Here is a 90143-nt window from a genome sequence, read left to right on the forward strand (position 1 = left end):
GTAGTAATTAATATCAATAGATTTCTACACTTACGCAGGAATTAAAAAATGGGTAAACCCGCTATTCTTGGTAAACCCGTTTCCCATAATTATTTATAATATTTGCTCTTGAATCCCTTGCAAGAACGGTAACCGTAACTTTCAAACACCCGTGGTCTTCAGCCAAAGCCAAGTGCAGGTACGGCGCAATCCCAATTTGTGGTCGAATGGCTGTACTAAAAGAGTCCCCGGCATCTAACTGGCGTTCAACCCTATTAATATCCGATGCCAACCGGGGCATTACCTGACGAACTCCTCCCAGGGCCTGGCGCAAGGTGAAACCTTCCTGCAAAAAATCATTAATTACCGTAAAAAATCGGCCTTGCTGTTTAAGAGTCCAATGTTTACCCGTAGCGGAATTCAGCCGCCACTGCCGGTGAAACCAATTTCTTTGCAACACAGCGTGCAAGTTCAGACTGCCACTTAACCGAATCATCTTCCTGATACCCCCTTCCATCTGAACCATCGTAAAAGTCAAAAAGAACTTTTAAATCGTGCGTGGTTGTGGGAATTAACCGCTGATAACACGCCAACCGCAAGGCAAGTGTAATATCCGCATCCCGTAATCCCAGGTTTCGTAACCTTGCAGGGGTCCCTGCTGCTGATCGAACATGAAGTGTACTAAGCACTAAATGACCGCTTAACGCCGCATTAAGTGCCACCTGCGCAGTTTCCTCATCACGAATCTCTCCAATAATAAAAACTTCCGGATGGTGTCGCAAAGCAAGTTTCAGAAGCTGCGCATACGTCATCCCTGCTGCTTCATTTACCTGGACCTGAACAAACCGAGGTTCATAAATTTCAACCGGATCCTCGATACAAAAGACCTGGCGGGTAGCAAACTCACGGGCAAAATCATACATCGCACTTGTTTTTCCTGCTCCCATCGGGCCCGTGAATAGTACCAATCCCCGTTGCCGACACGCATGCCGAATACGGGTTAACTGGGATGGCAAGAAATAACGACTTTCAAGCGCTCCGCGAAGCCGGGTTATTATCCGAATTACCAATGTTTCCCGGTCACGAAAATCACCAACTGTTGATAACCGACAAAAAACCGGAACATCATCAATTCGTATCGTTAACGCCCCCAATTGGGGACGCCGGCGTTCGCCAAGTGCCATGTTCGCCCGATATTTTAACAGGTTAATCATCCGCCGTGCTTCATCCGCCCCGATTGATTGATTTTCCACGATTCTTCCGCACACATTAAACCGGAGACCATATTCGTTCCCAACCGGCGTTAAGTAGACATCAGTCGCCCGCTGCCGTAACGCCGCTTGAATAATCCTGTCAATATTCATCTTTATTCTGTTCACCCCCCTCACCATATAACTAAGAAAAAAAGTAGGAGTGTTCGCACACTCCCACGTAACTTTCGCAATTATTTTTTAGCTCTGCACCAATTTAGTATAAGGGGGCACCGTAGGAAACCTACGGTGCCCCCTTAATTCAACCTAATCCTCATCCGGGAATTCAGCGGACGTGTAAACATCAGAAACATCGTCCTCATCCTCCAGCCGATCAATTAACCGCTGGACCTGTTCAACCTTTTCGGCCGGAACGGCGACCGTATTTTGTGGCACCATTGTAATCTCGGCCGTTGCAAGATCATACTTCTTTTGCAGGGCATCCCGCACGTCAGGGAACGCCTTAGGATCAGTGTAAACTTCAAAAACATCATCAGACGTCTGGAGGTCTTCTGCCCCCGCATCGATCACATCTTCAAACATGGTATCTTCATCAACATCAAGGTCTTCCCGGGCAATGGCAATGTAACCTTTTCGGTCAAACATAAAACTAACGGACCCACTTTCACCAAGGTTCCCCCCGTTCCGGTTAAAATCCGCCCGAACGGCAGAAGCAGTCCGATTACGATTATCAGTCAACGCATGAACAAGGATAGCAACCCCTGCCGGACCGTACCCTTCGTAGGTGATTTCCTCGTAGTTCTCGCCGCCGGCACCCGTTGACTTATCAATTGCTCGCTTAATGTTGTCCTTCGGCATGTTAGCTGCCCGGGCCTTGTCAATAATCATCCGCAGCTGTGGGTTTGAATCTGGGTCAGGACCACCAGCCTTAGCGGCAACATAAATTTCACGAGTAATTTTCTGGAAAATCTTTCCACGCTTAGCATCCTGGGCATTTTTCCGCCCCTGAATGTTATGCCATTTTGAATGTCCTGACATGACTAAAACCTCTTTCCGAATAGTATCATTAGCACAAAGCCGACTTTAATTCTAACAAAAACAGACTAAATCCGCAATATCGCCACTACTTTGTCGTATCTCGTTTAACATATCCAAACGGAAGTAAAACGGTCTTATCCTCAACTTCCTCATCATTCATCATTTTGGTTAACAACCGCATTGAAACGGCCCCAATATCGTAAAGGGGTTGCGTTAATGATGACATTCTTGGGCGGACAATCTGCGTCAATTTCGTATCCTGGCCCGTAACCAATTCAAATTCATCAGGAACCAATACCCCAGCATCACGGGCTCCATTCAGGACACCTGCAGCAAGTTCATCATCACCAACAATAGCCGCCGTTACGTGAGCCGCTGCTAAGGCCGGCCACAACTTTTCTCCCGCTTCATAGCTGTTCGTTGTTTCAAAAACTAGTTCCGGATCAAACTCAATACCGTTTGCCGCAAGAGCTTGCTTGTACCCTGGCAACCGGTAATCCTTATTAATCGGCTGGTCCGCCGCCCCTGTTACCAGAGCTATCCGCTTGTTCCCCCGGCTAATTAGGTTTGTTGTAATTTCTGCAAACGCCGCCTTAAAGTCAACGTGGACACTTTCAATTGCGTTATCGGCATCGACCGAACCGGCAATGACAACGGGCGTTTTACTCCGGTCAAACTGACTCCGTAATTCCGGAGTAATGTTGTTTCCCATAAAGATAATTCCATCTACCTGTTTAGCAAGAAGGGTATTAAACACCTGAATTTCCTTCTCGGCACCCCCGTCCGAATTAGCCAAAATAATGTTGTACTTGTACATCGTTGCTACATCGTCAATTCCACGGGCAAGCGACGCAAAATAAACGTTCGCAACATCGGGGATAATTACCCCAACAGTTGTTGTTCGCTTACTTGCTAAGCCCCGGGCAACGGCGTTTGGCCGGTAGTCAAGCTTATCAATTACGTCTAAGACCCGTTTCCGGGTTGATGGCTTAACGTTAGGGTTCCCGTTAACTACCCGGGAGACCGTTGCCATTGAAACACTTGCTTCGCGGGCGACATCGTAAATCGTAACGGTTTGTTTTTCCATAAAAACAAGCTCCTTTCATTAATTAAGTAATTTGGATTCTGGGACTACTCTCCGTCAATTTTCAATTGCTTTCATCCTAACGTATTTTAATCTATCAGTTTCGCTCGTGAAATGCAAACGTTTTATTTTCATCCTTTTCATTTCATTTTGGTAGCCCTTTAACATGCTATACTAAAATCAATCAATAAAAAGGAGTGGTTGCATGACACACATTAAAGCAATTCAACAATGGTTAGCAAAAAACCAACTAGACGTTGCATACGTCAGCGCATTTCCGGATATTAAGTACCTTACAGGGTTTGGCAGTGATCCAATTGAACGGGTTCTTGCCCTCTTCATCTTCCCGGATCACGAACCATTTATCTTTGCCCCGGCACTAGAGGTGGAAGCAATTAAGGAAACGGGATGGCGTTTCCCTGTTTACGGGTATTTAGACCACGAGGATGCCTTCGCACTTATTACTAAACACCTAAACCAGTGCACCTCTCATCTAGCTAAGTGGGCCGTCCAAAAAAACAACTTAACGTTATCGCGCTTTGCAACCCTCAAGGACCACTTCCCGACAATGACGGTCGCGGCCGATTTAACCCCAGTAATTGAACACGAACGCCTATACAAAACACCAGAAGAAATCGCAAAACTTGAGTGCGCCGGCAAATGGGCTGATAAGGCGTTTGAGATTGGCTTTGCGGCCCTGGCGAATAATCGCACAGAGCAGGACGTTGCAGCTGAGATTGAGTACAAACTCAAAAAACAAGGTATTATGCAAATGAGCTTTGATACGATTATCCAAAGCGGCGCAAACGCTGCTGATCCGCACGGTGCTCCTAAAAAAGAACTTATTCAACCGAATAGTTTGTGCCTTTTCGACCTTGGCGTTATCAGCGATGACTACATCTCCGATGCATCCCGAACCGTTGCGTACGGCCCGGTTAATGATCATCTAAAAGAAATTTACCAGGTATGCCTTGAAGCCCAGCTTACTGCTCAAGACGCTGCTAAACCCGGGATAACGGCTGCTGAATTGGACCACATTGGGCGGCAGGTTATTGAAAAAGCTGGTTATGGCGAGTACTTCATTCACCGGCTTGGCCACGGAATGGGCCAGAGCGAGCACGAATTTCCGTCAATCATGGCTGGCAACGACATGGTCCTCGAACCGGGGATGTGTTTTTCAATTGAACCAGGAATCTACATTCCAGGAGATGCTGGCGTTCGCATTGAAGACTGCGTTCACATTACAACTGATGGGTGTGCTCCGTTCACTCATACACCAAAGGAATTACAAACCATTCCACTACGGTAACAATACAAACTTCGTGCTCCTTATCGCTTCGTCACCTAGCATGGAGCAAATGGGTATAGTAAAAGGAGTTGGAACATTATGGTTCCAACCCCTTTTATTCTTCATAAATTAGTCAGCAGCTTCACCATTCGGATAGAAGGTTTCAGTTGGCTGCCCCTCCTTAGCCGGCATAGTCTTTAAAATAATATCGTCCTGCAGTTGATCATCACTGTCCGACGATGTTGTTGATTCAGATAAGTCTTCCCGGGCAATCGCTGGAGTTGTTTCCGGCTGCTTTCCCGCAGCAACCCGCTCCTGAATTGTTGTCGCAGCCATCCGAACAGTCTGCTTTGCCCTTACAAGTTGGGCTTCCCAATTCTGTCGCTGATGCTGATACTCAGCTGATGCTAGGTATTCGTGCAAGTACCGGTCATATTTTAAAGCTGTCTCCTTCACACTGGTAGCTGCCTGCGTAATCCGTGCTCGCACCATCTGCTTTTCAGCAGGGGTCATATTCTTAACCACCACGTACGCTGCCGCTGATACTATTCCCAAACCAAACGCTAATTTTTTGCTCATTTTAAAAACCTCCTACTTCTTCTTTGACTGCTCCTTTACTGCCTTCTTCTGCCGGTGCCGATCAACTGCGCTGTAGACGTTATAAACAGTTTTGCCAAGCTTAACTGCTGAGTTAAGCTTACTCCCCTCTTCCCGGGCACTCGCAACATGGTGCACCATCTTCCGGCTTGCTGTGTTTAAATCATCAACACTCTTACTTAAAGCCACCGCCGTATCAACTAGCGGTTCAAGTTTTTGGGATTTGGCATTAATGTCGGCCATTAAATCATCAGTCTTTTTTAGAATCCGGTCAGCATCGGCTGATAAAGTCGTCGCCTCGTGTGTAACGTCTGTAAGCGTGGCTGATAACTGGTTAATCGTTTTTCCAAGCTTATGTAGCACCAAACACATAAATACTACTAAAACAACAAATGCAAGTGCTGCAATTAAACCAGCTAACTGGCCAAAGGTTAATACCATCGCCTTCTCCTCCATCCTTTTTATTCACCCTTAGGCTATCATTTATTCCCCCAAACTGCAATTCTGCTTAATTGTCGCCCTTCCCTAATAAAACTGGTATGATTACCCGTGAAAGAATTATGAAAGGACTATCTAAATGAAGTGGAATAACCTATTACTAACAACAACCGTAACAAAGACAGTTGACCGGCAAGTTCACCACCAAACCAACATCTTTACTAATTTTATCCAGAGTATTAACTGGAATAAAATCATTGGCCACGCCATTATTTTGGTAGCTTCACTTATTTTACTCACGCTCTTCTTTCTGATTGTTAATTCCGTTGGGAAGCGCATTATTGGACATTCCTTTAGCCGCGCCCGCACAGCTAAAAAACCGGCTCCTAAGATCGAAGAAGCCCCTGAGGAAGCAGCTGAACGGCTACGAGCACAGGGCCGACTAAAAACGCTTGAAACCCTATTGCAAAATATTTTTCACTACGTCATCCTGTTCTTTTACGTATACGCCATTCTTTCTGTTCTAGGAATCCCGGTGGGCACCCTAATTGCTGGAGCTGGAATCGTCAGCGTTGCCCTTGGACTTGGGGCTAAGGGGTTGGTTTCTGACATCATTACCGGCCTTTTCATCCTCATTGAACAACAATATGCGGTCGGCGATACCGTTAAGATCGGCGCCATTACCGGTAAAGTAAAAGCGGTAGGGCTTCGAACCACGCAAATTCAAGCAAGTGACGGTACCCTTTCTTTTATTCCTAACCGGAACATCTCTATCGTAAACAACATGTCACGGAATAATATGCTCGCCCTTATTAACGTATACATTAACCCACAACAGGATATTGCGAAGATGGAACGAATTATCTCCGCAATCAACGCCGACCTCGACCTAACCCAGTACCCGGATATCATTGCTGGGCAAAAACCCATCTTAAACGGAACGGTTGATATGGGAAACGGCGCCATTGCCATTCAGGTTCAAATTAAAACACGGAACGGTGCTCAGGGAAAAATTCAACGCCAATTCTTTGAAAAATACATCATCGCCCTCCGAAAAGCGGGCTTTGATATCCGCACAGCCCCCGTCTCTTACTAATCTTTTACCCTTACGTGGTGGGGCATCAAATAATAACTAAACAAGCGTGGCGCAAGTCTGTAAACCATCGAATCAATCTGATTCCCTGGTACCTACTTCCACCACGCTCGTTTTTTCGTTTTAGAACCCGGCATTTCTTATTTTTTCTTAAGCGTAAGCGAATACTGCTCTCCTAATGCATGAACCATATAATTAACGCTTTTCATTACCTCACGCCGAGTAACAATCCCCGTAAAATAATTTTTCTCATCAACGACAACCAAAAAATTCCGATCAATCAATAACCGTAAGACTTCCTCAACATCATACGGTACCTTAATTGTTGCTACATTCCGCTCCATTACGTCCCGCACGGTCATTGTTCCTAGAACCGTAGTATCAATTCCGTCTAACCCCAGCATCTGATTCGTAATCATCGGCAAGGACAGCAATCCCTTAAACCGGCCATCACTATCTAATACCGGGATTTTCGCGTACCCAATCTTTGTCAGGACCAGTAACGCATGCTCAAGGTTATTGTTCTCTTGCACGTTAGCAACAACATCAGCTGGGATCATGAATTTATTTTCTTGGGCCGTTAACAAACGGCGAACAGTTGCGGATAACATTCCCTCCACCTCAATTCACCCTCCATTTTAGCGAAAAATCATCCCTGATTTCAAACCATATTGTCACAAAAAAGGGTTGCGCTCCATGTCACAACCCTTCATTTTATTAACCTAGTCTAAAACTGGACCTTACGCGCGCTTGCCTAGTACTCCAGGTTTCTTAACGACCTTGTACCGTTAATTTAACCGCTTGTCCAGTTCCGCCGTCTTTTCTTCGTAACCCGGACGTCCGAGCAGAGCAAACATATTCTGCTTGTAAGCTTCAACCCCTGGCTGGTTGAATGGGTTAACCCCGTTTAAGTAACCGGAGATTGCCACGGCAATTTCGAAGAAGTAGATCAGGTAACCCAGCGTATATTCACTCTGATCCGGAATGTTAACAATCATTTCCGGAACTCCCCCGTCAGTGTGAGCCAAAACAACCCCCTGGCAAGCCTTCTTGTTAGCGTGGTCCATCGTCTTCCCCTTCAGGTAATTCAGCCCATCAAGGTTCCGGTCATCCATTGGAACGTCAATGTCATGGTTCGGGTTCTCAACGTTGATCACCGTCTCCATTAAAGCACGCCGTCCTTCCTGGATGTACTGGCCAAGGGAGTGGAGATCCGTCGTAAAGTTAGCTGATGACGGGTAAATTCCCTTGCCGTCCTTACCTTCTGATTCACCCATTAACTGCTTCCACCATTCACCGAAGTAAACGAGTGATGGTTCGTAGTTTTCCAAGAGTTCGATGTCATAACCCTTCCGGAAAAGAATGTTCCGCATTGCGGCATACTGGTATGCTTCGTTCTTCTTTAGGTTAGCATCCGCGTACGCATCCCGCGCATCAGCAGCCCCCTTCATCAATTGATCAATATCAACCCCAGAAGCAGCAATTGGTAACAAACCAACCGCCGTCAGAACCGAGAACCGACCACCAATGTCATCTGGTACAACAAATTTCTCATAACCTTCATCATCAGCTAACGTCTTTAAAGCACCCTTTGCCCGGTCCGTCGTAGCGTAAATCCGTTCACGGGCGCCTTCCTTTCCGTACTTCTCCTCTAACTTCTGCTTGAAAATTCGGAAAGCCATTGCTGGTTCCAACGTCGTCCCGGACTTTGAAATGACGTTCACTGAAAAGTCGCGGTCGCCAATAATGTCAAGCAGATCGTGCAGGTATGATGATGACAGTGAATCACCCGCAAAGAAGATCTGCGGTGCTTTCCGCTGATCAGCGCCCAACAAGTTAAAGAAGTTGTGGTTTAAGAACTCAATAGCTGCCCGAGCACCCAGGTATGAACCCCCGATCCCAAGAACAATTAATACCTCAGAATCGCTCATGATTTTCTTTGCAGCTGCCTTAATTCGAGCGAACTCATCTTTATCATAATCAACTGGTAGGTCTAACCAGCCCCGAAAGTCATTTCCAGCTCCAGTCCCATCCCGGAGTTCCTTGTCAGCAGCCGTGACCATTGGTTGCATTTGATCAAGCTCATAGTCGTTAACAAACTTTGTCAGGTTGGACATATCAAACTTAATGTGTGCCATGCGCAATCCGCTCCTTTATTCCTTTGTTTACGCTTTCTATTATACACCAACCCTGCCCCAAAATAACCCGAAAAACAGATAAATTATGATTATTGCTTATAAACGCTTACCACGCGGACGTTCAATCATTATTATTCGGGACAAACCATTATTCGGCACGTACCCGAATTACGTTTCCGTAAATTCACCAGCGAAAAATTGCGTTTCCTGACCTTCGGCGTTAAAATCAGAAACTGTAAAATTGAATAATCAAAATGAAGGGACGGTTGCAACCGTGATATTTAAGAAATTTCGAAACTTCATCAACACTCGGTGGGGTTTCTTTGCCTTGTTAACCGTTCTTTTCTGGCTTAAAACGATCTTTGTCTATCTCGTTGACTTTCGACTCGGAGCCCATGGTTTCTATGAACACGCCGTGATGTTCTTTAGCCCGGTTGCGACAACAATTCTTCTTCTTGGAATTGCGCTATACATTAAGCGGCCCCTTCCGGCCTACGGGTTAATGATGATCATCTACGTTGCAAATACAGCGCTTTTGCTGTTTAACGTAATTTACTACCGGGAATTTACTGACTTTATGACAATTAATGTCATTCTCGGATACTCTTCAGTATCTGAAGGCCTAAGTACTAGTTCCATTGCGCTCCTTAAGCCTCAGGACATTGTTGTGGTGGCAGACGTTCTAATCCTTTTCTTGCTGTTGATTACTAGGATTATTAAACTCGACAAGCGGCCGGTCCAGCGTCGTCAAGCATTTGCGCTGACTTCCACTGCCCTGTTTTTACTCCTCTTTAACATTACTCTTGGAGAGATTAGTCGTCCCCAGTTATTGACCCGGACATTTGACCGTGAGTACCTCGTTCGTTATCTGGGACTTGATACGTTTACTGTATATAATGCCTTGAAAACAGCCAAAAATTCTTCGGTCAGAAAAAGCGCCGATAGCGAAGACTTGAATAAGGTAATTAATTACACGCAATCCCACTATGCAAAACCTGACCCAAAGATGTTTGGCGTTGCTAAGGAAAAGAACGTAATTATCATCCACCTGGAAAGTTTTCAGCAGTTTCTTATTAACTATAAGCTTGACGGGAAGGAAGTTACACCGTTCCTGAATAGTTTATATAACGGAAAAGATTTTTACAGCTTCGATAACTTCTTTAACCAGGTCGGACAGGGAAAAACCTCCGATGCCGAAACAATGCTTGAAACGGGAACGTTTGGGTTACCACAGGGATCCCTCTTCTCAACACTGGGAACCTCAAACACCTTTGAAGCGGCTCCAGCCATCCTTCAACAGGATGAGGGGTACACTTCAGCAGTTTTCCACGGCAACCACGCGTCGTTTTGGAACCGAAATAATACGTACAAGAATTTCGGGTACGACTACTTCTTCTCGGCACGGTATTTCAATACCAGTGCAAATAACCTAACGGAGTACGGATTAAAGGATAAACTCCTGTTCCACGACTCAATCAAGTACCTTGAACGGCTCCAACAACCATTTTACGTGAAGTACATTACGGTTTCCAACCACTTCCCGTACAGTTTGGATAAGCAGAATCAGTCATTCCCGGCAGCCAATACGGACGACCAGTCAATCAACAACTACTTTGTGACGGCCCACTACCTGGACCAGTCCGTTCAGCAGTTCTTCCAGTACTTACACAAGTCAGGACTGTATGACAATTCGGTCATTATCCTGTATGGCGATCACTACGGCATTTCAAATACCCGGAACATTAAACTTGCCCCACTTCTCGGTAAATCATCGTCAACGTGGAACAACTTTAATAACGCTCAGATGCAACGGGTACCGTTCATGATTCACATTCCGGGGCAAACCAACGGCGGAATACAACATCAGTATGGCGGAGAAATTGACGTTCTACCAACGCTTCTTCATCTGTTAGGAATTAACGCCAAGCCGTTCTTAATGTTTGGAACTGACCTGTTCTCACCCCAACATAGTCAAGTTATTGCTTTCCGTAACGGGAACTTCATTACCCCGAAATACACGGTGGTTGGAAGCACCGTATACCAGAACAGCAACGGCCGCGTTGTAACTCACCCGTCCGCAAAGGTTGCCCAGCAACTAAAACGAGATAAACGCCGAGTTAACGAAGAATTAACCCTCTCTGATTCGTTGAATAACAAAAACCTACTGCGGTTCTATGTCCCGCAAGGGTTTACTCCGGTTAACCCCCAAAATTACATCTACAAGGGGGATTTCGCCCAGATTACGAAGATCCAAAACAAACTGGGAAACCGGTCGACGAGCCTGTGGACAAAGAACGGTGATAAAACAACGATTGGTGATTATGATTCTGATGCACCGGAGTTAAAGACTACTGACAAGAATAAAAACGCCGTTCGGCACGCCCACCAGGAAATGCGTAAGGCCAAGCAAAACCCTACCCTCCAAAAGGAATGGCGCCGACGAGTACGGAACCTGCGTTCAATATTAACGCCAAAAAAGAACGGAATTTTTAATCCATAGCTCATCTTAGTGCCATTAGCCACCCATGAGCTAAGAATAGCGTAGCTCACAAATAAAATGAGCTACGCTATTTCTTTATCCTAGAAGTTTCGCCCTTATCTCTTCAGCGCCCTTCTGATCTCACGCTCCTGGTCCCGCTTCTTGAGCGTTTGCCGTTTGTCGTACTCGTGCTTTCCCTCAGCAATCCCCAACAAAACCTTCGCAAACCCGTGCTTCAAGTACATTTTAAGTGGGACAAGTGTAATCCCCTTGCGCTGCGTTTCCCCGGCTAACCGAGCAATTTCCTTCTTATGCAAAAGAAGTTTCCGGTTCCGCAGTTCGTCGTGATTAAAGCGGTTCCCTTGGGCGTACTGGGCGATGTGAACGTTCATTAGCCACACCTCACCATTCCGGACCTGAGCAAACCCATCCTTTAAAGTCACCCGGCTTGCCCGCACTGACTTAATTTCCGTTCCCGTTAAGGCAATCCCCGCCTCAATGGTCGAAACAATTTGGTAATCATGCCGCGCCTTTTTATTCTGTGCCAATGTTTTTTCATGGTGCTGTGTTTTTGCCATTCAATCGCCTCCCTCTTTCATCCAACTTTAATTAATGCCTGTGACCGTGCTCCCGACTATTCCGTCGGTGATATCCCTGATTGTGACCGTTTTCCCGGTTCCCGTGATAATTGTGGGCGCCGCTTTGCCGGCCACCACCATGGCGATTATCCCGATGAAATCCATTCCCGCTTCCTCGCGATCCCCGTGGCCGCCGTGTATCAGCAACATGATACTTCTCTAATAAATCGGTTTTAGGTGCTCCTGGTGCATCAACCAGCGCAAAATCGACTTCCTGTTGCTCAACGTTAACGTTGATTAATTTAACGCGAACTTCTTGCCCAATCCGGAAGGTGCGTTTCTTGCGCCGCCCAACCAAGGCTAGCGCCTTTTCAACAAACTCGTAGTAATCATCTTTCAGTTCACTGATATGAATTAACCCTTCAACGGTATTCGGAAGGGCAATAAACATCCCAAACTTTGTTACCGAACTGACAACGGCATCGAACACTTCCCCGACGTGCTCTTTCATGTACTCAGCCTTCTTCAACGCATCGGAATCCCGTTCGGTGTCCACTGCCCGCCGCTCCGTTTCTGAACTATGAGCCGTAATCTCATCAAGCTGACCCCGATACTTTGCTTGGGCTTCTTCTCCCGTACCGTTTTTCTTATACCACCGAATCAAGCGGTGCACCATGAGGTCCGGATACCGCCGGATTGGCGACGTGAAGTGCGTATAGTCCTTGGCAGCCAAGCCAAAGTGGCCTGCCGGTGACGGAGCATACTTCGCCTGTTGCATTGCCCGCAACATCATCGTTGAAACGGTTGCTTCTTCCGGGTTCCCGGCAACCTGCTTGAGCACCCCTTGGAAATCCTTTGGTTTGAGATGACCGTGTCGTCCCTTTACATGAATCCCAAAACTTTGAAGGAGTTCAAGAAACGCATCCACCTTTTCTTGATCCGGGTTTTCATGAATCCGGTAAACAAACGGAACGTTTAGGTCGTGGTAATGCTTAGCCACCGTTTCATTAGCAGCCAACATAAAAGATTCCACCATGCGCTCACTGGTCCCCCGCTCCCGGAGTTCAATCTTAACCGGATGGCCCTGATCATCCAGAATTACCTTGGCTTCGTTATCATCAAATTCGATTGCGCCCCGCTTATGCCGCATCCGTAGGAGAATCTTGTGGAGTTCAGCCATATCGCGGAACATCGGGATCAAATCGTGATACCGTTCCTTCGTAGCATCATCATCGGCTTCCAAAATCTTATTAATCGCCACGTACGTCATTCGCTCCGTTGAGCGAATGACGCTCGGAAAAATCTTATGGTTAACCACTTCGCCTTGAGGGTTAATTTCCATCTCGCAAGTCATCGCAAGCCGTTCAACATGCGGGTTTAACGAGCAAATACCGTTTGAGAGCTCCCGCGGCAGCATCGGAATCACCCGGTCCGTCAAATAAACCGACGTTCCGCGTTTGAAAGCTTCCTTATCCAGGGGCGTTCCTGGCGTCACGTAATGTGAAACGTCGGCAATATGCACCCCCAAGTGATAATTCCCGTTATCCAATTTCCATACGTTGACGGCATCATCAAGGTCTTTAGATTCAATACTATCAATTGTGACAAGCGGCTGGGCAGTCAAGTCAACCCGTCCTTCTTTTTCGGCGGCCGTAACGTGATCCGGGATGTGCGTTACCTGTTCCTTCACATCATCCGGAAATTCATGCGGAATTTCATGCTCGTACACAATCTGCGTAATGTCCATTCCCGGATCGTTAACGTTCCCTAAAACCTTAGTAACGGCCCCTTCAAGCACCCCTGGAATGTGCTCATCCGGGTATGCTGAAATTGTTGCAATGACTAATTCATGCGGTTTAGGCTTTAAGCCGGTATTCATCACCAAAAACCGATAACTCGCTAACTTTTTATCCCGTAAGTGCAGCGTCCCAATAACTCCGTCCGGGTAATGCTCATCCCCATCAGGCAGCAAAAATTCGCCCACTGCCCGGTTTAGCACCCGGGTAACAATCCGGGTCACCTTTCCCTCAGGACGCCGACCACTCGCAGGGTCTCCCGGATTAATCATTTGCACGGCCACCTCATCACCATTAAGGGCAGACATGGTGTTGGTCGGTCCGATAAAGTAGTCATCCTTCTCCGGATCAACCGTAACAAACCCAAATCCCCGATCATTCGCATGGAACACCCCAACTTCTTCTGGTTGGTTTCCCGCTTGAACCGCCAGCTTAAAATGGTCATCCTTGAGCGTAATCTTCCCTTCATGCTCTAAGTCCGTTAAGGCCTGGACAATAAACTTAAACTGTCCACCACCGGCCATGTGCAAGGCGCTTGCCAACTTCTGAACCGTAAACGCCCGGGTTGGTTCGTTCTTAAACCGTTGCATTAATTTGTCTTTTAATATCTCTTTTTCCATCTGTCTTCCCCGTTTACTTATGGTTTTACATAAAACGGGAGCCAAGACCAGCGTCATGGCTCCCGCGTTACGGATAGTAATGGCTCCACAACCATTCTTTCTTCCATCAAATGAATCGTGTCCACCACGTTAATCAGTTACTAATGTGATGATAGGAAAACCAACCCAAGCGCAAGGCCAAAGAAGATAATCCCTAAAATTGCTGTAACCCGTTGCATGAAAGCCTCAAATCCGCGGGGCTTCTGCTTACTAAACAGATCACCAGCCCCCCCACTAAGGGCGGTTGACGCGTTATCTTCCTTAGCGGGCTGCATCATCACCGCAATGATAATCAACACTGAAACAACAATCAGCGCTGTGAGTAGTACGTTATACAAATGCGCTCCTCCTTTACCCATCTAAATTACACCACGTCTAATTTACCATAAACCCTTAGTCTTTTCCAGCCCGGGAAGCTGGCGGCTTAATTGGGCTTTCCTTATCGTTTCGGCCGACCGCATACTGGTGTAACCGATTTCTAAGCCATGCCCGATTTTCGTGTGGCGTAACCACAATCAGCGTATCACCACTCCGGATAACCGTGTCGCCATGCGGGATACGTTCCTTTTCACCCCGCCGAATTGCAGCCAATAGACAGTCTTTAGGCCACGGAATATCCCGAACCTGCTTATCCTGCAGGTTCGATCCAGCAAAAACTGGGACTTCCACTTCATCCTCCTGTGTTGTTTCAGAAATTGCATTCTGCGGGAAGTGTCGTAAATTGGCAAGCATCGCTTCATAAATCGGTTGGCCCCGAAGAATATCCACGACAGTGTACGCTGTTAAAGAAACCACCGCAAGGGGCATTAGGTGTCGAAGGGACCCCACCATTTCTGTAATCAAAAGAATGGCAGTAAACGGTGCTTTCCCGATACAAGCAAAATAACCGGCCATCGCATAGATAACACAGTTTGCAACCAAATACATTGGCATTAGGTGCAGGTGAACTAACGTTTCACCGTAAAGCGCCCCCAAGACAGCCCCTAATGCAAGAATTGGGAGAAAGATCCCTCCTGGTGTTCCTGAACAGTACGAAATTGTCGAAAAAAGAAGTCGTATAATGAAGATTGCAAGTAAAACTAACAGGGTTGGGGTAGTGGTTCCAAGGGACCTAATCAGTCCGTGTCCCCCTCCCAAGAGATGCGGGTAAAAATAACCAATTACAATGACCATCAATAATGGAATTAGCACATCGTATTTCCGGGGTAAAAACTTTAACTTAGCATAGACCCTTTCCCCGTTAAGGGTCATGTATTGGTATAAGTATCCCAATAAGCCCAGAATAACTCCCATTACCACTAAGTACGCGTAGTACCGAAGCGGAAACGAATGTCCGTAATGAATGTTAAGCACCGGCGTCAACCCAAAGAATTCCATTGAAACAAAGTTCGAGGAAACCGCTGCTGCCAGCGCAGTTGTCCATACCAACGGTGAAAAGTTATGGTACACCTCTTCAAGCACAAATAACGTTGAAGCAATCGGGGCGTTAAAGGCCGCGGAAAGTCCAGCAGCCGCGCCACCAGCGATTAATACCCGTCGGCCAGCCCCCCTTTTTTTCATTCCATCAGCAATTCCTTGCCCGACAGTCGCTCCTAGCTGAATTGACGGGCCTTCCCGGCCAAGAAACAGGCCGTACGAAATTCCTAAAATCCCACCAATCCATTTCCGCCATAAAACGGACCACCAGTTCATTTCAAGGTCACCTGATAACTGACCTTCAACCTGTGGAATCCCCGACCCCTTAATATTCGGTTCTGCCGTAATCAACCACCCGTTAATTAAGGTAACTACCAATGCCCCTAAAATAACCGGGATTAATAACCATAAATGATGGTGCATCAATCCATACACCCACGTCATTAGTTGTAATCCCCGTTCACATAATAAACGGAAAACACTAACAACTAAGCCTGATAAAAGTCCAACAAGAATACCCCGTAAAATAAACGTAAACCGCGTTGTGTCAAAGAAACGGTGTTCCTCCGAACTATCCACCGTTTTCACCCCTCTTACCATAAAATATGTAGACAAAAACAAGGGACCGATCTAATCAATCCCTTGTTTTCATTTTATTGCAAGCAACTTTTCCTAGTCAATACCGGAAATTTACTTGTTCATGATGTCTTCACGGGCCTGCTCACTTAGGTTGTAGAATGAGTGAATCCCCTTGTATTCTGCAACGTTACTTGTAAGCTGGTCTTCAATCCGCATTAACTGGTTGTACTTAGCGATCCGGTCCGTCCGGCTCATTGAACCAGTCTTAATCTGCCCGGCGTTCATAGCAACAACCAAATCAGCGATTGTCGTGTCTTCAGTTTCACCTGAACGGTGAGAAACAACGGCCGTGTAGCCGGCTTCCTTAGCCATCTCGATAGCCTCTACCGTTTCAGTCAAGGTACCAATCTGGTTAACCTTGATTAAGATTGAGTTTGCGCACCCCATCTTAATTCCCTTCTTCAAGTATTCCGTATTTGTAACGAAGAAGTCATCACCAACAAGCTGAACCTTCTTACCAAGTTCCTTAGTAATTTCAGCCCAGTCATCCCAGTTGTTTTCATCAATCGGGTCTTCAACTGATACAATCGGGTACTTGCTGATTAAGCTTTCGATGTACTTAACGAATTCTGGTGTTGAGAATTCTTCACCGGTTGACCAACGAAGCGTGTATTTCTTCTTGTCGTCATCCCACAGTTCAGAAGCAGCTACGTCCATAGCAATGGCAACGTCCTTGCCTGGCTTGTAACCAGCATCACTGATGGCTCGAACAAGGTATTCTAACGGCTCTTCGTTGTTAGCAAAGTCAGGAGCGAAACCACCTTCGTCACCAACGGCCGTTGACTTGCCGTCAGCCTTCAGGAGTGCCTGCAGGTGATGGAACGTTTCTGAACCCATCCGAACAGCTTCTTTCATTGACTTAGCCCCAACAGGCATAATCATGAATTCCTGGAAGTCAACCTTGTTTGTTGAGTGTGCCCCACCATTGATAACGTTCATCATTGGTGTTGGCATTACGTGAGCATTAAACCCGCCAAGGTAATTGTAAAGCGGAATTTCAAGTTCATCTGCAGCAGCCCGTGCACAGGCAATCGAAACGGCTAAGATGGCGTTGGCACCAAGCTTACCCTTGTTTGGCGTCCCGTCTAAAGCAATCATTGCCTTATCAATGGCAACCTGATCCGTAACTTCGTAACCAACGATTTCCTTAGCGATCACGTTGTTTACGTTATCAACGGCCTTGGTAACTCCTTTACCCATGTAACGTGACTTGTCGCCGTCCCGCAATTCAACGGCTTCGTGTTCACCCGTTGAAGCACCTGAAGGAACAATCCCCCGGCCAAAAGCACCTGCCTCGGTGTAAACTTCAGCTTCAACAGTTGGGTTACCCCGTGAGTCTAAAACTTCACGAGCGTAAATTTCTGTAATTGCAGACATAGATATTTCTCTCCTTTGATGTTGTTAACTTGAGAATACTGTCCTCACCGTTATTTTAGTCCGTTCGGAACTGATATTCAACTTGTTATATGAAAACCTTCACGCGCTAACACATTAGTCGTTGTAATGAGCTAAGGCTAAGAATGAGTCCGGCTTAAGAGCCGCACCACCAATCAGACCACCATCGATGTCCTTCTTGGCCATGATTTCCTTAACGTTCGCCGGCTTTACGGAACCGCCGTACTGAATCCGCACGTTTTCAGCCGCTGTTTCATCGTACAAGTCAGCAACCGTCTGCCGAATAGCGACACACATTTCCTGCGCTTGATCAGCCGTAGCAGTCTTACCAGTCCCAATTGCCCAAATTGGTTCGTAGGCAATTACCAGGCTAGCAACCTGGTCAGCCGTCAAATCTTTCAGGGCCGCCTTAATCTGGTCTTTAACAAAGCTTTCAGCGTTCCCTGCTTCCCGCGTCTCCAAACTTTCACCGCAGCAGATGATTGGCTTCATCCCGTTCTTAAAAATGGCATGCGCTTTCTTATTGATGTCCTCATCCGTTTCATGGAAGTAACCACGCCGTTCGGAATGCCCGATAATAACGTAGTCAACGCCCATCTCATGCAGTACTTTTGGTGACGTTTCACCGGTAAAGGCTCCTTCGTCCTCAAAGTAACAGTTTTCAGCACCAACGTGGAGCTGGGAACCCTTAGCACTGTCAAGTAGTGCTGGCAGGTCAACTGCTGGTGCACAAATTAAGGTCTCAACCTCACTATTCTGTGGCAACCGGTCCTTAACCGCCTTAACAAATTCAACGGTCTCCGTTGGGTTCATGTGTAACTTCCAGTTACCCGCGATAATTGGCGTCCGCATTAAAATCATCCTTTCATTTTTAGTTGGTTGTGAACAACCATACAACATCTGTAATTATACCACGAACTGATAAAATCCTCTGGTAGAACACAACAAAAGAAGGCTGAGACTAACTGTCTCAACCTCCTTTAAAGCATATTACCTAATTACTTATCAGAAACTGCTGCGATTCCTGGTAAGGTCTTTCCTTCAAGGTATTCAAGGGAAGCACCACCACCAGTTGAGATGTGTGTTAACTTGTCAGCAACGCCAAGTTTCTTAACAGCAGCGGTTGAATCCCCACCACCAACAATCGTCGTTGCGTCCGTTAACGTTCCAAGGAACTTACCAATTTCAAGTGTTCCCTTAGCAAAGTTCGGCATTTCAAACACACCCATTGGGCCATTCCAAACAACCGTTTTGGCGTCTTTCAGCACACTCTTAAAGAGTTCAACTGACTTCGGCCCGATGTCTAACGCCATGTAACCATCTTCAATATCGCCTTCGAAGATCTTACTTGGAGCATCATTCTTAAAGTCCGTTGCGCAGACATTATCAACCGGCAGTACCAGCTTGTCGCCAGCCTTGTCCATAATTTCCTTAGCCAAGTCAATCTTGTCTTCTTCAACTAACGACTTACCAATCTTGATCCCCTTAGCAGCGTAAAACGTGTACGTCATCCCACCACCAACGATAATCTTATCAGCCTTATCGATTAAGTGGTTGATCACACCAATCTTGTCAGAAACCTTTGCCCCACCAAGGATTGCAACGAACGGGTGAGCCGGATTGTCAACGGCGTTCCCCAAGAACTTGATTTCCTTTTCGAGCAGGTAACCCGCAGCAGCCTTCTTGCCAGCAGCCTTCATTGCTTCTGAAATTCCGACGTTTGAAGCGTGCTTCCGGTGAGCCGTTCCAAACGCATCGTTAACAAAAACATCGCCAAGTGATGCCCAGTATTTACCTAATTCTGGGTCGTTACCGGATTCCTTCTTGCCGTCAAGGTCTTCAAACCGCGTGTTTTCAACCAAAAGAACGTCACCGTCATTCATGCTATTAATGGCGTCTTCAAGCTGCGCACCCCGGGTTGCAGGAACAAACGTAACCGGCTTGTTTAATAATTCAGCTAAGTGCTCAGCTACAGGCCGTAATGTGAGTTCCTTCTTATCTTCTTCGGTCTTTACCCGGCCAAGGTGTGAGAAGAGGATTGCCTTTCCCCCCTGTTCAATGATGTGCTTGATTGTTGGTAAAGCAGCAACCATCCGGTTATCATCACCAATCACACCGTTTTTAATCGGGACATTAAAGTCAACCCGTACAAGAACCTTCTTAGACTTCAGGTCTAAGTCGTCAATCGTTAATTTAGCCATTTTATTCCCTCCAGAAAAATGTATTAAAAAAGCAGGAGGAGTTTTGCCTCCCCCCGCCATCATCTGCCAAGCAGAAAATATTAGCGTTCAGCTAAATATTAAAGCATGCTTGCAAACTTCTCTAAGGTCCGGATCATTTGAGCCGTGAAACCAGATTCGTTGTCGTACCATGAAACGGTCTTAACAACCTGACCTTCATCGCCGCCAACAACCTGCGTCTGTGTTGGGTCAAATACTGAACCAAATGACGTGCCAATAACGTCTGATGAAACGATTTCGTCTTCGTTGCAGCCGAATGAAGCGTTACCTTCCGTCGCCTTCTTAACCGCAGCATTAACTTCGTCAGCCGTAACCTTCTTGTTAAGAACAGAAACTAATTCTGTAACTGAACCCGTGATTGTTGGCACACGAAGTGCATGACCATCGAGCTTGCCGTCCAGTTCAGGAACAACCTTCCCAAGAGCCTTAGCAGCACCAGTTGAGTGAGGAATGATGTTCTGAGCAGCAGCACGGCCGTTCCGGAAGTTAGCCTTGCGGTCCGGACCATCCTGAAGCTTCTGTGTAGCCGTGTAAGCGTGAACTGTCGTCATCGTACCAGCCTTGATGCCGAATGCATCGTTAACAGCCTTAGCCATCGGTGCAAGACAGTTAGTCGTGCATGATGCAGCTGAAATGATGTCGTCATCTGGTGTGATGATGTCGTCGTTAACACCGTAAACAACCGTCTTCATGTCGCCAGCAGGAGCTGAAACAAGAACCTTCTTAGCACCAGCCTTCAGGTGTGAAGAAGCCTTTTCTGGTGATGTGTAGAAACCAGTTGATTCAAGAACAAGTTCAACACCATCGTTCTTTACCCAAGGAATGTTTGTCGCATCTGCTTCGGCGTAAACAGGAATTTCCTTTCCGTTTACAACGATTGCATTGTCCGTAGCTGAGATTTCAGCGTCAAACTTACCATGAGCCGTGTCGTACTTAAGAAGACGAGCAAGCATTGATGGTGAAGTTAAGTCGTTGATAGCAACAACTTCAAGGTCATCTGAAACAGCAGCGATCCGACGGAATGCTAACCGACCGATCCGGCCAAACCCATTAATACCAACTTTAGTAGTCATACTAAAATTTCCTCCTTGTGGAAATAAAATTTATTTTAAAAAGCAGCACAGAAGCACTACCATTTTAAAAACACTTTTAGTCCCGCGTACAAAAATGCTTCCATTTTTGCCGGGCGACTCATCACCAGATAGTTCTCACTATCTTGATCCAAACCGCAGGAAACCCGATCTCAATTACAATGATATTGTAGCAATTCTCCCCCCCGCTTGCAAGCAACTTCACTTATTCACTCTTATCATGATTTAACTCTTCAGGGTTAAAGGAGTTAAGCCCCCATCACAACTGCTATTTAATAGGGCTAATCCCCACATTTTTAAGGGCATACCCGCGCTTTCAAAAAACTCGAAAAAAAGACTTGCAATTTAATTCTAATCACGATACTATAATAAGCGTGCTGCGCCGCTAGTGTAATGGATCGCACGCAAGATTCCGGTTCTTGTAATCGGGGTTCGACTCCCCGGTGGCGCACTTGATATTTAAGTTGAGGTTGAGATGCTGGTCTCAACCTCTTTTGTTATTCTTTATAGAACTACATTTTTAAAGCAGCACACCAAAGAAACTTATTTGACCATTTTTGACCTTTGTATTAGAATTAAACCAACGTGCTGATAAAAGCTACGCAAATTATATAATAGGAGGCGGTTCACATGAACTTAGTACCAACAGTGATTGAACAATCATCTCGCGGCGAACGCGCATATGATATTTACTCTCGGTTGCTCAAGGACCGAATCATCATGCTTTCAGGTGAAATTAATGATGACATGGCAAACGCAATTATTGCCCAACTTCTTTTCCTGGATGCTCAGGATTCCAATAAGGATATTTACCTGTACATTAACTCACCAGGCGGAAGTGTCTCTGCCGGATTAGCCATTTATGACACAATGAACTTTGTTAACGCTGATGTCCAAACAATCGTTATGGGAATGGCGGCATCAATGGCTTCTGTTTTAGCAACAGCGGGCACTAAGGGAAAGCGTTTTGCTCTTCCTCACTCTGAGATTATGATTCACCAACCACTTGGGGGGGCTCAGGGGCAATCAACCGAAATTCAGATTGCAGCCGAGCATATTCTGAAAACCAGAAAACTAATCAATAAAATTCTTGCCAACAGTTCTGGACAAACAATTAAAAAGATTAACCAGGACACTGACCGGGATAATTTCATGACTGCCCAAGAAGCCGTTGACTACGGTCTGATTGACGGAATCATGGAAAATAAAAAAGCGATGAAATAAAAAAACAGCCAGGAGACTGATCATGGAAAAGGATGTTCCATGATGCCCAATGGGAATGGACTGTACGAAGGGTTGTCCGTGTACTGGCCCTGATGGAATTTGTCGCTGCCCTATGAAAACTGACAAAAGCTGCATGTGTGACGGCAAGTGCCAGGTTTAATACGTAAAATAACGCCTCCGATTACGGGAGCGTTATTTTATATAACTAAATTCCGTAGCAAGAGGGATTATGCGAGAATCACAGTCCCCCTTGTTATGTTATCTATAAAGCGTGCGTTCTATTCCGTTTCTACCTTCATAAGAAATAACTTCCGTAGTAAAAACATTCGTCACCCTAATAATTGCCCACACTCTTCTAGGGATTAACCAGGAACAGTTAACTTTCACGGTTTGCTGCTAACAGTAACTACTCCTTTTATTTAATTTCATAAAGTAACCTAATATAAATAAAAAGGGATGGATCCAACTTTGAATCCATCCCTTCATTAACTTTAACATTAGTATTGGTGAAATCACGCTCACGCAGATTACATCATTCCGCCCATTCCACCAGCAGCTGGGTTAGCAGCGCCTGCAGCAGCGTTATCTTCCTTTTCAGGCTTGTCAGCAACAACCGCTTCCGTCGTGAGTAACAGCGCTGAAACACTAGCTGCGTTCTGCAATGCTGAACGGGTTACCTTTGTCGGGTCAACAACCCCGGCAGCAACCATATCAACCCATTCGCCGGTTGCAGCGTTAAACCCAACACCTGGCTTTTGCTCCTTCAACTTCTCAACGATAACAGAGCCTTCTAAACCAGCGTTTTCAGCAATCTGCCGTACCGGTTCTTCAAGGGCGCGCTTAACGATGTTAACCCCTGTCTGAACGTCGCCGTTTTCCTTGATGGCAGCCACCTTGTCAATCACGTTAACAAGTGCCGTTCCACCTCCAGGAACAAAACCTTCTTCAACGGCAGCCCGCGTGGCGTTTAAAGCATCCTCAATCCGGTACTTCCGTTCCTTCAGTTCAGTCTCGGTTGCAGCGCCAACCTTAATTACAGCAACCCCACCAGCTAACTTAGCTAGCCGTTCTTGGAGCTTCTCCTTATCAAAATCAGATGATGCTTTCCCAATCTGCTTCCGAATTTGGTCAACCCGTTCGTCGATGGCATCCTTAGCACCAGCGCCCTCAACGATCGTCGTGTTTTCCTTCGTAACGGTTACCTTACCAGCTGAACCTAACTGATCAAGCGTAACGTCCTTCAATTGAAGCCCAAGGTCATCCGTAATAACCGTTGCTCCCGTCAGAATAGCGATATCTTCTAACATTGCCTTCCGCCGATCACCAAAGCCAGGTGCTTTAACAGCAACGGCCTTAAACGTCCCCCGAATGTTATTCAAAACAAGTGTCGGAAGTGCTTCACCGTCAACATCATCAGCAATGATTAATAACGACCGTCCCTGCTGAACAATCTGCTGCAACAGATCCATAATCTCCTGGATGTTTGAAATCTTCTTGTCCGTAATTAAAATGTACGGGTTGTCCAGATCTGCTTCCATCTTGTCGTTATCCGTTACCATGTACTGTGATAGGTAACCACGATCAAACTGCATTCCTTCAACAACGTCGAGGGTGGTGTCAATCCCCTTTGACTCTTCGATGGTAATAACCCCGTCCTTACCAACCTTTTCCATGGCGTTCGAGATTAATTCCCCAACCTTTTCGTTAGCGGCCGAAATTGAAGCAACCTGCGCAATATCACTCTTTGATTCAACCTTGTGAGACTGTTCATGTAGCGCCTTAACAGCAACATCCGTTGCTTCTTCGATTCCCTTCCGAATTCCGACAGGGTTAGCACCAGCCGTAACGTTCTTCATCCCAGCGTTTACAATTGCCTGTGTCAAAACCGTTGCAGTTGTCGTTCCGTCACCGGCAATGTCGTTGGTCTTTGAAGCAACTTCAGCCACAAGTTTAGCACCCATATTTTCGAAGTGGTCTTCCAATTCAATCGCCTTAGCAATTGTTACCCCGTCGTTCGTGATTGTTGGAGAACCATAGGACTGTTCTAGCACAACGTTCCGCCCCTTTGGCCCGATCGTTGACTTAACCGTGTCAGCTAGTTTGTCAACCCCAGCTAACATCTTCTTACGTGCATCTTCTGCAAACTTAACTTCCTTAGCCATTGTCATATCACCTCATGTGTTAGATTTTAAGTTCATCATCACCGCTGACAATTAGTCAACGATGGCCATTAAGTCCTTTTCGTGGACAACTAAGTATGATTCACCATCATGCTTAACTTCGGTTCCAGCGTACTTGTCAAAGAGAACCGTATCACCCTCCTTAACTTTCGGTGCAACCGTCGTGCCGTTTTCAAGGGTCACCCCTTCACCAACAGCAACCACCTTCGCGGTCTGCGGCTTTTCCTTGGCATTGCTTGCCAAAACGATGCCCCCAACCGTTTGCTCTTTTTCTTCTTCTACTTTTAAGATTACGCGATCTCCTAATGGCTTAAGCACAAGCTATCCCTCCAAATGATTTATTTAGCACTCATCATTGGTAAGTGCTAACCTACAATTCATATACTACACACTTTTACCATGAAGTGCAAGCTTTTTTTATCACTCTTCACGAGAGAGTGCTAATTAGCTTTTAAACGTAAAGCAGGGGCTACGTTTCCATAACCCCTGCTAATTAAAGAAGACTAATTATTTGCTTTAGTCAGATTAGCGAGAACTCCAAGCGTCCGGATCATTTGGCAAACAAACCCGTATTCGTTGTCGTACCACGATACCGTCTTAACCAATTGTAAATCGTTAACCGTGGTCACTTCTGTTTGGGTTGGATCAAAAATACCGCCAAACGTCGTACCAATCACATCTGAAGATACAATCTCATCATCGTTAAAACCAAATGATGGGTTGTCAACGGTATGTTTTCTTAATGTCTCATTAATTTCATCAGCCGTCACTTTTTTATTTAGAACCGTAACCAACTCAGTAATTGACCCGTCAACTACTGGCACCCGCTGCGCGTGTCCTTTCAATCGTCCAGCCAATTCTGGAATGACCCGTCCAATTGCCTTCGCCGCCCCCGTTGAATGCGGCACGGTATTCTCTGCTGCAGCCCGCGCTGACCGCGGATTATTATTGGGCCCATCCTGTAATTTTTGGGATGCCGTGTAAGCATGCACGGTTGTCATTGTTCCCAACTTGATTCCAAAGTCCTGATTCAAGAAGTACGCCAACGGCGCCAAACTATTAGTAGTGCATGATCCAGCTGAAATAATTGTATCTGATTCATTCAAAATATTATGATTAACGTTGTATACAACTGTCTTAACATCTCCCGCTGGAGCAGAGATCAATACTTTTTTTGCCCCAGCTTTTAAATGGGCCTGCACTTTAGTTGCGGAGGTATAAAATCCAGAACATTCTAAAACAATTTCAACACCATCCTGGTTAACCCACGGAATTTTAGCTGCATCAGGGTAAGCATAGACACTCACCCGCTTACCATTAACGTACAGTGCCTTTTAATATCACAACCAGCTATCAGTAAAAAAATTACGCACCTTGTACTAAACCGGACTTCTCAGGGGGTTTCCTTAACAAATGACGGTAAAGAGTTCTATTCTAAAGCTCGTAAAATAGTTGCGGATATCCAAAAGCTCTTTTATTTTTCATCCGATAAATCCACCCCACCACTTAACAGTACTAAGGTAGGAACACTTAATAGTATCGCTACCGCTTTTGATTCCCACCAGTTACTTAAGATTATTTCAGAAACACATAAATATGTATCAACAAATAAAATATATGAATTAATTACCCCATTTAACCAGGAGCAACTTGATGTCATTTTTATGGATGAAGCGTTCAGTGACCAACTTCACGGACAAATTTTTAGTAATACTTTATACGAAGAACCCTATTATGTTGTTGGGCAAACTGCTGTTCTTCAATCAATTTCCGCTTCAATGGTTACCCCCAAAGATCTTCAACAACTTCAATTACTAATGTATCCACAGTACTGTCCTATTCATTCAAGAATAGTTCAAATTTTTAGAAAATTGGGACTTTCACTACCAGAAATTCACGAAGTCGATTACAGTGAAGCGTTAATAAAGTTAATTATGACTTCACAATTTGTGACAATTTTGCCCGAATCACTAATGCATAAAAACGTTAGTACAATTAAAAATCTTGATGCTAAAAAACTCAGTATTGACTTTATCCGAAAAGTTGCAGTATTTTCACATAATCCCCGCCTTACATTCCAATTTAAATCAATGCTTCAAAAAATATAAAAAAACGTGTTCCAAATAATTGGTTCTTAACCACCTGCTTGGAACACGTTTTTAATGTTCTTCCTTACAATTATTATTCTTCATCCTTCTTCGGCCCAAAATGATCCAGGAAGTAGATTAGTGTCTGCAATTCGTTCGTCAAATCCACGTTCTGAATTCGAACCGTTTCCGGCGCCGCAATTCGCATCGGGGTAAAGTTCAAAATTCCCTTCACCCCCGCTGCAATCATCTGGTCAGCAACGTTTTGAGCAACGGATGCCGGCACCGTGAGGATCGCCACCTCAATTTGCTGAATAGTCAACTGCTCTTGCATATCCGCCATCGGATAAACCGGCACCCCATTTTGGATTGTTCCGGTAATATCATCGTTGATATCAAATGCTGCACTGATCCGCACGTTGTTACTCTGATGGAAATTAAAATTAAGGAGCGCGTGCCCCAAGTTTCCAACCCCAATTAACGCCACGTTTGTTAACTTATCTTGACTTAGGGTCTTCTTAAAAAATGCTAGTAAACTATCAACATGGTACCCGTACCCGCGTTTCCCAAGAGCGCCAAAGTACGAGAAATCCCGCCGAATTGTTGCTGAATCAATCTTAACCGCCTCGGCAAGTTCCGTTGAAGAAACCCGTTCTTTCCCCGCATCCTTAAGAAAATTAAGATAACGGTAGTAAATGGGTAACCGCCGCGCAGTTGCCTGTGGAATTTTTGCCATTCCATGAAACTCCCTTCAATTAGTCTTCACAAGCAACTATAACATAAACGTTGATATTAATACGAATTAACCTGATAATTTCACAATCTCTTTATACGTCTTTCGAAAAACGTATGCTAAAATGAATAGGATTATTACTCTGAACGAAAGGATGCATACCATGATACTGCTCCAAGCACAAAAAGTTGCCCGCCACTTTGGGGCTGATACCCTTTTCCACAACGTTAACCTGGATATTCAAGACGGCGACCGGATTGCATTAGTCGGCCGAAATGGTGCGGGCAAATCCACCCTAATCAAGATGCTAACGGGGGAAGCTGAACCAGATGAAGGGCAAATTATTCGGCGTAAGGACCTCACCATCGGTTATCTTGCCCAAAACGCTGGCTTATCGTCGGGGCGCACCTTATATGATGAAATGTTAAGCGTGTTTGCTCCCCTTCAAAAAATGGAGGCGGAAATTCACCAGTTAGAGGAACAAATAGCTAATCCCCCAACGGATCCGACCGCCCCCCAATACCAACAACTCCTCAACCACTACGATCAGCTACAACACGATTTTAAGGAACAAAATGGCTACGGTTACGAAACAGAGATTAAGTCCGTTCTCACCGGATTTAAATTTTTCTCCGAGGATTATGACCGCCCGGTCGACACCCTCTCTGGGGGGCAAAAGACGCGATTAGCTTTGGCAAAGCTTTTGCTCGAAAAACGAGATCTGCTGATTCTTGACGAACCAACCAATCACCTCGACATTGCCACGCTTACCTGGTTGGAAAACTACATTCAATCGTACCAGGGGGCTTTGCTAATTGTTTCCCACGACCGGTATTTCCTTGACCGGATTGTAAATCAGGTTTACGAAATTGAAAATGGCACCAGCACCCACTACACCGGGAACTACTCCCAGTACGTTAAAGAACGCGCCAACCGGCAGAAAGCTGCGTGGAAGGCCTACGAAAAACAACAGGCAAAAATCCATGAAATGGAGGAGTTTGTCAATAAAAACATCGTCCGGGCCTCAACCACCAAACGAGCCCAAAGCCGCCGGAAACAATTAGAAAAAATGGAACGCCTGGATAAACCCGCTAGCAGTGAACGAACCATGCGGTTTACGTTTACCCCAGAAAAGGAAAGTGGCAATATCGTTCTAACGGTAAAGGACGCCGCAATTGGCTATAATGGGCATCAATTAGCCGCCCCCATTGACTTTGAATTAAAAAAACATCAGGTCCTAACCATCGTCGGACCGAACGGAACGGGAAAATCCACCCTACTTAAAAGTATCTTGGGCATAATTCCGTTCATTCACGGTAGTGCCACCCGCGGAACAAACGTAACCGTGGGGTACTACGACCAGGAGCACCAGGTCCTGCACGCCGATAAAACCGTTCTCGATGAAGTATGGGACGATCACCGAACAATGCTGGAACGGGATATTCGCTCCGTTTTAGGGAGTTTCCTTTTCAGCGGTGACGATGTCCAAAAAAAGGTTGTCAACCTCTCCGGGGGAGAAAAAGCGCGCCTTTTACTTACTAAGCTCGCCTTAAACCACGATAACCTGCTGGTCCTTGATGAACCAACCAACCACCTCGACATTGAAAGTAAAGAAGTTCTAGAACAAGCGGTTAAGGATTTTTCAGGAACCGTGTTAATGGTTTCCCACGACCGGTACTTCATTAATCAGGTCACCACTAACGTCTTAGAACTCGCCCCGACTGGAAGTACGCTTTACCTTGGAGACTACGATTACTACGTTCAAAAACGGGACGAACAAGCTCACCTTCAAGCCGCTCAGGCCAAAGAGGTTGCTCCGGCTTTTAAGGCAACCACTCCAGCAACAAATAGCAAGCAGGACTTCGCCACCCAAAAAGCCCAGCAACGGGCTCACCGGAAGTTAGAGCGGGCCGTACAGCAGGCGGAAAAGCAGATGGCTACCCTTGAAGCCCAAAAAGATGAACTTGAAAAGGAGATGGCTACACATAGTAATGATCTTGGAAAACTAACGGACCTACAAAAACAACTCGATACCATTGTTCCACAACTCAAAGAGGCTGAACAAGAGTGGGAAGAAGCGGCATTAGCCCTTGAAGAGGACGAACAATAGATCAGCAGCTTTGGTATACACTAAAACAGACGAGCATGGAAAAATGATCAACTTCCACGTGCTCGTCTGTTTTTTACGATCACCCTTCAATTTCATCTAAGTACGGGAACTCAAGGGCCGGGTCGGCATTAAGATCAAGGCCCGCCCGCACCCCATGACGGTAAAGCATCGTCCCAGCCGCACCAATCATCGCAGCATTATCACCACACAGCTGTAACGGTGCTTGCAAAAGTTCCACGTGCGGAAAAGCCTGCATGGCCGCCGTTAATTGACTACGCAACCCCGTGTTTGCAGCCACGCCACCAGCTAGAATCAATTGCCGGGTTGCCGGGTACTGGTGAAGAGCCCGCGTGGTTTTCGTCACAAGAATGTCTACAACGGCCTGTTGGAAACTAGCTGCAAGGTCGTCTCGTGAAAGCTGTTCACCTACCTGATCAGCATGGTGCACCGTATTAATAAACGCACTCTTTAATCCACTAAAGCTAAAGTCAAGGTTATCTTCTTGCAACATCGCCCGGGGAAAATTAAACGTATCACACCCCTGGTGGGCCATCATATCTAGTTCCTTCCCTGCTGGATACGCAACTCCTAAAACGCGTCCTACCTTATCGTACGCCTCGCCGGCTGCGTCATCCCGGGTATCTCCAATAATAACAAAGGAACCCTCTTCTTCTAACCACACTAATTCAGTGTGCCCACCGGAAACAAGCAACGCTAACGCCGGAAACTTAATCCTCCCCGCAAACCGGGCCGCATAGATGTGTCCAGCCATGTGGTTCACTGGAATCAACGGCAAGTGGTGAGCAAACGCCACCGCCTTAGCGGCAGCCACCCCAACTAAAAGCGCCCCCACTAGACCTGGACCGTATGTTACAGCCACCGCCGTTAAATCATCGTAGGTAACGTGAGCCTCCTGCATTGCCGCGTTCAAACACCACGTGACTTGTTCGATATGGTGGCGACTAGCAACTTCCGGAACAACTCCCCCGAAACGCTGATGACTCTTGATTTGAGTAGCAACAACATTAGAAAGAATCGTCGCGCCATTTTCAATAACCGCAACGCTTGTTTCATCACAACTTGATTCAAAGGCTAAAATCAAGGTCCGTTTCCCCATTATGACTGGTCTCCCTTATCGTACTGCATTTCAATCGCATCCTCGGCTTCGTGGTCGGTTAACTTATAGTAATTTTTAACCGTCCGTCGTTTGCCAAAACCAACGCGGGCATACCGGTGCTGTTCGTCGGTATTCGTCTCCTTTACCGCAAGCTTAATTTGCTGACATCCGTGTTGTTGGGCCTCCCGCGTTAGGCCCCGAATCAACCGTTCCCCCACTCCCCGGTGAAGGTATTGAGGAAGAACAGCAATTCGCGTAATATCAGCCATTCCGCTTACTAAGTCAAACCGGCACCCGGCAAAAGCAACTAACCGGTCATCGTGCCGGAATGCAAGGTACATGTAATGTTGACGGTCGTTTAATTCCCGCTCTAACTGAGAAGCCGACCACGGCGCGTGTCCATGAAAAATCGCCTGTTCGAGCGTAATCATTTCCGGAATATCCGGAACAACCGCCCGGCAAACCAAGTAATTATCGTGTTCAACCCGCACATCGTGATTCTGAAATTCCAGTGCTTCCCGTCGCTGGCGGCGCTGGGTAATGGCGGTCGTTAATTGTTTAATATTTTTCCACATAGTTGGTTAGGTGCCCCTTTTCCTCTGGATGTTGCTGGTACCAATCAGCTTCAGCCTGGGTCAACCGCAGGTACCGCGGAACAAACGCATCAACGTTTGCTACCGGCGCCATTTGCCGGCCCAAAAGCCCTAAAATATACGCTTGTGGATAATTAAATTGCGCTGGAGCAACATGAACATCGCGGCCAAACAGATCAACGAGTTGATCATGAAGCTTCCAGCAATCGCTTCCAACAAATACGTAGTCTTCATCCCGAATAGCCGTTGCTAAGTCAACCAGCGAAATATGTTGGTCTGGAATTACCTCCGTTAACTGCTCTCGGTGCCACTGGTATGCCCCAGCAAATACGTTATTCCGCCGCGCATCAAACACCGGCACGATTAGCCGGTGCTGATCAAGCTGGTACCCAGCCGCCAATTCCCGCAAACTAGATACACCAACCAGCTCCCGGTTTAGCGTTGTCGCCAACGTTTTGGCAGTGGTTACCCCAATCCGCAAGCCAGTATATGATCCCGGTCCGGCCGCCACGACAAACCGATCGATTTTATCAATCGAAACCGCCGCCCGTTCAAGCAACGTCGCAATTACGGGCATCAAACTAGCCCCATGATCCCGCTGCACAGTCGCTGTCATTGTTGCGAGAAGCCGTTCATCATCAAGCACTGCCACCGTCAAGGGCATATTAGACGTATCAATCGCTAAGCTTTTCATTCATGATCACCCTTGCCAGCCCTGATTGGCCGCCACTCAATTTCAGCAATACAACTGATCTCATCACCGTTCTTAATCTGATGGGCCGTCTTAAGATGATCGTCACTAATAAACTGAACCTCACTGCGCGCGATATCACCATAGTGCAGTTCCTTTTCGTACTTAATGTTAACCCGCGCTGGCTCATACTGAAGTAAAAACTCCCGGTCAAGAGCGTCCGTCATCCAGTCAAAGTAATTTGTGTTATGCACGTGGCGGTTCAAGTCCAAGTCAGTAAACCGAATTGCGTAATTCTTTACAGCATCCGGAGTTGCCACCTTTGCGGGGTTGGTGATACGTTCCCCGCGCCGGACCTTATCCGCTTGAAAAATATCAACTAAGTCAGCCGCTACCGGAACGATCTTTCGCTTATCCAGATCGATTAACACAAAGACCGTGTGCATCCGGACAATTTCTGTCCCCTGTTCGTCCTCAATCCAAAAGTCACGGTAACAAAAATATTTATTATACGCCGTTGCCTGGGTAAAAATCATAATGGTCTCGTCGTAATGAGGCCACCGGGTTACGTGCAGGTCGTGCTGGGTGACAATCCACCCTAAACCACGCGCCTGAACTTGGGCTGCCCCCACCCCAAGTTCGGTACTCTGCTGTTCCGATGCCAACATTAATAAGTTAAGCAACGTTGTCAGTTTAACGTTGCCCGTTACACTCACTTCATAATCAACAATCCGGTGATGATACGAATAAATCTTCCCTGCCATGTACTACTCCTTGTTTAACCCGTGATATTCATTATAAACCGCCTGTTTTTTTAACCCGTTTTGCTTAGCAACCCGTTTAATCGCATCGGTCGGCCGGATATGCTCGCTGGTAATCAACCGGTCAACCTGCTCGGTTAAAGAGCCTTGCCCCTGCGGAATTTTACGAACAGTCTGCTCATTTCCAGCTACAATAATAACAAATTCTCCCCGGATTGTGGCGTCCTTCGCCCACTGAACAGCATCCGCCAACGTTCCTCGTAAAAATTCCTCGTACCGCTTTGTTAATTCCCGGCACAAGCACACAGGACGCTTTGCGCCTAACCCCTCCGCAAGGGCGGTTAGCGTTTTAGCTAACCGATGGGGAGCCTCGTAAAAAATCAACGTTGGCCGCTCGTCCGCAAGCTGTGCAATTGCCGTTGCCAACGCCCCTTTTTTGCGGGGTAAAAAGCCATAAAAAAGAAACGGTTGCGGAGCAATTCCGGAAGCAATCAGGGCGGTCAGCGCTGCATTGGGCCCTGGAAGGGAAATTACCGGGATCTCCTGTTGCGTGCACGTCGCAACCAGTTCCCGGCCCGGATCACTAATCGAGGGCATTCCCGCATCACTTACCTGTGCGATGCTTTTTCCTGCTTGGAGCTTTGCAACTAACTGAGGGATCCGTTCCTGGGTGTTATATTCATGAAAACTAATCTGGGGAGTCGTAATCTCAAAGTGATTAAGAAGTCGCTGGGTATTCCTAGTATCCTCCGCTGCAATCAAATCAACATTCTGAAGAACCTGAACGGCCCGTGGTGTCATATCACCAAGATTACCAATAGGGGTTGGTACTAAATACAACTTTCCCGTTGGGGCCTCCTGAAAACTACTCGTTTGCCTAATCATGCGCGTTGCTCCCCGTAAATTAAAGTAACACAAAAGGCACACGGTTCATCATTTTTCCGTCGTTTACCGTAAAAGTTATTGCAAACATGAAACCCTTCATTATACAAACGTTCAAGGTTTCGCCGTGACTGGGTCATTTGCCCCGTTACTGCCTGTTCACTAGTATTCTCCTGCTGCCCCAGCTCGGCTAATCGTTCGTGGAGGTGTTCATTTTCAATCTCCAATTCCGCATTCTTTTCGATGGCAGCGGCAGTTGCGTTCTTTAACTTTTCAACTGTCGCCGTTATCTGGTTTAAAGCCGCTGTTAGTTGATCAAAACTGTCATATAATTCCTTTTTTTCCATCGGATCACCTTCCTAATGCAATACGGTAATTAACCGTAATGTTAACCCCTCAAAGGCGTTCTGAAACGAAACGTTCGCAGCTAATTGCCGGGAGACCCCGAGAGCCGCCGTTACCCCTACTGTAAGCTGTTCTTGTGAAACCCGGGCAGCTACCCGTTTAAATAAAGGAACTAAATCCGGGAAAACCGGAACTTCATCCCGGGCGGATACAGCGGTAAGGAGAAGCGCACGGGTAAGCTGAACAACTAGGGCCACGGCCACGGATCGCAGTTCTGACGTTGGCGTTTCTGGGATAAGCCGGGTTTGGACGGCCACAAATGCCCGATAATCGCCCTGACAAATCCGGGTAAACCACTGCTTGATTGCCGTGATTAATTTAGGAATTGCCGGATCACCCGCTAATCGCATAGCAACTTGTTGATCCCGTGTAATCAACGGTAAAAGTGTTTGAAAATCCTCGGGCGCGCCCGCCTCCCGTAACACTGCCCTAAGCTGAGTAACCGTCGGCGGAGCCACCTTTACCACCTGACAGCGAGAAACAATCGTTGTCAAAATTTGCTGCGGGTGCGCACTTAATAAAAACGCCGTCACCTGCCCGGAAGGTTCTTCCAAAAACTTTAACAAACTATTGGCTGCGCTGGCGGTCATTTTTTCCGCTTCACTAATAATGAAGAACTTTTGAAGTCCTTCAACCCCACTCTTACTAAATTCACTGCGCAGAAACCGAATTTGATTGACCTTAATGGTTTGCCCATCCGGTACAATGTGTAAAACATCGGGGTGCTCGTCTTGTTGGATTCGCACGCACTCGTCACATTGCCCGCATGGTTGCCCATCTGCACGAGAACGAGCACATAAACACGCCTGAGCAACCCACCGGGCCAACGCGGTCTTCCCTGCTCCGGTAGCGCCCGTAAATAAATACGCGTGGGCGAGCTTTTTTTCCCGCGCTAACCGAGCAAAATGCGCCGTTAGGTGAGGATGTTTAGTTGTCACCGGAATCGTCAATTTGCCCTCCTTACTGCAAGTTGGCAAGGCGTGTCTGCATTACCGCTAAAGCCTGTTTTGTCACTGCCGCTAACGGCTGGCTTGCATCCAACGTTACAATTCTGTTTGGTTCCTGGGCGGCCAATTTAAGGTAGGCATTCCGCGTATCCTGATAAAATTGCAGCCGCTCCCGATCGAGCCGGTCAACCTTCTCACCAGCACGGTGACTGTTAATTCGAGCCAACCCTTCAGCCGGATCGATATCAAAGTATAACGTTAACTGCGGCATTAATCCATCCGTTGCAAATGCATTGATTTGCCGTACCGAGTCAGTTCCTAGATGGCGCCCACTTCCCTGGTATACTAAGGAACTATCAACGTACCGGTCAGAAATTACCAGTTTTCCAGCCCGCAACGCCGGTAACACCGTTTCTACCAGGTATTGCCGGCGAGAAGCAGCGTATAACAAGGCTTCCGTGCGCGCGTCCATCCCCGTATTCCGGGGATCTAAAATCACCTGCCGAATTGCTTCGGAAATACTATTTCCCCCGGGTTCCCGGGTAATTACATACTGTTCAGCGGGGAGATGTGCTGCCAGGTAGGCAACAATCTGCCGCAGAACACTCGTTTTGCCCGAACCGTCAATTCCCTCTAACGTTACAAATGTTCCGGTTAACTTGTCTGCCATCGTCAAACTTTCCAATCCTATCTTCTTGCTTCTTTACCTAATTATAATTCTTGCCGGCCCTCAAGCGCCTTAAAGAGCGTCATTTCATCCGCATATTCAATGTCACTTCCAACCGCCAACCCATGGGCTAGCCGGGTTACCTTAATCCCTGCTGGTTTAACAAGCCGAGCAATGTACATCGCCGTGGCTTCCCCTTCCGGCGTGGCGTTAGTTGCTAAAATTACTTCCTTAATCTGCTCATTTTGCTGTAACCTGGTTACCAGGCTCCGAATATTAATATCTTCAGGGCCCTTTCCGTCAATCGGTGAAAGGACTCCATGCAATACATGATACAACCCGTGATATTCGTTCATTTTTTCAAGCGCCATCACATCCTTAGGCTGCTCAACCACGATAACTTGATCCTGGTCCCGTGTCTTGTCTTGGCACACCGCACACGGATCACTTGCGGTTATGTTACCACAGACCGAACAGTAGTGAATATCCCGCTTAGCGGCAACTAACGCCTGGGAAAACGCCGTGACGTCGTCATTATCCATGTCAAGGGTATAGAACGCTAACCGTTCTGCCGTTTTACTCCCGATTCCCGGTAACTTCATATAACTGTCAATCAACCGGGCAATTGGTTCTGGATACTGCACGGCCACCCCCCCTTCCTACCGTAACTTATTAGCGTACTGGCCTAAAGCCTGCTGGGTTTGCTGATCAATCTGCTGCATTGCATCATTTACCGCCATTAAGACAAGGTCTTGCAACATCTCTACATCGTCAGGATCAACGGCTTCTGGTTTAATTACAATATCCTTCATCTGCCGGTCACCAGTAAACGTCACCGTTACCATATCGTTTGCTGCCTTCCCGGTAAAAGTTGTTGTCGTTAGTTTTTCTTGATCGGCCTGCATCTGTTTTTGCATCCGCTGAACCTGCTTCATCATGTTTTGCATATTAGGCATTTGGCCCATTCCACGCATTTTAGTTCATCCCTTCATTAGTTCATTATTATCAACATTAATCGTCTCTTACGGTAACCGCATCACCAAAAAGCTGCTGCGCTTTCGTCACCGCTTCCGGTTGCGCTTGCTTGGCTGCCGCCGGCACGGTGGCATCTGACCGAGATTGTTTTTGCTTATGCTTGGCATAATAATCCTGGCGCACCTGACCCCACTGCGATACTGGTAGAATCACAACCGTTGGGTGGTAACCTAACAGCTCCGCCAACGTAGTCGCAAGGGTTGCCGGAAAATCCTGCACTTCCATCCGCTGATACAAGTAATCGTACTTGCAACCTAATAGAATCCGTTCGTGCCCCGCTGCAAGGGGCGTAAGGGTACGCACGTAGGCCGCATGTTGTGCGTTCATTTGAGCAGGCAGGTTATCCCATTCCCGCAAGACCTCATCCCGGGCTTGACGCGTAGCTCCGTCCAACACGCTGGTAACAGCAGCCATATCCACTTTAATGGGTGCTTCTGGCTGTGATTTAGTCGGAGCGGACTTACTTCCATGAGATGTTTGGTCCTTCCCGGATTGAAGTGCAGCGAGTTGCTGTTGGAGGTGCTTAACCTGCTGCTGAAGCTCCGTTAATTCGGTATTCGATGCGGCTGCAAGCGATTGTTTATCGCTAGTTGACTGAGATTGTGCTAACCTAACCGTCATTACCTCCAGGTAAACGGTGGCATGAACGCTAAACCGCATGGCCTCTAGCTCTTCATTCAAAATATCAATCATCGTGATAAGCCGCTCCGATTCAATTTGGGAAGCCAACTCCTTGAAGTGCTCACTTAGCCGCCCCAATTCAAGGTAGGAGGCTTCTTCTGGGGCCTGACGGTAAAGCATTAAATCCCGGCAATACAAAAGAACGTCCTCAACCAACCGTTGGGCATCCTTACCCTCATCAAGTAACTTATGAATTAATGTCAGCGCAACCGCCGTTTCCCCGCCAATTACCGCGGCCACATAATCGTCCAAATCCTGTTGCGTAGCACTGCCCGTCACCATCAAGGCGTTTTCTAGGGTTACTTCGTTGTCCCCAAACGAGATAACTTGATCAAGGATGCTCAATGCGTCCCGCATCCCACCATCCGCCGCCTGGGCAATCACCTTCAGGGCAGCCGCGTCAGCAGTAATTTCCTTTTGCTCAAGGATCATCTTCATCCGCTCCAAAATCACCTGAGGCTTAATGCGGTGAAAATCAAACCGCTGGGTCCGGGAAATAATCGTCGCCGGAATCTTTTGGGGTTCCGTTGTTGCGAGGATAAAGACCACGTTCTTCGGGGGTTCCTCCAACGTTTTTAGCAGCGCATTAAACGCTCCGGTCGATAACATATGAACTTCGTCAATGATATATACCTTATAGTCAGCCTCTGTTGGTACATATTTAGCCTTATCCCGGATATCTCGAATTTCCTCAACTCCGTTATTAGAGGCCGCATCAATTTCGATTACATCGCTCAGCGTTCCGTTCGTAATCGCCTTACAAGTAATACACTCGTTACACGGCTCACCATCCTGCTGGTGATGACAGTTAATGGCCTTGGCAAAAATCTTAGCCGCGGATGTCTTCCCGGTTCCCCGGGGCCCGGTAAACAGGTATGCATGGGATGTTTGCTTGGTTGCCAGTGCATTCCGCAGTGTTTGGGTAACTAACTGCTGCCCGACTAGATCCGCAAACCGTTGGGGCCGCCATACCCGATAAAGTGCTTGGTAAGCCATGTTTTTCCTCCTTGCTCCGTTAATATAGAATATGTACGTTGAGGACAAAAATCTCCCGGTCCGAGGACGAACCGGGAGTTCTCATTCATATCAACTTAGGACACATGCTGAACCAAACTTAGTGCTGCTTCCTTCCGGACCTGACACGGTTCGTAAGGACAACATTGTCCTAAGGCCTTGCGGCAAAGTCTATGATACATGAAAACTCCCCAAAAAGCTAGTCTTAATCTTCCCGCTTCGCCCGGCGCCGAGCTAATCGCTGCTTCCGCCGCACTTCTTGGAAAAACTGCGTTAACCGAGCGGCACACTGCTCTTGCAGCACTCCCGGATATACCTCAGCTTGATGATTAAAACGGGAATCATTCAGCAAGTTCATCAGGGTGCCCGCCGCCCCTGCTTTCTTGTCTGACGCACCATAGTAAACCCCCCGAATCCGGGAATTTATTATGGCTCCACAACACATCGGGCATGGCTCAAGGGTCACAAACAAATCACAATCAACCAGCCGCCAGCTGTCCAATGCCGCATTTGCCTCCTGAATTGCCATGATCTCAGCATGCATTGTCGCATCTTCACTGTGCTCACGGAGGTTATGGCCCCGACCGATAACCCGTCCATCCCGTACTACTACGCACCCAATCGGCACTTCCCCGATGGCAGCAGCTTTTTGGGCTTCATAGAGAGCTTCTTGCATGAACTTTGCCTGTTCATTTGCCATTAATGCCATTACCGCTCACTCCTTAACACGTAGTAGCCCTTTTGTTTCAAAACAACCTGGCAATTTCCAAACGTTGTTTCCATTAATTTCTTAGCTGACGGAGCTCCCTGTTTCTTCTGCAATACAACATATAACGCTCCCCCAGAAACAAGGTGATCAAATGCACCAGCCAAAATTTCATGAACAACCTTTTTCCCCGCCCGGACCGGCGGGTTAGTAACAACCAAATCGTAATCCGTTGCGGAAAGCATCGCATAACCATCCGACTGGCAAATCATTACGTTCTTCACATGATTTGCAGCGGCGTTCCGCCGGGCAAGCGCTAATGCCCGCTCGTTAACGTCACTCATTGTCACCCTGCTAGCAGAAAATCGCCGGGCAAGCGCAATCCCAAGCGGGCCATACCCACACCCTACATCGAGAACCTTACGGGGAGTAATCTCCGCTTGTTCGAGGGCCGTAAGTAAAGTACGACTACCATAATCAACGGTCCGCCGCGAGAACACCCCGCTATCAGTAATAAACCGTAAATTACTTCCCAATAAGGAAAACGAAAACGTCTGCTCATCATGTGCAGCCGTTGGTTGTGTTGAGTAGTAGTATTCCGTCACCTTCGGACACCCCGTCAGTAAATTTGATACTTTTATCATACGCTAAATCGCCCCCGTTAAGCAACAAAATCCAAGAATTATTCGCAGCCGTTATCCACCATATATCGGATTTTAATTGATTATTATCCACAATATCTTGTGTTCTAGCCTTGCTTTTTTCCGAAAACACGGTATACTAAGTTCACGTAAGTAAAAGAAGTGAAATGGTGATGATGATTATGAGCCTAACGGTATATACAAAAAACAACTGCATCCAGTGCAAAATGACCAAAAAATTTCTTAAGTCCCACGGTGTTTCCTTTGAGGAAAGAAATATTTCTGACCATCCAGAATACGTTGATTATCTTAAGGAACAGGGATTCCGAAGCGTCCCGGTCGTTGAACGTGATGCCGAACCCGTTGTTAACGGCTTTCGGCCAGACCTTCTCCAACAGGTCATTGCTGAATAATCACATAAGGCGTTTAAGATGCTACATTAAAAGCAAAGTTTAACTAATAAAGTGAACACGTTGTTGGTTCACTTTTTTTAAACTAGTAATTAACTAATAACCCAAAGAAAGTGGTGGAACCAGTGAGTTTATCTGCAATTGATCGCGACAAAGTAACGTATTACGACCTAAACAACCAGGTCAACATTCCCCTTAACGGAAAAATTCAACTTGAAAAGGATCATGATGCCCTCCAGGCGTTCCTTAAAGAAAACGTAGAACCCAACCTCAAACACTTTAATTCACTTGAAGAGCGGTTCGACTACCTTATAAAGAACGGTTACCTTGAAGAAACCTTCGTAAAGAAGTACAGCATGACTTTCATTAAGAAGTTATACGCCCAGCTTAATGCGGCTAACTTCCACTTCAAGTCATTTATGGCCGCCTACAAATTTTACAACCAGTACGCCATGAAGACGCTCGATAACGAGTATTACCTAGAAACAATTATTGATCGGATGGCAGCCAATGCTCTATACATGGCAAATGGCGATGAACAATTAGCCTGCGACCTTGCTGAAGAACTCGTTACCCAGCGGTACCAACCGGCTACCCCAACCTTTCTGAATGCTGGTCGGGCCCGGCGGGGGGAAATGGTTTCCTGCTTCCTTCTCCAAACCACCGATGACATGAATTCCATTGGGCGAACAATTAACTCCGCTTTAGAGCTTTCCCGAATTGGCGGCGGGGTGGGAATTTCCTTGAGTAATCTCCGGGGGGCTGGTGCGCCCATTAAAGGAATTGAAGGGGCCGCTTCTGGAGTAATTCCCGTAATGAAACTCCTTGAAGACAGCTTTTCCTACTCTAACCAATTGGGCCAACGGCAAGGTGCTGGAGTAGTTTACCTTAATGTTTTCCATCCTGACATCATGGCTTTCCTGGCAACAAAGAAAGAAAATGCCGACGAAAAGGTCCGGGTAAAGACTCTTTCTCTTGGGGTAGTCATTCCGGATAAATTCTACGAGTTAGCCGCAAAGGACGAGGACATGTACCTCTTCGATCCTTGGGGAGTTGAGCGAGCTTACGGCAAGCCGTTTGCCTACGTTGACATCACTAAGGAGTACGACAAGATGGTGGCTAATCCAGACATCCCTAAGAAGAAAATCCGTGCCCGGGAACTTGAAACCGAAATTAGTAAGCTCCAGCAGGAGTCTGGCTATCCGTACATCATGAACGTTGACGTGGCCAACCGGGCCAATCCGGTCAAGGGCAAGATCATCATGAGCAATCTGTGCTCAGAAATTATGCAGCCCCAGGAAATTTCCCGGATTAACAATAAGCAGGAGTACACGGAAATGGGAACCGATGTTAGTTGTAACCTTGGATCCACCAACATTGTTAACCTAATGGCAAGCCCTGATTTCGGTAAGTCCGTTGAAACGATGGTTCGGGCGTTGACGTTTGTTACCGATAACGAAAACATTGACGTTGTTCCGTCCATCGATTACGGCAACAGCGTGGCCCACACAATCGGTCTGGGGGCAATGGGACTGCACGGCTACCTTGCCAAGAACCACATCTACTACGGTTCACCAGCAGCCATCGAGTTTACCAGCGTATACTTCATGCTGATCAACTACTGGACACTAGTTGCTTCCAATAAAATTGCCCGCGAACGGCAGGAGACGTTCAAAGACTTCGACCAAAGTCAGTACGCGGACGGCACTTACTTCGACAAATATCTTAGCCAGGACTGGGGTCCACAATCAGCGAAGGTTAAGGACCTCTTTAAGGGAATCTTTATTCCAACTAAGGACGATTGGGCTAAGTTAAAGGCGGCCGTAATGAAGGATGGGCTCTACCACCAAAATCGGATCGCCATCCCCCCAACGGGTTCTGTTTCATACGTTAACGACGCAACGGCAAGCCTTCAGCCAATCATTAATCTTGTAGAAGAACGCCAAGAAAACAAGACTGGAAAGGTATACTACCCGGCACCGTACCTTTCAAACGATACCCTTCCGTATTACCAGTCAGCCTACGACATTGATATGCGGAAAATGATTGACATGTATGCCGCTGCTCAGGAACACGTTGATCAGGGGATTAGCATGACGTTTTACATGCGCTCAACAATTCCGGAAGGACTATACCCGTGGAAAGATGGCCGTACCAACAAGATGACCACCCGGGACCTCAACATTCTCCGGAACTACGCCCACGCAAAGGGCTGCAAGTCCATCTACTACGTTCGGACATTTACCGATGATAACGGTGAGGTTAGTGTTAATGAATGTGAAAGTTGCACCATCTAGTAATTAGTAACCTTCTATTTAACAAATAGGCTGAGACATAGTTACGTCTCAGTCTTTTTTTACCACTTCCGCCACGATCGTTTCCTTCGCTTGAATTCATCCTTATTTTACGACTATACAGCAAAACCGGACGTCTTCCCACGGGATTACGTCCGGTTATTTACTTACACCGTTAAAGTTCCTTCGCTAATTGCTTAATGTAGGACACCAACTCGTCCTTCACTTCAGGGTGCTTTAACCCGAACTGAATTGACGTTTTCAAGTAACCAAACTTGTACCCTACGTCAAACCGGTCACCCTTAAACTCGTGGGCAAAGACGCGCTGCACCTTATTCAACCGATCAATTGCATCGGTTAGCTGAATTTCGTTTCCAGCCCCCGGCTGCTGGGTTTCCAGCATGCCAAAGATTTCCGGCGTTAACAAGTACCGTCCAATAATTGCTAAGTCCGATGGGGCTTTCTCCACCGCCGGTTTTTCAACAAAGCGCCGAACATCATATAACCCTGGCTTCGTTTCAGCAGCCGGATCAATTACCCCGTACTTATCAACCTCCTCGTGCGGCACCTTCATTACGGCCAGCGTTGATGCATTTGTCTCTTCGTAGCGGTCCATCAGCTGTTTGGTCAACGGAACCTCATCTTTCATTAGGTCATCCCCGAGCATCACAACGAACGGTTCGTTCCCAACGAAATCCTTTGCCATTAAAACGGCGTCCCCTAAACCACGCGGGTGTGACTGCCGGATAAAGTAGATATTTAAGTCGGTTGTTTCCTCCACCAACTTCAACATCTTCGTCTTCCCTTTAGCTTTTAAGTTTTGTTCGAGTTCCGGAACAGAATCAAAGTGGTCTTCAATCGGCCGCTTATTCTTCCCCGTAACAATTAAAATATCTTCAATCCCGGACTTCCGGGCTTCCTCAACAATGTACTGAATCGTTGGCTTATCAACGATTGGCAACATTTCCTTTGGCATTGCTTTTGTCGCCGGTAAAAACCGGGTTCCTAATCCTGCTGCCGGAATAATTGCTTTTCTAACCTTCATAGTCAAATACCTCTTACCTTGAATTATTGGTATTCCCGTTAAATTCATATACAAGCACGAAGCGTATTTTACCAGTCTTACTGCAGAGTGGCAATAAAAAACAGGAAGTTTTGCTTAATCATTAGATTTAGCCCATAAATAATCATGATCCGTTACCGAATCTTGTGAGGTCAAGATCTTAGGCCCATCGTTAGTAATCGCAATCGTATGTTCGAACTGGCAGGAAATGCTTCCATCAGCCGTCCGAGCGGTCCAGCCGTTAGGGTCATCCATGATCGCTTTCCAGTTTCCCATGTTAACCATGGGCTCAATCGTAATTGTCATCCCGGGGCGGAGACGCACACCCTTCCCCGCAACCCCATAATGCGGAACATCTGGGCTTTCATGCATTGTTGGTCCAATCCCGTGGCCAATGAATTCACGTACATCGCCAAAACCATTTTCATCCTCAACATAGTGTTGAATTGCCGCTCCAATATCACCAATTCGGTTCCCCACCTGGGCCTGGTCAATTCCCAAATACAAAGCATCATGGGTTACCTGCATCAGCTTATCCAATTCTGGTGTCCTTTCCCCGACCACATAGCTCCAGCACGAATCACTCATGGCTCCATGATAGTTAACCACCGTGTCAACCTTTACCAGGTCACCATCCTTTAAAATCAGGTCCTTACGCGGAAAGCCATGACAAATCTCATCGTTAACACTCACGCACGTTGCGTACTTGTAGCCCTCAAACCCAATCTGTTCAGCAATAGCATCGTGTTCTTTATAGTACCGGCGTGCCAGCTTTTCAATTTCCCAACTGGAAATACCCGGCGCAATTAACTTTTGGACTTCGTGATGAAATCCTGCAAGAATGGCACCAGACTTAGCCATTTCGTCAATCTCACGTTCTGACTTCAACGTAATCATGTTTTATCCAACCCTTCACATTGATAATTACCCCCATTATAAGCCTAATTTCAACCACCGCGAAATTTTTTATAAACGCCACCACCGTTTTTGTTATAATAGAAGGAGTAAATTTATTTCTAAAGGACGGTGAACCCTATGCAACCACGCGTTCAAATCGTTTACGCCACAATTACCGGAAACAACGAGGAAGTTGCCGGTGTAATCGCTGATGCCTTTGAGGACCTCGGCGCAGACGTTACGGTAACCGAAATTTCCCAAACGGATGTCAGTGTGTTTACATCAAGTGATATCTGCATTGTTTGTCCGTACACGTACGACGATGGAGCCCTTCCCGAAGAAGGACTAGACTTCTACGACGACCTAGCAACAACTGACCTTACCGGAAAACTTTTTGGTGTCGCAGGTTCGGGTGATACGTTTTACGGCGAATTCTTTTGCACGGCGGTTGAAAAATTTGATAAAGCCCTTGCGGCAACCGGTGCCCAACGGGGAAGCGCACCGGTTAAAATCAACCTGGCACCCGACAACGACGAAGCCATTAACCAACTCGACGCTCTTGCAGCCAATATCATGCATAAATTCACCGCAACCAATTAAATGAAAGGAACCAACACACGAAAATGACAAAGAAGCTTTCGATTGTTGTTCCGTGCTACTTCGAAGAGGAATCCGTTCCCCTCTTTTACGATGCTGTTCAACGCGTCGCGCCGGAACTTAAGGGCATTGAACTCGAATACTGGTTCGTTAACGATGGATCAACGGACGGAACCCTTTCTGAGATGCGCAAACTCCAGAAAAAAGATCCCCAACACGTTCACTATGCTTCGTTTTCCCGAAATTTTGGGAAGGAAGCCGCCCTCTACTGCGGTCTAAAACAAGCAACCGGTGATTACGTTGTCGTAATGGACGTTGACCTCCAGGATCCCCCAGAAATGCTGCCGATTATGCTTAAATACCTGGAAGATCCTAACGAAGATTACGACTGTGTCGGGACCCGCCGGTTAACACGTGAGGGAGAACCACCCGTCCGCTCTTTCTTTGCCCGGATGTTTTATAAACTGATTAATCAAATTTCAGATACTGAAATTGTTGATGGCGCCCGCGATTACCGGATGATGACCCGCCAGATGGTAGACGCCATCCTTTCGATGAGCGAATATAACCGGTTCTCCAAAGGAATTTTCAGCTGGGTCGGCTTTAACACAAAATACTTAGAGTACAAGAACCGGGAACGGGCTGCCGGAACAACGAGCTGGAACTTCTGGAAACTTTTCCAATACTCCATTGACGGCATCGTAAACTTCTCTCAGGTCCCCCTTGACATTGCCACGTTTATCGGGGCGCTAACCGCTTTTATTTCACTAATTGGCATCTTATGGATTATCATCACGAAGGTCTGTTTTGGTAATCCAACGGCGGGCTGGCCATCAATGGTTTGCATTATGCTTTTCATCGGCGGAATTCAGCTGTCCTGCCTGGGGATTGTCGGCAAGTACGTGGGCAAAATTTATGCTGAGGTTAAACGCCGACCGATCTACATTCTAAAAGAAAAGAAATAATCATACGTAATAACCCGCATACCGCTGAATCCCTCAGCGGTATGCGGGTTGTTTCCTGAATTATTACACATGGACGTCACCCCACGGCCCCGTCCATCTGATATTCAATTAACCGGTTTAATTCGACCGCATATTCCATTGGCAACTTCTTCGTAAACGGCGTTAAAAAACCCATCACAATCATTTCGGTTGCCTGTTTTTCGGTAAGTCCCCGACTCATCAGATAAAACAACTGTGCCGCCGAAACCTTCGATACCTTCGCTTCATGCTCAATTTGGGCATCCGCTGCTTGCTGAACGGTGTTCACCGGTAAGGTATCACTTCCCGAATGATCATCTAAGATCAGCGTATCGCATTCTACGTGCGCAAATGCGCCCGTGGCCGCCGGTGTCATCCGGACTTCTCCGCGATAATCAGCATGTCCCCCATTCTTACACAATGACTTGGAAACAATCGTTGAGGACGTTTGCGGCGCACGGTGAATCATCCGGGCGCCTGTATCCGAAATAATGCCGTTTCCGTGAGAATCACTTCCCGCAAACGCAACCGACAGCATCGTTCCCCGGGCCCCAGGACCATCAAGGTAAACGCTCGGATATTTCATTGTGACCTTTGAACCTAGGTTGCCATCAACCCACTCCATTGTCGCTTGCTTAAGAGCCTGTGCGCGCTTCGTCTCCAAACTATAAACATTATCAGACCAATTTTGAATGGTGGTATACCGACAGGTCGCATGGGCCTTAACAAACACTTCAACCACGGCAGCGTGTAAGCTATCCGCCGAATAGTTAGGGGCAGTGCATCCCTCAACGTAGTTTACCTGTGCTCCCTTATCAACAATAATTAACGTTCGCTCAAACTGGCCCGAATTCCCAGCATTAATCCGAAAGTAACTTTGAAGCGGCACGGTACACCGGACATGCGGCGGAACGTAAATGAAGGTTCCGCCCGACCATACCGCCGAATTCAACGCCGCCATCTTATTATCATTTGGCGGAACAAGGGTGCCAAAATATTGCCGCACCAACTGAGGATACCGTTGAACCGCAGTATCCATCGCCATAAACACCACCCCCTGCTGAGCTAACTCTTCTTGCACGTGGTGGTATACCACTTCAGATTCATACTGGGCGGACGACCCCGCTAAATACTGTCGTTCCGCCTGGGGAACGCCTAACCGCTCAAAGGTCTCTTTAATCTGCGCAGGAACGTCCTCCCACCGGCGAACCGGCCGGGAAGTATCCCGCCGAAAATAGTTAATCTTCTCGAAATCTAACGCACTCAAGTCGGGGCCAAACTGCGGAAGCGACAATTTCTGGTACGTTGCGTACGCCTGCAAGCGAAACCGTAACATCCATTCCGGTTCGTGTTTCGCCGCAGAAATTTGCCGGATCACCGCTTCGTTTAATCCCTGACCGGTCGTTAAAATGGGGGTAACCTGATCCTTAAACCCGTACTGGGACTTCTTCTCACCTGGAACTGTTACTGTCAATGATTTGTTGCACCCCCTCACACGCTAATAACGCACACTTTACGCGTACAGGAAACCGGGCAACCCCGGTAAATGCCATTCCGTCACCAAGCTGGTCTTGTTCTTCGGCTGTTAGTGCCCGCTTATGAGTTACTAATGCGGTAAATGCCCTGAGACGCGCCTGCGCCGCTTCAACCGGCTGACAATCCACAAGCTCACAAACAACTGCCGCGGCAGCCCGGGCAATCATGCACCCGTCTCCCGCGGTGATTGCTGCCCCGGTAATACGGTTGTCACGCCGAGCAACTGCCACGGTAAACGCATCCCCACACGTTGGGTTTACCACGGTTTGTTTCACACTCCCCTCAAGCGGGTGAAACCACTGTGTATCCTGCGCTCGTTCGATAATTACCTGGCCATATAATTCCGTTAACTCATCCCATTCCATGTTTTTTAAAAAACGCCTCCGTTCGTTCAACCTGCGTTACCAGTGCATCCACTTCCGCGGTGGTATTATAAAACGCCACGCTCGCCCGCACCGTCCCAGGCACGCCAAGATGGTCCATCAAGACCTGCGCACAGTGATGGCCCGCACGGACCGCTGTTCCCTGAGCGTCCAACACTGTGGCAACGTCGTGGGCATGCAGGGAACCAACGTTAAAGGCTACCACCCCATTACGTTGTTCTCCTGACACTGGACCATACACCGTTACTTGCGGGAGTGCACGGAGTCCCGCTGCAAGACGAGCGGCTAACCGTTGTTCCCGGGCTTGAATGGTCGCAATTCCCTGCTGTTCCAGGTACCGAATAGCCTTTCCCAGCCCAATTACCCCCGCAATGTTCTGGGTGCCCCCCTCAAAGCACCACGGGACCTCCTTAAAAGTCGTCTCATTGCGCGTTACTGCGCTAATCATTTCCCCGCCATATTCAAGGGGATGCATTCGTTCCAACACAGCGCGTTGCCCCCACAACACACCAATTCCGGTTGGTCCAAGCATCTTATGCCCCGAAAACGCAACGAAATCTGCTCCCCATTCCTGCACGTCAACCGGCATGTGGCCAATCGCTTGGGCTGCATCCACAACAACAAGCGCCCCGACTTCATGGGCGGTCCGGGCGATTGCCGCCACCGGGTTAACGGTTCCCAACACGTTTGACGCTGCACTGACCGCTACTACACGGGTTCGCGTTGAAAGCTTTCGCTGAAAATCAACCCAATCCAAGGTCCCAGCTGTTGTTAATTCAACAAACCGAAGAACCGCTCCGGTTCGAGCAGCAAGAATCTGCCACGGCACTAGGTTACTGTGATGTTCCATCACCGTTACTAAAATTTCATCCTGGGGTTTTAGGGAAACCGCTCCACCAAATGCGGCCCAGTTCAACGCCTCGGTCGTTCCCTTCGTAAAGACAATCTCCCGGGCTGACGAAGCGTTAATTAAGCGGGCCACCTGCATACGAACCCCCTCGTACTCCGCCGTGGTGGCCGCCGCCCGGGCGTAACCCCCCCGGTGAACATTAACGTTTTCCTGGGTGTAATACTGGCGTAACGCCTGTAATACCGGCCACGGTTTCTGCGTGGTAGCAGCATTATCCAAGTAAATTAACGGGTGACCGTTCATCGTCTGGGTTAAAAATGGAAAATCCGCCCGGACCGTATTAATCGACTGCATCCGCTGCCACCTGCCTTTCAATCAGTGCCTGCAAGGTTTGGCGAAGCGTTGCATCCTTAACTTGATCAATTACCGGCCCGAGAAATCCCCGGGCAATCAACCGAACAATTTGCTGCCGCGACAAACCCCGACTCTGTAAATAAAAAAACTGGTTCGCCGCTAGCCGCCCAATACTGGCAGCATGGACGGCCGTCACATCATCTTCATCAATTAAAAGCTGAGGATTTACGGTTCCCGTTCCCTGCGGGGTCATCAAGAGTACCTTACTTCGCTGGGTCATTGCCGCCTGGCGGGCTCCCGCAACAATTCGCCCCGTAGTATCAAAGTTCAGCCGGCCGCTCGTCAATACCACCCCGTACTGAGCAATGGTTGCCGTGGTGGCAGGAACTTGGTGCGTAATGCGTGCGGTAATTTGCTGCTGACTTAACCGCCCCGCCAATGCCGCTACGGATAATGCTACGTGGGCGCTTTCTCCTACCAAATCCGCCATGAGGGTTAGGTGATCCTGCCCAGTAGTAAGTTCACCAATCCTCCAGGTTACGCGCGCGGCCCGGGCGGCCCGAACATAGTCGATCCGCGTTTCGTTCGCGGCTCTTCCGGCATTAACTACCGTCCAATCAACGTGACTTGCGGGCTCCGCTGCGATAAAGGTAGAACCCCTTAAACCGTCCGCCTGGTGCACTTCACAGTACTTCACGTGACTTGCAGGTCCCGCAAGAATTATTGTTGCTCCGGTTCCCTGAATGGTCGCGGTTGCATTTTCTGGGATAATCACAACAGGTGTTGCCGGTGATAATTCACTAACAGCTTGTGGGGAAAGGGATGCTTGCAAAGTACGCCATTGCTTCTGAGCTACCCCCGTGAGGGTATTTATCCGCATTAGTTGTGCGGTCCCCGCTAGCACCAGAACCTTGGTAGTTTTCCGTGCTTGCGTGCCCATTTTTATACCCCCTCATCAACCAGTGGAATATCCAATCCAAGTTCATCCCGAACGCGTGTATACCCCTTTTGCTCTAGTTCAGTAGCAACGGTCACGTCCCCCGTTTTTACAATCCTTCCCCCCATCATTACGTGCACAAAATCCGGTTGAACATACGTTAATAACCGTTGATAATGGGTAATTAACAACCCAGCAAAGTGGGGGCCCCGCATTGCATTGATTCCCCGCGCTACCACCTTCAGCGCATCAATATCAAGGCCCGAATCAATCTCATCGAGCAATGCTACCGCGGGATTAAGCATCATTAACTGTAATAACTCCGCGCGTTTTTGTTCTCCTCCCGAAAATCCCACATTAAGGTCACGACTGGCCATCTCTGCAGGCATATCCAGGAGGGCCAATGCCTGTTTTAATTTTTTCATATAATCTAGTAACTGAACTTTCCCGTCCTTTGCCCGAAGTGCCGCCCGGATTAGCGTGCTTAATGTCACTCCTGGAACGGCAACCGGGAGCTGCATTCCCATAAAAATTCCCAGGCGCGCCCGTTCATCAACGGGTAATCCAACAATGCTTTTTCCATCAAGGCGAATATCGCCGGCAACCACTTCATAACGGGGATCACCCATAATGGCTCCTGCCAGCGTTGATTTCCCCGTCCCGTTTGGTCCCATAATTGCGTGAACCTCCCCGGAACGAAGCGTCAGTGACACCCCGTGCAAGATAAGTTTTTTATCTACCGCTACCTTTAGGTTATCAACCGTTAACGTCGTCATTCCGATTACCCCCTACTTCTTCAAACCAGCCCACAAATGCACTTCACCAGTTGCAAGCGAAGCGGGCACGTCGATAATTCGCTGGTTTCTACTCCCTCGAAACTGCAACGTGAGGTCCTTTTCATCCTCTAGAAAACGACCGTCAACTAAAATGTCCAGCAGCGCTAACAATTCCAACTTATCGTCCGATTCCAGCATTAACTCGTCCCAGGTATACCCAGTCCATGACCAAATATCCTTGGCGTGGCCAAACCGTTGGCGAATGAGCCGTGCTAGCCGAAGCGTAATTTGCGTGTTTAGAAATGGTTCGCCTCCTAAAAAGGTGATTCCCTGAACGTACGGTTCGGCAAGGTCGGTCATGATCTGTTCCTCAAGGGCCTCGTCGTAGGGCTGCCCGTAATTAAAACTCTGTGCCGCCTTGTTGTAGCATCCCGGGCACATAAACTTACACCCGCTCACATATAAACTGCAACGTACTCCTTCACCGTCAACCATGTTAAACGGTTTATAGTCCGCCACTTTCATCTGGCTAAGATCATCTGCGAGCCACTCCTGGGGCCGCGGGTTATTCGGTTTACGGTTAATCATCCGTCACTCCTCCTCTTTTTACATCGCGTTGCTTACTTTGAGCATGGCTAGCCATTTCGTGAGCCATCGTTGGCGAAAGGTGCTTGACGCGGGCCGCAATTTCCTCATGCCGTCCGTGCACCATTGGCCGTTGGAGGGGATTTCCTAGGTACCCACACGTCCGCTTAACACAATCACACGTTTGCGGGTCGTGGTTTCCACAATCCGGGCACTGGAAGCCCCGCGCGGTCGCCGCAAATTCCCCCTCAAACCCACATTTATAGCACTTATCAATCGGAGTGTTAGTTCCCAAATAACCAATTTTGTCATACGACCAGTCCCACACCGCTTCAAGGGCTTTGGGATTTTGCCGGAGGTTCGGGTATTCACAATAGTGGATAAATCCAGCCGTTGCATAGTGCGGGTACTCCATTTCAAATGTCAACTTTTCAAACGGATTAGGATGCTTCCGGACATCATAGTGGAAGCTATTAGTGTAGTACTCTTTATCCGTAATATCCCGCACCTTCCCAAAACGTTGCGTATCAAGCCGACAAAACCGGTCAGTTAACGACTCACTCGGCGTCGAATACACGCTAAAATGATATCCTGATTCCTTAGCCCACCGCTTACAGTGTTCGTTGAGAACGCGTACGACCTGCACGGTAAACGCATGTGCCGTTTTATCATGTTCCCAGTTAGGACCGAAAAAGGCCGCCCCAACTTCATATAGTCCAATGTATCCCAGCGAAACCGTCGCGCGGTCGTGATTATAAAAGCGATCAACAGATTCCCCATCCTTGGCTTTCATTCCAAACGCACCATATTTGTATAAAATCGGCGCGTTTTCTGGCCGGGCATCATCGCGGATTCGCTTCACCCGCACCATGAGCGCCTCATGGGCAAGTTGTAGTCGGTCTTCTAGCATTGTCCAAAACAATTCCTGGTTCCCGTGGGCTTCCATGGCGATCCGGGGAAGGTTCAACGTCACCACCCCCATATTGGCACGGCCATCATTTACCTCCTGACCGTTTTCATCCGTCCACTTCGGAAGAAACGACCGGCATCCCATCGGCGACTTAAAATTACCGGTAATTGCCACAATCGGTGGATAATTAAGGATATCCGGATACATTCGTTTAGTAGCACACTCAATCGCTAACTGCTTAATATCATAGTTAGGATCTTCCGGACGGTGGTTAACTCCATCCTTAATCGCAAAGAGAAGCTTCGGAAAGATGGCTGTCCGGTGGTTTTTCCCGAGTCCATCAATTCGCACTTGTAAAATGGCCCGTTGAATCTCCCGGCTTGCCCATGACGTCCCTAACCCGAACCCTACTGAGGTAAACGGTGTCTGCCCATTCGTGGTAAACAAGGTGTTAATTTCATATTCAAGCGACTGCATCGCATCATAAATATCCTTAACGGTCCGTTCCCGGGCATACTGCTCCTGGGATTTTTCTTCTGAAATATATTTTTGTGCAGTGTGCTGATGCTTAGCGTAATTCATCATTGCATATGGTGCTAACAACGTATCAATATGATCCACCGTACATCCGCCATACTGCTGACTAGCAACGCTGGCAATCACTTGAACGATTTGGGCGACCGCAGTTTGAATTGACTTGGGTTGCTCAACCTCCGCATTTCCAATCTTAAATCCGTCACGAAACATTGTTTCAAAATCAATTAAACAGCAGTTACTGTACGGTTCAAGTGGCGAATAGTCCAGGTCGTGAAAGTGAATAACTCCCTTTAAGTGGGCATGAGCAATGTGTGGCGGCATCATCGTTAGCCCTAACGTTTTTCCCACCGTTCCGGCGGTTAAATCCCGCCGGGTACTGAAAACGGTGCTATCCTTATTGGCATTTTCATGAATAATTGTTGGATCGCCCTTCACTAGGCGCTCTAACCGCGCGGTTGGATCAGTCTGCTTTGCGAACTCCTGCGCCCGGTGTTCCTTGTAGTCCAAATACCGCCGACGAGCTTCCATAAGGTGCAGCCGCTCGCAAGTTGCTAAAACCGCATCTTCTACCTGTTGAGCAGTCACCCTTTCCCCGGTTAATCGCGTCGCCGTCACTGCTGCGACCTTTTCGGGGTCTTCAACCCCTAGTGCCGTAAAAACCAACTCTAATTTATATTCCCGGAACGGATAGACCGCTCCGTCACGCTTAACAAATTGTTGTGGCATAGATTCTTCCCCTTTCGCTGTTGCTATTCCAATCAACAATCCCATCATAGCATTTAACACTACATGTTGTACATGATTAATTTATTAATACTATATGTTGTATAAAAGGGATGAACAAACGCACCAACTTAATACCAGTCATTTCCCCAATTATTTGGAGAATTTCCAAGCGTTAATTTATTTTTGACTATCCAAACCACCCTGTTTCTTTTTAAGAACTGTTCTTTCTGCCGAACTCGTCATTTTACGGTAAAATACAAGAGAATGGAGAGAGGAGCAATTACCATGCAGTTTTCGTTTGATCAAAAGAATAATCATCACCGGCTATACCTAAAATACACCGCGGCGTTCCTTATCGTCGCGCTCTTCGTGTACGGCACGTACCTCATCACGGGGCACTCATTTATCTGGTACATTGACGGGGCCAACCAACATCTTCCATTGTTAAAGGCCTACCGCCAAACACTCGCCCAGTTTATTTGCCACCCCCTCCACAATACGCAGTGGTCATGGAAGTTAGGGTTAGGGGCGGCCAAATTCCCCATCTTTGCTTATTACGATATTGGGGATATTTTCGCGTACCTTACCCTCCTCTTTCCGGTTAGTAAGATCGTATTCGCCTACCATCTCATCATCATTTTACGGCTATACTGTGTCGGGCTTGCCTTCTGCTTCTTTGCCCGCCACTTTAAGCTACTTCACACCCCAGCAATTATTACGGGGGCGCTCGTTTACACCTTTAATGCCTTTTTACTGTACGCCAACTGCGCCCAACCGTTCTTTGCAACACCGTTTATCATCTTTCCGCTTATACTGCTAGCTATCGAACGGGTGTTACAGGGGAAAAGCTGCTGGCCTCTAATTGGCGCGTTCACTTGGATGCTCATTAGTAACTTCTACTTTGCCTACATGCTTGGCATTGGGGCATTTATTTACCTTGGATTACGAGTGCTGATTACCTACCGCCTCCGATTAAACTACCTGGTAGTGCTTGCTCGTCTGGTGGGGGCAACCATCACTAGCCTGCTATTAGCAGGCTTCATCCTTGTTCCCGAATTCCATGCAGTCCTTAACTCGACCCGTTCAGGCAGTCCGTTTGCTAACGGAATGCACGGATACCCGCCGTACTACTACCTGGCACTTCCTTCCCAGCTAATTAACGGGGGCAACCGGGATTTCTACTTCTGGACGGCACTTGGCTTTGCCAGCATCGCCCTCTTTGGAATTACCTACGTTCTTCGGCACATTAAACGCTACCCGATAATTGCAACCAGTATTTTGATTAGTGGTGGTATGCTGCTTCTCCCGTGCTTTGCAGCCTTTATGAACGCCTTTATGTCCCCGTCTAATCGCTGGACCTTAATGTTGTGCCTACCAGTGGCGCTCGCGTGTGCTATTCTTACCGAACGCCTGCCACACCTTTCGAGGGCAACTCTTAAACTCTTTACACTTGTTACTGTGGGTTATACAGGAATCATTTTTTTAGACTACCTCTTTGAAAATAACGAAATGCTGTTCATTCCGATGGTCTTTTTGTATGTCACCCTCCTAGCCTTATGGCTACTTCACCGGCATTCTCAAAACCACTCCCAGCACTGGCTGCTTGCTATTGTTCTCATCAACGTTCTCTTTAACGCAGTCTACTTTGAGGCCCCATACAACGGAGGATACTCCAAGGAAATGCTTCCCCTGGGAGCTTTCCAAAACCTGGAACAAAACAGCTACAACGGCCTGGCAGCCGGACTCACTGGCAAAACGGGGTACCGGGTTTCAACCCTAAGCCAGAACTATCAACTCGGTGCTGATTACACCATGTACAACAACCTTACTGCTCCGGTAAATCTCCTTAATTCGTACTATTCGATTCAAAACAAGTACGTCGGTCAGTTTGCCCAGCAAATGCAAAACACCCAGTACGAGGCTAATTACCCGCTCCAACAGCTCGATGACCGGACAGCCCTCCTGGACTTTCTAAACGTTAAGTACCTATTCACTCAAATTGGAAACCCTAACGCCCAAAAAATCCCGGCTGGATTTGTCCTGGATAAAACAACCCAGAAAGTAACGAGCATTAATAACCAACCGGGAAATAGCCAGCAGACTCGTCGGTACAAGAACACAGCGGCCTTCCCGCTTCTTTACTGGCAAAAGCGGGCGTTAACACCCCGTCAAGCCAACAAGTTAAGCGGCACCCAACGGGAACGGGCCCTCGCTGCAGGGGTTATCGTCAGCAATGCCCGCGACGCAGCAAATCTCGCCCCTGTACGGCTAACTAATCTGACCATTTCTATTCCTTACCAATTGGTCTCGAGTCACGGAGTGCGGATTACTGGAAAAACCAAAATACTCCAACGACAGGACGCAAACGAATCATACACCATCGTGCTAAACCCCCGGGTTAAAGGTAAACAAAACAAACAACTTAAAAAGATCCAGAACTATGAACTACACCTTGAGTTTACAAACGTGCACTACACGCCAATGAATCTCCGCCAACAGGTTCGGATTGAAGCTCAAACAGAAAATAACGACCTAACTAGAGGTCCATTAGCTAAGAACGCGAAAATGGACTACTACCGTTACCTGCACTACCACGTCATCAACGGAACCCCCAACCACGGGTTTACCTTGAAGGTTGTAGGACCGTACGGAACGGAAAAACTATATCAACCAAAACGAACAATCTTATCATTCTATAAGATTGTTCGTGCGGGGACAATGAATCTCGGTTTTATCCAACATGGACTGCCACAAACGCTCACTCTCACTCCCTCAAAAATGGGAACGTACCGCTTTAAACTTCGCGTTGTGGCCGAACCCCTTGGAAAACAGTACTTTAATCAGGTAAAAACCGTTCAACGCCATGCTCTTAATAATATCCGGCTTAACGGAGATCATGTCACAGGAACGATTACCACTCCTCAAACCGGCATTCTTGCTTCGTCCATCCCATACTCTACGGGATGGCAGGCAAGTGATAACGGTCACCCGGTTAAGGTCTTACGGGTAAACACCGCTTTTGTTGGTTTGCGGCTTCCTAAAGGACATCACCAAATTGAACTATCCTACCGCGTGCCGGCCCTAAAGCTTGGGGCGTTCATTTCCCTAATAGGAATTATCGTAACGTTTACCGCTGCTAGTTTGACACTTTTTTCACGCCGGAAAAACGGATAAGCGAACTATTAAAATATATAATCCCGGTAAAATTCATTTTACCGGGATTTTTATCGTTTTTGATTGACTTTGTTACTAAAAAATGACCAAATTATTAACTATTTTTAAAGTTTTCTTTTGCTTCAAATTACAATGTTTACGCTATTTGATAAAAAAGCACGCAAAAAGCGTTAAGATAACGGTATTTATCCGTTCAGAAAATAACAAACTTATCTGGTTTAATGACATTTAAACCCCGAAACCACCTGTGGTATCATACCGTGCGGGAGGCAGAATTTTACAAAGGGAGAAGGTCTATGCTGACGATATTACATTTTATAATTCATCACATCCTACCCTGGATTATTCGGATGTGTGGATGGGTGTCAGCATTCGGAATTTCATATTATACAATTTGGGTTCTCGTCCTTGTAATCGGATCCTTGCGCGAGCCAAAACGGTCCGCCTTGGACTTTAGTATTACCGCCGGGTATCACTTGTATATTTTAATGCCGATGCTTAACGAAGCAGGAGTTGTCAACAGCACGCTCAGTAAGTTTCTCGAGAATACAACGACCATCAATCATATCACCCTACTTGTCATTGATGACGGCTCGGATGATGGAACAGGTGAGCTCATCAAGCAATTCATCGCGGAACACCACTGTGCGGCCAAGATCGGGCTTCTTCAACGTTTCAAACCCAACGCTCAAACCGGAAAAGGGAACGCCCTTAATTTTGGGTTGAACCGAATTAGGGAAATGGCTCAGAATAATCATGACCACGTTATCGTTGGTGTCCTTGATGCGGACGCGGTTATGCAGGAAGCGGATTTTAAAAACGTAATGTTAGAATACGCGATAAATCCTGAGTTAGCTTTACTCCAGACGAAGGTGCGGATGCTCCAAGTCAGTAACTGGCTTGAATTAATGCAGGATATTGAGTTTGCAACCGTTAATGACTGGATACAGCGGGTCCGGAATATTATCGGTAATGCGGCGGCATCGGGAAACGGCCAGTTTGTACGCCTCTCCTCGATGGACGATAAACAAAATCCTTGGGGAAATGCTCTTCTCGAGGACTTCGAGTTTAGTACAAACTTCCTCCTTAAGGGGAAACGAACAAAGTACTGCCCGGACATTGTTGTTTATCAAGAGGCAGTTGATAAAACACGGCCGTTTATCCGCCAACGCTCACGGTGGGTTCAAGGTGGATTGGATTGTGTCCAAAAATACTTTGCCCCCGTAGTAAAGTCCCGTGAACTTGGCTTTTGGGCAAAGTTTGAAATGGTGTTTTTCATGATGCTTCCGTTTTTTACAGTCGCGGTTGGTTTTTCTAACTTTGTCGACTTGGGATACGCATGTTACCATTTTATGCGCTTTATCGGACTCTTTATTTTCTTAGTTAGCATTGCTGCTTTTCTCTCGTGCTACATGGCAGTTAAGTACGCACTCCATGATTGTCGGGTGACCCTCAAACTAATAATCATTTGTGGCACCATGGTTATTTACAACATCATTCTCTTCCCTGCAATTTTGATCGCATTCTATCGTAAAGCGACGGGTGCATCAACTTGGATTAAAACCACGCACGGTGTTCAAACATCGTAACGCTCATCATAAGAAAGGAGTTCTTCAAATGAAGAATAGTAGTAAATTAGTTACCGCGCTTGCTACGGTTGGTCTAGGAGTTTCTCTAGGCTTTGGCTTTAGCAAGGCACAAAATGTTCACGCCGATGTTGTAACGACAGCTCACACAACGGTTGTTGCTCACAACGCTTCAACCGCTGCTAACGGTGCAACCGCAGGAATTGCTGGCACGGCTACCACAGCGTCAACCACTGGCAAGGCCTGCGCTGTCGTTACAGCCCCAACCGCTGGGACGGCCGGCACGGCTGCTACCGCACCAACCGCTGGTATGGCCGGCACGGCTGCTACCGCACCAACCGCTGGTATGGCCGGCACAGCTGCTACGGCTCCAACTGCTGGCACGGCCGGCACGGCTGCTACGGCTCCAACTGCTGGCACGGCCGGCACAGCTGCTACGGCTCCAACTGCTGGCACGGCCGGCACAGCTGCTACGGCTCCAACTGCTGGCACGGCCGGCACGGCTGCTACGGCTCCAACTGCTGGCACGGCCGGCACGGCTGCTACAGCTCCAACTGCTGGCACGGCCGGCACGGCTGCTACAGCTCCAACTGCTGGCACGGCCGGCACGGCTGCTACGGCTCCAACTGCACCGACTGCACCAACTGCACCAACTGCACCAACGAAAAAGCCAGCAACCCAACCGGTTCACTCCGACCACAGTTGCAACAACGGCCCGTCAATCATTATTTGGTGGTGGGACGACGACACTTGCAACGATACCTGGTGGACATGTTCTGACACGACTACCATCACTTGGTGGGCATGTTCTGATACAACCGTATGGTTCTTTTAATTAAATGTGATTAAACGGAAAGCCGCTGATTCCGTTTAAAACAAACAAGGCTGGGACATAAGTCCCAGCCTTGTTGTTATTTCTAATAAATAATCTGACAAAAACCAAACGGACGAAGCAAAAACCAGCCATCAAATCTTGCTGTTCCTTCCTACCCTACTGCCCAAACTCAGCCGGCCGCTTGCCGCCGTTAAAGTAGAATTGAATAGCAGCTAAAATCCGCTCGGTAGCATGACCGTCCCCGTAAGGATTCCGAGCGGTTGCCATTTTCTGGTAAGCGGCGGTATTAGTCAGAAGATCAATCATCGCATCCGTAACTGCTGCTGTTTCCGTTCCAACTAACCGCAGTGTCCCGGCCTGAACCCCTTCTGGCCGTTCAGTTACATCCCGGAGAACTAATACCGGTTTCTTTAGGGCCGGAGCCTCCTCTTGCACACCACCCGAATCAGTCATAATAAAGTAACTCTGTGCAGCCAGGTTATGGAAATCAACCACCTCAAGCGGTTCAATTAGGTGGACCCGTTCCAGCCCGTTAAAGACCTTGTGAGCCACTTCCTGAACCGCTGGGTTAAGGTGTACTGGATAAACAACCTCAACATCGGAATGCGTTTCAACAACGTGCCGAATTGCCTTGAAGACCCGCTCCATTGGCGCTCCTTGGTTTTCGCGCCGATGCATTGTTAGTAGAATCAACCGGTGGTCCTCCGGAATTACCGGTAACCCTGCAACCTGATACCCCGTCCGCACGGTATGCTGCAAGGCATCAATGGCCGTATTCCCCGTAATGTAAATGTTTTTTTCCGGGTGATTTTCTTTAAGGAGATTTTCCTTACTTAATTGTGTAGGAGCAAAGTACAAGTCACTAATATCATCCGTCATCTGCCGATTTAATTCTTCCGGGTATGGTGCGTTCTTGTCCCATGTCCGCAAGCCCGCTTCCACGTGACCTACTGCAACGTGGTGGTAGAAACCCGCAAGACTTGCAGCTAACGTCGTAGTCGTGTCTCCGTGAACCAGCATAATGTCCGGCTGTTCCTTTTCAAGGATTGGCCCCATCCCTTGCAAAACGTTCGTGGTCACGTCCGTTAAGGTTTGGCGCTGATGCATCACGTTCAAGTCATAATCCGGCGTAATGTTAAACGTCGCCAACACTTGATCAAGCATTTCCCGGTGCTGGGCTGTTACCACTGTTACCGGAATAAACTCGGCAGACCGTTGTTGGAGGGCTAGTACGATTGGGGCCATCTTAATTGCCTCCGGTCGGGTTCCAAAAACCGTCATTACTTTAACTTGCTTCATCCCTAAAACTCCCTTTTTAAAAGCAAAGGGACAGTCTTCCCAACCATCCCGTTGCATAAATCTTTATTAATGCGTCCGATCGGAATTGAACCGATGACCTACCGCTTAGGAGGCGGTTGCTCTATCCTGCTGAGCTACGGGCGCATACTAACAACCACTAATTAGTATAATTAGTGGTAATTATAAAAGTCAACCTTAATTAGGACTGCCTTTTCCGCCGCACTCCCTTATTTTTCTGATTTCGACGCCGCTTTTTCCGGTGCTTCCTTCGCCCGTTGGCGGTTAGCTGCTGTGTTTTCTGGCTAACCGGTGCTGGATGCTTATTTTTAGGTGACTGCGACCGCTTTCCCGCAACCAGTTCACCATGAACAATCACTCCGTCAACCACGGTGTATTTGTTTGGCCGGATCAACTGCCGAAAAGAACGCAATTGGTGCTCATTTCCCAGGTTAATCACCATCCCCGGCGCGCCCATCCGGCCGGTTCGGCCCACCCGATGCACATATGTGCGAAGATCACGGGCAATGTCATAGTTAATTACGGCCGGTAACCCGGGAAGATCTAATCCCCGAGCAGCCACATCGGTGGTTAAAAGTAACCTTAGCTGTCCCTTACGGAAACTACTGAGAGCGTGGGCTCGGTCCTGATGATTTATTCCGCTAATTAACGCTGCTACCGGAACGTGGTGATACTGAAGCTTAGCAACCAGCTCACGCACAGTAGCGGTCTGACTGCAAAACACCAACGCCCGCATTTGCGCCATTCGGGCTAATTTCCGTAACGCATCCACCCGTTTTCTAGTCGGCACGGCAACCATATAATGCGTTACTGCCCCCTGAGTGTGATCCGTTGCCCGGACATCAATTCGGGTAACTTGTACCCCGAACCACCGGTGAAGTTCGTCTAAAATAGGCGTGGCGGTTGCTGAAAAAAAACCAAGTTGAACATCCGCATTAGCGCGGCTTACAATTGCTCGGCATATTTCGCGGGAGGCTTCCTCAGCCAGTAACGCATCGGCTTCATCCATAACAATTGCAATTACCTGGTGCATTTTTAACCGCTTGGCCGTAATCAAATCATTAATTCGCCCCGGAGTACCTACAACCACTTCTGGTCGAACATGCCGTAATTTTTCGACCTGTCGGCGCATGTTTGCGCCCCCGATAACCGCTTGAACCTTGATGTTAATCAACCGGGCCCACGCACGGGTAACATTCGTAATCTGAACAGCTAATTCCTGAGAAGGTACCAAAATAACCACTTGCAGCCCATCCCCCGGCATAACCTTCTCAAGCAGCGGCAAAATATACGCCAAGGTTTTCCCCGACCCAGTTGGTGCTAACCCCACAACATTCCTCCCTGCCGCGAGTGCTGGTATCACTTCTTTTTGAATCGGTGTTTGAACCGTAAAGCCTTGTTCCTGAAAATACTTCGCAAACTGTTCGTTCATAGTACGCTCCTTACATTAACTTAAACTACTTTCATCTTACCGGAAAACACCTAACGCTGAAAAGTTTATGACAAAACTATCACAATATTTTATTTGAATTACACTTTGCAAAAACCGCCCGCAGCCGAGGCGGAATAGGATATGATTATGGTAACAAGAACGACTGAAAGGAGGAAGCGACCGTGCAGCGGCCCCGTTTACGGATTCCCAAAATTAAGCGGCTTGACGAGTGGTGGAATAAAAAAAGTCCAGCTCCCATCAATTTTCCCGCTCGATATGCAGGACAATGGACGTTCGTTGACTCCACCAATAAAAAACAGCATACTTTCTCAATCGCACCCAGCTTACACCTTTTCATTGATCGGCGCGAAATTGAAGGACATATTGTTAAGGTCGATCAAAACGAGTTACTCTTTCTTGATAAGTATGGCTATCACGTTAAGGTAACGGCGGGAATTAATGGCCCCACTACGGTTTACGATGAGGCCGATGACGTAACATATAAGTTAGAAGCAATTTCTTCCCGGTGATAAGCGTAATCACCGGGGTTTATTAGTTTTTACATAAAAGGAATTAAAATTCGACTACAAATGTAACCGTTTAGGGCAAATAGTGGTATAACGGGAATATGGTTGGCTTTTTTACACCGCTAACCACCGAAACTATTCCGGTACAAATTATCGTCACCGGCAAGTGAGGCGAATTTTTTTTATGGAAATAGCACTGTTACTGCTCATCGGGTTTATCATCGGATTCGTTATGATTTCACTCGGCATGGGCGCAGCACTGTACATTGGAAGTTTTATCACGCTCTTAGGGCTCACCGCTAAGACAGCCGCTGCCAGTGCGTTAGTTACAACCTTACCCGCCTTAATCATCGCAACCTTGATTTATCATGGTGTCCGTAAAAAAGGCGACCATAAATTTCATCATCACCGCCAAGAACACCGGCTCTTATTCTGGGCACTTATAGGAACGCTAGGTGGAAGCTTACTGGTTAACCGGATTAACCAACATTACTACCAGCTTATCATCAGCATTATCCTGATAATCCTATCACTATCAATTTTGTACAAAACCATCATTGCTCCCCACCGCCCCCACCGAAACAAACCAACTAAAACACAACTCAATCAAGTAGTGGCTGATGGAACGGGAATTGTCAGTGGAGTAATGACTGGCCTAGCAGGTATGTCAGGCGGTGGGCCCTTAGTAGCAGGTATGTTTCTGGTAAACGCATCGCTCGAAGACGCCGTGGCTGCATCAGCCTTTATTCGGATGTGGACCACAATTGTTGGTATCGGGCTTCACTGGACAACAATGACGATTGCCTGGCACCCCGTCATCATCATGTCATTGGGAACAATTATGGGAGCAGGTCTTGCGCCCATCGTGATGCAGCATCTTCCCGAAAAAACTAAGCAAACCTTCTCCCGGGTAATGAAACCAATCATCGCTCTTATTCTTCTATACTTAGGGGTTAAGCAGTTTATTTAGCGAAAATAACAAAGAAGGGTTGGGACATATCCCAACCCTTTTTTAATAGACCTTAGTTCTGCTACATCCTACTTTAACTTCGACAAGTCTAACATCATGCTTGCATAGGCCAAGCCAGCACCAAAACCCGTGAGTAATACGTGCTGGGGCCGCTTTCCCGCACGAACCGCCCGGTCAAGTGCCAGCGGGATTCCCACCGACGATAGGTTTCCCACCGTCGTCACTTCCTGGGCAAACTTTGCCAATGGGATCCCGGTCCGCTCAGCAAGCTGTTCAATCAGCCGGAGATTTGCCTGATGGGGAATCACAAAGTCGATATCTGCCGGGGTCAAATGTTCCTGCTGCAAGAACGTCGCAATGTGTTCGGGGATCCGTTGGGTAACAAACTCATATACCGCATGCCCGTCCTGATAAAAGGCATCGGTCCGGGGATAATTATCCGCCTTGACTGCACTTAACGGAGCCACCCGCCCACTATGAATCGATTTTGCATCACCCTGCGTCTCAAGAAGCTCACCGCCAACCATCTCGTCGGCTGGATCATCACTGGCTTCATAAATTGCTCCGGCCGCACCATCGCCGAAAAAGACGGCGGACGTTCGATCGCGAAAATCGAGCATCTTGGAATTCGTTTCAGCACTAATTACCATTGCCCGCCGGTAACCGCCCGTCCGTAAGAACTTCGTAGCGGTCGTTGACGCAAAGATAAACCCCGCACATGCAGCCGATAAATCATATGCAAACGCATCCGTTGCGCCCAGTTTTCCCTGCACAATTGCCGCCGTAGATGGCGTAAGGGCATCCGGCGTAATGGTCGAAACAATAATCAGGTCAATCTGCGCTGGGGATAACCCAGCCGTCGCCAGAAGCTTGCGGGCGACCCTTAACGCCATATCTGACGTGTCCTCATCCAGTGCAAAGTGGCGGGTTTTAATCCCCGTATGCGCCTGAATCCATTCGTCCGACGTATCCATTAACTGACTAAGTTCATCATTTGTCACGACCCGTGACGGGAGGTAGTGTGCCGTCGCCGTCAGCTTAATTGCCTTTACCATCATGATGCCTCTTTCTCTGTCCGAATTTCTTTTTTAGAACCTAGGCTTTATTCTACTTAATTTCGGCGCAAAACACCACTTAAAACGCTTCTATTCGCTGTTCTGAATTTCTTGATAAAGATGCGCTACCGCCGCCTGAACTGTCCGTAATCCACCATCATCAAAGCACTGGGACAACTGATAGCCCACAAAATACGGCGACGTAACAAACCGAGGAACTACCTTACATGCCAGGTGCGTTCCCACTTCATAAAAGAAAAGATTATAGTCGTTACAGAGCCCGTCATAGTACTGGGTAACCACGAAAATAACGGCCGCCTTAATCATGTCCGCAACTACTTCTAACTGACGGGATGAATTCCACACCACGTTTAGTTCAACTAACCCCATTAACGGGTGCGTAGCCACGTTTAGCGCTGCTTCCTGATCCCGAGCAATTTCTAGCCCCTCAAAATATACCGGATCACACACCGCTTTATACGCATCCACTCTTTTTAATCCAATCAGTTGCATATGCGGATGGACCTGCGTTCCGCCTGATAACCGTCCGTAATTTTTATGCAAAATAACACTCCGAAACTTCCCGCTCGCCGCCATTTGCCGCCACCGCTTAACCGCAAACGCTAGAATTATCCGCCATTCCTCCCGCGAATACACTGAAATGTCCGCATTATGCCGCTTACTTTCCACTAGCACCAATTGGGTTGTATCCTTAAGGGTGGCGTACTTATTTTTTAATAAAATAATATCGCCCTGCTGTTCGTAGATATTTTGTAAATGATTCCGGTCGCAAAACGGGCATCCTGTCCCAGGCTGTGCGTGAGTCTTATGTTTTCCCGTCTGCCGGTTGAAAATTAATTGCTCTGATTTCATTAACCGCTATCCTCCAACCATTATAAATCCCAATTAAAATCCCCTTTAGAATACAACAAAAGAACTACCAAATAAATCACATTATAAAAAAGGAATGCCAGGCATCCCCATCATTCCTAAATATACTGTTCTATTCCCGATTCGTATGCCAAATTCCATATATAAGGTAAATTATGACACCCAAAACAAACCATCCTAGCGCATATACCTTAGCGGCCCAATCAAGGCCAACAAAAACCAACAGACTAAACACAAAGGCTAGGGCCGGAACGACCGGATAACCCGGCACCTTAAACGCTGGTTGGGCAATATCGCGCCCCTCCCTTTTTCGCAGAAAGAACAAACCGACTGACACAAACATAAAGGCAACAATCGTCCCCGCAGATACCAATTGGGATAAAAAGCTAAACGGAAGGAGCGAACTCACAATAATTACAATAATTGTAATGAGTATCACGGCGTTTCGGGGCTGCTGGTTCCGATCTAGCAGGCTGAAAAACCTGGGTAACATCCCATCACGACTAAACGAGTAAATTAAGCGCGAACCGGAGAGCATAAAACCAATCGCCGCGGTAAACATCCCAAACACGGCAATTAACTGGACAATGGTCGCAATTAGCGGGTGGTGAATTGCCCGGAGCGCAATTCCAAGCGGTTCAGCACTCGCTGCGTACTTTTGATACGGTAACACCCCGATTAAAACACAACTTACTGCAATAAAGAAAGCCGATGCAATTCCCAATGAACCAATAATTCCCCCGGGCATTGTTCTTTGGGGGTTCACTGCTTCCGCTGAATTTGCAGCAATCGCATCAAAACCCAAATACGAAACAAAGATCATGGATACCCCCGCATAAATCCCCTGCCAGCCACCAAACGCACCGTTGCTCGTCGCGTGGTATGCGGGGACAAACGGGTGAAAGTTACTTAAATGGATAGCAGTTGCTCCAACCGCAACAAACAGAAGAATCGCAAAGATTTTCAGGATAACCAACGCATTTTCAACTAACGTTATTTTAGACAAATTTCGTGATACTAATAGCCCAACAACTAAAACAACACCAACCGCAATAAGATCAATCACCCCACCGCGCTGCCCTAAGGGAGCAGCGAGAAAAGCCGGAAGGTGAAGCCCAAGTGAAGCAAGAAGCGGCTTTAAGTTTGCCGATATTCCCGAAACAACGAAAGAAACGCCGATAATGTACTCAGCAAGGAGCGCCCAACCAACTACCCAGCCAGGAAGTTCCCCAAAGAGAACGTTAATCCACGTATACGCTGAACCAGCAAACGGCATTGCCCCCGCCATCTCAGCGTAAACCAACGCAACTAGGCCAGCAACGATTGCCGCAATTACGAATGAAATAATGACCGCCGGCCCCGTATGCATAGCGGCCACTTCCCCAGGAAGGGTAAAAATCGAAGTAGAAACAATCATCCCTATTCCCAAAGATAAAAGATCCCGTACCCTGAGCGAACGGTTCAGGTGGCCGTCCTTTAGCCCGTACTTTGTTGGTGATTGACGGAAAAACATTCTTTTTAATAAATTCATTCTCTCTTCTCCTCAATTATTCGCCGGTAACCCTTGCTACGATCAACCACAGCGATTTACATTGTAGCACAAGATTAGATTATGATGAAAGATTTATAATTTCACTCATGGGGTACATGATTTTAATATCCTTTAATCGCTTAACTTAACGTTGCATTTTTATCTTTAATATTTGTTCACTTAAAAGTTATCAAAATTAGAAACAACCGAAAAAAACTCGTCATTACAAGGAAAATACGCATTTTTCGTGTATTTACTATGTATTTAAAAACAACTAAAAAACGAATTTTACGGTTGAAAATTATCAATTCAGCCATACTCCCCAAAGGCGACACCTTAGTTATTTCGCGCAATAACACACACCAATACCTTTTAATAGTTGCTACTTAGGAAAGCACCCTCCCACCTGCGTTTTCATTGATTCTTCTTTTATAATGCGTATGGGAAGACAGTATATTTAACATCTAAGTCATAGTTAATTTAATTCGATGGGAAAAATTTATGCCCATAATCGCAGATACTCATAAAAGATATTTCTTTAAATTTTATGGAATTAGTTTATGATTTACAACAAATACATCGTTTATTTGATATTCCTTCTGAGCCCGCCGTGGCATATATATTCACCCTCCCTTTTCACTAAACATTCTCTCAGAAAACTTGGGTGTATTGATCATTGGCAGCTCTATAAAATCAAAATCGACAACTGACTACTCAACAAGCATTTGCCTTTACGTCTTTTAATAAAATTACCGCAACATAAAAGCACGCTTCGTTTATAAACGATAACGTGCTTCTTTCTTAGAATTCACCTAAATAGGGTTCTAAACTTAATGGATCCGTTTAATTCGCCATAATTCTGCAAATCCTAGTCCCAACCCTATCAATACAATTCCGAACAGGGCTGTTCCTTTTGCTTGGTGATCACCGGTATCTGGCAATTGCTGATGCTTATGTGAACGGAACGTGCGAACTGAATGTTGCATCCCCGTTGGTGCATTAATTACTTGCCGCTGACTAGTTTGTACCGGACCAGCCACAATACTACGCTTCGAACTACTTACGGTAGTAACATTACTACTCTTGTTAACAGTCAGCGAAGCGCCACTAGAACTACTTGATAATCCTGCTGGTTTTGAAGAAAAACTCGATTGTGTTGGCATATCTGCAAACACTTGTAATGTTAAGTCTTCCATTATCGGCGTGCTAACCATAAGCCCTTCGTAACTAGTATTTCGACTCATGTGCGCGTAATTATAATCTAACATGTGTCGAAATGCCACAACATTACGATCACCATTTGGCCCAGTAACTTCCACAACTGGATAACCATTTTGTGTTTGCAGCGAACCAATATAATCGCCATTCTCATTATAGTAAAATGGCACCTCAGATGCTTCTCGTGGAGTAATTGCATAACTAGTTACTACTTTTTCGGCAACGATTACAGGTTTGCAATTAGTATCAAAAAAATTAAATGCGTCTTTTGCATACTTCATTGCGACTGTTGCCTGGGCAACAGCTGCACTAGTCTTAACGTAATAAGTCTGCCCCGTTACTAATTCACTAACCGGTTGGTTGGTAGCAGTATCAATTACCTGGTAATTTGCAGGAAGAATCTGAGTTACTTTAACTGGCGCTCCAAGATAATGCGGATTAAGTTCAAACTGCGCTGTAGTATTAGTTTGTGTATTCAGCTGGAGTTTAGACAGTCTGTTGTTTGAACCGGGGGCAACTAAGTATGCTGTAGTCATATCGCCAACACTTACGTTTGCATCGGCTAACGCAGCGTTATACAGCTTTTGTTGGAACGTTGTAAAGTGTTGTTTAATAAACGCCTCTTGATGCGGATCAACTTGCCCGACAATAACATCAAGAACCGCTTGAACTTGGTAGTTATACGACGCATTTTGCTGGTCTAATGAAGCTCCCTTATTCGGGGTATAATCTCCCTTATATGTACCCCGTTCCGTTAACATCATTGCTGCAATTAAAGAACTAATTTGCTCCTGCGAAAGCCCCCTGATAGCTAAGGCACTTGTTAAATCTCCTTGATTTTGGTATATCGGAAACGGAACCCGACCGACAGCATTAGTTTCTGCTCCATTATTGTTAACTGACACTGGATCGAATTCATTAACAACATCCTTATCAAAGCCCCAAGCGGGCGTAGAACTTCCAGTTTCAGCATTAACAAGTTTTGCATTCCCGGGTTCTTCCCCGCCTTCACCAATATAAGTCGCCTGTTGTTGTGGTGTGTCACTTAAAACAAAGTTGCCTTGCTTTGGTGATAGAACTGAATGACTAACTGTACTACTATTTACTGCACTACTATTTGAGGTACTTGGCGTTTGAACTGCTAAACCAATTACTGGGTTAACTAGCAAGGGGGCCAGTAAGCCAACGACGCTACTAGCAATAGCTCCTTTATCCAAAAATATCAACTTCCTTCATATAATGCTCTTATAAGTTCCTAGGTTATTCTAACACTCCTTGATTTCTATGAAGTTTCTAAAACAACTCATACTCCATAGAATCATAAAGGATAACTTTACATTCTTAAAACAAAGAATCGTGGATAATCGTTGATATTAAAAACCACCACCCGCGAAAGCACAATGTTTTAATTTAATAAACATAGAATTACAAATTATACTTTATGTATAGAAATTAAAAGAGAGATTTTTAAACGTCTAACTGCCTACTATAAGTATTCCGGTATGATTTTTTCGCTAATATTCAACAGGCCGTCCGCAGTCAACGACTATACGACGGTTGGTCTTCCTAACAGAAATGCTAGTAATTCATTGTTAGGCTATGAATGATTATATAATATGACAGGTTATTATTTGCCTAGTGCAATACGTTGGAAACTTTTACGTCCTAAAACCGTGTGACACAAAAAAAGCCAAAAATAAAAAGCAAAGCCCCTCAAAGCCTTGCTATGTCTACGGCTTATACCCATTGCCCCGTGTGTCAGCGGTGTGCCAAAATCACACCATTTTGCTTACAAATAAAACCTGAAAATGCCGGTTTATCAACATTATTATTATTTTTTTGCACAAAAAAATGCGGGTGAATGGTGGAAAACCACCACGCATAATGCTTTATATATCAGCGTTCGTCATGATTCAACGTTAATTCTGTGTGTTTCCGTGTGTTTATGAATATCCCCTTACAGCCTTCCATTTAGCAGCCATTTCAGCGTCCACATCCACATCTTCATGAACATATGTCCCCATAAATTCATCAAGCCGGTGTCCTAAACGAGCAGCTGCCCAAGGATAACTCATCCCTGGCGTACTCCCCAATTTGGTTGCTACTGTATGTCGCAGTGAATACATAGACCAACGTTTTCCTCTAGCATTAATTCCTACCTTTGTACTCAACTTACGCAACATTTTATTTAGCGCGGTTTGTGTGACAGGATAACCTTTACTGCACTTCTGATAATCAACTAGATTCAAAAACACCAAGCCATTCTTATTACGAAGGCCTTCAGATTTCAAAAACTTCCGTTGTGCTTTATGGTACTCATCAAGGAGCGCCTTAGCTTCGTTATCTATTGGCAGTGTTATTCTTTCTTCGCCACGCTTATGTGCTTTTAAATGCCCATTAAAGGTACATCCGTGTTCATCCCATGAATCGTTAATTCTAAAAGCATACCCAGTAGGAGTTTTACAAAGGTTCTTCCAACGAAGTGCCTGAATTTCTTGTGGCCGCATTCCCGTTAAAAGGTCAATGTATATTGCCATTCGGGAAACACAGGAATCAATCTTTTTAAAATCCAACTCCTGCTTTATCTTTGAAAGTAATATTTCAATCTCATTTGCCTTCAGAACATAACGTTCATTAGAGGTAGTCATTTCATCCAGTCTGAAAAACTTCTCCAGTGCACGTTGGGGAACAGGGTTCTGATCAAATATCTTGCCCACGTAAACTGCAAAAAAACTTCTCATATGGTTTAAGCATCGAGCAACAGATGACTTATTATTAACTACCAAATGACGCTTTCTTACAAATTCCCGAGCAAAATTCCGAATCATTTGTTCGTTAACATCACACAATTTTACTTGCGGAAAATATTCAATGATTACCCTTGAAGTATACTTCCAAGATTCATACGTGTTATTAGACCATCTCCCACGTTCATTTTCTGACCGAATATACTCAGCAAAACATTTCTTGAATAAGTCTTTTCGAGCATTATACGCATAACCCGTTTGAAACTTATTCCACATGTCTTGCTCAAGTGCTTTAGCCTCACGTTTTGTCCGAGCATAGCGCACAGGCATACTAAATTGCCTCCCAGTGATTTTATCAACCGGTTGAATTCGTGCGCGAAACTCACCTTTATGCTTTCCAGCAGTCATTTTAGTAACAGTCATTGACGGAATCCTTCCTCAATGAGCTCTCTACTTGCTCATTGTAACATTCTTCTTACCTTAACCCCTTTGAAATTAACCATTCTTCAACTTCAGAAAGAATGTAATACCGTCGGGAACTATTACCTAGCCGATGATTGGGTAATCCTTCATCGAGAAGACTATACAGAAACGTCCGGCTAATTCCTAATTGCTTAGTTAACTGCTTACCGTTTAAGATTTCTTCGCCGAACATACTTTACTCCCCCTTCCCACTGTGAGAAGATAAGGACGATAAATCATTACATTTATCTTCGAGGTCATCAGCTGCTTTGGTCGGACGCTGATGATCCTTTTTGTCTCTCACCCGCTCAATAACATTCGCCACTTCATCAGGGACACAATCCTTAATGTTGATGAACAACTGTAAGAACGCGTACCATAAAATTTCTGTGTGCATCTCATATGCCGCAGCAAGTTCCGAAGGTGGTAAACCGTTAATCGGATTTTCCGTTTCAGCTAACGCTCGGTACTCATTACCTTCATACCTGAGCTTCAACGTTTTCTTCCCCATCTCAATCACAACTGGTATTCTCCGCTGTAACTGATCCCGGCGGTCAATCTGTTTATTAATGCCTGCATCGCTCTTGTAGTATTCTCCCGGAGAATATGGTGAAGTAACAATGACCCATTCCGATGCGAGTTGATAGTCTTGATAACGCGCGGGCAACTTTACTTCATATGCGTATGGATCCAAAATCCGAAGTAAATTTCCGTAAGCAATCATGCCGGGACGTAACTCATCTAGGATCGTTACATTTTGTCCGTGATAGTCCTGAAAGTAGTCCCGCGAACTTCCACTCACAAAAACATCGTTATCACTAACATGTTGTGCGATTGTCTTGGCCAGTAACGTTTTCCCTGTCCCCGCTGCGCCGTACAACCACAAGATAATCTTGGAAATATGGTTTGTTTTCATATAGTCCACCCATCGCTTAACCTTTTGCAAGCGCCGCTGCGCGATAATACTTTGTAGCTTCTTACTCATCACATCCACTGATAACGGCCACGTTTGCATCACAACCTGCATCGCTTCCGAGTACGTCAATTCTCCATCAGCTACTTGATGAGCAATCCGTTCTTTTCCTTTTTTCCCAGAGTAGTATTTTTTGATTTGCTGCTGTTGCTGACCAAGCAACGCTTGATAATCAAAATTCGCAATGACCTCGGTTGGATCATATTGAAACTTCTCCCGGGCGCCTTCGGTTTGGTGCACCAGATAGGCAAAGCCGTTGTTGATTCCCGTTGTACCCGTAATCTTCTGTAACTGATTTGGTTCTACGGTTAGCTCCTTAGCCACAGCGGTAACATCGCGTGGTGCGCTAAACTGCAACATTGCGTGAACATGCGGACGAACTTTTGAACCATCTTTATGCGTATCTCGATCATGGACGATCATCGCGTACCGTTCAATCCCCTTTAACCCTTTGCATCGTCGTCCCAATGCAGCTAAGTCCGCAAACGGAACTTCTTCAACCTTGGAAACATACATCCAACCGCGCGAACGTAATCGTTTTTCTGTCGGCGATGAGGCATCCTTTTGGCTACCTTTTTCTGTCATTTAATCACCCTTTCCTTAATATCAAGCCGTTTGGGCTCACTTTTGGCTATTCTGGCTAAAGGAAGAACAGGCCCCCTTTAGCCAGTCATATCAACACTTTAGTTAATATTTGGCTTTGCGCACTGCCACCCCTTTGCGCTGGTGGGCGCAGGGTGGCGTACGCTTAGCGTGACTGTTTCTTCCTATAGTAGAGAACATCCCAGGCACCCCAGGTCTGCCAACTAACCTTAACTGGCATTACGTGTGCCACCCGCGCCTTAAGATCATTTCGGGTTTGCTCCCAGTTACTTGTCATATCTACCGATGCTGGCCGTCGGAGTGCAACTAGACTAAACGTTGCTCCCTTAACGGCAAATGAATGCCAAACCATACGATTCCACGAATCGTTTTGCTCCGTATCGCGTTGCCGCAGGTTCTTTTGCACCATCCGGGTCAACGCTAGTGATTGTCCAAGCACTACCTTGTCATGATGTGTGATTAATTTCATTACTAGCGTCACTCCAACCATCACAGCGATATCAACCGCTAAGCTAACCCTGACAATGTGCATCACGAATACACTTATCGACCGAAAGTCAAATAACCATCCTAAGACACTTGGCGAACCAATCCCCCAAAGCGCACCTCCTAATAAGGCCGCAATTGTTAGTGATCCCCACAGTAATATCAGGATTACTCGTGCACTATAAGTCACGTAACTCAACCACCGGTAACGTTGTAATTTTTCCTTGAATTTATTCATGTTTTTCCTCCTTTAAGCAAGTTCTGCTACATACGGTGTCAAAAACGGTACAATCAACCCATCACTTTGCTGCTGAATCAATCCCACACCGTGATGAAAATCATCGCGCGGAATAACGATACTTGACGGATCAAAATCCTTAAACAGATACCTTGTATCATTATTGGCAATGGTTGCATTGCTTAAAACAACTTTTAGTCCCATTTGATCGCGGGCGGAACTACTAATCACTGTCCGACTATCAGCCGTTTGCGAAAGCAAAATCAGTGATACTGAGCTGCTTCGGCCCATTAAAGTGAGGCTATTCAACATTTGTAAGTAATTTTTCACCAGGTTAGTGGGTGCTTGTTGTACTAATGCCATCGCCTCATCAAGTAGAATTACTCGCGGCTTGAAAGTTATTAGTGTTGGCGATGCCGCTAGCTCCCGTTGCCGCGCATGCATTTCCTCAACAGCGCCTTTTAGAACCTTCATTACCCGGTCGAGGAACGATGTCCCGTTTTCATTGCTTCCCGGTGAAATGTATTCCACCCCAGCTTTGGCACAGTAGCGTGCCCATGAAACATCCAGCTTCGGGTCAATAATCGTGACGGTGGCCCCCGTGCTCCGTAAATACTGCAGCATGATAATGCCCAGAATCGACTTACCCGAACCAGAGACTCCCGTGATAATCGCATGGCCGCTGTTATCTGATGGCGCGTAATCATACCCATTCATCAACGGGAAGACTACTTTCCCATCCGCCCGCTTAACCGCTTTGATGTCACTTAATCGCTGGTAATGCCGCCGGTGAAACGTTCCTAAACGAAAGGGAAACGCCAGCGCCCGCGCACTTGCTAGGTCATTGCTTCTAGTATCAACTAACTGCGGCCCCGTTAGCGGTCGAAAGGTCAGCAGCGGATAAAAGGCTACACTGAGGATCCGTAAAATCTCCGTATTCAAGTCGCTATCGACAACAAATGCTAATGGATACTGAAGCGCTACCCGGCACTCCCCTTCAAGTGATTTGAAGGAAACTTGAAAGCTAACCGTGAAGGAATTATCGTATCCTGCCTCCTCAGAACTTAAACCAACATTTAGAGCACTCTCAGCGTAATCTGCCAACTTCGCTACGACAGCCTGTTCTGTTAGATCATCGCTCCCGATTAATGTTTTCAATAACTGAATTTCGCGTTCTTCCATTAAACCACCTCCTCTGGATTTAAAATGCCTGTTACACCCGCTATTGCGGGTCCTGCTCTTACATCATTACTCTGCTTACCCATTTACTTATCTCCCTTCCACGGCATTACATCAGTTGCGTGCCACATCCAAACATGTTTCTTCCGTGAGTAGTAACCACCTAAATCCTTGAATGCTACTTTTGCATTGAACTTAAACTGCTTATCTGCAACTGACTTTGTTAAATTCTCCACCGGTATCCACACCATAATAGGATTCTGCTGGAAAATCTCACCGTTTTCATCAACTGCATCCTGAACAACAACAATTCCAGTTTCCGCTACTTCATCGGAATATCTGTTATTTTCGTTGTCCCATTTGTTCCTCTCTTCCGCTGCAACCCCAGCAACCGTAAATGGTAATGCGGAATTCATCCCACAATCATTTACTGCTTCCATTCGAAAAATAGACGGCTTTATTGCATGATTTGCACGTAACATATTTATCAGCCTCCTTTAAATCGTCTATTGTTACGTATCAACAATTTTTATTCTACTTAGATATATTTATTCGCAACATAGGTGGGGAAATATTGAATCAAAATTCGTCCACCTATTGACAAAAAATAAGCGACTGCCTATCGCAGTCGCTTATTACTTATATTGATTATTAAATGAACCGTTATTGATCTAACAATAAATCCGAATGCCAACCAAATTGATGTAATACTTTATATCCGTTACATTCTACCTCATACTCCTCAGGTAACATATCATCAGTAATTTCATTTTTAATGTCAAAAATCTCATCACTAGGAACATCTGGATGTCCTTCATGCATAAATTCATTATATTCATCAGGATGCTTAACCCAATACAGTACTTCCTTTAATCGCTGTATTTCTTGACTATAAGCAATCAACATTTTAGCCGGTTTAGGATCGCAGCAAAATTTTTTGCTAACTTCTTTAACTAAGTCAGCTTCAAAACGATCCTGCGCTTTCAAATGAATTATTTGATCAATATTTTTTGTCTGCGCAAAATTAAAGTGTCTGATAATCCCGTTCTCTTCTTCTCCAGGTGTAGCCTTTCTAACAATTAAAGGCTTTCTCATATCAATAATTACTTCGTCTTTATCAAACCGTTCATCCAAACTAAATTTTAAGCCACTTTCCACTTTTTGCAGTCTTTCTCTCACTACTTTATCATAAAACAATTCAAAATAATCACTATCAATTATTTTAATTTTATTTCTTTTAGGACGATCTTCTCTTGTGACAAACTTTACAGGATGATCAGTCCCTTGCCACTCAGAAAAATAACTATTTTTAAGATCACTTAATATGCCACTAGCCTTCCTTATCTTCGAATCTTCCGTACTCCCCGCTATATCAAATATCTTAACAAGTGACCTCTTAGTGTACACCATTTTCCCATTTACTTTTTCGCGATACTTTCTAAGTTCGTCATTACTCAAAATATTCATAATAATTCTCCTAAAATAGAAATACCCCCCGTATCAACGAGGAGTATTTCTTAAATTGTTCAATTAGTCACGCTTCTTACGCTTAGCAAAGCCAAATGCACTGGCAAGACCAGCAAGACCTAAAGCAACGATACCGGCTTCCTCAGCCTTGATGTTCTGAGCGTCACCAGTATCTGGTAGAGCTTGCTTAGTAACATTCTTAGCTGAAGTTGGAACCTCAGCCGCTTCAACTGTGTTGTTACTAAAGACGATTTTAGCGCCACTCTTTAACGTTGATCCATTAGTAATATCACTTGTATAATGAATACTTTTATCAAAAAGGACCCCACTAACACCAATTAAATTACCGTCGGTGCCAACAATGTCACCATTATCTTTAATATAAGCACCAGCTGGCAAAGCCGTTCCGTTTAAGTCACGATGTGACTGGTTAGCAGCCCGGTAGAGAGCCTGGCGCTTAGCAGCAGCAGCCTGGTTCTCCAGGTCGGTGAGATGCTGCTTAGCAGCGTTTAATTCATTTTGAGCAGCCTTGAGGTTGTTAAGAGCGTTTTGGTAAGCGTCAACGGCAGGTTGGTTAGCCTGCTTAACAGCGTCTAAGTTAGCCTGAGCCTGCTTAACGTTGTTTTCGGCTTGCGTAAGTGCGTTTTGAGCAGCCTGTAAGTCCTGCTGATCCTTAGCAATGTCTGGATCCGGAGTATTCTCAAGATTCTTAATGTCGTTTTGGAGAGCGGCAATCTTACTGTTACCGTTGTTCAAAGCGTCCTGCATACTTTTAACCTGGTTAGCCAGATCGTTAGCCTTTTGCTGAGCCTGGTTAGCAGCGTTGTCAGCCTGCTTAGCAGCAGCTTGGGCTTGCTGTAAATCATTCTGAGCAGCGGATAACTGGTTGTTAATGTTGTTCAGATTGTTTTGAGCAGCTTGCAGTTCACTTGCTCGCTGAGCGTCGGATTCCTGAGCTAAGGTCAAAGCCTGCTTGGCGTTAGCTAAGGTGTTCTGGTCGTTAGTTAACTGGTTGTTAATGTTGTTCAGGTTAGCCTGATCGTTATTAACAGCGTTCTGTAGGTCAGCGACCTTCTTAGCAGCGTCACCAGATGGCGCAGTAACTTCACCACCACCATCACAGTCAGATGGGTTAGTCATGTTAATTCGAGCAAGTTCAGAAGCACTAAGTGGGGTAACACTAGCAGCATCGGTTAATGGGACTGGCGTAATAGAGTTGTCACCTGTCCACGGCTGGTAGTTATCCTTCCAGTATTGGTTACCAATACCATTAAAGTTGCTCTTACCGTTGTAGATGTTGTTCATGTTGGTTGTCGGGTCAGTTTTATCGACCGTAACCGTATCAATCATGGTTTCACCATTATTGTTAATGCCAATGCCAATGTAGTTAGCGTATGGGTTTAACAAGTTCTGACGGTGGCTCATCTGACCAGGAGCTTCGTTAAGAAGTTCCCAAACAGCAGCTTCACCGGTGTCAGGCGTCCAGCATTCGCCGGAATCAATGACAGATTCGTTACCGTTGTCGCTATCAGCGCTAGTAACACTTGGTGTGCTGAAACCAGCGTGAGGATCATTCGGGTTAGCGTTAGCGGCTCGCTGAGTAGCGTAAGCTTGAACACTAGAATCAACCTTGAGGGGCTTGCAGCCAAGACTCATCCGGTAAAGGTTGATGGTATCAAGTTCATCCTGTTGGTCAGCAGTCAGGGTATTACCGTTATCCCATTCAGCTTCCTGTTCTGGAGAAGCCTTTAAGTGAGCAAACTGGCCACCAAACTTGTTGTGGGCAAAGATTTGATCCTGGGCTTCCTGCTTAGCGGTTGCTAAAGCAGATTGATCATTGTTCAGCTGATTCTGAGCGTTCGTCTGCGCCGCCTGGTCGTTGTTGACCTTGTTCTGGGCGTCAGTAACAGCCTTTTGAGCTTCACCAACAGAGCTGTTATTTTCTAAGGAGTTAACCTTATTCTGAGCAGCTTGCTGGTCGCTCTTGAGGGAATCAACCTTGCTTTGAGCTTGCTGAGCATTAGCGTCAGCAGTCTGTGCATTATCCTTAGCCGTTTGGGCTGTCTGAGCAGCGGACTGAACCTGTTGCTGAGTGCTTGGTAAGTTCTGCTGAGCATTCTGCATAGCAGCTTGGGTTTGCTTGATCTGGTTTTGATCGTCGTTAATCTGTTGCTGCTTGTGCTGAATGGTTGCCTGATCGTTATTCAGCTGATTCTGAGCTGAGGTTACCTGAGACTGAGCCGTGTTGGCCTGATTCTGAGCAGCTGTGACCTGTGACTGAGCGGCGTCAATCTTGGATTGAGCAGCGTCAGCAGCTGGTTTAGTAGCGTCAACCTGGGACTGAGCCGTATTAACCTTGTCCTGAGCAGCAGAAATCTGTTGCTGCGGTGTCTGAGCTTGTGTACTATTATTAGTTGAAACCGTATCGGCCTTTACTTGGCGGTTTGAACCGACTAAACCAGCCGTTAAGGCTGCACCAGCAATGGCAGCTGTCGCTTCAATCTTTTTAATGTTTTTCAAGGATAAATCCCCCTATGTAGTGATTTTAATTAGATCCGTAACTTTCTACAAATCCTTTTATATCAGGATTCTACCCCCCCCCCCCGCAAAATTTGTCAAGATAAATTTGCTACTATTTATAAACTTAATCTAACTGTAATTTAATGTAATATGTATAAAAAGCGGCCGCCGAAACGACCGCTAAAAACTTACCCCACTATGTTGAAAAGCAATTCGAAGTGCTACCCTCGTTGCTGCACTGGTGTATTGCAATCTATGCTACAATACAAGTGCAATGAGTATGAAGATGTCGACGCATATCGTGACATGCCAAAGTCACAAAAACGTCCGGGCGTTCCATTTTGGGGCGCTCTTTTTTTGCCAAATTAGCCATACCTGCACCATAAATCCTGTGTGTTTGAAATTCGCCAAAATAAAAAACAACAACGGCCGAAACCATTGTCATTACTGGGAGAGAGCTCATTTTATTCTGTGTGTTTGCTATGTGTTTAAAATCAACTAAAAAAACAAATTTTACGATAAATAAAAAACAAGAATGCCGGTTTAACAACATTCCTGAATCATACGAACATAAAAATATGCGGGTGAATGGATTCGAACCATCACGGTCTAAACGACCACCAGATCCTTAGTCTGACGCGTCTGCCAATTCCGCCACACCCGCGAAACAATACTAATTATACCAAGCCCTCAATGAATGTCAACGCTTTTTTGTAGCCAGAGCAATCCTTCCCCCACACCGAGCACAAACATACCGCCGCGGATCCATTCGCCGTTGCCGCAAAATCTGCGCCCCACACTGGCAGCACACGTAAATGTATTTTGGTATTCGCTCCTGAGCTGGAGCGTACCGCCAGCCACCAACCTGTGTTAATAATGACTTAAAATCATGATCGCGGTGCATGTATTCCTTGCCAGTAAGGTGGAGGTGATAATGGCACAGTTCATGCTTAATAATCCCCGCTAAAGCTGATTGTCCCGCCGCAGTCATCCGCGGATTAATCTCAATGTTGTGCGTTGTAAGCAAATACCGGCCCCCGGTAGTTTGCAACCGACTATTAAACGTTGCTTGGTGATCGAATGACCGGTGAAATGCTGTTAGGGAAAGCCGTTCTACTAATTGCTGAAGTTCTTCGTCCGTCATCTCATTTCCTCCCTGCATAATAAATCCGGGATCCACTTGCGAACCCCGGAAAGACTTTCATAATGTAATTACGTCCTATTTCCAAAAATCATCGAATATCGTAATCGGAAGGTGGCGCTTATGCTGCGTCTTTTGGTACCACTGCTCAATTTTTTCCGCCGCATCATCCGCAACGTCCTTTCCCTCAAGGTAATCATCAATGTCAGCGTACGTTACGCCCAACGCAACCTCGTCTGGCAATGCTGGCCGGTTATCCTCAAGATCAGCCGTTGGTGTCTTTTCGTACAGGTGTGTCGGCGCACCAAGTAACTCAAGCATTGCCCGGCCCTGCCGTTTATCCAACCGCCAAATTGGGGTAATATCTGCTCCCCCGTCACCAAACTTAGTGTAAAATCCGGTGACCGCCTCAGCTGCATGGTCCGTCCCCACGACTGCGCCGTGAAACTCGCCAGCAATCCCGTACTGGGCAATCATCCGCTGCCGCGCCTTAATGTTTCCCTTATTAAAGTCGCTCACGGTTAGCCCATTCTTCTCCAGGGCTGCCACCATCGCATCGGCCGCCTCCTTGATGTTTACCCGCACTGTCCGGTCAGCACCGATAAAGTCGATTGCATCCAGGGCGTCCTGTTCATCAGCTTGTTCCCCGTACGGCAACCGAACAGCAATGAACTGGTATTCGTCATCCCCTGTTTCCTCCCGGAGCTCACTAATTGCCATTTGGGATAATTTCCCCGTCAACGTTGAATCTTGTCCCCCGGAAATTCCTAACACAAGAGATTTTAAAAACGTATTCTTCTTCAGGTAGGCTTTCAAAAAGTCAACTGACCGCCGAATCTCTGTTTGTGGGTCAATTGACGCCTGCACGCATAAAGCATCAATGATTTCCTGTTGCATTGGTCGCATTATTTCTCTCCCTTTCCGTTGGTTGCTTGTTGCGCAACCTGCTGCCGAACCTTCTTAATCATTCGCATCCGGTTATCATAACACTGCTGGGATAAATCCACCGGATAATCCTGCGGGTTCAAATCCCGTTTATACTCGTTCCACAAACTGCTGAGTCGTTCTTGGGAATAGTTCCGCACCGTTTCTAGTGATGGCAATTCATAAACCTGCTTACCATTCATAAAAATCTCTCGTAAAAGGGGACGGGCCTGGTAATTCCGTACCGTTTTATTAATATACGTGTACTGGGGATGGAACATGTACAGCTCATCTTGATTCTGCGGTTGTTCGTCTAGGAGAGCAACGTAATCTCCCTCGGACTTTCCATCATTCTTACGGGTAATCCGCCAAACTTGCTTTTGGCCCGGCGTAGATACCTTTTCGGCGTTGCTGGAAATCTTAATCGTATCTTCCAACTCACCGCGAGCATTTTCCATGGCCACCATCTTATAAACGGCTCCAAGTGCTGGTTGGTCATACGCGGTAATTAGTTTTGTTCCAACGCCCCATGCATCAATTTTAGCCCCCTGCATCTTCAAGCTAGTAATCGTTTTTTCATCCAAATCATTGGACGCATAAATGTGTGCATCAGGAAAGCCGGCTTCATCCAACTGTTCCCGCACCCGCTTTGAAATGTAGGCCATGTCACCCGAGTCAATCCGTACACCCTGGAAATTAATCCGGTTTCCCATTTCTTTCGCAACCCGAATGGCATTAGGTACCCCACTCCGAAGCGTATCGTAGGTATCCACCAGAAAAACACAATTGTGGTGGGTTTGGGCGTACGCCATGAACGCATCGTAGTCGTTCTGGTACGCCTGCACAAGTGAGTGAGCGTGGGTCCCGCTAACGGGAATACCGAACAACTTGCCCGCCCGAACATTACTTGTAGCGTCAAAGCCCCCGATGTAAGCAGCCCGCGTTCCCCACAACGCCGCATCGAACTCCTGTGCCCGCCGCGTTCCAAACTCCATCAAGAGGTCATCTTCACACGCCGACCGCACCCGGGAAGCCTTCGTTGCAATCAGAGTCTGATAGTTAACTGCGTTTAGCACTGCCGTTTCAACCAGTTGACAGTCAACCAACGGTCCGCGAATTTCAATAAGGGGCTCGTTGTTAAACACCACTTCCCCCTCCACGACAGACCGCACGGTTGACTGAAACTTAAAGTGCCGGAGGTAGTCGATAAATGCCGCCGGATAATCACCCACTTGCTGCAGGTATGCCAGGTCGCTATCGGTGAATCGGAGGTTACGAATATAATCCACGACCCGCTCAAGCCCCGCAAAAATCGCGTACCCGTTCTCAAACGGCATTGTTCGGAAATAAACCTCAAACACTGCCTGACGCTGATCAATTTTCTTCTCCCAGTAAGTTTCAATCATATTGATTTCATACAAGTCAGTATGAAGGGCTAGGCTATCATCTGGATATTGTTGTTGCATTTGTAATTCCCCACTTATCCTTTATCGTCGAATACCTTATAATGAGCATTGTTCGTGGTAATTCTACCACACTTTATTTTGAATTTGGACTACCGGTAATAGCCCACTCATTTTAAAGGAGGTCTCCCGTGAAATTCAGTACTAGTAACGTTCTTGGTATTCCGTTTATCAAGGCAACAAAAAAAGAAGTTGTCACCCAACTTATTACCGATCATAAAGCTGGACAAAACCGGTTTATTGTAACGGCCAATCCAGAAATTGTACTGGCTGCCCGCAAAGATCAAACATACATGCAGACAATCAAAACTGCTGATTACATAACAGCAGATGGGATTGGAATCGTGAAGGGCACCGCACTTCTGGGAAACCCCGTTCCAGAGCGGGTGACCGGCTTTGACCTAATGTGTGCCCTCCTTCATCATGCTGACCTTCACCACGACCGTGTCTTTTTCCTGGGAACTAAACCAACAATTTTGCAGCAAACCATTATCCACGTCCACCATCAATACCCTGGCGTAATCATCGCTGGTAGTCATGACGGCTATTTCACTTCCAGCGAAGCTGCCAAAATTGCCGCTCAAATTAAGGCCGCACACCCTTCATTTGTTTTCGTCGCCCTTGGCTTTCCCAAACAAGAAATGTTCATCCGCCAATTTCGAAAGCAAGCCCCTGCCCTCTGGATGGGAGTAGGCGGTAGTTTTGACGTGTTAGCAGGGGCGGTTCACCGGGCCCCGCAAAGTTGGCAGGAACACCACGTTGAGTGGCTGTACCGGCTTTTACAAGATCCCCGTCGGATTGGGCGAATGATGGCCCTCCCCCACTACCTAGCACTTATTCTGTGGCGCAAATTTACCAGTAGACAAGAATAAATATATCCGAGAAAAATGTACCCAACGAAAAAACGGGTATGGTGGAAGGAGTAAACCACACGAACCGTAAACTGCGGTTCGAAGGAATACGGACTTCCACTTAACCCGTTTATTTTAGACATCAGATTATGCAAAAAGAGTAACAGATCCGGTTGATGTTATCATTTCTCCTGGTAATCAACTGCCATCGATTAGCCCTTACCGGTTATTCTCTAAATAAAACTCAAACCGGTCTCCCACATACTGGGTTCGGGTGTACTCAAACGGGCGCCCGTCCCGTAACTCGGTAACCTGCCGGAGCCGCAAAAGAGCTGCCCCTCGTTTAATATCTAGATATTCCGCAATCCGTTCAGAAGCAAGGGTTGCCGAAACGGTCTGCTGGGCCTTTCCGATCGTATATCCCCGGTCCTGTAAGGCTTCATACAGCGAGCTAGTAACCTCGTCCCTAGCAAACGAAACCACCAGGTCAGCAGGAACCGTTGTTACCTCAAAACAAATCGGCACCTGGTCAGCGTACCGAATCCGTTCCATGCGCAATACTTGCATTTCACCGTTTAAGCGCAGCCGCTCACGCTCGCTGAGCGTTGGCGTTGTAATCACATACGAGATGGTTTTGCTAGAGGGAACCTTTCCCTGCGAGCGGGTTAACTCGGTAAAACTAGTCACGCCTGCCATTCGGTCCTGCACCTTTTGGCTGGCTACAAATGTTCCGGCCCCAACCCGCCGTTCAAGAATTCCCTCATCAACAAGCGTCTGAATAGCCTGCCGTAGCGTCATTCGCGACACCCCAAACTGCTCAGCGAGAAGCCGTTCCGCAGGAATCCGATCGCCAACCTGCCACTTCCCCTGTTCAATTGCCTGCCGAATTTGATTATGAATTTGAATGTAGATTGGTGACCCCATTCATTTTGCCCTCACTTTTCACCATTATTATTAGCCTTAATAATAATAGCATAAATCATGCATCGAGGAATTGCCTAAATGAATCAAACGTCCGCCACCACGTTATAACCAGCCGCCCTTGACACAAACAATTTTTTTAAAGAGCGTGCTGAAAATACTCCTGCCGCCTAGCCGATACTCTGTTATCAGGCAACATCCTACATTCATCACGCTCCTCACTGTTATTTTAATAACATTAAAAATTACTTCATCAGCTTCCCAAAAGAATACGTCTGCTGTAAATCAAGGCTCCTGTCTAACACGTTCAAATCAGCGTCCTTCCCTGGCGCAATTCCGCCTTTTTGTTCAAGGTGGAACTCTCGGGCTTGATTAACCGATGACATCTTAACGGCATCCTCGATCCGGCAACCCGTAAACTTAATAATATTCTTAAATGCCACGTTAAACTTCAGAACAGAGCCAGCCAAATTACCTACTTCTAAGCGAGCCTGACCATCCTTCACGATGACCTTTTGTCCCCCGAGTTCGTAATCGCCTTCGGGCATTCCCTTGGCCCGCATCGAATCCGTTACCAGCTCGAGTTTATCTGCTCCCTTTAACTCGTATGCCAACCGCACCATGTCCGGAACGTTGTGGAACCCATCACAGATAATCTCACAGTACAGGTTATCTTCCAGGACGGCGTGCCCGGTGACTCCTGGCTCACGGTGTTTGAACTCCCGCTGTGCGTTGTAGAGGTGCGTAATATGGGTTGCCCGTGACTGTAACATTTGTTCCCGTGTAGCATTAGAATGCCCCGCTGACGGCACAATTCCGTTTTCCAGGCAGTAATCCTCAAACGCCCGGCTTTCAGGATATTCTGGAGCATACGTAATCATCCGGACACGGTTCCCGGATAATTCATTCCACCGTGCCAGCAAGGCAACATTTGGAACCTGAATGTACTTTTCCGGCTGAGCCCCCTTGTACTTTACCGAAATAAATGGGCCTTCAAGGTGGACCCCCTGAATCAACGGGTTCTTTTCTGCCGCTTGGCGAATTCCTTCCATCGCGTGATTAATATTTTCAACCGACTGCGTCATTGTCGTGGCAAAGTAGGTTGTTACCCCTTCGTTTCGGGCCATATCCGTTGCTAATTCATTAATCTGATCCGGATCCCCATCCATTGCATCAAAACCGTACCCACCATGCGTGTGGACGTCAATAAATCCCGGAACAATAATCTGACCGTGCAGGTCACTGAGTTTATCACCCGCTTGAATCCGTAAATCACTCATTGGTCCGACCGCTTCAATTTGCTTATTGAAACGCACATAACCATCATCAATTCGTTCATCGCCCGTATAAATTACCGCATGCCGTAACACTATACTCATTTTGGTCATCCTTTCACTTTCGCAGTTAACACCACTATTATAATCGGTATAGACCATCCAGACAAGCGTTTTCATTTTTGTTATTTAATCCCGTTAACGATGTCCACCAGGACTTTACCATTCCGCACAGAATAAATTACCGTATTTGTGTCTCCTGGCTTAAGTAATTGATACGTATACCCCCGTCCTAACGCCGATTGTAAATTTTTTGCCGTCTGTTTAATTCCCCCAGTTAGCTGGTTATAACCCACTTTCTGGGCCATCCCAGGATTTTGTAGGACGTAATTAATCGCCTGAACATCCTGATTACTGGTAGGCATGATCCGGTATGTTTTCGTTTGCTGATCAAAACTAACCGTCCCAATTGGTCTAAAAGTTCGCTGCATGTCACCTAAAATTTGCTGCTGCGTTTTAGCTTGTTCATGCGCTGCATCTAACTGCGGCATTCCCGTAACTACAAGAGGCTGAGACTGATTTCCCTGTGCTGACTGCAGCGTGGTTGGCGCCGATGTCATCGGTGTTTCCGCTGATGATGAGTGACCTATATGCCACGCTTGAATAAATCCCCAACCGCCGCCAAGCGCACATGCAAAACAAACGGCTATCGTAATTACAGGCATTATCCATTTCCCATAATTCCGCCATGAACTAATTAAATAGAAAAAAGCCACTGGTAAAAAGATAATTCCCATAATGGCAAGTGAAGCTGTCAGTAATAACACAGAACCCCTCCTCTAGTTCTTTTAGTATAACGCGAAAAGAGAGGTTGGACTCACGTCACAACCTCTCCTATTTAATTGGGCTAGCAGGATTCGAACCTGCGCATGTCAGGACCAAAACCTGATGCCTTACCACTTGGCCATAGCCCAATATGATGGAGGAGAGTGGATTCGAACCACCGAACCCGAAGGAGCGGATTTACGGTCCGCCGCGTTTAGCCAGACTTCGCTACTCCTCCATAATAGTAATTGTCGCTACCGACTTAATTACTATACCTGTTTTTTTAACTTAACACAAGGGGTAATGTGTAATTTTTGGCCATTAATTTTTAAAACTAATGAACCCCCGCCATTAACCGTTTTAAGCGTGGCACCATCAGTACCATGATCACACCAAACGCAATCGTAATGACCCCCACAATTCCGAAGTACAAAATTTCTGTATGCGGGGTATACAGCTTAACTAACTGGGAGTTAAAGGCCTGTGCCACCGCATCTGATAAAAACCACATACTCATCATCTGGGATTGAAAAGCCCGGGGAGCGAGCTTTGTTGTTACCGACATTCCGATCGGTGAAATCAACATTTCACCAATAATTACCAACGCCCAACTCATAATCAACCAGAATGGACTAACTCGAGCATTAACCCCAAAGAGCATTCCTGGGAGCGTCATCCACAGAAACGAAATTCCGGCAAAAAACAATCCCAGTGAAAACTTCATTGGTGATGAGGGTTGTCGTTTTCCCAACTTCGTCCACAGCCAAGCAAAGATTGGAACGTACAGCATGATAAATAGTGGATTCATACTTTGGAAGAAACTAGCCGGAATCGTAAAGCTACCAATTGTTAACCGGGTCTGATTTGCGGCAAATAACGCTAATACAACAGATCCCTGCTCCTCAATTGACCAGAATAAAATTGACGCAATAAACAGTGGAATGTACGCCCATACCCGTGAACGCTCCGTTCCGGATACTTTTTTGCTACTCAGCATCATTACAAAGTAGACCACTGGAATCATCACAGCAACGAGCGTAATCAGTGAAATTACATTACTAATACTTAATTGGCCAAAGATTGCGAGGATAACCAGAACCAATACCCCAGCAACAACTCCCAAGCCAACCTTTATCAAAATATGTTTTAATTCATCTGGTTGAATTGGATCGTTCGGGTACAGACTGTCCTTGGGCAGGTACTTTCGGCCATCAATTACGTACTGAATAAGTCCAAAGAACATTCCAATCGCAGCCAGGGAGAACCCAAGATGGAAGTTCACCTTTTGCCCTAACCACCCCACGATTAACGGTGCGATAAAGGCCCCAACGTTGATTCCAAAAACAAAGATGTTAAACCCAGAATCCCGTCGCGGATCGCCAGGGGTATACAACCCCCCAACCATGTCGGAAACATTTGGTTTTAACAATCCTGTTCCTATGACAATAAGGGCAATTGAGCCGTACAACGCAAGTCGCCCAAACGGAGTTGCTAAAACGATATGCCCCAGCATAATCAAAACGCCCCCGAAGAACACCGTTTTCCGGCTTCCCCATACCCGGTCACTCATAAACCCGCCGACAACCCCGGCAAGGTAAACTAGCGCACCGTAAATCGACATGATTGACATTGCGGTTGGTTTATCAAAACCTAATCCGCCCTGAGAAACGGCGTAGTACATGTAATATAGTAGGATAGCGCGCATCCCGTAGTAGCTAAACCGTTCCCACATTTCAGTAAAGAATAGCGTTGCCAGTCCCCGCGGATGGCCGAAGAAAAAATGGTCATTCGTTTTCTGGTTCATAACAAGTCTCCTTTAATCGTTAATTTTGTTACCGTTCATCCACCGACAAACAGCAAGTGCACCGTCAATTATACAGGAAAATAAGATCAGTCACAACAATTACTCATAAATCACTCACTTAATTAGAAAAAATTAATAACATTCTATTCCTCATTACTTTTGTTTTCAAAAAAATAATCATTGCCTTTCACTAAACAAACGAATAGAATACAGATAGTTCATTTTATTATGAATATCATTTAAAAGAAACTATATATTAAATGAACATTTTTGTTTAAGGAGGATTTCACATGACATACCAAACAACTTATCCTTATACGGGGAAAACGCTTAAAACCTTCCCGAATAATTCTGATACAGAAGTAAGCCAAACGCTTTCCCTAGCCCATACGCTTTACCAAAAGTGGAGAACTCAGCCCATTTCAACCCGGAAAGCACAGCTTCTCAAAGTTGCAGCGGCCCTCCGGAAACACCGGGATGAACTTGCTAAAACCATTACCTACGACATGGGGAAACTTTTTTGTGAATCGCAAGGAGAAGTTGACTTATGTGCTATGATTGCTGAATACTACGCCAAACATGCTGAAGAAATGCTTCAACCAGTTGACCTCCCAATGCCAGCTGGACAGGGAACGGCGCACTATATAAAGCAGGCAACTGGGATAATTATGGCTGTGGAACCATGGAACTTCCCTCTCTATCAAATTGTCCGGGTATTCGCTCCAAACTTCATGGTAGGAAATCCAATGATTCTTAAAGACGCCTCCATCTGTCCGGCATCGGCCCAAGCCTTCGATGCGTTAGTTAAGGAGGCAGGAGCTCCTGCCGGGGCATTCACCAACCTCTTTATTAGCTACGAACAAGTTGCCAGGATTATCGCCGATCCCCGAGTATCCGGTGTTTGCCTAACGGGATCAATGCGCGGAGGCGCCGCCGTTGCAGCCGAAGCGGGAAAAAACCTCAAGCAATCAACTATGGAACTCGGCGGAAACGACGCGTTCATCATCCTTGATGATGCCGATTGGGAACTTGTTAAAAAAGTTGCTCCTCGTGCACGAATTGATAACGCCGGGCAGGTTTGCACTTCATCTAAACGGTTCATTGTTATGGCTGATAAGTATGATGACTTTGTTACTATGCTGAAAAAACAATTTACACAGTTAAAAATGGGTGATCCAATGAACCCCGAAACTACTCTTGCGCCGCTCTCCTCTAAAGAAGCCCAAACAAAACTTCAACAGCAGGTTGATACGGCCATTGACCACGGTGCAACATGCATTACCGGTGGTCACATTGTTAAAGGAGATGGTTTTTTCTTTGAACCAACTATTCTGACGGGAATTACCCCCGATAATCCTATTTTCGACCAGGAAATGTTTGGCCCAGTTGCCACCATCTACAAAGTTGACTCCGAAGAAGCAGCCATTAAACTGGCCAATAATTCAAGTTACGGTCTTGGGGGAACAATCTTTTCAAGCGATCCTGACCACGCTGAACGGGTTGCCGCTCAAATTGAAACGGGGATGTCATTTATCAACTCTAGCTGGTCATCCCTCCCAGCCATTCCATTCGGCGGCGTTAAAAATTCAGGTTATGGCCGTGAGTTAAGCATCCTAGGATTAGACGCCTTTGTTAATAAGCACCTTATTTACACACCTGAAAATAGCGCTACTAATAATTAGAACAAATAAAAACGAGGGACCCATACGGTGTTTCTCGTTTTTATTATGTGTTTGAACAAGCACACGGATAAGATCCATGTGCTTTTAATGTGTTTAACATATACAAACTTATGGAATTTCACAGAATTTAATGAAAGAAAAACGCCGGTTTAACGGCGTTTAATAAACTAAAATAATTTATCAAATGCCGGATACTGGACTCGGACCAGCGACCTTTACTTTACGAGAGTACTGCTCTACCAACTGAGCTAATCCGGCATATTATGATTAACGGAGAGTGAGGGATTCGAACCCTCGAAGGAGGTCGTTACCCCCTTACACGATTTCCAATCGTGCTCCTTAAGCCACTCGGACAACTCTCCATTATTACTCCGGCAGGCGGGCTCGAACCGTCGACAACCTGATTAACAGTCAGGTGCTCTACCAACTGAGCTATGCCGGAATAAAAAGCACGGCGACGTCCTACCCTCACAGGGGGCGGTCCCCCAACTACTCTCGGCGCGCTGAAGCTTAACTACTGTGTTCGGCATGGGAACAGGTGTATCCTTCAGGCCATCATCACCGCACTCTTTCCTT

The 90143-nt window shown here is 46.6% G+C and carries 79 protein-coding genes, 8 tRNA genes, 1 rRNA gene, 1 other RNA gene and 1 pseudogene; 18 read left to right on the plus strand and 72 right to left on the minus strand.

From position 1 onward, the window contains the following. Window positions 1-61: 61 nt before the first annotated feature. The 4 genes from ACI3EZ_RS06005 to ccpA form a co-directional block, all read right to left on the minus strand. Entirely contained in the window at window positions 62-313 is a 252-nt protein-coding gene (locus tag ACI3EZ_RS06005; protein ID WP_405025833.1) for a hypothetical protein, read from the minus strand. 70 nt (window positions 314-383) lie between these two features. Next, entirely contained in the window at window positions 384-1343 is a 960-nt protein-coding gene (gene comGA, locus ACI3EZ_RS06010; RefSeq protein ID WP_405025834.1) for a competence type IV pilus ATPase ComGA, read from the minus strand. 153 nt (window positions 1344-1496) lie between these two features. Beyond that, the gene (locus ACI3EZ_RS06015) at window positions 1497-2228 is read right to left on the minus strand and encodes a YebC/PmpR family DNA-binding transcriptional regulator (protein WP_405025835.1); all 732 of its coding nucleotides are present in this window, start codon (window positions 2226-2228) and stop codon (window positions 1497-1499) included. 85 nt (window positions 2229-2313) lie between these two features. Beyond that, on the minus strand, window positions 2314-3315 hold the full coding sequence (ccpA, locus tag ACI3EZ_RS06020) for a catabolite control protein A (protein WP_405025836.1): 1002 nt from the start codon (window positions 3313-3315) through the stop codon (window positions 2314-2316). 202 nt (window positions 3316-3517) lie between these two features. Between ccpA and ACI3EZ_RS06025 the strand changes: the two genes are divergently transcribed. Next, the gene (locus ACI3EZ_RS06025; protein WP_405024819.1) at window positions 3518-4621 is read left to right on the plus strand and encodes a M24 family metallopeptidase; all 1104 of its coding nucleotides are present in this window, start codon (window positions 3518-3520) and stop codon (window positions 4619-4621) included. A 108-nt stretch (window positions 4622-4729) separates the two neighbouring features. On the opposite strand, the gene ACI3EZ_RS06030 is transcribed toward ACI3EZ_RS06025, so the two are convergent. Together ACI3EZ_RS06030 and ACI3EZ_RS06035 are read right to left on the minus strand one after the other, a co-directional pair. Continuing rightward, window positions 4730-5179, minus strand: a complete 450-nt coding sequence (locus tag ACI3EZ_RS06030; RefSeq protein ID WP_405024820.1) for a hypothetical protein — start codon at window positions 5177-5179, stop codon at window positions 4730-4732. 12 nt (window positions 5180-5191) lie between these two features. After that, on the minus strand, window positions 5192-5638 hold the full coding sequence (locus ACI3EZ_RS06035) for a DUF948 domain-containing protein (RefSeq protein ID WP_405024821.1): 447 nt from the start codon (window positions 5636-5638) through the stop codon (window positions 5192-5194). Between the two features lie 136 nt (window positions 5639-5774). Here ACI3EZ_RS06035 and ACI3EZ_RS06040 point away from each other — a divergent pair, with 136 nt between their 5' ends. After that, window positions 5775-6731, plus strand: coding sequence for a mechanosensitive ion channel family protein (locus ACI3EZ_RS06040; RefSeq protein ID WP_405025837.1), 957 nt, complete (start codon window positions 5775-5777; stop codon window positions 6729-6731). A gap of 137 nt (window positions 6732-6868) precedes the next feature. Here ACI3EZ_RS06040 and cbpB read toward each other — a convergent pair whose 3' ends face one another. Both cbpB and ACI3EZ_RS06050 read right to left on the minus strand, forming a co-directional pair. After that, window positions 6869-7339, minus strand: a complete 471-nt coding sequence (gene cbpB / locus ACI3EZ_RS06045; protein ID WP_405024875.1) for a cyclic-di-AMP-binding protein CbpB — start codon at window positions 7337-7339, stop codon at window positions 6869-6871. Window positions 7340-7516: 177 nt separating this feature from the next. Beyond that, window positions 7517-8866 (minus strand): glucose-6-phosphate isomerase, encoded by a 1350-nt coding sequence (locus ACI3EZ_RS06050; RefSeq protein ID WP_405025838.1) that lies wholly within the window; start codon window positions 8864-8866, stop codon window positions 7517-7519. Between the two features lie 274 nt (window positions 8867-9140). Here ACI3EZ_RS06050 and ACI3EZ_RS06055 point away from each other — a divergent pair, with 274 nt between their 5' ends. Continuing rightward, window positions 9141-11366: an LTA synthase family protein gene (locus ACI3EZ_RS06055; RefSeq protein ID WP_405025839.1), complete on the plus strand. Its 2226-nt coding sequence runs from the start codon at window positions 9141-9143 to the stop codon at window positions 11364-11366. A gap of 95 nt (window positions 11367-11461) precedes the next feature. Here the strand turns inward: ACI3EZ_RS06055 and smpB are convergent, their stop codons facing one another. The 8 genes from smpB to gap form a co-directional block, all read right to left on the minus strand. Continuing rightward, window positions 11462-11923, minus strand: coding sequence for an SsrA-binding protein SmpB (smpB, locus tag ACI3EZ_RS06060; RefSeq protein ID WP_405025840.1), 462 nt, complete (start codon window positions 11921-11923; stop codon window positions 11462-11464). A gap of 31 nt (window positions 11924-11954) precedes the next feature. Next, window positions 11955-14339 (minus strand): ribonuclease R, encoded by a 2385-nt coding sequence (gene rnr, locus ACI3EZ_RS06065; RefSeq protein ID WP_405025841.1) that lies wholly within the window; start codon window positions 14337-14339, stop codon window positions 11955-11957. Between the two features lie 140 nt (window positions 14340-14479). Further along, the gene (gene secG, locus ACI3EZ_RS06070; protein WP_405024827.1) at window positions 14480-14716 is read right to left on the minus strand and encodes a preprotein translocase subunit SecG; all 237 of its coding nucleotides are present in this window, start codon (window positions 14714-14716) and stop codon (window positions 14480-14482) included. Between the two features lie 55 nt (window positions 14717-14771). After that, window positions 14772-16373: a ClC family H(+)/Cl(-) exchange transporter gene (locus tag ACI3EZ_RS06075; RefSeq protein WP_405024828.1), complete on the minus strand. Its 1602-nt coding sequence runs from the start codon at window positions 16371-16373 to the stop codon at window positions 14772-14774. A gap of 111 nt (window positions 16374-16484) precedes the next feature. Further along, complete coding sequence (eno, locus tag ACI3EZ_RS06080) at window positions 16485-17810, minus strand: phosphopyruvate hydratase (protein WP_405024829.1); 1326 nt, start codon at window positions 17808-17810, stop codon at window positions 16485-16487. A 114-nt stretch (window positions 17811-17924) separates the two neighbouring features. Then, window positions 17925-18680, minus strand: a complete 756-nt coding sequence (gene tpiA / locus ACI3EZ_RS06085; RefSeq protein ID WP_405025842.1) for a triose-phosphate isomerase — start codon at window positions 18678-18680, stop codon at window positions 17925-17927. 146 nt (window positions 18681-18826) lie between these two features. Then, a complete protein-coding gene (locus ACI3EZ_RS06090) occupies window positions 18827-20029 on the minus strand; it encodes a phosphoglycerate kinase (RefSeq protein WP_405024831.1) in 1203 nt (400 codons plus the stop codon). A gap of 98 nt (window positions 20030-20127) precedes the next feature. Next, a complete protein-coding gene (gene gap, locus ACI3EZ_RS06095) occupies window positions 20128-21141 on the minus strand; it encodes a type I glyceraldehyde-3-phosphate dehydrogenase (RefSeq protein ID WP_405024832.1) in 1014 nt (337 codons plus the stop codon). A 397-nt stretch (window positions 21142-21538) separates the two neighbouring features. On the opposite strand from gap, the gene ACI3EZ_RS06100 reads away from it, so the two are divergent. Together ACI3EZ_RS06100 and clpP are read left to right on the plus strand one after the other, a co-directional pair. Next, window positions 21539-21610 (plus strand) — tRNA-Arg (locus ACI3EZ_RS06100). Window positions 21611-21789: 179 nt separating this feature from the next. Beyond that, the gene (gene clpP, locus ACI3EZ_RS06105; protein ID WP_405024833.1) at window positions 21790-22383 is read left to right on the plus strand and encodes an ATP-dependent Clp endopeptidase proteolytic subunit ClpP; all 594 of its coding nucleotides are present in this window, start codon (window positions 21790-21792) and stop codon (window positions 22381-22383) included. Window positions 22384-22910: 527 nt separating this feature from the next. Here clpP and groL read toward each other — a convergent pair. From groL to ACI3EZ_RS06120, 3 genes and pseudogenes are all read right to left on the minus strand, one after another. Further along, entirely contained in the window at window positions 22911-24545 is a 1635-nt protein-coding gene (gene groL, locus ACI3EZ_RS06110; protein WP_405024834.1) for a chaperonin GroEL, read from the minus strand. A gap of 51 nt (window positions 24546-24596) precedes the next feature. Beyond that, window positions 24597-24881: a co-chaperone GroES gene (groES, locus tag ACI3EZ_RS06115; RefSeq protein ID WP_405024835.1), complete on the minus strand. Its 285-nt coding sequence runs from the start codon at window positions 24879-24881 to the stop codon at window positions 24597-24599. A 185-nt stretch (window positions 24882-25066) separates the two neighbouring features. Next, window positions 25067-25870 (minus strand): annotated as a pseudogene (locus ACI3EZ_RS06120) (type I glyceraldehyde-3-phosphate dehydrogenase); the annotation flags it as partial. A 318-nt stretch (window positions 25871-26188) separates the two neighbouring features. Here ACI3EZ_RS06120 and ACI3EZ_RS06125 point away from each other — a divergent pair. Beyond that, window positions 26189-26671 (plus strand): LysR substrate-binding domain-containing protein, encoded by a 483-nt coding sequence (locus ACI3EZ_RS06125; RefSeq protein WP_405025876.1) that lies wholly within the window; start codon window positions 26189-26191, stop codon window positions 26669-26671. 73 nt (window positions 26672-26744) lie between these two features. Here ACI3EZ_RS06125 and ACI3EZ_RS06130 read toward each other — a convergent pair whose 3' ends face one another. Further along, on the minus strand, window positions 26745-27386 hold the full coding sequence (locus ACI3EZ_RS06130) for a redox-sensing transcriptional repressor Rex (RefSeq protein WP_405024838.1): 642 nt from the start codon (window positions 27384-27386) through the stop codon (window positions 26745-26747). Window positions 27387-27546: 160 nt separating this feature from the next. Here ACI3EZ_RS06130 and ACI3EZ_RS06135 point away from each other — a divergent pair, with 160 nt between their 5' ends. Beyond that, window positions 27547-29493 (plus strand): ATP-binding cassette domain-containing protein, encoded by a 1947-nt coding sequence (locus ACI3EZ_RS06135; RefSeq protein WP_405024839.1) that lies wholly within the window; start codon window positions 27547-27549, stop codon window positions 29491-29493. Window positions 29494-29572: 79 nt separating this feature from the next. Here ACI3EZ_RS06135 and tsaD read toward each other — a convergent pair whose 3' ends face one another. The 14 genes from tsaD to ACI3EZ_RS06205 all read right to left on the minus strand — a co-directional run bounded on the left by tsaD (window position 29573) and on the right by ACI3EZ_RS06205 (window position 39597). Beyond that, window positions 29573-30610, minus strand: a complete 1038-nt coding sequence (tsaD, locus tag ACI3EZ_RS06140; protein WP_405025843.1) for a tRNA (adenosine(37)-N6)-threonylcarbamoyltransferase complex transferase subunit TsaD — start codon at window positions 30608-30610, stop codon at window positions 29573-29575. Further along, the gene (rimI, locus tag ACI3EZ_RS06145; protein ID WP_405025844.1) at window positions 30610-31185 is read right to left on the minus strand and encodes a ribosomal protein S18-alanine N-acetyltransferase; all 576 of its coding nucleotides are present in this window, start codon (window positions 31183-31185) and stop codon (window positions 30610-30612) included. Before rimI ends, tsaD begins: the two co-directional genes overlap by 1 nt. Then, window positions 31169-31897: a tRNA (adenosine(37)-N6)-threonylcarbamoyltransferase complex dimerization subunit type 1 TsaB gene (gene tsaB / locus ACI3EZ_RS06150; protein ID WP_405024842.1), complete on the minus strand. Its 729-nt coding sequence runs from the start codon at window positions 31895-31897 to the stop codon at window positions 31169-31171. Before tsaB ends, rimI begins: the two co-directional genes overlap by 17 nt. Next, window positions 31894-32658, minus strand: a complete 765-nt coding sequence (locus tag ACI3EZ_RS06155) for an acyl-[acyl-carrier-protein] thioesterase (RefSeq protein ID WP_405024843.1) — start codon at window positions 32656-32658, stop codon at window positions 31894-31896. Before ACI3EZ_RS06155 ends, tsaB begins: the two co-directional genes overlap by 4 nt. Window positions 32659-32661: 3 nt before the next feature. After that, a complete protein-coding gene (gene rsmI / locus ACI3EZ_RS06160; RefSeq protein ID WP_405024844.1) occupies window positions 32662-33540 on the minus strand; it encodes a 16S rRNA (cytidine(1402)-2'-O)-methyltransferase in 879 nt (292 codons plus the stop codon). Continuing rightward, window positions 33537-33884, minus strand: coding sequence for a DNA replication initiation control protein YabA (locus ACI3EZ_RS06165; protein ID WP_405024845.1), 348 nt, complete (start codon window positions 33882-33884; stop codon window positions 33537-33539). Before ACI3EZ_RS06165 ends, rsmI begins: the two co-directional genes overlap by 4 nt. A 12-nt stretch (window positions 33885-33896) precedes the next feature. Further along, the gene (gene holB, locus ACI3EZ_RS06170; protein ID WP_405025845.1) at window positions 33897-34892 is read right to left on the minus strand and encodes a DNA polymerase III subunit delta'; all 996 of its coding nucleotides are present in this window, start codon (window positions 34890-34892) and stop codon (window positions 33897-33899) included. Between the two features lie 10 nt (window positions 34893-34902). Continuing rightward, window positions 34903-35559, minus strand: coding sequence for a dTMP kinase (tmk, locus tag ACI3EZ_RS06175; protein WP_405024847.1), 657 nt, complete (start codon window positions 35557-35559; stop codon window positions 34903-34905). Between the two features lie 41 nt (window positions 35560-35600). Continuing rightward, window positions 35601-36200 carry a recombination mediator RecR gene (recR, locus tag ACI3EZ_RS06180; protein ID WP_405025846.1) on the minus strand — a complete coding sequence of 200 codons (600 nt, stop codon included), beginning with the start codon at window positions 36198-36200 and terminating at the stop codon, window positions 35601-35603. Between the two features lie 15 nt (window positions 36201-36215). Further along, a complete protein-coding gene (locus tag ACI3EZ_RS06185; protein WP_405024849.1) occupies window positions 36216-36530 on the minus strand; it encodes a YbaB/EbfC family nucleoid-associated protein in 315 nt (104 codons plus the stop codon). A gap of 37 nt (window positions 36531-36567) precedes the next feature. Further along, window positions 36568-38268, minus strand: coding sequence for a DNA polymerase III subunit gamma/tau (dnaX, locus tag ACI3EZ_RS06190; protein WP_405025847.1), 1701 nt, complete (start codon window positions 38266-38268; stop codon window positions 36568-36570). A gap of 89 nt (window positions 38269-38357) precedes the next feature. Further along, an RNA gene (ffs, locus tag ACI3EZ_RS06195) (signal recognition particle sRNA small type) lies at window positions 38358-38444 on the minus strand. 47 nt (window positions 38445-38491) lie between these two features. Then, the gene (gene tadA / locus ACI3EZ_RS06200) at window positions 38492-38995 is read right to left on the minus strand and encodes a tRNA adenosine(34) deaminase TadA (RefSeq protein ID WP_405025848.1); all 504 of its coding nucleotides are present in this window, start codon (window positions 38993-38995) and stop codon (window positions 38492-38494) included. After that, entirely contained in the window at window positions 38995-39597 is a 603-nt protein-coding gene (locus ACI3EZ_RS06205; protein WP_405025877.1) for a class I SAM-dependent methyltransferase, read from the minus strand. Before ACI3EZ_RS06205 ends, tadA begins: the two co-directional genes overlap by 1 nt. A 218-nt stretch (window positions 39598-39815) precedes the next feature. On the opposite strand from ACI3EZ_RS06205, the gene nrdH reads away from it, so the two are divergent. Together nrdH and nrdE are read left to right on the plus strand one after the other, a co-directional pair. Next, the gene (nrdH, locus tag ACI3EZ_RS06210) at window positions 39816-40046 is read left to right on the plus strand and encodes a glutaredoxin-like protein NrdH (RefSeq protein ID WP_405024878.1); all 231 of its coding nucleotides are present in this window, start codon (window positions 39816-39818) and stop codon (window positions 40044-40046) included. Window positions 40047-40168: 122 nt separating this feature from the next. Continuing rightward, entirely contained in the window at window positions 40169-42340 is a 2172-nt protein-coding gene (gene nrdE, locus ACI3EZ_RS06215; RefSeq protein WP_405025849.1) for a class 1b ribonucleoside-diphosphate reductase subunit alpha, read from the plus strand. Window positions 42341-42512: 172 nt separating this feature from the next. Here nrdE and galU read toward each other — a convergent pair whose 3' ends face one another. Then, a complete protein-coding gene (gene galU / locus ACI3EZ_RS06220) occupies window positions 42513-43382 on the minus strand; it encodes a UTP--glucose-1-phosphate uridylyltransferase GalU (protein WP_405025850.1) in 870 nt (289 codons plus the stop codon). Between the two features lie 114 nt (window positions 43383-43496). Then, entirely contained in the window at window positions 43497-44297 is an 801-nt protein-coding gene (gene map, locus ACI3EZ_RS06225; protein WP_405024854.1) for a type I methionyl aminopeptidase, read from the minus strand. 138 nt (window positions 44298-44435) lie between these two features. Here map and ACI3EZ_RS06230 point away from each other — a divergent pair, with 138 nt between their 5' ends. Both ACI3EZ_RS06230 and ACI3EZ_RS06235 read left to right on the plus strand, forming a co-directional pair. Continuing rightward, on the plus strand, window positions 44436-44897 hold the full coding sequence (locus tag ACI3EZ_RS06230; protein ID WP_405024855.1) for a flavodoxin: 462 nt from the start codon (window positions 44436-44438) through the stop codon (window positions 44895-44897). Between the two features lie 23 nt (window positions 44898-44920). Next, a complete protein-coding gene (locus ACI3EZ_RS06235; protein ID WP_405025851.1) occupies window positions 44921-45859 on the plus strand; it encodes a glycosyltransferase family 2 protein in 939 nt (312 codons plus the stop codon). A gap of 76 nt (window positions 45860-45935) precedes the next feature. Here ACI3EZ_RS06235 and sufB read toward each other — a convergent pair whose 3' ends face one another. From sufB to nrdD, 7 genes are read right to left on the minus strand one after another with little or no spacing between them, the layout of a single operon-like run. After that, window positions 45936-47351 carry a Fe-S cluster assembly protein SufB gene (gene sufB, locus ACI3EZ_RS06240; RefSeq protein ID WP_405024857.1) on the minus strand — a complete coding sequence of 472 codons (1416 nt, stop codon included), beginning with the start codon at window positions 47349-47351 and terminating at the stop codon, window positions 45936-45938. Next, a complete protein-coding gene (gene sufU / locus ACI3EZ_RS06245) occupies window positions 47329-47778 on the minus strand; it encodes a Fe-S cluster assembly sulfur transfer protein SufU (protein ID WP_405025852.1) in 450 nt (149 codons plus the stop codon). Before sufU ends, sufB begins: the two co-directional genes overlap by 23 nt. Continuing rightward, window positions 47765-49000, minus strand: coding sequence for an aminotransferase class V-fold PLP-dependent enzyme (locus tag ACI3EZ_RS06250; RefSeq protein ID WP_405025853.1), 1236 nt, complete (start codon window positions 48998-49000; stop codon window positions 47765-47767). The genes sufU and ACI3EZ_RS06250 overlap by 14 nt, the downstream gene beginning before the upstream one ends. Further along, window positions 48987-49940, minus strand: coding sequence for a SufD family Fe-S cluster assembly protein (locus ACI3EZ_RS06255; protein ID WP_405025854.1), 954 nt, complete (start codon window positions 49938-49940; stop codon window positions 48987-48989). The genes ACI3EZ_RS06250 and ACI3EZ_RS06255 overlap by 14 nt, the downstream gene beginning before the upstream one ends. 2 nt (window positions 49941-49942) lie before the next feature. Next, complete coding sequence (sufC, locus tag ACI3EZ_RS06260; RefSeq protein WP_405024861.1) at window positions 49943-50713, minus strand: Fe-S cluster assembly ATPase SufC; 771 nt, start codon at window positions 50711-50713, stop codon at window positions 49943-49945. A gap of 12 nt (window positions 50714-50725) precedes the next feature. Then, window positions 50726-51301 carry an anaerobic ribonucleoside-triphosphate reductase activating protein gene (nrdG, locus tag ACI3EZ_RS06265; RefSeq protein WP_405024862.1) on the minus strand — a complete coding sequence of 192 codons (576 nt, stop codon included), beginning with the start codon at window positions 51299-51301 and terminating at the stop codon, window positions 50726-50728. After that, window positions 51294-53471: an anaerobic ribonucleoside-triphosphate reductase gene (nrdD, locus tag ACI3EZ_RS06270; RefSeq protein ID WP_405025855.1), complete on the minus strand. Its 2178-nt coding sequence runs from the start codon at window positions 53469-53471 to the stop codon at window positions 51294-51296. The genes nrdG and nrdD overlap by 8 nt, the downstream gene beginning before the upstream one ends. Window positions 53472-53756: 285 nt before the next feature. Here nrdD and ACI3EZ_RS06275 point away from each other — a divergent pair, with 285 nt between their 5' ends. The 3 genes from ACI3EZ_RS06275 to ACI3EZ_RS06285 all read left to right on the plus strand — a co-directional run bounded on the left by ACI3EZ_RS06275 (window position 53757) and on the right by ACI3EZ_RS06285 (window position 59066). Continuing rightward, window positions 53757-56645, plus strand: coding sequence for a YfhO family protein (locus ACI3EZ_RS06275; RefSeq protein ID WP_405025856.1), 2889 nt, complete (start codon window positions 53757-53759; stop codon window positions 56643-56645). A gap of 362 nt (window positions 56646-57007) precedes the next feature. Next, entirely contained in the window at window positions 57008-58234 is a 1227-nt protein-coding gene (locus ACI3EZ_RS06280; RefSeq protein ID WP_405024865.1) for a glycosyltransferase family 2 protein, read from the plus strand. Window positions 58235-58262: 28 nt separating this feature from the next. Further along, a complete protein-coding gene (locus ACI3EZ_RS06285) occupies window positions 58263-59066 on the plus strand; it encodes a hypothetical protein (RefSeq protein WP_405025857.1) in 804 nt (267 codons plus the stop codon). Window positions 59067-59222: 156 nt separating this feature from the next. On the opposite strand, the gene wecB is transcribed toward ACI3EZ_RS06285, so the two are convergent. The 3 genes from wecB to ACI3EZ_RS06300 all read right to left on the minus strand — a co-directional run bounded on the left by wecB (window position 59223) and on the right by ACI3EZ_RS06300 (window position 61815). Continuing rightward, window positions 59223-60365, minus strand: coding sequence for a non-hydrolyzing UDP-N-acetylglucosamine 2-epimerase (gene wecB / locus ACI3EZ_RS06290; RefSeq protein WP_405024867.1), 1143 nt, complete (start codon window positions 60363-60365; stop codon window positions 59223-59225). 70 nt (window positions 60366-60435) lie between these two features. Continuing rightward, window positions 60436-60509: transfer RNA gene (locus tag ACI3EZ_RS06295), tRNA-Arg, on the minus strand. A 55-nt stretch (window positions 60510-60564) separates the two neighbouring features. Further along, complete coding sequence (locus tag ACI3EZ_RS06300) at window positions 60565-61815, minus strand: DEAD/DEAH box helicase (RefSeq protein WP_405025858.1); 1251 nt, start codon at window positions 61813-61815, stop codon at window positions 60565-60567. A 182-nt stretch (window positions 61816-61997) separates the two neighbouring features. Here ACI3EZ_RS06300 and ACI3EZ_RS06305 point away from each other — a divergent pair, with 182 nt between their 5' ends. Together ACI3EZ_RS06305 and ACI3EZ_RS06310 are read left to right on the plus strand one after the other, a co-directional pair. Next, the gene (locus tag ACI3EZ_RS06305) at window positions 61998-62345 is read left to right on the plus strand and encodes a DUF4828 domain-containing protein (RefSeq protein ID WP_405024869.1); all 348 of its coding nucleotides are present in this window, start codon (window positions 61998-62000) and stop codon (window positions 62343-62345) included. A 181-nt stretch (window positions 62346-62526) separates the two neighbouring features. Further along, complete coding sequence (locus tag ACI3EZ_RS06310; protein WP_405024870.1) at window positions 62527-63312, plus strand: sulfite exporter TauE/SafE family protein; 786 nt, start codon at window positions 62527-62529, stop codon at window positions 63310-63312. 68 nt (window positions 63313-63380) lie between these two features. Here ACI3EZ_RS06310 and ACI3EZ_RS06315 read toward each other — a convergent pair whose 3' ends face one another. From ACI3EZ_RS06315 to ACI3EZ_RS06390, 16 genes are all read right to left on the minus strand, one after another. Next, entirely contained in the window at window positions 63381-64367 is a 987-nt protein-coding gene (locus tag ACI3EZ_RS06315; RefSeq protein WP_405024871.1) for a beta-ketoacyl-ACP synthase III, read from the minus strand. A 90-nt stretch (window positions 64368-64457) separates the two neighbouring features. Then, window positions 64458-65240 carry a DUF4931 domain-containing protein gene (locus tag ACI3EZ_RS06320; protein ID WP_405024872.1) on the minus strand — a complete coding sequence of 261 codons (783 nt, stop codon included), beginning with the start codon at window positions 65238-65240 and terminating at the stop codon, window positions 64458-64460. Between the two features lie 130 nt (window positions 65241-65370). After that, a complete protein-coding gene (locus ACI3EZ_RS06325) occupies window positions 65371-66789 on the minus strand; it encodes an APC family permease (protein WP_405024873.1) in 1419 nt (472 codons plus the stop codon). Window positions 66790-67619: 830 nt separating this feature from the next. Continuing rightward, window positions 67620-69224 (minus strand): LPXTG cell wall anchor domain-containing protein, encoded by a 1605-nt coding sequence (locus tag ACI3EZ_RS06330; protein ID WP_405025859.1) that lies wholly within the window; start codon window positions 69222-69224, stop codon window positions 67620-67622. Window positions 69225-69950: 726 nt separating this feature from the next. Continuing rightward, complete coding sequence (locus ACI3EZ_RS06335) at window positions 69951-71177, minus strand: tyrosine-type recombinase/integrase (RefSeq protein ID WP_405025860.1); 1227 nt, start codon at window positions 71175-71177, stop codon at window positions 69951-69953. Between the two features lie 52 nt (window positions 71178-71229). Further along, on the minus strand, window positions 71230-71409 hold the full coding sequence (locus ACI3EZ_RS06340) for a helix-turn-helix transcriptional regulator (protein WP_405025861.1): 180 nt from the start codon (window positions 71407-71409) through the stop codon (window positions 71230-71232). A 3-nt stretch (window positions 71410-71412) separates the two neighbouring features. Further along, the gene (locus ACI3EZ_RS06345) at window positions 71413-72774 is read right to left on the minus strand and encodes a Rep family protein (RefSeq protein ID WP_405025862.1); all 1362 of its coding nucleotides are present in this window, start codon (window positions 72772-72774) and stop codon (window positions 71413-71415) included. Between the two features lie 163 nt (window positions 72775-72937). Then, complete coding sequence (locus tag ACI3EZ_RS06350) at window positions 72938-73516, minus strand: hypothetical protein (RefSeq protein WP_405025863.1); 579 nt, start codon at window positions 73514-73516, stop codon at window positions 72938-72940. A 12-nt stretch (window positions 73517-73528) separates the two neighbouring features. Next, window positions 73529-74698 (minus strand): hypothetical protein, encoded by a 1170-nt coding sequence (locus ACI3EZ_RS06355; RefSeq protein ID WP_405025864.1) that lies wholly within the window; start codon window positions 74696-74698, stop codon window positions 73529-73531. An 83-nt stretch (window positions 74699-74781) separates the two neighbouring features. Continuing rightward, window positions 74782-75177, minus strand: a complete 396-nt coding sequence (locus ACI3EZ_RS06360) for a hypothetical protein (protein ID WP_405025865.1) — start codon at window positions 75175-75177, stop codon at window positions 74782-74784. A 181-nt stretch (window positions 75178-75358) separates the two neighbouring features. Further along, window positions 75359-76162, minus strand: a complete 804-nt coding sequence (locus ACI3EZ_RS06365; protein ID WP_405025866.1) for a hypothetical protein — start codon at window positions 76160-76162, stop codon at window positions 75359-75361. A 63-nt stretch (window positions 76163-76225) separates the two neighbouring features. After that, window positions 76226-78682 (minus strand): CAP domain-containing protein, encoded by a 2457-nt coding sequence (locus tag ACI3EZ_RS06370; protein ID WP_405025867.1) that lies wholly within the window; start codon window positions 78680-78682, stop codon window positions 76226-76228. Between the two features lie 579 nt (window positions 78683-79261). Continuing rightward, window positions 79262-79346: transfer RNA gene (locus ACI3EZ_RS06375), tRNA-Leu, on the minus strand. A 36-nt stretch (window positions 79347-79382) separates the two neighbouring features. Continuing rightward, window positions 79383-79826: a SprT family protein gene (locus ACI3EZ_RS06380; protein WP_405025868.1), complete on the minus strand. Its 444-nt coding sequence runs from the start codon at window positions 79824-79826 to the stop codon at window positions 79383-79385. A gap of 75 nt (window positions 79827-79901) precedes the next feature. Beyond that, window positions 79902-80729, minus strand: coding sequence for an ammonia-dependent NAD(+) synthetase (gene nadE / locus ACI3EZ_RS06385; protein WP_405025869.1), 828 nt, complete (start codon window positions 80727-80729; stop codon window positions 79902-79904). Next, window positions 80729-82213: a nicotinate phosphoribosyltransferase gene (locus ACI3EZ_RS06390; protein WP_405025870.1), complete on the minus strand. Its 1485-nt coding sequence runs from the start codon at window positions 82211-82213 to the stop codon at window positions 80729-80731. Before ACI3EZ_RS06390 ends, nadE begins: the two co-directional genes overlap by 1 nt. 128 nt (window positions 82214-82341) lie before the next feature. Here ACI3EZ_RS06390 and ACI3EZ_RS06395 point away from each other — a divergent pair, with 128 nt between their 5' ends. Continuing rightward, a complete protein-coding gene (locus tag ACI3EZ_RS06395) occupies window positions 82342-83082 on the plus strand; it encodes a WecB/TagA/CpsF family glycosyltransferase (protein ID WP_405025871.1) in 741 nt (246 codons plus the stop codon). Between the two features lie 198 nt (window positions 83083-83280). Here the strand turns inward: ACI3EZ_RS06395 and ACI3EZ_RS06400 are convergent, their stop codons facing one another. The 6 genes from ACI3EZ_RS06400 to ACI3EZ_RS06425 all read right to left on the minus strand — a co-directional run bounded on the left by ACI3EZ_RS06400 (window position 83281) and on the right by ACI3EZ_RS06425 (window position 87885). Further along, window positions 83281-83985, minus strand: coding sequence for a GntR family transcriptional regulator (locus tag ACI3EZ_RS06400; protein WP_405025872.1), 705 nt, complete (start codon window positions 83983-83985; stop codon window positions 83281-83283). 242 nt (window positions 83986-84227) lie between these two features. After that, entirely contained in the window at window positions 84228-85361 is a 1134-nt protein-coding gene (nagA, locus tag ACI3EZ_RS06405; protein ID WP_405025085.1) for an N-acetylglucosamine-6-phosphate deacetylase, read from the minus strand. An 80-nt stretch (window positions 85362-85441) separates the two neighbouring features. Continuing rightward, on the minus strand, window positions 85442-86083 hold the full coding sequence (locus tag ACI3EZ_RS06410; protein WP_405025873.1) for a hypothetical protein: 642 nt from the start codon (window positions 86081-86083) through the stop codon (window positions 85442-85444). 75 nt (window positions 86084-86158) lie between these two features. Next, window positions 86159-86230: transfer RNA gene (locus tag ACI3EZ_RS06415), tRNA-Gln, on the minus strand. Window positions 86231-86236: 6 nt separating this feature from the next. Then, window positions 86237-86319 (minus strand) — tRNA-Tyr (locus tag ACI3EZ_RS06420). 96 nt (window positions 86320-86415) lie between these two features. Next, on the minus strand, window positions 86416-87885 hold the full coding sequence (locus tag ACI3EZ_RS06425; RefSeq protein ID WP_405025874.1) for a peptide MFS transporter: 1470 nt from the start codon (window positions 87883-87885) through the stop codon (window positions 86416-86418). 290 nt (window positions 87886-88175) lie between these two features. On the opposite strand from ACI3EZ_RS06425, the gene ACI3EZ_RS06430 reads away from it, so the two are divergent. Then, window positions 88176-89567: an NAD-dependent succinate-semialdehyde dehydrogenase gene (locus ACI3EZ_RS06430; protein WP_405025875.1), complete on the plus strand. Its 1392-nt coding sequence runs from the start codon at window positions 88176-88178 to the stop codon at window positions 89565-89567. Between the two features lie 185 nt (window positions 89568-89752). On the opposite strand, the gene ACI3EZ_RS06435 is transcribed toward ACI3EZ_RS06430, so the two are convergent. From ACI3EZ_RS06435 to rrf, 4 genes are all read right to left on the minus strand, one after another. After that, window positions 89753-89825, minus strand: a tRNA-Thr gene (locus ACI3EZ_RS06435). A 13-nt stretch (window positions 89826-89838) separates the two neighbouring features. Further along, a tRNA-Ser gene (locus ACI3EZ_RS06440) sits at window positions 89839-89929 on the minus strand. Between the two features lie 7 nt (window positions 89930-89936). Then, window positions 89937-90009, minus strand: a tRNA-Asn gene (locus ACI3EZ_RS06445). Between the two features lie 7 nt (window positions 90010-90016). Continuing rightward, window positions 90017-90133, minus strand: a 5S ribosomal RNA gene (gene rrf, locus ACI3EZ_RS06450). Window positions 90134-90143: the final 10 nt, after the last annotated feature.

Origin of the sequence: Ligilactobacillus sp. LYQ60, assembly GCF_045033015.1 — a bacterium.
Lineage (GTDB): Bacteria > Bacillota > Bacilli > Lactobacillales > Lactobacillaceae > Ligilactobacillus.

What these genes read in the sequence shown, in the direction of transcription:
- comGA (WP_405025834.1), bottom strand. Translation starts at nt 1,343, where the DNA reads ATGAATATTGACAGGATTATTCAAGCGGCGTTACGGCAGCGGGCGACT.
- ACI3EZ_RS06015 (WP_405025835.1), bottom strand. Translation starts at nt 2,228, where the DNA reads ATGTCAGGACATTCAAAATGGCATAACATTCAGGGGCGGAAAAATGCC.
- ccpA (WP_405025836.1), bottom strand. Translation starts at nt 3,315, where the DNA reads ATGGAAAAACAAACCGTTACGATTTACGATGTCGCCCGCGAAGCAAGT.
- ACI3EZ_RS06025 (WP_405024819.1), top strand. Translation starts at nt 3,518, where the DNA reads ATGACACACATTAAAGCAATTCAACAATGGTTAGCAAAAAACCAACTA.
- ACI3EZ_RS06030 (WP_405024820.1), bottom strand. Translation starts at nt 5,179, where the DNA reads ATGAGCAAAAAATTAGCGTTTGGTTTGGGAATAGTATCAGCGGCAGCG.
- ACI3EZ_RS06035 (WP_405024821.1), bottom strand. Translation starts at nt 5,638, where the DNA reads ATGGTATTAACCTTTGGCCAGTTAGCTGGTTTAATTGCAGCACTTGCA.
- ACI3EZ_RS06040 (WP_405025837.1), top strand. Translation starts at nt 5,775, where the DNA reads ATGAAGTGGAATAACCTATTACTAACAACAACCGTAACAAAGACAGTT.
- cbpB (WP_405024875.1), bottom strand. Translation starts at nt 7,339, where the DNA reads ATGTTATCCGCAACTGTTCGCCGTTTGTTAACGGCCCAAGAAAATAAA.
- ACI3EZ_RS06050 (WP_405025838.1), bottom strand. Translation starts at nt 8,866, where the DNA reads ATGGCACACATTAAGTTTGATATGTCCAACCTGACAAAGTTTGTTAAC.
- smpB (WP_405025840.1), bottom strand. Translation starts at nt 11,923, where the DNA reads ATGGCAAAAACACAGCACCATGAAAAAACATTGGCACAGAATAAAAAG.
- rnr (WP_405025841.1), bottom strand. Translation starts at nt 14,339, where the DNA reads ATGGAAAAAGAGATATTAAAAGACAAATTAATGCAACGGTTTAAGAAC.
- eno (WP_405024829.1), bottom strand. Translation starts at nt 17,810, where the DNA reads ATGTCTGCAATTACAGAAATTTACGCTCGTGAAGTTTTAGACTCACGG.
- tpiA (WP_405025842.1), bottom strand. Translation starts at nt 18,680, where the DNA reads ATGCGGACGCCAATTATCGCGGGTAACTGGAAGTTACACATGAACCCA.
- ACI3EZ_RS06090 (WP_405024831.1), bottom strand. Translation starts at nt 20,029, where the DNA reads ATGGCTAAATTAACGATTGACGACTTAGACCTGAAGTCTAAGAAGGTT.
- gap (WP_405024832.1), bottom strand. Translation starts at nt 21,141, where the DNA reads ATGACTACTAAAGTTGGTATTAATGGGTTTGGCCGGATCGGTCGGTTA.
- clpP (WP_405024833.1), top strand. Translation starts at nt 21,790, where the DNA reads ATGAACTTAGTACCAACAGTGATTGAACAATCATCTCGCGGCGAACGC.
- groL (WP_405024834.1), bottom strand. Translation starts at nt 24,545, where the DNA reads ATGGCTAAGGAAGTTAAGTTTGCAGAAGATGCACGTAAGAAGATGTTA.
- ACI3EZ_RS06130 (WP_405024838.1), bottom strand. Translation starts at nt 27,386, where the DNA reads ATGGCAAAAATTCCACAGGCAACTGCGCGGCGGTTACCCATTTACTAC.
- ACI3EZ_RS06135 (WP_405024839.1), top strand. Translation starts at nt 27,547, where the DNA reads ATGATACTGCTCCAAGCACAAAAAGTTGCCCGCCACTTTGGGGCTGAT.
- tsaD (WP_405025843.1), bottom strand. Translation starts at nt 30,610, where the DNA reads ATGGGGAAACGGACCTTGATTTTAGCCTTTGAATCAAGTTGTGATGAA.
- rimI (WP_405025844.1), bottom strand. Translation starts at nt 31,185, where the DNA reads ATGTGGAAAAATATTAAACAATTAACGACCGCCATTACCCAGCGCCGC.
- tsaB (WP_405024842.1), bottom strand. Translation starts at nt 31,897, where the DNA reads ATGAAAAGCTTAGCGATTGATACGTCTAATATGCCCTTGACGGTGGCA.
- ACI3EZ_RS06155 (WP_405024843.1), bottom strand. Translation starts at nt 32,658, where the DNA reads ATGGCAGGGAAGATTTATTCGTATCATCACCGGATTGTTGATTATGAA.
- rsmI (WP_405024844.1), bottom strand. Translation starts at nt 33,540, where the DNA reads ATGATTAGGCAAACGAGTAGTTTTCAGGAGGCCCCAACGGGAAAGTTG.
- ACI3EZ_RS06165 (WP_405024845.1), bottom strand. Translation starts at nt 33,884, where the DNA reads ATGGAAAAAAAGGAATTATATGACAGTTTTGATCAACTAACAGCGGCT.
- tmk (WP_405024847.1), bottom strand. Translation starts at nt 35,559, where the DNA reads ATGGCAGACAAGTTAACCGGAACATTTGTAACGTTAGAGGGAATTGAC.
- ACI3EZ_RS06185 (WP_405024849.1), bottom strand. Translation starts at nt 36,530, where the DNA reads ATGCGTGGAATGGGCCAAATGCCTAATATGCAAAACATGATGAAGCAG.
- dnaX (WP_405025847.1), bottom strand. Translation starts at nt 38,268, where the DNA reads ATGGCTTACCAAGCACTTTATCGGGTATGGCGGCCCCAACGGTTTGCG.
- tadA (WP_405025848.1), bottom strand. Translation starts at nt 38,995, where the DNA reads ATGGCATTAATGGCAAATGAACAGGCAAAGTTCATGCAAGAAGCTCTC.
- nrdH (WP_405024878.1), top strand. Translation starts at nt 39,816, where the DNA reads ATGAGCCTAACGGTATATACAAAAAACAACTGCATCCAGTGCAAAATG.
- galU (WP_405025850.1), bottom strand. Translation starts at nt 43,382, where the DNA reads ATGAAGGTTAGAAAAGCAATTATTCCGGCAGCAGGATTAGGAACCCGG.
- map (WP_405024854.1), bottom strand. Translation starts at nt 44,297, where the DNA reads ATGATTACGTTGAAGTCAGAACGTGAGATTGACGAAATGGCTAAGTCT.
- ACI3EZ_RS06230 (WP_405024855.1), top strand. Translation starts at nt 44,436, where the DNA reads ATGCAACCACGCGTTCAAATCGTTTACGCCACAATTACCGGAAACAAC.
- ACI3EZ_RS06235 (WP_405025851.1), top strand. Translation starts at nt 44,921, where the DNA reads ATGACAAAGAAGCTTTCGATTGTTGTTCCGTGCTACTTCGAAGAGGAA.
- sufU (WP_405025852.1), bottom strand. Translation starts at nt 47,778, where the DNA reads ATGGAATGGGATGAGTTAACGGAATTATATGGCCAGGTAATTATCGAA.
- ACI3EZ_RS06250 (WP_405025853.1), bottom strand. Translation starts at nt 49,000, where the DNA reads ATGCAGTCGATTAATACGGTCCGGGCGGATTTTCCATTTTTAACCCAG.
- ACI3EZ_RS06255 (WP_405025854.1), bottom strand. Translation starts at nt 49,940, where the DNA reads ATGGGCACGCAAGCACGGAAAACTACCAAGGTTCTGGTGCTAGCGGGG.
- sufC (WP_405024861.1), bottom strand. Translation starts at nt 50,713, where the DNA reads ATGACGACGTTAACGGTTGATAACCTAAAGGTAGCGGTAGATAAAAAA.
- nrdG (WP_405024862.1), bottom strand. Translation starts at nt 51,301, where the DNA reads ATGATTAACCGTAAACCGAATAACCCGCGGCCCCAGGAGTGGCTCGCA.
- nrdD (WP_405025855.1), bottom strand. Translation starts at nt 53,471, where the DNA reads ATGCCACAACAATTTGTTAAGCGTGACGGAGCGGTCTATCCGTTCCGG.
- ACI3EZ_RS06275 (WP_405025856.1), top strand. Translation starts at nt 53,757, where the DNA reads ATGCAGTTTTCGTTTGATCAAAAGAATAATCATCACCGGCTATACCTA.
- ACI3EZ_RS06285 (WP_405025857.1), top strand. Translation starts at nt 58,263, where the DNA reads ATGAAGAATAGTAGTAAATTAGTTACCGCGCTTGCTACGGTTGGTCTA.
- wecB (WP_405024867.1), bottom strand. Translation starts at nt 60,365, where the DNA reads ATGAAGCAAGTTAAAGTAATGACGGTTTTTGGAACCCGACCGGAGGCA.
- ACI3EZ_RS06300 (WP_405025858.1), bottom strand. Translation starts at nt 61,815, where the DNA reads ATGAACGAACAGTTTGCGAAGTATTTTCAGGAACAAGGCTTTACGGTT.
- ACI3EZ_RS06310 (WP_405024870.1), top strand. Translation starts at nt 62,527, where the DNA reads ATGGAAATAGCACTGTTACTGCTCATCGGGTTTATCATCGGATTCGTT.
- ACI3EZ_RS06315 (WP_405024871.1), bottom strand. Translation starts at nt 64,367, where the DNA reads ATGGTAAAGGCAATTAAGCTGACGGCGACGGCACACTACCTCCCGTCA.
- ACI3EZ_RS06320 (WP_405024872.1), bottom strand. Translation starts at nt 65,240, where the DNA reads ATGAAATCAGAGCAATTAATTTTCAACCGGCAGACGGGAAAACATAAG.
- ACI3EZ_RS06325 (WP_405024873.1), bottom strand. Translation starts at nt 66,789, where the DNA reads ATGAATTTATTAAAAAGAATGTTTTTCCGTCAATCACCAACAAAGTAC.
- ACI3EZ_RS06335 (WP_405025860.1), bottom strand. Translation starts at nt 71,177, where the DNA reads ATGACTGTTACTAAAATGACTGCTGGAAAGCATAAAGGTGAGTTTCGC.
- ACI3EZ_RS06340 (WP_405025861.1), bottom strand. Translation starts at nt 71,409, where the DNA reads ATGTTCGGCGAAGAAATCTTAAACGGTAAGCAGTTAACTAAGCAATTA.
- ACI3EZ_RS06345 (WP_405025862.1), bottom strand. Translation starts at nt 72,774, where the DNA reads ATGACAGAAAAAGGTAGCCAAAAGGATGCCTCATCGCCGACAGAAAAA.
- ACI3EZ_RS06350 (WP_405025863.1), bottom strand. Translation starts at nt 73,516, where the DNA reads ATGAATAAATTCAAGGAAAAATTACAACGTTACCGGTGGTTGAGTTAC.
- ACI3EZ_RS06355 (WP_405025864.1), bottom strand. Translation starts at nt 74,698, where the DNA reads ATGGAAGAACGCGAAATTCAGTTATTGAAAACATTAATCGGGAGCGAT.
- ACI3EZ_RS06360 (WP_405025865.1), bottom strand. Translation starts at nt 75,177, where the DNA reads ATGTTACGTGCAAATCATGCAATAAAGCCGTCTATTTTTCGAATGGAA.
- ACI3EZ_RS06365 (WP_405025866.1), bottom strand. Translation starts at nt 76,162, where the DNA reads ATGAATATTTTGAGTAATGACGAACTTAGAAAGTATCGCGAAAAAGTA.
- ACI3EZ_RS06380 (WP_405025868.1), bottom strand. Translation starts at nt 79,826, where the DNA reads ATGACGGACGAAGAACTTCAGCAATTAGTAGAACGGCTTTCCCTAACA.
- nadE (WP_405025869.1), bottom strand. Translation starts at nt 80,729, where the DNA reads ATGCGACCAATGCAACAGGAAATCATTGATGCTTTATGCGTGCAGGCG.
- ACI3EZ_RS06390 (WP_405025870.1), bottom strand. Translation starts at nt 82,213, where the DNA reads ATGCAACAACAATATCCAGATGATAGCCTAGCCCTTCATACTGACTTG.
- ACI3EZ_RS06400 (WP_405025872.1), bottom strand. Translation starts at nt 83,985, where the DNA reads ATGGGGTCACCAATCTACATTCAAATTCATAATCAAATTCGGCAGGCA.
- nagA (WP_405025085.1), bottom strand. Translation starts at nt 85,361, where the DNA reads ATGAGTATAGTGTTACGGCATGCGGTAATTTATACGGGCGATGAACGA.
- ACI3EZ_RS06425 (WP_405025874.1), bottom strand. Translation starts at nt 87,885, where the DNA reads ATGAACCAGAAAACGAATGACCATTTTTTCTTCGGCCATCCGCGGGGA.
- ACI3EZ_RS06430 (WP_405025875.1), top strand. Translation starts at nt 88,176, where the DNA reads ATGACATACCAAACAACTTATCCTTATACGGGGAAAACGCTTAAAACC.